Here is a 112,643-nt window from a genome sequence, read left to right as displayed (position 1 = left end):
GGGTCTCCGGCAAGCAGCTCGCGGCGCTGGCCGAGACCGCGGAGGCCCACGGCTGCGGACGCATCCGCCTGACCGCGTACCAGAAACTGCTGGTGCTGGACGCGGTGGACCCGGAGCCGCTGGTCAAGGACCTGCGCGGGATCGGTCTGGAGGCGGAGCCCTCGGCCTGGCGGCGCTCCACCATGGCCTGCACCGGCATCGAGTACTGCAAGCTGGCCATCGTCGAGACGAAGGCGCGCGCCGCGGGCCTGGTCGAGGAGCTGGAGCGACGGCTGCACGGCCTGGACGTGGAGATGAGCATCACGCTCAACGGGTGCCCCAACGCCTGCGCCCGCACCCAGATCGCCGACATCGGCCTCAAGGGCCAGCTGGTGACGGACGCCGACGGCCGGCAGGTGGAGGGGTTCCAGGTGCACCTCGGCGGCGAGCTGGCGATGGCGGCCGACCGGACGGCCGGATTCGGCCGCAAGCCACGGGGGCTGAAGGCCACCGCCGCGGAGCTGCCCGACCTGGTGGAGCGGCTCGCCCGGCAGTACCTGGCCGGGCGTTCCGGTCCCGGCGAGACCTTCGCCCGCTGGGTCACCCGGGTCGACGAGGAGGAACTGCGGTGATCACCCCCGCCACCCCCGCCCTGCGCTGGCAGCAGCTCCTCCACCACCACGACCGCATCCACCGGCTGGCCCGCTCCCGGCTGCGCGGTGCGGCGGAGGCGGAGGACTGCGCCCAGGAGGCGCTGTTGCGGGCGGCCGCGTTCGACGCGCTGGACGAGAGCCGCATCGGCCCGTTCCTGACCTCCGTCACCCTGCGGCTGTGCACCGACGTGCACCGCCGGGAGGAACGCGCGCGACGGCTGCTGCGCCGGGTGCTGCCGGGGGATCCGACCGGCCCGGAGGAAGTGGTCTGCGCGGAGGCGGAGGACGCGTGGATGCTGCGGCAGGTGGGGCGGCTGACCGGCCTGGAGCGGGAGGTGATGCTGGCGCGCCGCGAGGGGATGAGCACGCGCGAGTACGCCGCCCGCAACGGCGTCTCGGCCAAGGCCGCGGAGGGCGCGTACACCCGGGCACGGGCCCGGCTGCGCCGCTGGTACGCGGGCAGCCTGACGGGCTGACACGGACGGCCCGTCAGGCTGCCCCCACCTCGTCCGCGGGAGCCCCGGCGACCCCGGACGACCCCGTCAACCCTGGCGACCCGGCGGCCCGGGGACCCGCCCTTGCCCGAGACCGAGCCCCCGTAGGACCGGACTCCGTGAGGCCCGTCCCCTGAGACCGAGCCTCGTAGGCCCAGACCCTGTAGGGCCCGACCCCTGAGGCCAGACCCCGTACGACGAGACCCCGTACGACCAGCCCCCGTGAGGCCCGGCCCCGTAGGGACAGGCCTCGCGGGGGCTGCGCTCGTTGTCAGGAGAGGGCCGCGTGCAGGAGTCCGGGGAGTTCCTGTGCGGGTACCCGGGCCAGCTCGGCCAGCCGGTCGGCGACGTCCTTGCGGCCGCCGGTGGCCAGGAACTTGTCCCGGACGAGCTGGGCCACCGGCGTGCCGTCCGTCGCGCCGACACCGCCCACCGGTACGTCCTGCTGCCGGGTCGCCGTACGCCCGTCGCGCAGGCGGACCGTGACCCGGGACGGCGTCACCTTGCGTGCCTCCCTGAAGTCCCGGCTGGGCGGCGGCAGTTCGCCCACCAGGTCGACCAGCCACCGGCCGTCGCCCTGCCAGCGGGACCCGAACCCGGCCAGCCACTCGGGGGCCCGGTCGCCGGCCTGCCGCAGCGCCTGCCCGAAGGGCACCAGGCTGTGGAAGAGGTCGTACGTCATCCGCTCGTCCAGCACGACCCGGATGCGGTCGGCCAGCTCCCAGCGTTCCGGATCGGTCAGCGCGGGAGCGGCGAAGTCCGCGACGGTCAGCTCGCCTGTCAGCAGCGTCGTCGCCAGCAGATAGGGCAGCGCGAACACCAGGGCGCCCACGGGTGATTCGGGGCCGCGCATCCGCTGCTGCGCCCACTGGTCGACCAGCGCCGTGTAGAGCGAGGTGGCGACCTCGACGGACTCCACGTCACGGGCGTGCACCGGCCCCAGTTCCCGGTACAGCTCGATCCCGCAGTCCACCGCCGTGTCCATGCCGGGGCCGCCCGGATGCACCTTGAAGGAGGTGGTCCGGGTGTGCCAGCGCTCGCCGAGCCCCTCCGTGACGGCCCCCGGCACCGGCAGTTCGGCGAACGCGTGCAGGAACCCGTCGGGGTTCTCCAGCAGATCCCGGCAGCCGGTGAACCCGGCGTGCGCCGCGTCGCAGGCGTCCAGCCCGGCCGCCACCGGGGTCGCGGCGCTGAACACCTTGGAGTCCCCGCCGAGGAACCCGGCGACCACGGTGCGCGGCGGCAGGCCGAGGCCCAGGCCGAGCGCGTCCGCCCACAGGTCCGCGGAGACGCCCTCGCCCCGCAGCCGGCCGGCGACGGCGCCGGTGACATGGCTGTACGCGGCGGTCTGCCCGCGGAACGGGCCCAGGGTCACGGCGGCGGTCACCCGCGCCGCGCACTCGGTGGCGACGACGACGGACGTCAGCAGTCCGGCCCCGTCGAGCCCCTGCCCGGCCGCGTAGGCCATCGGGACGGCGACCGTCGAGTTGGACAGGTGCCCGGCGAACGCGGTGTCGTCGAAGTGCAGCCACGAGCCGAGCCCGGCCAGCACGTACGCGGACCGTCTGCTGTCCTGCTGGAGCGGCTCGCCGAAGCCGTCGACGAGCCGGCGGCCCAGCGGATGGGCGGCGCCGTACCGGATCGCCGCGCACTGGGAGATGATCTGCAACCCGGCCAGCTCCACGACGTCCTCGGGAAGATCGCGGAAGCTCGCACCGGCGGCCCAGGCCGAGAGTTCTTCAGTGAGGGTCATGCCCCGTATTACGCCTCCGCCGCCGTCCGCCCCCGCAAAGCGGTGGATATGAGGGTGGCCGGACACGGGCGCGTAAAGCGGTGGGGCGGCCACCGCCGTCCGCGCATCCTTCACGTGAAGGGGACACCCGTGCTCATCCCACACCAGCCCTCCCGCATGAAATCCGGCCTGGCCAGCAACACGGCCCAGCTGACCGCGCGCATCCGGGCCGTGGACGCGGCGCTGGAGCCCGGCCGGCGCCTGCTCGCGGACCAGTACGCCCGCTTGTTCATCCCCGGGATGCAGTTGCCGGACAGTACCGCCGAGGCGGACCGGTGGCTGACCGACAACGCCTGGCAGGAAGGCCCGTTCTTCGCCATCGTCCTGCTGCGCCAGCGCTGCTACGAGGACATGCTGGAGCGGGCCGTGGCCGCCGGGGTCCGCCAGGCCGTGCTGCTCGGGGCCGGCTACGACTCCACGGCGCTGCGGCTGCCCGGACACGCCGACCTGCGCTGGTTCGAGGTCGACCACCCCTCGACCCAGGCCGACAAGCTCGCGCTGCTCAGCCAGGCCGGCATCGACACCCCTCAGGTGAGCTATGTGCCGGTGGACTTCGAGGCCGGCGCCTCGCTCGGCGCGGCGCTCGCCGAGGCCGGGTTCGACGCCTCACAGCCGTGCGTGGTCGGCTGGCTGGGCGTGACCCTCTTCCTGCGGCCCGAGGCGTTCCGGCACACGCTCGCGGAACTGTCGGGTCTGTGCGCGAGCGGCAGCACCCTCGTCTTCGACTACATGGACCAGTCGGTGATCGACGGTACGACGCCGTACGCCGCGGCGCTGTCCAAGGCGCAGGAGGTGGGCGCCCGCGGCGAGCCGTACCTGACCGGACTCACCCCGCAGACCGCCGACGAGGCGGTGCGGCAGGCGGACTTCTGGCCGGCCGAGAAGTTGCGGATACCGGATCTGCTGCGCAAGTACGGCGGTCCCGACCCGTATTGCAGCGCCGACGACTTCATGGGCGTGGTGGTGGCCGAACGCGACTGAGACTCGAGTGGTACCCGAGCACCTCGTCAGTAGCCTGTCACCACTGACGGTCATCGTGTAGGCACCCTGCGGAACGCGGGGACGGACAGCGGGACGGACAGCTCACGCCGGAGGAGGGCGCATGATGCGGGACCGGCGGGCGCGGACCGGGCTGCTGGTCGCCAACCCGCTCGCGGGCAGCAGGAGTTCCGGGCTCATCGAGGCGGTGGTACGGCACAGCGCGCGCTGGCTGGAGGATCTGCGCGTGGTGCACACGGCCCACCGTGGCCACGCGGAGCAGCTCGCGGCCGACACCGCCGGCACCGGGACCGAGGTCCTGATCGCGGTCGGCGGCGACGGCACCACCCGCGAGGCAGCCTCCGGTCTCGCGCTGGCCCACCGCAGGCGGCCGGGATCGCCCGGCGCCGCGCTGGTGAACGTGCCGGCCGGCACCGGCAACTCCTTCTACCGCGAGATCTGGGCGGACCGTCCCTGGCAGGACGCCCTGGACGCCGCCCTCTCCTCCGACGCCTCCCGCGTCCGCCGCGTCGATCTCCTGCAGGTCCGCGAGACCGGAGCCCCCGTCGTCCTCGGGGCGGGCTCCGGTCTCGTGGCCGAGGTGACGCACGCGGCCGCCCGGCACGCGGACGTCACCGGCCGGGAGCGCTACCGGCGGACGCTGGACGAGGCACTGCGCCGCGCCCGGCCGTACCGCGGCCGGATACGGGTGGACGGCACCCTCCTGCACGAGGGGGACATCCATCTGACGAACATCGGCGGCGGGCGCTACCGGGCCGGGCACTACCAGCTGCTGCCCCGCTCGGTGCCCGACGACGGCCTGCTCGACATCTGCGTGATGACCGATGGATCACATCTGGCCGAATTGCTCGAACTCAGCCGTAGCGCAGCCCACTTGGACCGCCCTGGCGTACTTTACGCCCAGGGCAGGGAAATCGTTCTGGAGCGTGTCGACGGCGAGCCGCTCGTCCTGGAGTACGACGGCGAACCGGACACCGGCACCCGTACCCGCTGCACCATCGGCATATCGGCCGGCGCGCTGCCGGTCCTCGCACCCGCTCCGTGAGCGGGCCCGCGGGACCGCGGCCGGCTCCTCGCGACCGACTCCCCTGCGCATCACCGATCCGCAACCAAGTCCGCACCCAGATCCGCACCCAACGGAAACCGAAAGGCAAGTCATGCCCATCCAGCACACCGACGTTCTGCTCTACACCGGCGTCGTCACCGCGGAGAGCGGCCGTGAGGGCCGTGTGTCGTCCGACGACGGCAAGCTCGACGTCACCGTGAGCCAGCCCAAGGAGCTCGGCGGAGCCGGTCGCGGCACCAACCCCGAGCAGCTCTTCGCCGCCACCTACAGCGCCTGCTTCCACGCCTCCATCGCCATCGTGGCCGACATGGAGAAGGTCGACATCACCGGCTCCAGCGTCACCGCGCGCGTCGCCATCGGCAAGAACGACGACGGGTTCGGCATCATCGCCGACCTGACGGCGCACCTGCCCGGCGTCGAGCCGGCCGTCGCCCAGAAGCTCCTGGACAAGGCGCACGAGATCTGCCCGTACTCGCGCATGACGCGGGAGGGCATCGAAGTGAGCCTTCAGGTCGGCTGACCCGGCGCAGGCCGCGGGGAGGGGAACGGACATGGTGAGCATGGCGGCGCAACCGCCCGTCACGGATCTGCTGGAGCTCAGCCCTGAGTTCGTCAGCAACCCGTATCCGGTGTACGAGAAGCTGCGCCGGCAGGCTCCGGTGCACCACGTCAGGACGCCCGACGGCGACGACGTGTGGCTGGTAGTCGGCCACGAGGCGTGCCGTGCCGCGTTCACCGACCCGCGGCTGAGCAGGGAATGGCGCCGGTCCGGGCGGATGAGCCAGATCAAGAGCACCGATCAGGACGATCCCAATCTGGCCCATCTGCTGATGGCCGATCCACCGGACCACACCCGGCTGCGGCGGCTGGTCTCACGGGACTTCACCCCGCGCCGGATCGCCGCGCTGGCACCGCGGGTCCAGCAGGTCACCGACGAACTGCTGGACGCGATGCTGGCCGGTCCGGACCGGCGCGCCGACCTGGTGGAGGCGTTCGCCTTCCCGCTGCCCATGACCGTGATCTGCGAACTGCTCGGTGTCCCCGAGCTGGACCGGGACGCGTTCCGCGGCTGGTCCAACCAGGCCATCGCGCCCACCAGCGGGCCCGAGCAGGCCGCCGCGTACACCGAGCTCACCGCGTACTTCAGGCGACTGATCGCGGACAAGCGCGGCAGGCCCGGCCAGGACCTGCTGAGCACGATGATCCACGCGGTGGACGAGGGCGGCGACCGGCTCTCCCCGGACGAGCTGATCGGGATGTGCAGCCTGCTGCTGATCGCCGGGCACGAGACCACCGTCAACCTGATCTCGGGCGGGATGCGCGCGCTGTTCGCCCATCCCGACCAGGCGGCCCTGCTCCGGGCCGACCTGGACGGGCTGATGGACGGGGCCATCGAGGAGATGCTCCGGTACGACGGCCCGGTGGAGACCTCCACCGGCCGGCTCGCGGTGGCCGATGTCGAGATGGGCGGGGTGCTGATCCCGTCCGGCGCCACCGTGCTGATCGTCATCGCCGACGCGGGCCGGGCCCCGGAGCGGTTCGAGGACCCGGACCGTTTCGACATCCGCCGTGACGCCCGGGGCCATATCGCCTTCGGTCACGGCATCCACTACTGCCTGGGCGCCCCACTGGCCCGGATGGAGGGCCGCATCGCCCTGCGCGCCCTCCTCGAACGCTGTCCCGGCCTGGCGCTCGACGCGGACCCGGCCACGCTGCCGTGGATGCCGGGCATGCTGATGCGCGGCGTACGAAAGCTTCCGGTGCGCTGGTGACGGCCGCCTCCGACCCCGCCCCCGCGGCACCCCCCAGACCCGGAGACCGAGCATGACCGAACTCTCACCGTCCCAGACGAAGGCGGGCCCGGACCCGTCGTGGGACGACCGTTCCCCACGCAAGCTGACCCTGCTCCTCGGGGTCGCCTGTGCCGTGCAGTTCCTCGACTCGATGGACATCGCCAGCATCGGCCCGGCGCTGCCGCTGGTCCAGGACGATCTGGACATCTCCGCCGCCGCACTCCAGTGGGTGGTCAGCGCGTACGCGCTCGGCTTCGGCGGACTGCTGCTGCTGGGCGGCCGGCTCGCCGACCTCTACGACCGCAGGAAGCTCCTGATCGGCTGGCTGGTGGTGTTCGCGATCGCCAGCTGCGCGGGCGGCCTGGCGGACAGCGGGCTGGTGCTGAGCCTGGCCCGGCTGGTCAAGGGCATCAGCGCCGGCATCACCGCGCCGGTGGCGATGGCGGTCCTGCTGGACGCCTTCCGGGACGAGGCCTCCCGGAACAAGGCCCTGGGTACGTACATGGCCGTGGCCGCGACCGGCTACTCCCTGGGGCTGGTGTTCGGCGGCGCGCTGGCGGGCACGTCCTGGCGTCTCATCCTGTTCCTGCCCGCCGTGGTCGGCATCGCCGTGGCGGTGCTCGCGGCCTTCGTCGTCGAGGGCGGCCGGTCGGACCGGACCCGCGGCCGGATCGACACGCTCGGCGCCCTCACCGTCACCACGTCGGCGATCTGTCTGGTGTACGGCTTCAGCCGGGCCGCCACCGACGGCTGGGGCGACTCCTGGACGGTCGTCACCCTGATCGCCGCCGCCGTACTCCTGGGGCTGTTCCTGCTGGTCGAGCGCCGGCACCCCGACCCGCTGGTGCCGTTGTCGATCTTCCGGCGCCCGCAGCTGGCGCGGGCGAACATCTGTCTGCTGTTCGTCGGCGCCTATGTGGCCTTCCAGTTCGTGCTGATGCTGTACTACCAGGACGCGCTGCACTGGTCCCCGCTGGAGTCCGGGCTCGCCTTCCTGCTCGGCGGAGTGCTGACCGGGGGCACGTCCCGGTACGCGGCGACCCTGGTCACCCGCTACGGCGCCTGGCCGGTGGGGGCGGCGGGCCTGCTCATGCTGACCGGCGGCTATCTGGCCTGGGCGCTGCTGCTGGGCCACGCCCCCACCCTGGTCGTCATGTTCGTCCAGCAGGTGCTGGGCGGCCTGGGCTTCGCCGCGGCCTACCCGGCGCTGAACATCGCGGCCGTCGGCCAGGCCCGCGAGGACGAACAGGGCCTGGCCTCAGGCCTGTTCAACACCAGCCAGCAGATCGGCAACGGAATCGTCGTGGCGGTCACCGCCACCGCCCTCACCCTCAACACGGACGGCGGACTGGGCGGTTACCGCGCGGGACTGTGGACGGTCACCGCCGTCACCGGCCTGGTGACGGTCCTGGCGGTCGCGGGCGGCCTGCGCTACCGCCGCCGCGAGGGCGCACCGGCGACAGCCGGCGGCGCCTGAGCCCGGAGCGACGACCAGGACGGCAGGGAAACGCCCACGAGGGCGGGCGGCGCGCGACCGGACGACACGGTCCGCACCGCCCGCCCTCGCCCGACTCCTCCTCAGCGCAGCAGACCCTCAGCGCTGCGCGGAACGCCTCGCAGATGGCGCCCGGCCTGCTGCATCCCCATGAGGAGACGATGGCCCGCGTCGGCCAGGACCAGGCCGTCCACGACAGCCTCGCGCATGATGTCGACGGTGTTCTTGACGGTGATGCCCTTGCGACGGGCGTAGTGGCCGGCTTCGCCGTCGTCGGTGATCCACACGGAGTTCGCGAATTCGCTGCGCCGCTCGATGACCACGAGTGTCTCCGCCTCACCGAGGTGCTGCAAGGGCCGGGCGGGGGAACCCGCGAAGACGACACGACGAATGCGGTCCACCGCAGCCGTCTCGGCAGGGTCGTCGATCGCGATCGGCTCGCCGAGCCACCCGCCGTCGGTCACCTGACGCAGCTTCGGCCAGTACCGCGTCGACTGCTCGGCCTCGGCCGCCACCGCCTCCGTCCAGCGACCGCGGCCGTCGAGGACCTTCTCCAGCAGACTCAGCCGGTCGACGGCGGCGAAATTGCACAGCACGGTGTTGTCGGGAAACCAGCAGTGACGCGTCATGGCTGGTAGACCAGGTCCCCTTCGTCCACGTCGGCACCGCTCGACACGCCCTCCTGCGGCGCCGGTTCAGGTTCGAGCGCCTCGCGAATCCTGTCGACGTCCACGCCCGTGTACGCGGCCAGCGGGCGCAGGGTGGTGTCCCCCGCCAGGTAGGCCTCGTACAGCAACTGAGCCGGGCGGAACGGCAGTCGGTTGGCCTCCGACCATGTGGTGCGGGCCTCGAAGAGGTCGCTCTGGCCGGTAAGCCAGTGGCAGTCGTACGTCGTGAGCCCGCGCAGCCTGGCCCCCGCCTGCGGGGCGACGACACCCAACTGGGTGAGCCGGGCCGCGAGTGCACTGGGAGACACCTGGAAGCGCACGACCAGCGAGGCGAGTTGCTCGTCCGTCACTTCCTTCTCACGCACCACCGAGTCGATTTCGCCCCGGGGCATGAGGAGATTCGCGGCGAACACATTGGCGCGCACCTCGGTCAGGTCCTTCTGGCGCCCCGGGGCGAGTTGCGTCTCCGTCAGCAGGTCCTGGGCGTCCCTGGCCAGAATGTGCCCGAGTTCGTGGGCGAGGGTGAATCGCTGGCGCGTCGGCACCTTGGTCCGCGCGATCATGATCAGCCGGAATCCGTCCGCCTGCCAGGCGGCACCGTCGATTCCGTCCGGCAGGCCGATCTTCGCCACATCGACACCGAAAGCGCGCTCGAAGGCCTGAAGCAGGTCGGCGGTTTCCAGGCCGTCGATCGTCGGCGTGCCCGCGGCGGCGAGACAGGCGAGCGCGTCGTCCGCGAGGGCCACACCCTGATCGACGTATCGCTTGAGGTCCGGACGGACGGAGGGCAGTTCCGGCAGCTCGGACGCGAGGCCCAGGAGGTCCAGCACCTCGTGTGCCGTGACGAACCGTTCGACCAGGTCCTCCAGCCTGCCGCGGCCCTCGTCGTCGACCACCGGCGCACTGGTGCGGGCCGCGATGGTGGGGCGCAGCGGCTTCCGACCGGTCAGCAGCCAGTCGACCGTGGTGTTGCCGAACTCCGCGATCCGGGCAAGATCAAGAGAGGTGAACCTGCGGACACCGTTCAGGGATTTCGACAACTTGTCGGGAGCCAGCCCGACGCCTTGCGCAAACACCCCTTGGCTGACCGAGGCATCCTTCATCACTTTCCGTACGCGATCCACCACATCGCCCATGAGTTCACCATACGAGCGAGATGCGAAAATCGCAACAGGGGCTCGAACGGCACGGCCTCGCCGAGTCCGACGGTGAGGTGAGGTGAGGACCTGACCTGACGCCTCTCCGGGCGGTGACTCCACCGTCGTACCGGAGAGGCTCGTCGGGCACGGCCGACCGGCCGTCGGCGCGGCCGACAGGTTCCGGCCTGTGGAAATACGAAGCGGCAGACGAGTCGGGCTGTACGCCGGGTTCTGTCACCCGGTCGCCTCGCGGCGGCCGGGGAGACGGCCATCCATCTAGGGCCGGCGTTGCCGCCGGCCTCGTGCGGTCTACCCGCGGACTCGGGCGGGCAGCCCTCGGTCGTCCGCGCAGAAGCGCCTTTCATATCCCGAAAGGCGTTTCCTTTTGACCTTGCTCCGGGTGGGGTTTACCTAGCTGCCCAGGTCGCCCTGGGCACTGGTGGTCTCTTACACCACCGTTTCACCCTTACCGGGGACCGAGGTCCCCGGCGGTCTGTTTTCTGTGGCACTGTCCCGCGGGTCACCCCGGGTGGCCGTTAGCCATCACCCTGCCCTGTGGAGCCCGGACGTTCCTCGGGAAGCCCCTAAGGGGACTCCACGCGGCCGTCCGCCCGGCTCGTCTGCCGTGTGGACCATGCTACCGGGCGCCGGTCCCTCTTCGGTCCCGCCGCCGTCGCCAGCACCGAGCCCGCCAGGATCAGCAGGAAGGCGGCCAGGACTCCCGCCGTGAGGCGCTCGTCCAGGAAGGCCGCGCCCGCCGCCACCGCGACCGCCGGGTTGACGTAGGTGATGACCGTCGACCGGGTCGGGCCGACCTCCTTGATGAGCTCCAGGAAGGCTACGAAGGCCACCGCCGTGCAGATCACGCCCAGGCCCGCCAGGGCGGCCAGGACCTCGGCCGAGGGCATCGCGGCGGGCCGGCCGGCCACGGCGGCGGGGGCGTAGACCAGGGCGGTCAGGATCAGGCAAGGGGTGATGAGCTGGAGGGTGGGGATGTCCTTCAGGCGGCGGGCGGCTATCAGGGGGGCGGTGGCGTAGCCGATCACGGTGAGCAGCACCTCGACGAGGGAGCGGGCGTCGCCGCCCGTCAGGTGCGGGACGGTCAGGACGCCGACGCCGGCCAGACCCAGGGCGAGGCCCGCGATCCGGCGTGCGCCCAGGACCTCCGCGTCGCCGAAGAAGCGGGCCGCGAGGACCCCGACGATCGGGACGCCCGCGATCAGCAGTCCGGCAGTGGAGCTCGACAGATGCCGCTCGGCGTCCGTCAGCGTGAACCAGGGGCCCATGATCTCGATGCACGCGAAGGCCAGCATGGGTGCCCAGTGCGCCCGGACGGTGCGGACCAGACCGCCCTGCCGGATCGCGAAGGGCAGCAGGAGCAGCGCGCCCAGCGCACAGCGCGCGAACACCACCGTGGCCGGGGAGAGGTCCTCCACCGCCACCTTGATCAACAGATAGGGGATGCCCCAGACCACTCCCATCAGGGAGAACAGAAACCAGCCGCGTGCAGTCATACGGAGAGTGTCGGCCCGGTCAGCACCGACTGTCTTGAACGCTGTTGCGGTACGCCGCCGGGGTCACCCCCAGCACCCGGCGGAACCACCGGGTGAGGTGCGCCTGGTCGGCGAAGCCGACGAGCGGGGCGACCTCGGCCGGGCGCAGCCCGGATTCCAGCAGGCCGCGGGCGCGGGCCACCCGGTACTGGGCCAGCCAGGCGTACGGCGGCACTCCCGTCGCCGTACGGAAGGCCCGTAGCAGCTGGTACCGGGACAGGCCCAGGCCGGCGGCGAGGTCGGCCAGGGAGGGCGGAGCGAGGAGTTCGTCGGCGAGGCGGTCGCGCACGAGGTACGCGATCCGGTCGGCGCCGGGGACGGTGCCGTCGGCCGCGCGGGCCGTGGAGTGGCGCCGGGCCAGGGCGGTGAGCAGCCAGGGCAGCCGGGACTCGGTCTCCAGCGGGTCGGGGCAGCGGCTGAGCTCGGTGTGGGCCAGGCGCAGGGCCGCGGCCAGTTCGGGGTCGTCGAGGACGGGGTCACGGAAGTGCGGCAGGCCGGTGCCGAGGACGCCGTCGGCGAGCAGGGACGGCAGCGCGTACAGGGCCCGGTAGGCGTAGCCCTCGGTGCTGTTGGCGGGGCCGCCGGTGTGCATCTCGCCCGGGGCCAGGACGACGATGGCGCCCGGCCCGTTGTGGATGTGGCCGCCGCGGTAGTCGATGATCTCCGAACCCCCGACGCAGACGCCGACGGTGAACTCCTCGTGCGCGTGCGGGGCGTAGACGTGCTTGTCGAAGGAGGCGGTCAGCAGGTCCAGGGCCGGCCCGCCGCGGCCCAGCCGTGTCCGTGTCCACAGCGCTTCCTCGGCCACCCGGCACCCCCTTCTTCCGTCCTGCGGCACCCTCATGACTGTCCACGGCCGCCCGTGGCTGCCCGCGCCTGCGCAACGCCGCTCCCCCGGGCCCCCAGGCCCCCAGGCCCCCAGGCCCCCTACGGATGATGCAACGTCCGCGCGTGGCGGATCCATGCCGCTGCGGGGGCACGGTTTCGCAGCCGTCGCCGGGGGCGGCCCGGGTGCCGTGGCCGGGAGTGCGGCCCGGCCGCCGTGGGCCGGGAGTGCGGCCCCGGGCGCGCCGGGCGCGGCACGTCGGTGGGGCGCGCCCGGTGTCAGCCGGCCCGCAGGCCCGCGACCGCCCGCTCCAGCGCGTCGAAGGCGGCGTGCACCCGTGCCCGGTGGTCGTCGGCGAGGTCGGCCGCGCGCTCGCCCGCGAGCAGGCGGGTCGCGGAGGTGAGGTAGACCGTCCGGTAGGCGGCGACGGTCAGGGCCGCGACGAGGCTGGGGTCGGCGAGGTCCGGGGCGGTCTGCGCCAGCACCGCCGCCAGCGCCTCCTCCACCTCCTCGACGCCCTCCCGGGCCCGGGAGCGCAGCGCGGGCGAGTCCACGACGATCCGCCAGAAGGCGGGGAAGTCGTCGTCCACGGCGGACAGCGGGTGGTGCCGGTCGAGGAGTGCCAGCGCCAGACGGCGCAGCGCGGCAAGGGGGCTCTCGCCGGGGCCGCGTCGCCGTACGGCCTCGGTGAACAGCTCGACGGCCTCGGGGATGCGGTCGAGGAAGAGGTCCTCCTTGCGCGGGAAGTGGTTGAAGACGGTCATCGCGGAGACGTCGGCGGCGCGGGCGATCTCGGCGACGGTCACCTGGTCGAAGCCGCGCTCCACGAAGAGCGCGGTGGCCAGGTCCGAGATCCGCTGCCGGGTGGCCCGCTTCTTGCGCTCGCGCAGGGAGGACGGCGCGGTCTCGTTCCGCGCGCTCTCTTCTTTCCGGTCTGCCGGATCGTTCGTCACCAGAAGAGTGTAGCGAATACAAAGTTTTAGTGACTACAGTGAAGGCGTGAGCGAGACACGGACACACTTACGCGGCCGGGAGGCGGACATGAGCGATTACGACGTGGTGGTGGCCGGGGCGGGCCCCGCCGGGCTGATGCTGGGCTGTGAGCTGGCGCTCGGCGGAGCACGGGTGCTGATCGTCGAACGGCTCACCGAGGTCGACGAGACGATCAAGGCGGGCGCGATCAACGTCCCCACCTCCGTGGCGCTGGACCGACGGGGTCTGCTGCCCGCGCTGACCGAGGTGCAGGAGCGGGCGATGAGCGGCTTCCGGGAGTTCATGCGGCAGCGCGGCGGCGGCGAGAACGCCTCGCCGCCGCCCCGGTTCGCCGGGCACTTCGCCGGGATCATGCTGCGCGGCGACCTGCTCGACGACTCCGACCCGGCCTTCGCGGACCTCGGGCCCGCCGGTGACGTCGGCCTCGTTCCGCAGGCGGCCCTGGAACGACTGCTCGCCGGGCACGCGGAGGGCCTCGGGGTCGAAGTGCGCCGGGGCGTCGAGCTGACCGGCTTCGACGCAGACGACGAAGGGGTGACGGTGCGACTGGCGCCCGCCGACGGGACGGCGCCCGGGACGGTCCGCGCGGGCTGGCTGGTCGGCTGCGACGGCGGCCGCAGCACCGTGCGCAAGCTCGCCGGGTTCGACTTCCCCGGCACCGCCCCGGAGATCACCGGCTATCAGGCCATGGTCACGCTGACCGGCGCCGAGGGGCTCGGGAGCGGCTGGCACACCACGGCCACCGGCACCTACGCCCACGGTCCGATGCCCGGCCGCGTCCTCGCCGTCCGCTTCGACGGGCCGCCCGTGGACCGCGACGCGCCCGTCACCGCCGAGGAACTCCAGGACAGCCTGCGCCATGTGTCCGGCGTCGACGTCACGGTCACCGAGGTGCGCACGGCGACCCGCTTCACCGACAACTGCCGTCAGGCGAGCAGCTACCGCGCGGGCCGGGTGCTGCTCGCGGGCGACGCGGCGCATGTGCACTCGCCGTTCGGCGGGCAGGGGCTGAACCTCGGCATCGGGGACGCCATGAACCTCGGCTGGAAGCTCGCCGCGGTGGTGCGCGGGTGGGCCCCGGCGGACCTGCTGGACTCCTACACCGCCGAACGGCACGCGATCGGCGCCTGGGTGCTCGACTGGACACGGGCCCAGATCGCGCTGATGCGTCCCGAGTCGCACGCGCGCGCCCTGCACGCGGTGGTCACCGACCTCGCGGGGACGGTCGACGGCACCACCCACCTGGTCAAGAAGATCTCCGGCGTCCGGCAGCGCTACGACCTGCCCGGCGGTCATCCGCTGGTCGGCCGGAGCGCCCCCGACCTGGAACTCGCCGAGGGCGGCCGGCTCGCGGACCGGCTGCACGGCGGGCGCGGTCTGCTCCTCGACCTCGCCGACGACCCCAAGCTGCGGGCGCGCGCCGACGGCCACGGCGACCGGGTCGACGTCGTCACCGCCGGCTGCGCCGCCCGGCCGGACCTCGCGGGGCTGCTGGTGCGTCCGGACGGATACGTCGCCTGGGCGGCGGACGGCGGCACGGCCGACGGGGACGGCCTCGCCGACGCGCTCACCAGGTGGTTCGGCGAGCCCGCCGCCTCCTGACCGGGGCGCACCGCGGCACGGGGGCCGTCAGGCCGGGGCGAAGCGTACGTGCGGGGCGAGCGGGTCGGCGTGGGTGAGACGGACCCGCAGCCGCTCCCCCAGCGGCAGGGGCTCGCCCCGCTCGTCCTCGATCCGCCCGACCACCGCCGGGTCCGCCAGCCGGACGGTTCCCACGGCCGGCCGGTGCTCCTCGACGTCCACCACGCAGCCGTCGAAGAGGTCCCCGACCCGGTCGGCGAGCACCGCGGCCTCGACGATGTCGACACAGGCGCGCTCCACCGCGGCCGCGCGCCGGCTGCCGTCCCGCATCCGCGCGGGCAGCGCGTCCAGGGCGGCGAGCACCCAGTCGGGCGGGGCCTGGCCCGCGCCGGCCGCGAGGCAGAGCTCGGAGGCGTACCGGTCGGCGAGCCGGCGCAGCGGGGCCGTGCAGTGGGCGTAGGGCGCGGCGACCGCCGCATGGGTGGCGACGGCGGGGAGGTCGCCGTCCCGGAACACCGTGTAGCCCGCGCCGCGCAGCAGGGTCGTGCACTCCTGGAGGAAGGCCGCGTGCCGCGGCAGGTGCGGGTCGAGGGTGCGGATGAGCGCCGCGTACGAGACATGGTGCGGCCACTCGATGTGCAGGGCGTGCGCGGTACGGCGCAGCCGGCCGACCTCCCCCACTCTCGAATGCGCTCGATCGGGGGGACCCCCATCGTCCGGCGCGGCGGGCAGGGTGCGCAGCACGCCGGTGCCGTACAGCAGCATCAGGTCGGCCGCCGTCATGCCGGTGAGCAGGGAGATCTGGGCGTTCCAGGTTTCGACGGAGAGCGGGGCGCGGTAGGTCGGCCGGTAGGTGTGGTCGTACCGGACGATCTCCTGCTCGGGCACGTCGAGCGAGATCCCGCCGCGTTCGGCCTCCAGCCGTAGGCGCAGTCGTCCGACGGTGCTCAGCAGCGCGAGGGGCTCCTCGGCGGTGCCCGCGTCGATCTGCCGCTGCACGCCCGCGTAGTCGAGTGCGGCCCGGCTGCGCACGCGGGCCCGGCGCACGTCGGCGACGAGCTTGCGACCGTCCGCGTCGAGGTCGATCGTCCACAGCACGGCCGGGCGCACCCGGCCCGGGAGCAGGCTCGCGGCGCCCTCGCCGAGCGACGGCGGGTGCAACGGGATGTGCCCGTCCGGGAAGTACAGCGTCGTCACCCGCCGCTGGGCCTCCGCGTCCAGCGCTCCGCCCGGTACGACGAAGCCGGCGACGTCGGCGATGGCGTAGCGGACGCGGTAGCCGGTGGCCGTCCGGGACAGGTGCAGTGCCTGGTCGAGGTCGGCGGAGCCGGGTGGGTCGATGGTGCAGAAGGGGATGTCGGTGGCGTCGATGCCGGACGGCTCGGGTGTCGCCGCCGCCGCCCGGTCCGCCTCGGCCAGGACCGCGGGTGGGAAGCCCTCGGGCGTGCCGAGCCGGGCCCGCAGCGCGGTGAAGGCGGCCCGCAGCGGGGCTTCGGGGGCACCGGGCACGCGGATGGGGCGGCGGGGCATACAGCGAGCGTAGGGCGGGGGCAGGGGGGCGGCATCCGGACATCCGCCGGCCCTCTGCCCGGGCATCCACCCGGGCATCCGCCGGGCCGTCCGCCTGGCCTTCCCGACCGCACCGCCCCTGCCCCCGACCCTGCCTCCCGCCTCCTGGCCCTGCCCCACGGCCCCTCCTCCCGCCTCCTGGCCCTGCCCCACGACCCTGCCCCACGGCCCCGCCTCCCGCCTCCCGGCCGCTGCCCCCTGGCCCTGGCCCCGCCTCCCGCCACCCGCCTCCCGGCCGCTGCCCCCTGGCCCTGCCCCCGCCTCCCGGCGCCTGCCTGCCTCCGCGGACCGCGGTCGCACGCCGTCCCGGCCGCTCGCCCGAACGCCGTACGCTGGCGCGGAGCTCTATCGAAGGAGTACGTGTGCTTGTCCTGCTGCCTCCGTCCGAAGGCAAGGCCGCTTCCGGCCGCGGCGCCCCGCTGAAGCCGGAGTCGCTGTCGCTGCCGGGGCTCACCGCCGCCCGCGAGGCCGTGCTCGACGAGCTGGCCGAGCTGTGCGCGGGCGACGAGGACAAGGCACGCGAGGTGCTCGGGCTGAGCGAGGGCCTGCGCGGCGAGGTCGCGAAGAACGCGCGGCTGCGGACGGCGGGCGCGCGACCGGCCGGGGAGGTCTACATGGGTGTCCTCTACGACGCCCTCGGCCTGTCCTCGCTCGACGCGGCGGCGAAGCGGCGGGCCGCGCGTTGCCTGCTGGTCTTCTCCGGGCTTTGGGGCGCGGTCCGGGTGACGGACCGGATCCCCTCCTACCGCTGCTCCATGGGCGTGAAGCTGCCCGGACTCGGGGCGCTGAGCACGTACTGGCGTACGCCGATGGCGTCGGTGCTGCCCGAGGCGGCCGCGGACGGGCTGGTGCTGGACCTGCGGTCGTCGGCGTACACGGCGGCGTGGAAGCCGCAGGGCGAGGTCGCCGGGCGGACCGCCACCGTGCGCGTGCTGCACTCCCAGGTGGTGGACGGGGTGGAGAAGCGGTCGGTGGTCAGCCACTTCAACAAGGCGACCAAGGGGCGGATCGTACGCGGCCTGCTGACCGAGGGGATCGCGCCGAAGGACCCGGCCACGCTGGTGGAGGCGCTGCGCGACCTCGGGTACGTGGTGGAGGCGCAGCCGCCCGCGAGGGCGGGGCGGCCGTGGGCGCTGGACGTGGTGGTGACGGAGATCCACTGAGCCACACCGGGCGTCGCATTGCAGCATGCGCAACGCCCTTTGCGCAGAGTGCGCGCCATGGGCAGGATGAGGCCATGACCTCGCCACCGCCCTCCCCTTCGGCTGCCCCGGCATCGGCACCGGCACCGGCACCCGCATCGGTGCTGGATCTCGCACCCGTTCTGCCGGTGGTGGTGCTCCAGGACGCCGCCGACGCCGTACCGCTGGCGCGGGCCCTGGTCGCGGGCGGGCTGCCGGCGATCGAGGTGACCCTGCGGACCCCGGCCGCCCTGGACGCGATCCACGCGATCGCCGGGGCGGTGCCGGACGCGGTGGTCGGCGCGGGCACGGTGATCACGCCGGAGCAGGTGCAGGCGTGCACCGCGGCCGGGGCGGGCTTCCTGGTCAGCCCCGGCTGGACGGACGTACTGCTGGCGGCGATGCGGACGTCCGGCGTGCCCTTCCTGCCGGGGGTGTCGACCGCGTCGGAGGTCGTGGCGCTGCTGGAGCGCGGGGTGCGGGAGATGAAGTTCTTCCCGGCGCAGGCCGCGGGCGGCACGGCCTATCTGAGGTCGCTGGCCGGTCCGCTGCCGCAGGCCCGGTTCTGCCCGACCGGCGGGATCGGGCCCGAGTCGGCCCCGGAGTACCTGGCGCTGCCCAACGTCGGCTGCGTGGGCGGCAGCTGGATGGTCCCGGCGGAGGCGCTGGCGGCCCGCGACTGGGACCGGGTCGAGCGGCTGGCCCGCGCTGCGGCGGCCCTCAGCGCAGGTGGGACGTGTCGTTGAAGAGCCGCACGCTGGCGTTGCCGTCCGCGTAGTACGCCACCGCCGACAGGGAGGCGGCCGACAGCTCCATCCGGAACAGGGACTCGGGCGGGGCGCCCAGGGCGAGCCGCAGCAGCGTCTTGATCGGGGTCACATGGCTGACCAGCAGCACCGTACGGCCCGCGTGGGCGGCGACCAGCCGGTCGCGGGTGGCGGCGATCCGGACGGCGGTGGCCGCGAAGCTCTCGCCGCCGCCGCTGGGCGCGGCCTCGGGGTCGGCGAGCCAGGCGTCCAGGTCCTGCCGGTGGCGCTCGCGGACCTCGCCGAAGGTGAGCCCCTCCCAGGCGCCGAAGTCGGTCTCCCGCAGCCCGTCGTCGATCGTCACGTCGAGACCCAGGCGGGCGGCGACGACCGCGGCGGTCTCCCGGGTGCGGGCGAGCGGGGAGGCGACGATCGCCTGGATCGTGCCGCGGCGCAGCAGCGCGGCCGCGACCCGCTCGGCCTGCTCGCGCCCGGCAGCGGAGAGCGAGGGGTCGGTGCCGCCGCTCCCGGAGAACCGCTTCTGCGGGGTCAGCGGCGTCTCCCCGTGCCGCAGCAGCACGAAGGTCGCCGGTGCGCCCATGTCGGCGGGGGCCCACCCGGGCGCGGGCACGTCACGGACGGCACGGGCGGCACGGACATCGGCGGCGGCTCTGACGGCACGGTCCTGCACACCGGGACCGACGGCAGACGCGCCGGGCGTACCGGCGGGAGGGACGGCAACGGGCGTGGCGGCAGGCACGGCGGACGTGGCGGCAGACGCAGCCTCAGCCTCAGCCTCAGCCGCACCGGCAGCGGCGCCGGGCGCGTCGGCAGCCGAGGCAGGCGCCCCGGTCGCGGCGGCAGGCGCTCCGGGACCGGCCGGGGACGCGCCCGTCGCGTCGGCAGCCGACCCACCGGCAACCGGGCCGACGCCGCTACCGGTACCGGTGTCTGTGCCGGCGTCGGCCACGCGGGCGCCCGTGTCGGCGGTGGGGCGGCGGGCCGCCAGTGCCGCCCGTGCCCTCGCGGCGCCCGCGGCGGCGTCGCCGGGCGGGCCCGTGGGCTCGGGGGCCGCGGACGCGGCGGCCGCCGACCTCGACGCACGGGTGTCCAGGTCGGCGGTGGACGCCGACGCGGACCACTGCTCGCCCCGCTTGCCCGCGTCCATCGCCTCGTTCGCCAGCCGGTCGGCGTGCTTGTTGCGCTCGCGGGGGATCCACTCGTAGGTGACCTGTGCCGGCGGGAGGATCCGCGCGGCCTCGGCCGCGAGCGGCTTCATGTCGGGGTGCTTGATCTTCCAGCGGCCCGACATCTGCTCGACGACGAGCTTGGAGTCCATCCGGACGTGGACCTCGGCGGACGGGTCGAGTTCATGGGCGGCGCGCAGCCCGGCCACCAGACCCCGGTACTCGGCCACGTTGTTCGTGGCGACGCCGATGTACTCCGCCCGCTCGGCGAGGGTCTCCCCGCTCGCCGCGTCGATCACCACGGAACCGTAGCCCGCGGGCCCCGGGTTGCCCCGGGAACCGCCGTCGGCCTCGACGATGAACTCCCGCACGCCCAAGGCCCCTTACAGGCCGGAGTCGGACGTACGCACCAGGATGCGGCCGCAGTTCTCGCAGCGGACGACCTGGTCCGAGGCGGCCGCGCGGACCGCGTTGAAGTCGGTGATCGACAGCTCCTGGCGGCAGCCCTGGCAGGTGCGCTGGTACAGCTTGGCCGCGCCGATGCCGCCCTGCTGCTGGCGCAGCTTGTCGTAGAGCTTGAGCAGGTCGGCGGGGACGGAGGCGGCGACGACCTCACGCTCCTTGGTCACCGTGGCGGCCTCGCCGTCGATCTCCTCGAAGGCGGCGTCGCGGCGGCTCGTGGCGTCGTCGATCTTCGACTGGACGGAGCCGACCCGCTCGGTCAGTTCGGCCACCCGCTCCTGCGCGGACTCGCGGCGCTCCATGACCTCCAGGACGACGTCCTCCAGGTCGCCCTGGCGCTTGGCGAGGGAGACGATCTCCTTCTGGAGGTTCTCCAGGTCCTTGGGGGAGGTGACGGCGCCCGAGTCGAGGCGCTGCTGGTCGCGGGCGGCGCGCTGGCGGACCTGGTCCACGTCCTGCTCGGCCTTGGTCTGCTCGCGGGCGCAGTCGCTCTCCTCGGTCTGCGCGGCCACCAGCAGGTCGCGCAGCTGCGTGAGGTCCTTGGTCAGCGACTCGATCTCGGCGTGCTCGGGCAGCGACCGCCGCTTGTGCGCGAGCTGCTGGAGACGGACGTCGAGGGCCTGGACGTCGAGGAGTCGGATCTGGTCGGCGGGCGCGGCGTTCAGTTGGGGGCTCCAGGGGTGTTCGTCGTGGTGGACGCCGCGTGGGCGGTCCAGGGGTCGGTGACCGTCTTCGAGACGTGGACGCGCAGGTCCCATCCGTGCCGGTCGGAGATCTCGTCGAGCTGGGCGGCCGCCAGCTCGCACCAGGGCCACTCGGTGGCCCAGTGCGCCGCGTCGAGCAGCGCGAGAGGACTGTGGGCGGTGCCCGCCAGGAACTCGGACGCCGGGTGGTGGCGCAGGTCGGCGGTGAGGAACGCGTCGACGCCTGCCGCCCGCACATGGTCGAAGAGGCTGTCGCCGGAACCGCCGCTGACCGCGACCGTGCGCACGACCTGCTCGGGGTCGCCCGCGACGCGGATGCCCTGCGCGGTGGCGGGCAGCCGCTCGGCGGCGCGGGCGGCGAACTCGCGCAGCGGCAGCGGGTGGTCCAGTGCGCAGACCCGGCCCAGGCCGCGGCGGCCCTCGGGATCGGCGGGATCCGGCACGAGCGGACGCACCACCCGCAGGTCGAGCGCTCCGGCGAGCGCGTCGCTGACGCCCGGGTCGGCCGTGTCGGCGTTGGTGTGGGCGACGTGCAGGGCGATGTCGTTCCTGATGAGGGTGTGCACCACGCGGCCCTTGAAGGTGGAGGCCGCGACCGTCGTCGTACCGCGCAGGTACAGCGGGTGGTGGGTGACCAGCAGGTCGGCGCCCAGCTTCACCGCCTCGTCGACGATCTCCTGGACCGGGTCGACGGCGAACAGGACCCGGGCGACCTCCTGGTCGGGATCTCCCACGACGGTGCCGACCGCGTCCCAGGACTCGGCCCGCTCGGCGGGCCACAGATTCTCCAGCGCGGCGATGACTTCAGACAGACGGGGCACGGGTGCAAGGCTACCTGGCCGTTCTGCCCGGCCGTACCGGCTCGGGGCGAGGCGGCCGGGACCGCCGCCGGTCAGCACACCGGTCCCGCCCCCCTCAGCTGAATCGCTTCTGCACCACACGTATGTGTGAAGCGACCGCCCGGCGGCCCTTTCTCCGCGTGTACGAAAACTAGCTTCGTCGCCGGAGGTGACCGAACGATGACGGCCTGTGCGATCGAACCCGCGGCGACCGACGAGGACGACGGCGCGCCACGGCCGGGCTGCACGATCACGGCGGACGGCGCCTACGCCGCCCGTCTCGCGCGCGCCGGCGGCTCCTGGCTGCCGGAGCGCTGGACGCTCGACGGCCCCGAGCCCTACGCCGTGCCGCTGCCCGGCAACCAGCCCGAGGAGCCGGGCACCGAGGTCCAGCCCATGGAGGACGGGCGGGTCCTCATCCGCCGGGTGGTGGACGGCCGGCACGTCTTCTCCCTGCTCTACCCCACCGGCCCGGACACCGGAGAGCTGCCGCTGGGCTCGGTCGAGTGCCCGGACGACGGCACCCGGCTGCGGCTGCTGCCCCCGGCCCCGGGCGGCCGGCGGGCGTACGCGCTGGCCGTGGGCCTGCGCTCCACGGCGGTGTGGCTGGTGGCGGGCGGCGCCTTCGGGCCCGAGCACCTCGCCGAGGTCCCCGGACGCTGCTCGGGCGGGGCGTGGCTGGACCGCACGGGGCGGATGCTGGCGCTCGACCGGGAGCTGGACGGCCGGACCAAGGCGGTCGTGGTGGATCTGGAGCGCGGTGGCGAGGTGTCTCCGCTGCTCCAGATCGCGGCCGAAAGCGACGACCGGGTGCTGCTCGCCGACGCCGACAGCGGGCTGCTGCTGATCCGCTCCGACGCGCCCTCGCCCGGTGAGCACCGGCTGGGCTGGGGGGTGCTGGGCAGCTCGCTGCCGGTGCGCTTCCCGGAGTGCCTGCGGGTGGCGGCGTGCGCGGTGACGCCGTTCGCGATCCAGCCGGAGCAGGTGCTGACGCCGGAGAGCTGTGCGGTGGCGCTGCGCATCGACGGGCCGCTCGGCAGCTGGGTCGGGGTGTGGCGGCCGGCCGAGCGGCAGATGCATCACCTTCCGGCGCCCGAGGGATGGCTGACGGGCACCGGGCTGTGGACGCCGAACGGGGTGCTGCGACTGCCGTACGCCACGCAGTCGGTGCCGTGCGCGGTGGCGGAGGTACAGATCCCGGCGGCGCCGCGGGCGCTGTGGCCGGGGCCGGCCGGGCAGGGGGCGCCCACGGAGGCCCCGGAGCCCCGGCAGCTTCCGGAAGAGGAACCTCCGCAGCCGGTCGCACCCCGTCCCGTGCCCTTGCAGCAGGCGCCGCAGGCGCGTCATGTAACGAACTAGTGCCGGTTGGCGTGGCCGCCTGGATCCAGGCCGAGGGGCGTTGGTTAAACTCACCCGGCTGTTAAGAAGGATCATGTTGACGGGGTGAAGTTTTCCGATGAGCGACGCAACCACGACGCAGCCGCTGTCCTCCGACATCTGGGAGGACTCCGGCCACGGCAGGCACCGCGGTCAGACCGCGGCGCAGGACACGGAGACGGCTCCTCACGGCCGTCACCGCAGGCCGACCGAGGACGTCGAAGCGCCTGCCTGACAGTACGCCGCGAGGGGCCCGCGCACCAGAGGTGAGCGGGCCCCTTCCGTTTCCCCGGGAGCCTCGTCCCGTGTACGACGCGTCTAGCGGCGCCTGAGTCCCAGTACCTCCGCCGCCGCGAACGTCTCCGCCGGGGGCCGGTCCGCGTAGTGCGGGGTCAGCAGGGCGTCCAGCTCGTCGTAGCTGAAAGTGTCCTGCTTGCTGTCGAACTGCGCCTGGACGCGCGGCCGTTCGACGACCGCCACCATGCCGCCGTGGACGACGAGCAGCTGCCCGTTGATCCGCGCGGCGGCCGGTGAGGCGAGATAGCCGACGAGCGGGGCGACATGCTCCGGGGCGAGCGGGTCGAGTCCCTCGGCCGGCGGCTCGAAGCCCGCCCCGGAGAAGACGTCCTCGGTCATCCGGGTGCGGGCACGCGGGCAGATGACGTTCGCCGTCACCCCGTACTTGGCGAGGGCGAGGGCCGTGGAGGTGGTCAGGCCGACGATTCCGCCCTTCGCCGCCGCGTAGTTGGGCTGGCCGGCGGAGCCCGCCAGGAAGGCCTCCGAGGAGGTGTTCACGATCCGCCCGTAGACCGGCGCGCTCGCCGCCTTCGACCGCTCCCGCCAGTGCGCGGCCGCGAAGCGGGTCGTGTTGAAGTGCCCCTTGAGGTGGACCCGGAGCACGGAGTCCCACTCCTCCTCGGACATCGAGAACACCATCCGGTCCCGCAGGATCCCGGCGTTGTTGACCAGGATGTCCAGTTTCCCGAACGCGTCGACCGCCGCGGCCACCAGCCCGCGGGCCTGCTCGAAGTCGGCGACGTCCCCCGTGTGCGCGAGGGCGCGGCCCCCGGCCCGGCGGATCTCCGCCACGACGTCCTCGGCGGGCCCGGCGCCGGCCGCGCCCGAGCCGTCCCGGCCGGGCTGCCCGAAGTCGTTGACGACGACGGCCGCGCCCAGCCGGGCGAGCTCCAGCGCCTCGACCCGGCCGAGACCGCGGCCCGCGCCGGTGACGATCGCGGACCGCCCCTGAAGTGGCAGTGACATCGGGTCCCCTCCCCTGCTGCCGGTCTCAGATCTCGATGCAGGTGCGCAGGGCCGTCCCCGTACGCATCTGGTCCAGGGCCTCGTTGATCTCCGCCAGCGCGACCCGGTGGGTGATCAGGCCCGCCAGGTCGATACGGCCGGCCCGCCACAGGGCGATGGTCCGCTCGTAGGAGCGCAGGACGTCTCCCCCGCCGTACATCGAGGGCAGGATGCGCTTCTCGTCGAAGAACAGCTCGAACATGTTCAGCTGGAGCTGGTCGTCCATGGCTCCGGCGCCGACGACGACGAGCGTGCCGCCGCGCCGGGTGTTGTCGTACGCCGTGCGGGCGGTGGCGGACCTGCCGACGACCTCGAAGACGTAGTCGAAGCCCTCGCCGCCGGTGACCTGTTGCTTGGCGCCGGGCAGTTCCTCGGGCGAGACGGCCTGCGTGGCGCCGAACCGCAGAGCGGCCTCGCGGCGGGCGGCGACCGGGTCGACGGCGACGATCTCGGCGGCGCCCCTGAGCCGTGCCCCCTGGATCGCGGAGATGCCCACGCCTCCGCAGCCGATGACGGCGACCGACGAACCGGCCGTCACGTCCGCGGTGTTGAGGGCGGCGCCGAGACCGGTGGTGACCCCGCAGCCGATCAGGGCGGCGATGTCGAAGGGCACGTCGTCGGGTATCGGCACCGCGCATCCGGCGTCGACGACGACCTCCTCGGCGAAGGTGCCGGTGCCGGCGAAGCCGAAGACGTCCCCGCCGGGGCGCCGGAAGTTGGGGGTGCCCGCGTTCATGAACCCGGCCAGGCACAGCTCCGTCTGGCCGCGCCGGCAGGCCGGACACGCCCCGCAGGCGGGCAGCCAGCAGACCACGACCCGGTCACCGGCCTTCAGCCCGGTGACGCCCTCGCCGACCTCGACGATCTCGCCCGCGCCCTCGTGTCCGGGCACGAACGGCGCCGGCTGCGGCAGCACCCCGTTCATCGCGGACAGGTCCGAGTGGCACAGGCCCGTGGCCCGGACCCGGATCCGCACCCTGCCCGGGCCGAAGCCCACCGCCTCGACGTCGTCGAGGACCTCCAGCTTGTCCTGGCCGATCTCGTGCAGTACGGCTGCGCGCATGGTGCGGCTCCCCTCGGCGGTGGCTTCTACAGCGGCTCGTTCGTCGGTGGCCTCTTCGGCTGCGGCCGCCTCGGCAACGGATGCTTCGGCAACGGCCTGTTCGTCGGCGGCTTCGGCGGTGTACGGGCTCAGGAGTGGCGGACGACGGTGTCGGCGAGGACGGGGGCGTCGTCCCGGTCCACGGAGCTCACCGCGACCCGGACCTCCCCGTCCCCCGGTCCCCACATACGGATGCGCAGGCTCTCGCCCGGGTACACGACCCCGGCGAAGCGGGTGTCGTAGCCGCGGACCCGGGTCACGTCACCGCCCAGCAGCGTGTCGACGACCGCCTTCAGCGCGATCCCGTAGGTGCACAGCCCGTGCAGGATGGGCCGCTCGAAGCCGGCGACCTTGGCGAACTCGGGGTCGGCGTGCAGCGGGTTCCAGTCGCCCGAGAGGCGGTAGAGGAGCGCCTGGTCCTCACGGACGGCCCGTTCCACGACCCGGTCCGGCGGGCCGGCCGGGGGTTCGAGGCGGGCGGACGGACCGCGGTCGCCGCCCCAGCCGCCTTCCCCCCGTACGAAGATCTGCGCGTCGTTCGTCCACAGCGGGCCGTCGGCGTCGGCGACCTCGGTGCGCATGACCAGCACGGCGGCCTTGCCCTTGTCGTACACGGCGGCGATCCTGCCGGTGCTGGTCGCGGTGCCCTGGACGGGCAGCGGGCGGTGGACGGTCAGCGACTGCCCGCCGTGCAGCACCCGGGCGAGGTCGACCTCGATGCCGGGCATGGACAGTCCGCTGATCACACCGGGCCGACCGGCGCCCGCGACGGTGGCGAAGCTGGGCAGGACGTGCAGCCGGGACTCCAGCGTGTAGCGCAGCTCGTCGGGGTCGGTGGCGGGGATTCCGGCCCCGATCCCGAGGTGGTAGAGCTGGACGTCCCTGCTGTCCCAACTGATCTCACCGGTGCGGGGTGCGGCGGCGAGTGCCTTGGCTGCGTCGATGGGCATGGGGCTCCTGAGGGTGACGGCCGGCCCGGACGGCGGGCGGGACGGCGGACTCGTACGAACGGCGTGGACGGCTGACGCGGACGGCTGGTCGGGAGCGGCTGACGCGGACGGCTGGTCGGAAGCGGCTGACGCGGACGGCTGGTCGGGGGCGGGCGGTCCCGGCGGCGGGCAAGACCCCGGCACGACCGTCCGCACCGTCGGCCGCACCGAGGTCGTCACGAGGCCACGGAACCCGCCGGATCTAGAACGCGTTCCATAGGGCGCCCCCTTGTATAGCCCAGGCCTCGGCAGTTGTGAAGACTCCTGACGCAGCGTCAGCTCTCGTGTCGGACAACCCCGGCCCGGCCCGAGCCCGGCACCGACGCCCCCGGACCCGACCGGCCCGCGCCCCGTGACATTTGTCCTGTCCGAGTCCGTACAAGCGCCTCTGCCCGGCCGGCATCCCCGGTCCGTAGCGTCGACGGCATGACACAGACACAGTCGGCCGTGTCCTTCACGGGGGTGGTCAAGGCCTTCGGCGCGGTGCGCGCCGTCGACGGCCTCGACCTGGAGATCGCGCGCGGCGAGACCGTCGCGCTGCTGGGCCGCAACGGGGCCGGGAAATCCACGACGATCGCGCTGCTGCTCGGACTGTACGAACCCGACGCGGGCACGGTGGAACTGTTCGGCGGCCCCCCGGAGCGCTCCGTACGCGCCGGCCGGGTGGGCGCCATGCTCCAGGAAGCACGGGCCGTCCCCCGGGTGACGGTCCGCGAGCTGGTCTCGTTCGTGGCCGGCCGCTATCCGGCACCGATGCCGGTCGGCCGGGTCCTGGAGCTGGCCGGCGTCGCCGACCTCGCCGGACGGCGCGTGGACCGGCTCTCCGGCGGCCAGATCCAGCGCGTGCGGTTCGCGCTGGCGCTCGCCGGGAACCCCGCGCTGATCGTCCTGGACGAGCCGACCGACGCGCTGGACGTGGAGGCGCGGCACTCCTTCTGGGAGTCGATGCGCGGCCTCGCCGAGCGTGGCCACACCGTGCTGTTCTCCACCCACTACCTGGAGGAGGCCGACGCCCACGCCGACCGGATCGTGGTCGTCGACCGCGGACGGATCGTCGCCGACGGCACGGGCGAGGGGCTGCGGCGGGCCGCGGGCGGCACCCTGGTCTCCTTCGACCTGGCCGGCCTCGACCCCGACGGCCTGTCCCTGCTGCCCGGCGTGCGCACGGCCGAGGTGTGCGGGCAGCGGGCGCTGCTGCGCTGCGACGACTCCGACGCGACGGTGGTCGCGCTGGCGCACCTGGGCGCGATCCGGGGCCTGGAGGTCGTTCCGGCCTCGCTGGACGACGCGTTCCTCGCCCTTACCTCACGGGACACGGAGACGGTGTGATGCTGGACTACCTGTGGCTGGAGACGCGCCGGACGCTGCGCGACATCGGCTTCGTGATCGGCGGGATCGCGATGCCGGTGATGATGTACCTGCTGTTCACCAACCTCGGTGAGGCCGACGGCGGCTGGCGGACGGCGTCCATGGTCGGCATGGCCGCGTACGGCGCGGTCGGCTCCGCCCTCAACACCGGCGGCGGGGTCGCCGAGGACCGGGCGATCGGCTGGCTGCGGCAGCTCAGGGTCACCCCGATGACAGCGCGCGAGGTGGTCGTGGGCCGGGCGCTGACCGGCTCGGTCACCGTGCTCCCGGCGATCGTCGCGGTGCTCGCGGCGGGTGGCCTGGTCAACGGCGTACGACTGGCGGCCTGGCAGTGGGCGGCGCTCGCGGTGCTGCTGTGGCTGGGCTCGTTCCCGTTCACGCTGCTCGGCCTCGGCAACGGCTACCGGCTGACCGGACCGACGACGGGCGTGGTGAACATGGTGTGCAACCTGGGCCTCGCGGTGGTCGGCGGCCTGTGGTTCCCGGTCGAGCTCTTCCCCGGCTGGCTGCGCGCCCTGTCCGCCTGCACCCCGGCCAACCGCTTCGCCCGGCTCGGGCTGTCCGTCGCCGACGGCCACGCACCCGCGCCGGACGTGATCCTCGTCCTGGCGGCCTGGTTGCTGGTGTTCGGTTCGTACGCTGTCCTGTCGTACCGGCGGTCCGGACGGACCGCCTGATCGGGGGAACACATGATGTCCTGGCTCCACGAGGTCGCCCACCGGGCCGACGCGCCACGCAAGGCGGTCCGCCGCGCCTGGCGGCGGCAACGGCTCCACCGGCAGGACCACAAGCGCCTGATGGCGGAGTGCCGTGCCGCGCGCAAGGCGGGAAAGGCCCAGGAGCACCCGGGCCCGCCGCCGAGCGGCTTCAGCCTGCTGCCCTGGCTGCTGATGGGGATGGGCGCGTTCTCCAACCTCTTCCAGGGGGAGACGCCCAACCCCTGGATCGGCGGCCTGGGTCTGCTCACCTTCAACTCGCTCTACATCTACGTGGTGTTCCGCGCCTTCCACAAGGAGACGCGGGAGGCGCTGTCGACCCGGCTGGCGCTGGGCCTGATGGCCGTCGTGACCTGCGGGCTCGCCATCGGCTACGGCGGCAGCTGGCTGCTGTTCTTCCCGCTGCTGGGACTGGCGACGGGAGCGGTGCTGCGCCTGTCGCACCTGCGGTTCTTCGGCACGGCCGTGGCGCTGCTCGCGGGCGTGGTCTCCTGCACCCGCGACGGCTGGAACGGTCTCAACATCGCCTATGCCACCTGGATCTCGACGATGGTGACCGCCGCGATCCTGTCCCTCTCCGAGGCGGTACGGGAGCTGCGCGCCGCCCGGGAGGAACTGGCCCGGCGCGCGGTCGAGAAGGAGCGGCTGCGCTTCTCCCGCGACCTGCACGACCTGCTCGGTCACACCCTGTCGGTGATCGTGGTCAAGTCGGAGGCCGCGCGGCGGCTGGCGCCCGGGGACCCGGCGGCCTCGCTGGCCCAGATCGCGGACATCGAGTCGGTGGGCCGCCAGGCGCTGACGGAGATCCGCGAGGCGGTCACCGGCTACCGCGACGGCAGCCTGGCCACGGAACTGGACCGGGCCCGCTCCGCACTGGCCGCGGCGGGCGTCGAGCCCTCGGTGCGGCAGTCGGGACCGCCCCTGGTGTCCCAGGCCGAGGCCCTGCTCGGGTGGGTGGTGCGCGAGGCGGTGACGAACATCGTCCGGCACAGCGATGCCGCCCACTGCGACATCGTCATCTCCGGGGGCGAGGAGCAGGTGCGGCTCACCGTCACCGACGACGGAACCGGCCCGGCGGGCGCAGCCCGGAGCCCGGTCGGGAGCGTGGGCGGGAGCGCGGGCGGGACGTGCGACGGGCCGGCGGGGGACGGGCCGGCGGGGGACGGGACGCCGGACAGGGGCAGGGGCATAGGCAGGAGCAGGGACACCGGCACGGGGATGACGGACGGGACGACGGCCAGGGCAACGGCCGGGGCGACGGACGGTCCGGGGCCCGAGGCCGCCGGCGGCACCGGTCTGAAGGGCCTGACGGAACGTCTCGCGGCGGCGGGCGGTTCCCTGACGGCCGGGCCCGGCCCCCGGGGCGGCTTCGTCGTACGGGCGCAGCTCCCGGTGGCCGCGGTGGAGCCGGAACCGGACGGGGTGGCGGCGAGCGCGTGAACGGGCCCGGGACACAGGCGGACTGCGGCCGTCCGGCCTACCCTTGACCGGTGAACGAGATGCCCCGGGACCACCGGCCCGCGAAGTCCATCAGGGTCCTGCTCGCGGAGGACCAGGGAATGATGCGCGGGGCGCTGGCCCTGCTGCTGGGCATGGAGGCGGACATCGACGTGGTGGCCCAGGTGTCCGCCGGGGACGCCATCGTGGACGCGGCGCTGATGCACCGTCCGGACGTCGCCCTCCTCGACATCGAGCTGCCGGGGCTGAGCGGTCTGGACGCCGCCGCCCGGCTGCGCGAGGAGGCGCCCGACTGCCGGGTGCTGATCCTGACCACCTTCGGGCGGCCCGGGTATCTGCGGCGGGCCATGGAGGCTGGTGCCGCCGGCTTCCTCGTCAAGGACGGGCCGGTGGAGGAACTGGCGGTCACCATCCGGCGGGTGCTGACCGGGGAGACGGTGATCGACCCCGCGCTCGCGGCGGCCGCGCTCAGCGCGGGGCCGAGCCCGCTGACCGCCCGCGAGTGCGACGCGCTCAACGCCTCCGCGGACGGCGCGACCGTCGCCGACATCGCCGCCCGGCTGCATCTGTCCGAGTCCACCGTCCGCAACTACCTCTCCTCCGCCATCGGCAAGACCGGCACCCGCAACCGCATGGAGGCGATGCGGGAGGCCCGCCGCCAGGGCTGGCTCTGACCGCCGGCCGACCCTGGCGCCACCCGCCTCCGTCCCCCCTTCCCTCCCTCCTTCTCTCTTGCGGGTTGCCCTCGTCGGAGTCCGCCTCCGGCTACCGGGTCACCTTCACCGACTCGAACGACGTGCCCTGCGGGGCCAGGCACACGAACCAGCTGTCCGGGGAGCCCTGCGCCGGCCGGATCGCGAACTCGTCGGACGGGGTGTCGTCGCCGGAGTCGGCGGCCGCCCTGTCGACCACCGTCGACGTCCCGTCCTTCCAGGTACAGGTCACCTGCCGGGCGGTCCCTGCGACCCGGCCCACGACCAGGCGCTGCGGCCCCTTCGAACCGGGCTCCAGCGGCATCGCGGCGCTCTCCAGGTCGTCGCCCGCCTGCACGTCCTCGGCGTCGACCGACTTGTGCATGCTCCAGGAGTTCTCCGCCTGGGAGTTCCGGTACACGAAGAAGGAGGTCTTGCCGACGAGGCCGGACGCCGTACGCGCGTCCACCGGCATCTCCCCCTGCTGGATCATCTCCGACAGCTGCGCCTGCGCCTGCGCCGCGTCGCGCGGTGCCGCCCACACATCGACGTAGACCTTCCACGGCTTGCCCTGGTCGGTGCCGTGCGCCAGCACGGTCCGGTGCCCGAGGAGGCCGGGGGGCGTCGGCTGCGACGGCGCCGTCACGGCGGGTGCCACCCGGCCGCCGCCGGGCGTCCCGGCCAGCGCCACCGTCCCGGCCGTACCGGCGACGACCAGGGCGGTGGCCGTCGCGAGCGCCCAGCGGCGGGCCCGGCGGCGCCGGCCGCCGCGGACGACCGCCTCGGTGGGGGCTGTGCCGATCTCGACCTCGTCGGCCGCCTCGGCCAGCATCAGGGCGATGTCGTGGTTCGTCATGTGGTGGTTCGTCTCCCGGTCCGCGCTCATCACTTCCGCCCTTCACTTGTCAGCGTGTCGGCCAGGCCCGGTATGGCACGGAGTTTCGCGATCCCCTTGGCCGCGTTGCTCTTCACCGCGCCGACCGAACAGCCCATCGCCTCGGCCGTCTGGCTCTCGGTCAGGTCCTCCCAGTACCGCAGGACCACCGCCTGCCGCTGCCGCGGGGGCAGCTGGACGAGCGCCTTCAGCAGGGCGTTGCGGTCGTCGGCCTGGGAGATGCGGTCACCGGTGTCCGCGATCTCGTGCGCGAGGCCCGAGTCGTCCCTCGGCGCCAGGAACTCCCGCAGCTTCCTGCGGTGTCTGCGCGCATGTGCGTTGATCATCACGCGTCGCACGTAGGCCTCCGGGTCGTCGGCCGAGCCGACCCTGCGCCAGGCCACGAAGGTCTTCTCCAGCGTCGACTGGACCAGGTCCTCCGCGGCGTGCTGCTCCCCCGTGAGCAGGAATGCCGTACGCATCAGCCGCGGCCAGCGACCGGTGACGAAGGCCCGGAACTCCTCGTCCCGGACCGAACTGCGATCCCCCATGGGCACCTCCTAGATGTCAAAAGGAGTCCGCGGGCCGCCCGAACCGTTGCCTCGCCCGCGAAGAACACCGCACACCGGCACGTGATCCCGGTCACGGCAGCGCCCGCCTCCGGCAAACCCGTCACTCACCCAAGAGAAGGTCAAGGATTCGTTAGTGCCTCAAAGCATCGGAATAGTTGCCCAGGGGCACGGGGTTCAAGCTGCACGTATCCGCGGGGATCTCCACTGCCGATCCCCGCGCGGATCCCCCTCGACTTACTTCCGGCCTGGAGGCCTTCCTCAATGACGCACACGCCGACCGACCAGCCCGCCCGGCGAGCGAGCGGGGCCGTCGTCCCGGTCCTCGCCTTCGCGGGCATCGTTGTCGCGGTGATGCAGACCCTGCTCGTCCCGGTCATCAAGGACCTGCCCGAGCTGCTGGCCACCGAGCCGAGCAACGCCACCTGGGTCCTGACCTCGACGCTGCTCGCGGGAGCCGTGGCCACACCGATCATGGGACGCCTGGGCGACCTGAACGGCAAGCGGCGGATGCTGATCCTCAGCCTCGCCGTGATGGTGGCGGGCGCCCTCGTCAGCGCGCTCACCAACGACCTGATCGTCATGATCGTCGGCCGTGCGCTCCAGGGCTTCGCGATGGGCGCGATCCCGCTCGGCATCGGCCTCATGCGCGACATGCTGCCCCGCGAGAAGCTCGGCTCGGCGATGGCCCTGATGAGCTCCTCGATCGGCGTCGGCGGCGGCCTCGCGCTGCCCGGGGCGGCCCTCGTCGCCCAGCACGCGAACTGGCACACCCTCTTCTACGGCGCCGCCGGTCTCGGTGTCGTCGCCATCGCGCTCACCCTTCTCGTCGTCCCCGAGTCCCCGGCCCGCGCCGAGGGCTCCTTCGACCTGCCGGGCGCGCTCGGCCTGTCCACCGGCCTCGTCCTGCTCCTGCTGCCGATCACCAAGGGCAGCGACTGGGGCTGGTCCTCCGGCACCACGCTCGGCCTGTTCGCCGCGGCGGTCGTGGTCCTGCTCCTGTGGGGCCTGATGGAGCTGCGCGTCGCGGCACCCCTGGTGGACCTGCGCACCACGGCCCGCCGCGAGGTCCTCCTCACCAACCTCGCCTCGATCATGGTCGGCGTCAGCTTCTACGTCGTCTCGCTCGTCCTGCCCCAGCTGCTCCAGCTGCCCACCGCCACCGGTTACGGCCTCGGCCGGTCGATGGTCGTGGCCGGTCTGTGCGTGGCTCCGCTGGGTCTGACGATGATGTTCACCGCTCCGGTCTACGCCCGGCTCTCGGCCCGCTACGGCCCGAAGACGACCCTGATCATCGGTCTGCTGGTGATCGCGGCCGGCTACGGCGGCGGGCTCGGCCTGATGGACGCCGCCTGGCAGACCGTCGTCACCTCCGTGGTCCTCGGCGCCGGTATCGGCCTGGCCTACTCCTCGCTGCCCGCGCTGATCGTCGGCGCGGTGCCGGCCTCGGAGACGGGCGCGGCCAACGGTCTCAACACCCTGATGCGCTCCATCGGCACGTCCGTGTCCAGCGCCGTCATCGGCATGGTGCTGGCGAACACGGCGAACCACGCCGGGGGCACGGCGTTCCCCAGCCTGCACGGCTTCCACGTCTCCTTCCTGATCGCGACCGGCGCCGTCGCCGTCGGCCTGCTGCTGGCCGTGTTCCTGCCGGGACAGCGCCCGTCGGGCACCCCGCAGCTGCGCGCGAGCAGCGAGGAGGACGCCAACCTGGAGCGCGCCGAGGAGGTGCTGCGCGGCTTCCGCGGCCGGGTCCTGGATGCCGCAGGCTCCCCGGTCGCCCGCGCGAAGGTCACGCTGATCGACCGCAGGGGCCGTCAGGCGGGCGCCACCGTCTCCGCGGAGGACGGCAGCTACGCGCTCGCGGTCCCCGCCGAGGGCCCCTACGTGCTGGCCGCCAAGGCCGCGGGCCACGCCCCGCTCGCCTCGTCGGCGACCCATCCGGGCGCCGACCGCCCGGTGGACCTGGATCTGTCCCTGCCGGGCGAGACCGTCCCGGCCTGAGAACCGGCGCCCACCAGTGATCTCGCGACTCGTGCCCGGCAAGGCCTGGAGCATGACGCGGCCGGGTGGGCGGTGCGCAAGCGGGAACTAACCGGTCTCTCGTCCGCGCGGTGGGCAGGCAGTATCACCAAGGCCACGCATGACCAGTGGGCGCTGGCCCGGCGGGGGCAGGCTGCCGAGGCATCCTGGCTGCGGGGGCAGATCGCGTCGATCGAAGCGCGGCTGGCCCGGCCGCTGGGCGCGAAAGCGGACCGGCGGGCGGGGCTGGCTCGCGGCTACGCGACACGCGCGGAGTGGCATGCCAAGTCCCGCCGCCTGCACGCACTCCAGGACCGGCTGGCGCGGGTGGAAGCGGACCGGGCGGTCGGCCGGGTGCACGTGGTACGCGGCGGTGAACGCCTCGCCCATCTGCGCCACCACCTCGACGCGGCCGGTCTGAATGTGGAGGCGTGGCGGGGGCGGTGGCGGGCGGCTCGGATGTTCCTGAGCGCCGACGGGGAGTCCGGCAAACGCTTCGGCAACGAGACGATCCGTGTCACCGACACCGGACAGCTCTGCCTCAGGCTTCCGGCCGCGCTGGCCCGTCTGGCCAACGCCCCGCACGGCCGCTACCTCCTCGACGCGACCGTCGCCTTCACCCACCGCAGCCGGGAATGGCTGGAGCGGATCACCGCCGACCGGGCGGTCGCCTACCGGATCCACCACGATGTGGTGCGGGGCCGCTGGTATGTGACTGCCTCATGGCAGCGCAGCCCGGTCCCGGTGCTGCCGCTCGAGGCGGCGCTGGCGCGGGGCGTGGTCGGCGTCGACATGAACAACGACCACCTCGCCGCCTGGCGCCTCGACAGCCACGGCAACCCGGTCGGCGAACCCCGCCGCTTCTTCTACGACCACACCGGTACCACCGCGCACCGCGACGCGCAGATCCGGCACGCACTGACCCGCCTGCTGCACCACACCCACGCCACCGGCGCGGCAGCGATCGCGATCGAGGACCTGGACTTCACGGGAGGCGTCAGCCGGGAGAAGCACGGCCGCAACAAGCGCTTCCGCCGCCTCATCTCCCGCTTCCCCACCGCGAGACTTCGGGCGCGGCTGGTGGCGATGGCTGCCGAACAGCACATCGCGGTCGTCGCGGTCGATCCGGCCTACACCTCCCGATGGGGCGCCCAGCACTGGCAGAAGCCCCTCACCAGCAGCACACGTAAGGTTTCCCGGCACGATGCAGCGAGCATCGCGATCGGGCGACGCGCCCTCGGACATCCGATCCGGCGACGGACGGCACCGCCCCCACACGACCGGAGCGATCGTGCGGGGCATCGGACCGCCCAGGCCGGACCGGACACCCGAGAGCGTGAGGGACCCCGCCCCCGCCTTCCCGGACCACGGACAAGATCTGTACCGTCTGGACGCGGAGCGAAAGCGGGCGACCAGCGTGCCCAACACCGTTCGGGGCACACGGCTGAGCAACCAAAGTCCTGGAGACAGGACCCACTCCCGCTCAGTCTTTAGGAACGGTGCGGCACGATGAGCGCCCGGAGCCCCGCCCGGGGGACCCGGCGGGCCGCACCGCCGGAGCCCGCGGGCCTCGGGGCCAGGAACCGCCCTGGGCCCGGGCGCCCGAAGGCACCGGACCTCGGCGCCGACAGCACCGGCCCCCGAGCACCCGTACGACCGAAAAGGACCGCCATGCCCGCAGCACCCAAGCCCGAGATCCTGGCCGCGTTCGAGGCCGCGAAGGGGTTCATGCCCGTGCACGAGGGGCTGGCGCTGTACGCGGCGGCCGTCGAGGCGGGCGCGCTGGGGCTGCCGCTGCTGGAGGTCGGCACGTACTGCGGCCGCTCCACGGTCCTGCTCGCCGACGCGGCCCGCGCGTCCGGGGTCACCGCGATCACGGTCGACCACCACCGGGGCAGCGAGGAGCAGCAGCCGGGCTGGGACTACCACGACCCGCAGACGGTCGACCCGGAGATCGGGCTGATGGACACCCTGCCCACCTTCCGGCGCACCCTGCACCGGGCCGGTCTGGAGGACCACGTGGTGGCGGTGGTCGGGCGTTCCCCGCAGGTCGCCGCCCTGTGGGGGGCACCCCTCGGGCTCGTCTTCATCGACGGCGGCCACACCGACGAGCACGCCGGCGCCGACTACGAGGGCTGGGCGCCGCACGTCGCCGAGGGCGGCCTGCTGCTGATCCACGACGTCTTCCCCGAGCCTGCCGACGAGTTCACCGGCCAGGCGCCGTACCGCGTCTATCTGCGGGCGCTGGAGTCCGGCGCGTTCACCGAGGTGTCGGCGACCGACTCGCTGCGTGTGCTGCGGCGCACGGGCCCGGGGAGCTGAGGCCGCCGGGACCGGGCGGTTAGGGTGGCTGTCGTGTCGTATTCAGGCCCGGAGTTCGAACCCGCCCCGCCCCGCCGCTCCCCGCTGCGCCGCCCGCTGGTCGTGGCGCTCGCCGCGCTGGCGCCGGGAGCGCTGCTCGGCTGGGGGGTGTACGCGGCGGTCGGCGGCCCGGCCGCCCCGGGCGGTCCGGCGAGCGCGGCGGTGGGCACTCCGGCGGGCGGATCCGGCTCCACCGGCCCCGCCGCGGGCGGCGACGGGAAGCCGACCGCCTCGTCGGGCTCCGTCGTGCCGGGCTCCCTCAAGGGCAAGGTCGTCGTGATCGACCCGGGCCACAATCCGAACAACTTCCGGCACACCGCCGATATCGGCCGCAAGGTGGACATCGGCACGAACCGGAAGGAGTGCGACACGACCGGGACGTCCACCAACTCCGGTTACGCGGAGGCCCGGTTCACGCTCGACGTCGCCCATCGGCTGCGCGCGCTCCTGCAGGCGCAGGGCGCCACGGTGAAGCTCACCCAGGACGGCGACCGCGCGTTCGGGCCGTGCGTGGACGAGCGGGCCAGGATCGGGAACGCCGCGCACGCGGACGCGGTGATCTCGATCCACGCGGACGGCGCGGCGGCCGGCGACCGCGGCTTCCATGTGATCCTTCCGGCGTCCGTGCACGCCGGGGCCGCCGACACCCGTGCCATCACCGCCCGTTCGCACGATCTGGGGGTGCGCGTGCTGGGCGGCTTCCGCCGGGCCACGGGCAGCGCACCCGCCAACTACCTGGGCGACGGCACCGGTCTCGTCACCCGCAGGGACCTCGGCGGTCTCAATCTGTCAACGGTTCCCAAGGTGTTCATCGAGTGCGGCAACATGCGCGACGGCAAGGACGCGGCGCTGCTGACCAGCGAAGCGTGGCGGCAGAAGGCGGCGCTGGGGATCTCTGAGGGAATCGTGAGTTTCCTGCGCGGGTGACGATCAGTGCGCTGATCCCTGCGGACAGCCCGATCGTATGGACGATAATGTCGTTCTTACGATGAGGGGTCACCCCCGCGCTTCACACCAGGGCCTGACGGCGCCATGGTGACAGCGACGCCTCTACCGACGACGTGACGACTGACGAAGGACCTGAAGTGAATATCCGCTCCCTCACTCGAGGCGACGGCGTGGTGATCGGAGCAGCGGTATTGCTGTTCATCGCGTCGTTCTTCGATCTGTACTCGATCGACGGCGCCCCTGACAGCTACGACCTGCCGAGCCTGTGGGGCAGCGGTGGGGTCCTCCTGGGGGTCGTGCTGGCGGGAATCATCGGCGCCGCGCTCGTCGTCGTCGCCCGGGGACTGCCGCAGCCGCCCAAGGTCGCCGGTCTCGAACTCGGGCCGCTCGGTGTCGCCTTCACGGTGTTCGCCGCGTGGACCGCGCTCGGTAACCTCTTCGACCCGGCCGGTGGCTTCGACAACGTCGACGGCGCGTCCGACAACGTCGGTGCGGGCACGGGCCTGATCCTGGCCCTGCTGGCCACGCTGATCATGGCCGGGGCGAGTGTCGCCACTCCGCTGGTCGCCGCGTTGCAGGCTCCGCTCGTCCCGGCTCCCACGCCGCCGGCCCCGCAGCCCTACGGCGCCCAGCCGTCCGGCGGTTACGGCTACCCGGGCGCGCAGCAGCCGCAGTACGGCGGTCAGCCCCCGTACACCGGCCAGCCGCAGCAGCCGCAGCAGCCGCAGGCCCAGGCCCCGGCGCCGCAGCCGGCCCAGCCCGCCGGGGACTTCTCCCCGTTCTGGTTCGCCGTGCCGGTGCCGCGTCCGCTGTTCGCCGAGGACGGCTCGCCCGCGCCGATCGCCGAACTCGCCCCGGGCACCTGGTACCTGGCGGTCGAGCAGAACGGTCCGGCCCTGGTCGCGCAGACCCAGGACGGCCGCCGTGGCGTGCTGCGGGACACCTCCGGGATCCAGCGCGGCTGACGTCGGCAGTCCGGCCGGCCCCTCGCCCTTCCGGGCGGGGGGCCGTTGTCGTAGAGTCGCACCCCCTGACTGACACTCCGTCAGAACGCGGGAGGCGACATGCGGCTCGGTCTCGCACTCGGCTACTGGGGGCGCGGCCCCGACCCGGACCACGTCGCGCTGGCCCGGGAGGCGGAGCGGCTCGGCTACGACTCCGTGTGGACGGCGGAGTCCTGGGGCTCGGACGCCTTCACCCCGCTGGCCTGGATCGCCGCGCAGACCTCGAGGATCCGACTGGGTACGGCGGTTGCGCAGATGGCGGCCCGGCCGCCGACGACGACCGCGATGCAGGCGCTGACCCTGGACCATCTCAGCGGCGGGCGGCTGCTGCTGGGCCTCGGCCTGTCCGGCCCGCAGGTCGTCGAGGGCTGGTACGGGCGCCCGTTCCCGAAGTCGCCGCTGACCGCGACCCGGGAGTACGTCGACGTCGTACGGCAGGTGCTGCGGCGCGCGGGGCCGGTGGAGCTGGCCGGGCGCTTCCACTCCCATCCCTACCGCGGCCCGGACGGCACGGGCCTGGGCCGGGCCCTGAAGCCGATCACCCATCCGCTCCGCCCGGACCTGCCCGTCCTGCTCGGCGCCGAGGGGCCGAAGAACGTGGCGCAGACGCTGCGGATCGCGGACGGCTGGCTGCCGCTGTACTGGGCGCCGAACCGGCCCGAGGTGTACGGGCCCGCGGTCGCCGGTCTGTCCGCGGCCCAAGAGGCCCCGGGCCGGGGCGGGTTCCTGGTCGCGCCGATGGCGCAGGTGCGGATCTGCGACGACGTCGCCGCGGGGCTGCTGCCCGTCAAGGCCATGCTCGGCTTCTACATCGGCGGGATGGGGCACGCGGCCCGCAACTTCCATGCCGACCTCATGGCGCGCATGGGGTACGAGAAGGAGGCGCGGCGCATCCAGGAGCTGTTCCTGTCCGGGCGGCGGGAGGAGGCCGTGCTCGCCGTGCCGGACGCCTTCGCCGACGAGATCTCACTGGTCGGGCCCCGCGAACGGGTCGCCGAGCGGCTTCAGGCGTGGCGCGCGGGCCCGGTCACCGACCTGCTGGCCCTGGTGCGCGACCCGCACACCCTGCGCGTCCTCGCCGAACTCAACTCCTAGGACCTGCGGGCTTCGGCCCGCGTCGGCACGGAGCGGCGGCCCCGGGAATTCCCGGGGCCGTTTCCGGCCGACCGTCCGCCGACGAGTCGGGCGAAATCACACAGTGGCAGGATGGCCCGGTGTCCGGGCTGCGGGACCTCAGCCGCCGGACAGCTGGGCGGCCGACGGCACCTGGTCCTGCACCACGGCGCCCGCGCTCTGACCGGCGCCCTTGACCTGGCTGATGAGGCTGTCGAAGGTGCCCGCGGCCGCGTCGGCCGAGTCACCGTTGCGCAGCTTGGCCGGCAGGTCCTTGAGGGCGTCGACGCTCGCGGCGAGCGGGGCGACGGCCTTCGCCAGCAGCGGGTCGCCCTGGGCGTTGCGCATCGCGGCCTTGAGCCGGTTGTACGCGAACGCGCCCGCGACGCCCGCCTTCACCAGGGCGAGCTTGCGGCCCGAGGCGCCCTTCGCGAACTTGCCCGCCTTCCAGGGGCCGACGATCCACTGGTAGGTCGCGCCGGCCGCGAGACCCGCGTTGGCCACGAACCGCGCCTTGGCGAACTTCTGCTGTTCGGCGGAGGTGCTGGGGCTGGCCGCGGGGACGGTCGCGGTCTTCTGTGCGGAGTCCCCGGCGCCGCCGCAGGCGGTGACGCCGGCGAGCAGCGCACAGCAGAGGGTGAGCACCACGGCGAGGTGGCGTATCGGCACACGCACGAAGTCCTCCCGACGTGAGGGGGTCTCCCAGCAGGTTCACCCCGCGCCGTCGGCTACGCCACTCGGGGGAAGCCGCCGCGCACTCCCCCGGGCACTCCCCGCGCACTCCGGGGCCGCATGTTTCTCCGGGTTTCAATCAGGAATCCGGGGCCAGACGCTAGTCATGTCTCGATATCGCACTGGTTCCAACTCCGCCGGGACGGTCATAGCGGTGGTCGCCGACATCATGGCCGTCATCCTCGGACTGTGGATCCTCATGTACCTGTTGGACGCCAACCGGGGCAACGACCTGGTGCAGTTCGTCCACCACGTCGCCGACTGGCTGGCGGGCTGGTCCCGCGACCTGTTCACGTTCGACGAGGCCTGGGCGCGGGTCGTCGCCGGCTACGGCCTGGCCGCCGTGGTGTACCTGTTCATCGGCCACGCCATCGCCAACCGCGCCCACCGTCACTGACCCGGCGGGCGCCGGCCCGCCGGGGCCCGTGCGGCAGGCCCTACCCGCAGCAGTCCGGGTCCAGCCCCTTCGGCAGGAACTCGCCGCCGAAGACGGCACAGGTGGCCTCGTCGCCGCCCAGGGCCGCCACGGCCAGGAGCAGCGAGCCGGCCGTCCAGGTGGTCAGTTCCTGCGGCCAGACGGCCTCGTCGTCGAAGACGTAGCCCGTCCAGTACAGGCCGCTGTCCGCGTCCCGCAGGTGCTGGATGGACTGGAGTATCTCCAGCGCCCGGTCGGACTCGCCCATCGCCCAGAGCGCGAGGGCGAGTTCGGCCGATTCACCGCCGGTCACCCAGGGGTTGGGGACCACACAGCGCACCCCGAGGCCGGGCACGACGAAGCGGTCCCAGGACTCCTCGATACGGGACTTGGCCTCGGCCCCGGTCAGCGCGCCGCCGAGGACCGGGTAGTACCAGTCCATCGAGTAGCGGTTCTTGTCGAGGAACCGCTCCGGGTGGCGGCGGATGGCGTGCCGCAGCGCGCCCGCCGCCAACTCCCAGTCCGGCTGCGGCTCTTCGCGCTGCTCGGCGATGGCGAGCGCGCAGCGCAGGGCGTGGTGGATCGACGAACTGCCGGTCAGCAGCGCGTCCGTGGTGTCCGTGCCGTCGTCGTCGCGCCGCCAGCCGATCTGCCCGCCGGGCTGCTGGAGGGCGAGGACGAACTCGACCGCGCCGACGACCGTCGGCCACATGCGGTCCAGGAACGTGTCGTCGCCGGTGGCGAGGTAGTGGTGCCAGACGCCGACGGCTATGTAGGCGACGAAGTTCGTCTCGCGGGAGCGGTCGGTGACCTCGTCGGGCTCCCCGTCCGCGTACGCCGCGTACCAGGAGCCGTCCGGGTTCTGGTGCCGGGCCAGCCAGTCGTACGCCCGCTCGGCGGCCGCGTGCTCGCCCGCCGCGTCCAGCGCCATCGCGGCCTCGGTGTGGTCCCACGGGTCGAGGTGGTGACCCCGGAACCACGGGATCGCGCCGTCCTCCCGCTGCACGTCGAGGATGCCGCGTACGGTCGCGGCGGCCTGCTCGGCGGTGAGGACCCCGGGCAGGACGAGGTGTTCTGTCCGGGGGGTGGTCACGTGGCGTCCGCCTCGGACGTACCGGGCGTGGCGGACGCGGCGGAGAGCCGGGGCAGGTGCGGCTTGGTCGCGTACGCCACGAAGCTCTTGCCGATCAGCGGGTTCAGCGCCTGCTCGGCGACCCGGGTGGCCAGCGGCTTCTTCATGATGTCCCAGACCAGGAGCTTGTGGTACGCCCGCACCGGCAGCGCCTTGTCGTTGTCGACGCCGAACGCGCACTTCAGCCACCAGTACGGCGAGTGCAGGGCGTGCGCGTGGTGGGTGCCGTACGGGCGCAGTCCGGCCTGCCGGATCTTCGCGAGGAGTTCGTCCGCCTTGTAGATGCGGATGTGGCCGCCCTCGACCTCGTGGTAGGCGTCGGACAGGGCCCAGCAGACCTTCTCCGGGCCGTAGCGCGGGACGGTGATCGCGATGCGGCCGCCGGGCTTGAGCACCCGGACCATCTCCGCGAGGACGCCCTTGTCGTCCGGGATGTGCTCCATGACCTCGGAGATGATCACGACGTCGAAGGACTCGTCGGGGAAGGGCAGGGCGAGCGCGTCGCCCTCCATGGCCGTGGCGGTGGCGCCGGCCGGGGCCTCGCCGGCCTCCTTCATCGCCGCGAACCACTTCGCGACCTCGCGGATCTCGTCGCCGTTCTGGTCCAGTGCCACGACCTGCGCGCCGCGCCGGTAGCACTCGAACGCGTGCCGGCCCGCCCCGCAGCCGAGGTCCAGGACCCGGTCGCCCGGCGCGAGAGGGAACCGGGAGAAGTCGACGGTCAGCACGTGGCCCTGCTTTCGGGATAGACGCCGGTAACGCTGGTCGAAGTCGAGGTCGAGGTCGAGGTCGAGGTCGAGGTCGTGGGTTCGGGAGCGGGGGCGACCCCGGCGGGGGCTCCGCCGTGCGGGTGCGGCCGGGTGCGGGCGATGGCCTCGCGGTAGTGGGCGACCGTGCCCTCGGCGGCCCGGGCCCAGGTGAAGCGGGCCAGGACCCGCTCGCGGCCCGCGCGGCCGAGCCGGTCCCGCAGCCGCGGGTCGCCGAGCAGCCGGCTCAGTGCGGCGGCCAGCGCGCCCGCGTCGCCGGGCGGCACCGCCAGACAGGTCTCGCCGTCGGGTCCTGCGACCTCGGGGATGGCCCCGCCGGTCGTGGCGACCAGCGGGGTGCCCGTGGCCATGGCCTCGGCGGCCGGGAGGGAGAAGCCTTCGTAGAGGGAGGGCACGCAGGCGACCTGCGCCGAGCGCACCAGGTCGACGAGTTCCGCGTCGGAGATGCCCTTGACGAACTCGACGCAGCCTTCGAGGCCGTACCGCTCGATGGCCTGGGCGACGGGCCCGTCCTCGGCGCGCTTGCCGACGACGACCAGATGGGCCTCCGGGTGCTCGGTGCGCACCTTCGCCAGCGCCTCGACCAGGAACACCAGCCCCTTCAGCGGCACGTCCGCGCTGGAGGTGGTCACGATGCGGCCCGGCACCTGCGCCACCGACGGGTCGGGACGGAACAGGTCGGTGTCGGCGCCGATGTGGACGACGTGGACGCGGTCCTGCCGCACCCCGAGGTGGTCGACGATCTCCTGCTGGGAGGAGCCGGAGACGGTGAGCACGGACGGCAGGCGGCGCGCCACCCGCTTCTGCATCCGGGTGAACGCGTACCAGCGGCGCACCGAGAAGCGGCGCTGCCTGCTGTCCGCCGCGTCCAGCTCCAGCTGCCGGTCCACGGTGATCGGGTGGTGGATGGTGGTGACCAGGGGCGCGCCGATGTCGCCCAGCAGCCCGTAGCCGAGGGTCTGGTTGTCGTGGACGACGTCGAAGTCGCCGCGCCGGGCCCGCAGCAGGCGGCGGGCGCGCAGCGAGAAGGTCAGCGGCTCCGGGAAGCCGCCGGTCCACATGGTGGCGACCTCCAGCGCGTCGACCCAGTCGCGGTACTCGTCGCGGCCGGGGGTGCGGAAGGGGTCGGGCTGGCGGTAGAGGTCGAGGCTGGGCAGCTCGGTCAGGCTCAGCCGGCCGGGACCGGCGCCGGGCACCTCGTCGGCGTCGAGGACGGCGTACGGCTGCGCGCCGATGACCTCGACGCGGTGGCCGAGGCGGGCCAGCTCACGGGAGAGGTGGCGGACGTAGACGCCCTGGCCGCCGCAGAACGGGTTTCCCTTGTACGTCAGGAGCGCGATGTCGAGCGGTCGCCCGCCGTCGGCGGCGAGGTCCTTCCCAGGACCCGCCTGACTGGCCTCAGCGGTCACTCCGGGCCCCCTTCTGCCTGCACTGTCCCGCGAGATTACGCCGGGACGCTAATCTAGAACAAGTTTCAGACTTGATCGTTCGGGAGGCTCTGAATCTACCGGCAGGTAGGGGAGCTGTGAGCAGTGGATCAGGTGATTCACGCCACGGCGGACGGCCTCTGCCATGCTGTCTGATCACCAGCCCTCACCGACTGTCACGGAACGGGATCCATGCCTGCGGAAGCCAAGGTGGTCAAGGTGGAAGCCAGCACCGACAGACCGGCCCTCCCGGCCCTCACCGAACGGCAGGCGGCGCGCCGGCGCCGCATTCTGCACGCGAGCGCGCAGCTCGCCAGCAGGGGCGGTTTCGACGCGGTGCAGATGCGCGAGGTCGCGGAGTCCTCGCAGGTCGCGCTCGGCACCCTCTACCGGTATTTCCCGTCCAAGGTGCATCTGCTGGTCGCCACCATGCAGGACCAGCTGGAACACATGCACGGCACGCTGCGCAAGAAGCCGCCGACCGGTGACACCGCCGCCGAGCGGGTCGCGGAGACGCTGATGCGCGCCTTCCGCGCCCTTCAGCGCGAGCCGCATCTGGCCGACGCGATGGTGCGCGCCCTGACCTTCGCGGACCGCAGCGTCTCCCCCGAGGTGGACCAGGTCTCCCGCCAGACCACGATGATCATCCTGGACGCGATGGGCGTGGCGGACCCCGGGCCCGCGCAGCTGTCCGCGGTCCGCGTCATCGAGCACACCTGGCACTCGGCCCTCATCACCTGGCTCTCGGGACGCGCCTCCATCGCCCAGGTGAAGATAGACATCGAGACGGTGTGCCGGCTGATCGACCTCACCTCGCCGGAGGAGCCGCGCGGATGAGGAAGCGGGCACGAGAAAGCTCGCAGGAGGAAGCGCGCACGAGGAAGCGCATACGAGGACACACGTAGCGGGGATGCGCGTACGGGGATGCACGTACGGGGATGCGCGCAGGAAAAACCTACGAGACGGGTTCCCTTCGCCGGCATGGTCCGGATCAGGTACTGGAGGTCGCCTTCCGGTGAAACAGCCACCTTCGGGCCTCTCAGCTCGACCGTCGACGTCGGCCCCAGCGGATGCCTCTGCGTGTTGCCTGGGCGTCTCGCGGAAGTCGGCTACTCCGGTGGAGCTCCCTCACTCGCCTCGTAGGCCACTTTCAAGAGTAGCCCCCCAGAGCGGAATGCAATAGCCCAAAAGGGACTTTTCTCAGCCTCTCTTGCCAGGCCGCCGGAAGGGGCTCAGTCCTCCGGCGGGAACACCGGCTCCCCGCTGCCCAGCAGGGTGATCGTGATGGCCTCCACCGGGCAGCCCTCGGCCGCCGCCAGCACCCGCTCGCTGGCGTCCGTGTCCGGGTCCACCGGACAGGACTGGCGCCCGGCGTCGAGCCGGAAGCCGGCCGGGGCGTGGTGCAGGCACTGGGCCGAGCCGATGCACAGGGCGCGGTCGACCTCGACGTGCCAGCGGTCCCCCGCCCCCACGCCCGGCTCCGCTCGCGCGGGAAGTGCCGCCATCGCTCACCCCTCCCAGCCGGCCGGCAGGTGGACCATCTTGTGTTCGAGGAACTCGCCGTACCCCTCCGGGCCGAACTCCCGCCCCAGGCCGGAGTTCTTGTAGCCGCCGAACGGGCCGAGCATGTCGAGGCTGAAGGTGTTGACCGAGTACGTGCCCGTGCGGACCCGGCGCGCGACGTCGATGCCGTGCTCGACGTCGGCCGTCCACACGCTGCCGCTCAGTCCGTACTCGGAGTCGTTCGCGATCTTCACGGCCTCGGACTCGTCGCCGTAGGGCAGCAGACAGATCACCGGGCCGAAGATCTCCTCGCGGGCGATGCGCATGCCGTTGTCCACGTCGCCGAAGAGGGTCGGCTCGACGTACCAGCCGCGCTCCAGGCCCGGCGGGCGGCCGCCGCCGGTGAGGATCTTCGCGCCCTCCTCCTGGCCGATGCGGATGTAGTCGAGGCTGCGCTGCTGCTGACGGCGCGCCACCAGCGGGCCGACCTGGGTCGCCGGGTCCAGCGGGTCGCCCACCACCAGTGCGCTCGCCGCCGCGGCGAAGGCGTCCGCGAACTCGTCGTAGCGCGAGCGCGGCACCAGGATGCGGGTCTGGGCCACACAGGCCTGCCCGTTGTTCATCCAGGCCGCCGAGACGATGCCGGGGACGGCCGTGGCGAGGTCCGCGTCGGGCAGGACCACCGCCGCCGACTTGCCGCCCAGCTCCAGCGTCACGCGGCTGAGGTTGCGCGCGGCCACCTCCATCACCCGCCGGCCGGCCGCGACCGACCCGGTGAAGGAGACCTTGTCGACGCCGGGGTGTCCGACCAGGTACTCGCTGACCTCGCGGTCCGCGGGCAGGATCGACAGGACGCCCTCGGGCAGCCCGGCCTCCCGCGCTATCTCGCCGAGGATGTAGGCGTCCAGCGGCGACTCCGGCGACGGCTTGAGCACCACGGTGCAGCCGGTGAGCAGCGCGGGCGCGAGCTTGGCGGCGGCCACGAACTGCGGGACGTTCCAGGGGACGACGGCCGCGACCACCCCGACGGGCTCGCGGCGCACCAGGATCGGCCCGAGGACGCCGGCCCGCCGCTCCTCGTACGCGAAGTCCCGGGCGACGGTGATCGCCGCGTCCCAGACCATCATCGCGCCGAGCGCCTGCGCGAGGACGCTCCAGGAGTACGGCGAGCCGTTCTCGGACGAGATGACGCGGGCGATCTCCTCGTGCCGTACGGCGATCGCGTCCTTGATCCTGGAGACCACCGCGATCCGCTCGTCGGGCGTCATCCGCGGCCAGGGCCCCTCGTCGAACGCCGTGCGGGCGGCGGCGACGGCCCGGTCCACGTCGGCCGTCGAGGCGTGCGGCACCCGTCCGATGACCTCCTCGGTGTGCGGCGAGATCACCTCGATGACCTCCTCGCCCAGCGGGTCGGCCAACTCCCCGCCGATGAACAGCTGTCCGTGTTCCACGAGTTCGGTCATGGCGACTGCCTCCCCGGCACGACTCTGACGATCCATCAGATACGGAACTGATAGCAGCTCCGCCCCGAGGAGTCCACGGCCCGGACACCCACCGCGACGGTCGACTCGGGCTCCCATCGAAACCTGTTCTAGTTATAGTGGCCGGGACGCGGCGATCGGAGAGCCCATGACGCAGGTGCACGACCACGGCGGCGGCGTACGGTCCATCGAGGTCCCCATCCCGGACAACCCCCTCGGCCACACCCTCGTGTACGTCGTCGACACCGACCGCGGCCCGGTGCTGATCGACACCGGCTGGGACGACCCCGCGTCCTGGGACACGCTCGCCGAGGGGCTCACGGCGTGCGGCACCTCGGCCGCCGACGTCCACGGAGTGGTGATCACCCATCACCATCCCGACCACCACGGGCTGTCCGGCCGGGTCCGCGAGGCCTCCGGCGCCTGGGTGGCGATGCACGCGGCGGACATCGCCATCGTCCGCCGCACCCGGGAGACCCGGCCCGGCCGCTGGTACGCGTACATGGCGGACAAGCTCACCGCCGCCGGCGCCCCCGAGGAGCACATCGCCCCGCTGCGCGCCGACCGGCCCCGGCGCGCCCTGCCAGGACTCGCCCCCGCCCTGCCCGACCGGGAGATCGTCCCCGGCGAGCTGCTCGGCCTCCCGGGCCGCCGGCTGCGCGCCGTCTGGACCCCGGGACACACCCCCGGCCATGTCTGCCTGCACCTGGAGGAGCGCCACCCCACCGGGCTCACGGGCAGCGGACGGCTGTTCTCCGGCGACCATCTGCTCCCCGGGATCACCCCGCACATCGGCCTGTACGAGGACCCGGACGACGCCACCGTCACCGACCCGCTCGGCGACTACCTCGCCTCCCTCGAACGCGTCGGCCGGCTCGGCCCCGCCGAGGTGCTCCCGGCCCATCAGCACGCCTTCACCGACGCGCCGTCGCGCGTACGGGAGTTGCTGGCCCACCACGAGGAGCGCCTCGACGGCCTGCTCGGCCTGCTGACCGACCCACTCACCCCCTGGCAGCTCGCCGAGCGCATGGAGTGGAACCGCCCCTGGGACCGGATCCCCTACGGATCGCGGAACATCGCGGTCTCGGAGGCCGAGGCCCATCTGCGGCGCCTGGTGAAGCTGGGCCGGGCGGAGGCGGTGCCGGGGACCGAGCCGGTGACGTACGTGGCGGTGTGAGCCGCCGCGCGGACCGCATCGGCACCCCGCGGCACCCGCTCCCGGCCGGCCGCACGGCCGCCCCTCGGCGTGTTTCTACGGGCCGGTAGAGTGGCGCCGTCGTCATCACACCCGTACGGGGGAAAGCCGGTGCAATTCCGGCGCTGACCCGCAGCCGTGAGCCACCGCGAGGTGGCGAGCCGGATCGCCCCGCACGGTACGTGACCGGCTCGCGCACACCGGCGGCCCGCCGGTGTACGGCACCGTCGAGGTCTACGGAGCCGAGCCGCCCGGGGGTGCCCCGTGCTGTCCGGCTCCCCGCAGGGAGAGGCATCCGCCGATCATGAACGTCCGCCGCAGCGCCGCGGTCCTGGCCGCCGCCGCCGTGATCGGCGGCGCCACGCCCGCCGTCGCCGCCGACCCGTCCCCTTCGCCCTCGGTGGCGATACCCGCCGGCCTCTACGGCCGCACCGACCCCACGTACGACGGTGTCTGGCGGCAGTCCCTCGCCCTGCTCGCGCAGAACACCGTGGGCGTGCGGCCCGCCTCCTCGGCCATCGCCTGGCTGACCGGGCAGCAGTGCGCGAACGGCGCGTTCGCCGCCTTCCGCGCCGACACCGCCAAGCCCTGCGACGCCAAGCTGATGGTCGACACCAACAGCACGGCCGCCGCCGTCCAGGCCCTCGCCGCGCTCGGCAACCACACCCCCGTCACCGCCAAGTCCGTCGCGTGGCTGAAGTCCGTGCAGAACGCGGACGGCGGCTGGGGCTACTTCCCGGGCGGCGCCAGCGACGCCAACTCCACCGCCGCCGTCGTCGGCGCGCTGACCGCGACGGGCGAACAGCCCCAGAACGTCGTCAAGGGCGGCAAGTCCCCCTACGACGCCCTGCTGAAGCTCGCCCTGCCCTGCACCGGCGACGGCGCGGGCGCCTTCGCCTACCAGCCCGACAAGAAGGGCGCCCTCGTCGCCAACGCGGACGCCACCGCGGCGGCCGTGACCGCCGCCCTCGGCAAGGGACTCGGGGGCGCCGCCGCGAACCCGGACTCCGAGGGTCTCACCTGCAAGGGCCCGGCCACGGACGCCACCCAGGCGGCCCGCAACGGCACCACGTACCTCGCCAGGGAGCTGACCGGCAGCGGCCATCTGACGTCGTCGCAGCCCGGCGCCGAGGACCAGCCCGACTACGGCAACACCGCCGACGCGGTCGTCGCCCTCGCGACCGCCGGCCAGAGCGAGGTGGCCGCCCCCGCCGTGCACTGGCTCCAGGCCGACTCCGCCAAGTGGGCGCAGCAGGCCGGCCCGGCCGCGTACGCGCAGCTGATCCTCGCCGCGACCGCCGTCTCCGCCGACCCGCGCCACTTCGGCTCCCAGGACCTGGTGGCCCTCCTGAACGCGACCGGCCCCGGGCCCGTGTACGTGCCCACCGCCGCCCCGTCGTCCTCGGCCGACGCCAAGGGCGACACGGCCGCGGCCGACGACTCCTCCGGCTCCGGCAGCACCGTGTGGATCGCCGGCGGCATCCTGCTCGTCGTCGTGACCGCCGTCGGCTTCCTGCTCTTCGGGCGCGGCAGGAACAAGCAGTCGTGAGCCGTCGCCGCGCCGCCGCACTGCTGCTGGCCGTGCTGTTCCCGCTGCTGGGAGCCGCCGGCCAGGCGCAGGCCACCGGCTACCGCTACTGGTCCTTCTGGGACCGCACGGGCACCGGCTGGACCTACGCCACCCAGGGCCCGGCGACCGCCCGCCCCGCCGACGGTGACGTGCAGGGCTTCCGGTTCGCGGTCAGCGCGGACTCCCAGGACGCCAGCCGCCCGCGCGGCGCGGCCGACTTCGCGACGATCTGCGCGAAGACGCCCGCACGGGACGGCTCGAAGCGGGTCGCCCTGGTCATCGACTTCGGTACGCCCGCCGACGCCCCCTCGGGCGAGCGGCCGCCCGCGGCACGGACCGCCTGTGCCCAGGTGCCCTCCGACGCCAGCACGGCGGAGGCGCTGGCCGCGGTGGCCAAGCCGCTGCGGTACGACACCAACGCCCTGCTGTGCGCGATCGCCGGATACCCGCGACAGGGCTGCGGTGAACAGGTGTCGGTACCGGAGAAGCCGAGGAGTACGGCGACGACGGCAGCCGCGGCCGGGCAGCCCACGGCGGACGGGGGCCCCTCGGTGGGCCTGATCGCGGGTTGCGCGGCCGTGGCCGTCCTGGCGGCGGCGGCGCTCTGGCAGGCCCGGCGGCGCAGGCGTGGCTGAGCGGGTCCGACGGCGTACGTCGGGTCTCCCGCGCCCCTCGAGGGTGCGGGAGACCCGGCGACCGGCCGGGGACGGACGACCGGCCGAGGACCGACGACCGGCCGAGGACGGACGGCGGTCCGGCGGGGACGGACGGCGGTCCGGGCAGGCCGCCCGGCGGCCGTACCACCCGGCCGTGCACCCGGGTGCCTGGTGGCTGTGGTCGATCTCCCTCGGTGTGGCGGCCACCCGTACCACCAATCCGCTCCTGCTCGCCCTGCTCGTCGCGGTCTCCGCCTACGTCGTCGCGACCTGCCGCCCCGCCGCCGCCCTCTGGGCCCGCTCCTACGGCGCCTTCGTACGGCTCGCGCTCGCCGTACTGCTCATCCGGCTCGTGTTCGCCGTCGTCCTCGGCTCCCCGATCCCGGGCACCCACGTCCTCGTCACCCTCCCCGAAGTCCCGCTCCCCCACTGGGCCCAGGGCATCCGGCTCGGCGGCCGGGTCACCGCCGAGGCAATCGTCTTCGCCCTCTACGACGGCCTCAAGCTCGGTACGCTCCTCGTCTGCGTGGGCTCCGCGAACGCGCTCGCCGGCCCCACCCGCCTCCTCAAGTCCCTGCCCGGCGCCCTCTACGAGACCGGGGTGGCCGTGGTCGTGGCGCTCACTTTCGCCCCGAACCTGATCGCCGACGTCCAGCGGCTGCGCGCCGCCCGCCGGCTGCGCGGCCGCCCGGACCGTGGCGTACGCGGTCTGCTCCAGGTCGGACTGCCGGTCCTGGAGGGCGCGTTGGAGCGGTCCGTCGCCCTGGCCGCCGCGATGGACGCCCGCGGCTACGGCCGTACCGTCGCCGTGCCCGCCCGGGTCCGCCGCACCACCACCGCCCTCACCCTCGGCGGGCTGCTCGGCGTCTGCGCGGGAACGTACGGCCTGCTCACGGCGGAGGGCGGCACCTACGGCGTACCGGTCCTGCTCGCCGGGCTCGCCGCCGCGCTGGGCGGCCTGTGGCTCGGCGGCCGCCGTACCCCGCGGACCCGCTACCGCCCGGACCGCTGGAACCTGCGCGCCTGTCTGGTGGCGGCCTCCGGGGCCGCCGTCGCCGCGCTGCTCGGCGTCGCGGACCAGACGGCCCTGCACCCCGGTGTCGTCCCGCTCGTGGCCCCCGCCCTCCCGCTGCTGCCCGCCGCCGCCGTACTCCTCGGCCTGCTCCCCGCCTTCCTCGCCCCCGCCCCCGCCCCCGCATCCAAGGAGACGTCGTGATCCGCTTCGAGAACGTCTCCGTGACGTACGACGGTGCAGCCGAACCCAGCGTGCGGGGCGTGGACTTCGAGGTGCCCGAGGGTGAACTCGCGCTGCTGGTCGGCCCGTCGGGGGTCGGCAAGTCCACCGTGCTCGGCGCGGTCAACGGGCTCGTCCCGCACTTCACCGGCGGCACCCTGAGCGGCCGGGTCACGGTGGCCGGACGCGACACCCGCACCCACAAGCCGCGCGAACTCGCCGACGTCGTCGGCACGGTGGGCCAGGACCCGCTCTCCCACTTCGTGACGGACACCGTGGAGGACGAACTCGCCTACGGCATGGAGTCGCTGGGCCTCGCCCCGGACGTGATGCGCCGCCGCGTCGAGGAGACCCTGGACCTGCTCGGCCTGGCCGCCCTGCGCGACCGTCCGATCGCCACCCTCTCCGGCGGCCAGCAGCAGCGCGTCGCGATCGGCTCGGTGCTCACCCCGCACCCCCGGGTACTGGTCCTCGACGAGCCGACCTCCGCGCTGGACCCGGCCGCCGCCGAGGAGGTCCTCGCCGTCCTCCAGCGCCTGGTGCACGACCTGGGCACCACGGTCCTCATGGCCGAGCACCGCCTGGAACGGGTCGTGCAGTACGCCGACCGGGTCGTCCTCCTGCCGGAGCCGGGCGCCGCTCCGGTACTGGGCACCCCGGCGGAGGTGATGGCGGTGTCCCCGGTGTACCCGCCGGTCGTCGGACTCGGCCGGCTGGCGGGCTGGTCCCCGCTGCCGCTGACGGTCCGCGACGCCCGCCGCCGGGCGTCCGCCCTCCGGGAGGAGCTGACGGGACGCGACGAGCCGACCCCCGCCCCGGCGCCCGTACAGGTGTCGGCACCGGCCCTCGTACCCGCGCCCCGCCCGGCGCCCGCCCGACCGCGCCTGCCGTACCTGCCGTACCTGCCGCGCCTGATCAGACGGCAGACGGATGCCGGGGCGGCGGCCGGGGTGACGGCCTCCGTCGCCCCTGCGCCCGCCCCGCCCGTCGCCGAGGTCCGTTCCCTCGCCGTGCGCCGCGCCCAGGTCCAGGCGCTGCGGGGCGTCGACCTCACGGTGGCCCCCGGCGAGACCGTCGCCCTGATGGGCCGCAACGGCGCCGGCAAGTCCACCCTGCTCGGCACGCTGGTCGGGCTGGTCGAGCCGACCGCCGGCACGGTCCGCGTCGGCGGGGCGGTACCGCACCGCACCCGGCCCCGCGACCTCGTCCGCCAGGTCGGCCTGGTCCCCCAGGAACCGCGCGATCTGCTGTACGCCGACACGGTCGCCGCCGAGTGCGCGGCCGCCGACGGGGACGCCCGGGCCACGCCCGGCACCTGCCGCGGCCTCGTCGGCGAGCTGCTGCCCGGCGTGACCGACGACATGCATCCCCGCGATCTCTCCGAGGGCCAGCGGCTGGCGCTCGCGCTCGCCGTGGTCCTGACCGCCCGTCCTCCCCTGCTGCTCCTGGACGAGCCGACCCGCGGGCTGGACTACGCGGCCAAGACCCGCCTGGTCGGGGTGCTGCGCGCGCTCGCCGCCGAGGGCCACGCGATCGTGCTCGCCACCCATGACGTGGAACTGGCCGCCGAACTCGCCCACCGGGTCGTGCTGCTGGCCGAGGGCGAGGTGATCGCCGACGGTCCGACCGCCGAGGTGGTCGTCTCCTCCCCCTCCTACGCCCCGCAGGTCACGAAGATCCTGGCCCCGCAGCGCTGGCTCACCGTCGCCCAGGTGCGGCAGGCCCTGCGATGACGCGCCAGGCACGGGCCGTCCGCCTCGGCCCCCGCTCCCTCGCCGCCCTCGCCCTGGTCAGCGCCGTCGGGGTGGTCGCCTTCACCTGGCCGTTCCTGGCCCCGCCCGCCTCGCAGCTCACCGCCCACGCCCAGGACGCGCCGTGGCTCTTCGCGGGCCTGCTGGTGCTGCTGGTGCCGGTGCTGGCGGCGACGATCTCCGAGTCGGGTCTCGGCCCGAAGGCGGTCGCCATGCTCGGCGTACTGGCCGCGACCGGCGCCGCACTGCGCCCGATCGGCGCCGGTACGGCCGGTCTGGAGCCGATGTTCTTCCTGATGGTGCTGAGCGGCCGGGTCCTCGGACCGGGCTTCGGCTTCGTCCTGGGCTCGGTCACGATGTTCGCGTCGGCGCTGCTCACCGGCGGGGTGGGGCCGTGGATGCCGTTCCAGATGCTCGCCATGGGGTGGTTCACGATGGGCGCGGGCCTGCTGCCGGGCCCGGACCGGCTGCGCGGCCGCGCCGAGCTGGCCCTGCTCTGCGCCTACGGCTTCGTGGCCGCGTTCGCCTACGGCACGGTGATGAACCTGGCGGGCTGGACCTTCATGGACGGCAACGCCTCCGACATCGCCTTCGACCCGCACGGGACGGTGGCCGCGAATCTGGCCCGTTTCGTCGCCTACTGTCTGGCCACCTCGCTCGGCTGGGACCTCGGCCGTGCGCTGGTGACGGTCGCCCTGACCCTTTTCGTCGGTCCGGCGGTGCTGAAGGCGCTGCGTCGCGCCACGCGCCGGGCCGCCTTCGAGACCGCGGTCACGTTCGACGCACCCGCACCGTGATCCCCTGTGCGCGCAGTGTCGCGGAACCGGTGAAGCACCCCACATGACCCACGTCACCCACTACCCGCGATAGTGGACAAAAGGGGACAGGTTTAGAAGCGGACGCATACTCTGACCTGCGGATTGAGAGCCAGCTCACACGGACCGGCAAACACCCCAATGCGGCCACAACTAGTAAAAGGGGTCATTGCGGACATCGGTCGAGGCTGGTTGTCTTGAGGACGTCGCCAGGCACCACGGCCCCCCAGGGGTCACGGTGCCAACGCATGCCAGGACCCACGCACCACCCGGATCCGGCGAGCGAGCGACCTCCTTGTCCCCGAAGAAAGAGGCTCTCTGTGTCCGTGTCCACCATCCGTCGCATCGCCAGCCCGAAGAAGGCCCTCTCCGTCGTCGCCATCGCCGGCGCCGCCGCGGGCATGGCCCTGACCGCGGCCCCGGCCCAGGCAGCGACCACCTCGGCCTCCTCCGCGCAGGCGATCGCGCACCGGATGATCCCGGACGCGGCCCAGTACAACGCCTTCAACCAGATCGTCACCCACGAGAGCGGCTGGAACCACACCGCCACCAACTCCTCCTCCGGCGCCTACGGCCTCGTGCAGGCCCTGCCCGGCTCGAAGATGGCCTCCGCCGGTGCCGACTGGAAGACCAACCCCGCCACCCAGATCAAGTGGGGCCTGGACTACATGAACTCCCGCTACGGCAGCCCCGCCCAGGCCTGGGACTTCTGGCAGACCCACCACTGGTACTGATCCACCGATCAGCCAGTCACCCCCGGCACGCCGACCTGAGCGCGCCATCCGCGAAGGCGGCGGCCCCCGACCCCGGGGCCGCCGCCTTCGGGCGTTTCCCGGCCCGCCCGTGATCCACTGAGGCGATGACCACGCCGTCCGAGACACCCGAGCGCGATCCCGAGGCGCGCGGCCTGCGTCTGGTGGCCGTGCTGCTGACCCTGACCGTGGTGAGCGGGCTGATCGACGCCGTGAGCTATCTCGGTCTCGGCCATGTCTTCACCGCCAACATGACCGGCAACGTCGTCGTCCTGGGCTTCGCCGCCGCCGGGGCGCCGGGCTTCTCGGTGCCGCACACGGCGGCCTCGCTGCTGTCGTTCCTGGTGGGCGCGGTGGCGGGCGGGCGCGTCGCCCGGCGGCTCGGCGGGGGCTCGCGCCGCACCTGGGCCCGGCTGACCCTCACCGCCGAGGCGGTCCTGCTGGGCGCGTCCGCCGCGGTCGCCTTCGCCGCGCCTGGTGCCACGGGGACGACGTACACGCTCATCGTGCTCACGGCCTTCGCGATGGGGTTGCGCAACGCGACCGTCCGCAAACTGGGCGTGCCGGACCTGACGACGACCGTCCTGACGATGACCCTGACCGGCCTGGCCTCCGATTCCCGGGCCGGGGGCGGCTCGGGCCGCCACTCGCCGCGCCGTACCGCGTCGGTGGTCGCGATGGCGGTGGGCGCGCTGCTCGGCGCGTGGCTGGTGCTGCACCACGGACTGGGCGTCCCGCTGGTGGTCGCGACGGTACTGGCCGGGGTGCTGGCGCTGACGTCGTCCGGCCGCGAGTGACCCGGCCCACCGCCCGCTCCGTGTCGTTCAGCCCGCGCTGACCGGCAGTTCCTTCACTCCGTTGATCCAGGCGGAGCGCAGCCGGCGCGGGTCCCCGGCCAGCCGCAGGCCGGGCAGCGCGTCGGCGACGGCGTTGAAGATCAGGTCGATCTCCAGGACGGCCAGGGACTTGCCGAGGCAGAAGTGCGGCCCGCCGCCGCCGAACCCGAGGTGGGGGTTGGGGTCCCGGGTGATGTCGAAGACGTCGGGGTGGTCGAAGACCTCGGGGTCATGGTTGGCGGAGGCGTAGAAGAGGCCGACCCGGTCGCCCTTCCTGATCGTCTTGCCGCCCAGTTCCGTGTCCTGGGTGGCCGTCCGCTGGAAGGAGTTGACCGGTGTGGCCCAGCGCACGATCTCCTCGGCCGCCGTCGCGGGCCGCTCCGCCTTGAACAGTTCCCACTGCTCGGGGTGGGTGAGGAAGGCGTGCATACCGTGGGTGATGGCGTTGCGGGTGGTCTCGTTCCCGGCGACGGCCAGCATCAGCACGAAGAACCCGAACTCGTCGGAGCCGAGGTTGCCCTCGTCCTCCGCCGCCACCAGGGTGGTGACGATGTCCTTGGCGGGGCACTGCTTGCGGGCGGCGGCCATGTTCATCGCGTACGCGATGATCTCGGTGGCCGACTCCTGACCGACCTCCTCGGTGATCGCGTACTCCGGGTCGTCGTAGGCGATCATCCGGTTGGACCAGTCGAAGATCTTGGCCCGGTCCTCCTGCGGGACGCCGATGAGTTCGGCGATGGCCTGGAGGGGCAGTTCGCAGGCGACCTCGGTGACGAAGTCGAAGGCCCCGGAGCGGGCGCGCGCGTTCGCCGCGATGGCCTGCGCGCGGGCGCGCAGGTTGGCCTCCAGCGCGCGGATGGCGCGCGGGGTGAAGACCCGCTGGAGGATCTGGCGGACCCGGGTGTGCTCGGGCGGGTCCATGTTGAGCAGGATCAGCCGCTGGGCGTCGATCGCGTCGCGCTCGATGTGGTCGTTGAAGCGGATGATCGCGGTGTTGAGGTACGAGGAGAAGATCTCCGGATGCGTGGAAACGTACTTGACGTCCACGTGCCGGGTGACCGCCCAGTAGCCCTCGTCCTGGAAACCTGCCAGGTTGGACGTCTGCGGGATCCAGCGGACCGGTTCGACCCGGCGCAGCTCGGCGAACTCCGGCAGGGGCACGCGGTGTTGCAGCACATCGGGGTCGGTGAAGTCGAACCCGTCGGGAAGCGCCGGACAGGGCATCGGCAACTCACTCCGTCCATCTGACGGTCCATCAGGAATAGAGCTGCCGCGAAGGTAATAACGGGTTCTACAAGTCGCAAGGGGTACGGCGCCCCGAATCTGCCTGCAAGACCCTTGCGGGGGTGGACACCTCGTCAGCAGACTGCACACAGAACTAGAACACGTATCAGTTCGGAGGAGAGGACCCGCACCCATGGCCGCCGAACCCGTGATCGTCGAAGCCGTACGCACCCCCATCGGCAAGCGCGGCGGCGCGCTCGCCAACCTGCACCCCGCCTATCTGCTGGGCGAGACGTACCGCGAACTCCTGGGCCGCACGGGCATCCCCGCCGACTGCGTCGAGCAGATCGTCGGCGGCACGGTGACCCACGCCGGCGAACAGTCCATGAACCCCGCGCGCACCGCCTGGCTGACCATGGGCCTGCCCTACGAGACCGCGGCGACGACGGTCGACTGCCAGTGCGGCTCCTCGCAGCAGGCGTCCCACATGACGGCGAACATGATCGCGGCGGGCGTGATCGACGTGGGCATCTCCTGCGGCGTCGAGTCGATGTCGCGGGTGCCGCTCGGCTCCGGCTCGAAGCACGGCCCGGGGAAACCGTTCCCGGACGAGTGGAACGTCGACCTGCCCAACCAGTTCGAGGCGGCCGAGCGCATCGCCCGCCACCGCGGACTCACCCGGGAGAACGTCGACTCCCTCGGCCTGGTCTCCCAGGAGCGGGCCGCGATCGCCTGGTCCGAGGAGCGGTTCAAGCGGGAGACGTTCGCGGTGCAGGTCCCGACCACGGAGGACGAGCAGCGGGCGGGCCAGGGCATGTGGCGCCTGGTGGACAAGGACGAGGGCCTGCGCGACACGACCGTGGAGGGCCTGTCCGCCCTGAAGCCGATCATGCCGACGGCCGTGCACACGGCCGGCAACTCCTCCCAGATCTCCGACGGCGCGGCGGCGATCATGTGGGCGTCGAAGCGCATGGCCCGCGCCCTGAAGCTGAAGCCGAGGGCGCGGATCGTCGCCCAGGCCCTGGTCGGCGCCGACCCGCACTTCCACCTCGACGGCCCCATCGACGCCACGAAGGCGGTCCTGGGCAAGGCGGGCATGTCCCTGAAGGACATCGACCTCGTCGAGATCAACGAGGCCTTCGCCTCAGTGGTGTTGAGCTGGGCCCAGGTCTTCGGGCAGGACCTGACGAAGGTCAACGTCAACGGCGGCGCGATCGCCCTGGGCCACCCGGTCGGCGCGACCGGGGCCCGCCTGATCACCACCGCCCTGCACGAACTGGAGCGCGCGGACAAGGAGTTCGCCCTCGTCACGATGTGCGCGGGCGGCGGCCTGGCCACCGGGACGATCATCCAGCGGCTGTAGCCGCCGACCAGATCACGAACTCGGCGAACGCCGCGGGCCGGAACCCGAGCACCGGTCCCGCGGGGTTCTTCGAGTCCCGGACGGCGACGGTGGCGGAGGTCTCGGCGACCTCGACGCAGTCGCCGCCCTGGTCGCTGCTGTAACTGGACTTACGCCAGGCCAAAGGGCCGACCGGGGCGCACTCGATGCAGTTGCCGCCCTGATCTCCGCTGTAGCTGGACTTACGCCACTCGACCACTGCCGGAATCGCGTTGTTCGCCATAGCGCTCCTCCATCACGCTCCGGATCAACTCCGCCGAGTCCCGCAGGGAAAGAGCGGCGGCCTGGAGGTGATCGTATCGGAGCGAACAGTCGTTGACGGTGTCCGGATTGGCACTCGGATGCCCGCTGCCGTAGCCCTCCGTGTAGACGATGGTCGGATCGCTCGCGAAGCGGTAGAGGTTGAACGAGCCCGTCAAGCCAGCATGCGCCCCGGCCGAGAACGGCAGCACCTGAACGTTGATCCGAGGGTTGCTCCGGAACGACAACAGGTGGGCCAGTTGACCCCGCATGGTCGCCCCGTCGCCGATCTCCTGGCACAGGGCGGCCTCACTGATCACCGCCCAGAGCACCGGCGGCTCCGCCTTCTCGAAGATGCACTGACGGGCCAGCCGTACGGCGGTGCGGTCGTCGAGGTCCGCGGGATCCAGTGAACCCAGCACGGCACGCACATAGGGCTCGGTCTGAAGAAGCCCATGAACCATGTGCGTCTGGAAGGTACAGATCTCGGCAGCCCGTACCTCCAACTCGGCCACCTGCTGAAACCAGGCCGGGAGTTGGCTTCGCATGACCAGCGCGACAAGGCGCGACAGCAGCCCGCCCGTCCCCAGCGCCGCGTCCACGCGCTCGCTGAACTCGGGGGTGGGCAGCTTCCTGGCGGTCTCGATCTGTCCGACCAGTGACCCCGTGTAGTTGACGATGTCGCCGAGCTGTCGTTGCGTGAGGCCCGCGGCCTCGCGATGTCGCCGCAGTTCGAAGCCGTAGTAGTCGAGCGGCGAGGCTCCCGGGTCGAGGACGTTGATGTGGGTCACGCGCGGCCCCCTACGACATAACTCGGCCCACCACGGGACCTGTTGTATCCGTACGGTAGCCCAGAGTAGTCGGCCGTGGTCAGGCTCGTACCGTGAACGGATTCATTCCCCCCGCCCTCGCGGGCCCGCGTCCGCCCCAGTACCGGATGCACCTCACCGTCGGTGCGCACTCGGCGCGGCACATCCGCCGGATCGCCCGCTCCTGCCTGGCCGAGTGGGGCCTGCCGCACCTGACCGACACCGTGGAACTGGCCCTGACGGAACTGGTCGCCAACGTCGTACGCCACGTACCGGACAGACGCTGCACGATCGCGCTGCTGCGGCAGCCGGCGGGGGTACGGGTGGAGGTGACGGACGGCACCGCCCGACTCCCCTTGCCCCAGGGCGACGTACGGCCGGATTCGGAAACCGGCCGCGGCCTCGCCCTGCTGGAAGCACTGGTGGACAAGTGGGGCGTGGACCTGACCCCGGAGGACGGCAAGACCGTGTGGTTCGAGTCCGGCACGGCAGCCTTCCGCTGACGCCAGCGCCACCGGGACTGGACCACATCAGGAACCTTCAGCACCCTGCGGCCATTCATGCGAAAGAGGAGGGCGCACCAGAGCCGCGACCACGGATTCGACATTCTCGTCTGCGAGTCCGATCAAACTCCAACCACCACCTCGCAGCGAAAAAAGGCCAATCGGAGAATCAACCCCATCGAGAACTTCGAAGAATTCACGCCACCCGAACCTGTTGTTCCGGAAATCATCAGAGATCAGATACCGATCCCGGTAGGACCCCCGAAAAGATCCAGTTCAGACCCCACCTGATCGACGGCTGCCTCGCCGGGACCGGCCTGATCACCGAACCCTGGTGACCACACAACCGGACTCTACGAGTTCAACCTGAATAACGAAAGCGCATCTTGTCGATCAAGGAATGGCAAAAAGCCATCTGGATCAACCTTGCGCTTCGATAACGGCATGGCCGGCGATCTTGCCCCCAAGGCCGCAAAGTGGACACTTTGCCCGGTCGGCTGGGCGCCAAACAGGTAATTTGCGCGTGCATGACATAAATTCCTGTGATCTCATCTGCCATGCACAGGGGCCTCACAGGGAACATTCCCGCCGGCTGGTACGCCGGAGCCTACGGAAAAGATGTACGGCAGCTCGACGGGCCCACTCGATACGCTGCCTCCAACCCAGATTATCGAGCCAAGATTGCGGCAGGCGCCTACGTGGGCGTAAGCCGGGGAAAGAGCGTGAAATGGAAGGGTGCGGCAACACCGTTCGGCATTTCACTCGGCGGCTCAATTCAGTACGATGCAAATCACGTGCAAAAAATCATCGCGGGAACCAAGAGCGGTGTCGTCCACCACGTCTGGGGCTTGTATGACAAGGTCAGCGGTAGGCCTGGTGTCATGTATTCGTACTAGCGTTTCGCTGATGGTCGCCGCAGGCCTTCTCTCGGCCTGCACGACTACCCCTTCGGAGCACTCGGTCCTGCCTGGAACATCCCTGGGAGGGGACATCGAGGCCGCGAATTTTACGGGGACCGAAGAGGGCAAAGTAGGTCAGGAGTGGAACTTCGCCCTGCCGCTTCCGTACAACAAGTCGACGAAGGACCTGCTGATAACGGGAGCGGAGGTATTGGATCCACCGCCCGGTCTGGAGTTGCGTGGGGTAAGCGCTCACGCACTTGCAAGTACTGGTGGCGAAGTGGTGCTCCTCAGTCGATTCGGGGGAGACGATCCAGTCGCAAAGGAACTCGACGCCTCGAAGGACCTTGCAAAAACCCCAGTGAGGGTCGGGCCTCGTTCCCTCAGTACGGTCTACTACGTGGCTCGGGTGAAGATCACCGGGCCGGTATCGAAAGAGATCGAGAAATGTAGGTTCAAGTACCAGCAGGACGACAAGAGCTACGCTCAAGTGATCGGATGCCGCCTGCAGCTGTACGTCAAGAAATAGATTTCGATTTCGGCGAGGAACGCTAATACTCGGCTGCGTGGAAGCCGAGCACTAGCAGATCAGAAGTAGCAGCTTCGCGGCCCCCTTTCACAATCGGAAGGGGGCTGCGTTGATCAGCATTCACGCCGAGGCGGAATCTTGGGGCATCTCATTCACGGATCTGCGGGTCACGGAGCGCACGGTGCGGCGGTGGCGCACGGTGTGGCGGTGGCGCACGGTGTGGCGGTGGCGCACGGTGTGGCGCGAGGGCGGGGTCGCGGCGCTGAAGTCGAAGGGGCCGGTGTCGCGGGAGCGGCTGTCGGTGCAGGAGTGGGACCGGCTGGAGGCGGAGCTGAAGCGGGGGCCGTCGGGCCATGGCTTCGCCGATGACCAGCGGTGGACGCTGGGCCGGATCAAGACTCTGATCGGCAGGCTGTCCCACAAGGGCTACACGGTTCAGGGGGTGTCGGCGTACGGACTTTTCTGGCCCTGACAAGATTTCCGTGACATTGAGGCAGCCCGTTGCTGCAGTACCTGGTGGAGATGGCCGGCGTGCTGCTCGCTGGCCGCGGCGGCGCCCGACTCTAAGGACGACTCCGACGCTCCCTCCTCTCGTTGCCGCGCGGATGGCGGCGATTGGACTGGTAGTCCAACTGGTGTAATCGCTGTTGGTGTTCCCATGGTGATGCTCTTCAGGAGTTGCGCCCCCACCTCGCGGCCTGGCAACTCCTTCCACCGCGTCATCAAAGCCGGGGTTGGGGTCACCAGTATCAGTTACTTCCGAAACGCCGCGATAGACTGGCGTGTCGCCGCCGCAGTTATGAACCAAGCACATCACGCGCGGCCTGCGATCGGACTCGTCCCGGCGTGCTCCTACACTCTGCCGCCATGACTTCGAACGTCCGCCGGGCGGCGGGCACTCAGACCTTCTCCGACGTACTGCTCCGCTGGCTGTGGATCAAGCGGCCGACCCCTGCCGGCGATCTCGATCTGTTCACGAACGACGTGACCCTGAAGGTCACCTGTTTCCTTCGTCCGCTCGGACAGGCCGGCGCGAGATCCCGGTTGGGCACCCTGTACCTCAGCCGGGGCAAGCCGGTGACGTGGCAAGGCCACGGGCAGCAGGCGTTGACCCTCCTCCCGCCACTGACCCTGACGGCCTCCGCCGCCAAAGCCGGTCACTGGAAGCTCATAGCCCTCGACCTCGCCGGGCCCTCCGGGTCGTTCAACGTGAGGATTCCCAAGATGGACGTACCGCTCGTACGGCACGCGTTCGACGCTCAAACCTCCTGAGGGCGGCGGCCGGGGCCGGGGAGAGTTCGGGTCGGGCCGGGCCGCGGCGTTAGTCTTTGCTGCTCCGTGCCGGGGTGATCGCCCCCGCCCGCCGCCCGAACGGTGAAGGACCAGCATTGACCTCCATACCCAGGCCCGGCCGTGACCGACTGCCCTCGTTGACCGGGCTGCGGTTCTGGGCCGCTCTGCTGGTCGTGCTGTACCACCTGTCACGTCAGGTCGGCACCGTGCCGGTGGTCAGCGAGGTCGTCTGGTACGGCCGCAGCGGGGTCACGTTCTTCTTCGTGCTGTCGGGATTCGTCCTGGCCTGGACGTACGACGGCGCGCACGTCCCCGCGCGGGTGTTCCTGTGGCGGCGCTTCGCCCGGATCTGGCCGCTGCTCGCCGTCAGCGTCGCGCTGTCGGTCGCCGTGTGGGCGGTCATGGGCCAGGCCGTGTCGCTCAAGGCGGTGGCCGCGACGCTGCTGCTGGCGCACGCGTGGGTGCCCGTACCGGTCATCTTCACGGGCGGCAACCCGGCGGCCTGGTCGCTCAGCGACGAGGCCTGGTTCTATCTGGTCTTCCCCGCGCTGCTGGCGCTGCTCGCGGGGCGCCGCGCCCGGGTGTGGGCGTGGACGGCCGCCGCCGTCGTCGGTGCCGCGCTCGTGCTGTGGCCCGCGCTGTCCGGCCTGCCGCCCGTCACCCGCGCCTGGGCCCTGGACTATCTGCCGCTGACGCGTTCCCTCCAGTTCGTGCTGGGGGTGGTGGCCGGGCTCGCGCTCAAGCGGGGCTGGCGGCTCCGGCTGCCGCTGCCGGCGGCCGTCGCTCTCGTCGTCTGCTGGCACCTGGCGCTGATCCCCTGGTCGGACGCGGTTCCCGACTCCCTCTGGTACAGCCCCTACACCGCCTCGCAGTGGCTCTCGGCGCCGGTCTTCGCGGCCCTGATCTGCTCGGCGGCCCGTGCCGACCTGGAGGGGCGGCGCACCGGACTGGGCGGGCCCTGGATGATCCGGCTGGGGCACTGGTCGTTCGCCTGGTACCTCCTGCACGAGATCGTGATCCGGTCCGCGGTGTTCCTGTGGGGCAAGCCCGCCCCCGGCCAGGCCACGCTCGTCTTCTGGGCGGGGGTCCTGACGGTCAGCCTCGGCGCCGCGGGGCTGGCGTACCAGTGGGTGGAGCACCCCGCCGAGCGCCGGCTGCGCAGCCTTCTCGGCCGGACCGCGAAGACCCAGGCCCGGCCCCGCCCGTCCGAGCGGGTGCCGAGCTCGCGCTGACGGCGCCGGGGGCGACAAGGATCACAGCGGGCGGCCGGAAAACACCTCCCGAACGGGGCAGACGTACCTGCATACACGGCTTTTAGGTGCAGCATGCATTCAGTTGCGTACCGGGCGTAAGCGGATCAAAGGCTCGTATGGTCGCCTCCAGGCCCGCCCAGGGCCGTGTCCCTGTCCCCGTCGAAAGGTAGGCGAGCGAAGTTTTGTCGGCCGTCACCATCGCCGTTCCCCAGGCTCCCAGGACCATCAGCAGGACCCGTGAGGTCACCACCACCGACCCCGCCCTCGTCCGGCGCGCCGTGAAGGCCGCCGCACTGGGCAACGCGATGGAGTGGTTCGACTTCGGCGTCTACAGCTACATCGCCGTCACCCTGGGCAAGGTCTTCTTCCCCTCGGGCAACCCGACCGCGCAGTTGCTGTCCACGTTCGGCGCCTTCGCCGCGGCCTTCCTGGTCCGCCCGCTCGGCGGCATGGTCTTCGGCCCGCTCGGCGACCGCATCGGCCGGCAGAAGGTCCTCGCGCTCACCATGATCATGATGGCGGCGGGCACGTTCGCGATCGGCCTGATCCCGTCGTACGGCACGATCGGCGTCGGCGCTCCCCTGCTGCTCCTGCTGGCCCGCCTGGTGCAGGGCTTCTCGACCGGCGGCGAGTACGCGGGCGCGTCCACCTTCATCGCCGAGTACGCGCCGGACAAGCGGCGCGGCTTCCTGGGCAGCTGGCTGGAGTTCGGCACGCTGGCCGGGTACATCGGCGGCGCGGGTCTGGTGACCCTGATGACCGCGCTGCTGTCCTCCGCGGACCTGGTGTCCTGGGGCTGGCGGATCCCGTTCCTGATCGCGGGCCCGATGGGAGTCGTCGGCCTCTATCTGCGGATGCGCCTGGAGGAGACCCCGGCGTTCCGGGCGGAGCTGGCGAAGTCCGAGGCGAGCCGCCCCAAGGTGCCGCTGCGCGAGATGGTCGTGGGCCAGTGGCGGACGCTGCTGCTGTGCATGGGGCTCGTCCTGGTCTTCAACGTCAGCGACTACATGCTCCTGTCGTACATGCCGAGCTATCTGACCAGCGAGCTCAAGTACGACGAGACGCACGGCCTGCTGGTCGTGCTGGGTGTGATGGCGCTGATGATGATCGTGCAGCCCTTCGCCGGCGCGCTGACCGACCGGATCGGCCGCCGCCCGGTGATCGCGGCCGGCTGCGCGGGCTTCCTGTTCCTGTCCGTCCCGGCCGTGCTGCTGATCCGCCAGGGCAGCCTGCTCGCCGTCGGCCTCGGCATGGGCGCGCTCGGCCTGCTCCTGGTCTGCTTCACGGCCTCGATGCCGGCGGCCCTGCCGGCGCTGTTCCCGACGAGGGTCCGCTACGGCTCGCTGTCCATCGGCTTCAACGTGTCGGTGTCGCTCTTCGGCGGCACCACCCCGCTGGTGGTGACCGCCCTGATCGGCGCGACCGGGAACATGATGATGCCCGCCTACTACCTGATGGGCGCGGCCGTCGTCGGCGGTGTCGCGGTCTGGTACATGGTGGAGTCGGCGGGCCGGCCGCTGCCCGGATCGGCACCGGCGGTCGAGTCCGGGGCGGCACCGGCGGGCGGGTCCACGTCGTAGGCGGCTGGCGAGTCGGCGTCGTAGGTGGCTGGCGGGTCCGCGTCGTAGGCGGCTGGCGAGTCCGCGTCGTAGGCGGCTGGCGGGTCCGCGTCGTAGGCGGCTGGCGAGTCGGCTGCATGACGGGACGGACTGCGCGACCATGGGAGGGGGCACCGAGGTGGCCCCCTCCCCTCGGCGCGTCGGCGTCCCGTCGGCCCCGCACCGGCCGGAGGTCGACGGCGGGCACGGTGACGGGGGCTCGTCCGTGACCGCATCCGTCGGCCCACGTGGCCGGCATCTCCGACCGTTGCCATCTCCAGGCAGGGATACGAAAGGTAGAGCGCATGAGCGGGTCTCAGCTCTGGGACGACGTCGACTTCTACTTCTCCACCCATCTGGCGCCGGACGACGAGGCCCTCCAGGCGGCCGTGCGGGACAGCGAGGCCGCCGGGCTCCCGCACATCGCCGTCACCCCGCCCCAGGGCAAGCTGCTCCAGCTGCTGGCCCAGATCCAGGGGGCCCGCACCATCCTGGAGATCGGCACGCTCGGCGGCTACAGCACCATCTGGCTGGCCCGCGCGCTCCCGGCCGACGGCCGGCTGATCTCCCTGGAGTACAGCGCCCGGCACGCCGAGATCGCGACCCGCAACATCGCCCACGCGGGCCTGGAGCGGATCGTCGAGGTGCGCGTCGGCCCGGCCCTGGAGTCGCTGCCCAAGCTCGCCGACGAGAACCCGGCCCCGTTCGACATCGTCTTCATCGACGCCGACAAGGCCAACAACGCGAACTACGTGGAGTGGGCGATGCGGCTCACCCGCGCGGGCAGCCTGATCATCGTCGACAACGTCGTGCGCGGCGGCCGCGTGATCGACTCGGAGAGCAGCGAACCGGACATCGAGGGCACCCGGGCCGCCATCGAGCTGATGTCCGCCCACCCGCGGCTGAGCGCCACGGCGATCCAGACGGTGGGCAGCAAGGGGTACGACGGTTTCGCGCTGGCCCGGGTGCTGGAGCAGCCCGAGGAGCCCGAGTAGGTCCTGTCGGACGGGCTCCGGGGCCGACGGCGGCCCGGCCCGGGGTCACGCCTCGTGGTAGAAGCCCACGTTGACGCTGCGCGGGCCGGTGCGGTCCCGGATGATGATCTCGCCGGCCCCGCCCCGCGGCAGCTGCACGCTCCCGCCGTACGCGATCGTCTGGGCGTACTCCCCGACGGTCAGCAGCACCTCGGAGGAGGGGTCGGGCTGCGAGCCGCGCAGCCACGACACATGCCAGGTTCCCTCAGGGCCGCACAGGAACTCCAGGTGGACCCGCGAGACGAACAGCCAGTCGTCCGGCGTCGCGAGCCGGCAGACGGAAGCATCCCGGCCCACCCGCAGCACGGCGCCGGGTTCGCTCGGCGCGTCGGCCATGAGCATGCCGGCCGTGGCACCGACGTCCGCCCCGGAGACGGAGGCCATGGTGAGTTCGAGCACGTGCTCTCCTTCTGGAATGTCCTTGTACGGCGGCCTGGTTGGCGCACCGCCGCCGCATGATAAATCGCCCGGCGGCACCGCGTCCGGCACAATGGACTCATGACCGAGCGAAAGCCACCGGGGGTCCCGTTCGAGTCCTGGGTCGACAAGCAGATCCGTGATGCGCAGGCGCGAGGCGAGTTCGCCCACCTGGAGGGGGCGGGCCGGCCGCTGCCGGAGGTCACGGACACGACGTACGACGAACTGTGGTGGATCAAGAGGAAGATGGCCCGTGAGGGTCTCTCCGTGCTGCCACCCGCGCTCGCGCTGCGCAAGGAGGCCGAGGACGCCCTCGCGGCGGCCTACGCGGCGCCCTCCGAGCTGATCGTCCGCAGGATCCTCACGGACGTCAACGCGAAGATCCGCGAGATGATGTTCAAGCCGCCGCCCGGCCCCCCGCTGGGCAAGAAGCCGTACGACGTCGACGAGGTCGTACGGGAGTGGCGGGAGCGCCGGGCGGCGATCGACTCCGGTGGTACGGACGGTACGGACGGTACGGGTGGTACTACGGGCGGTACGGGGGCGGCCGGGGGTGCGCCCGCTACGGGCGGTGCGGGGGTCCCGCGTGCGGCGGGCGCCTCGGACGACGCGACGCGCGGGTCACACGCGTAGCAGACGCTCCGCCAGTTCGCGGTACTCCCGCAGGGCCAGGCGGAGTTGCTCCGTGTCGTTCCCCCTCGCCGGACCCGTCACGCCTCCTGTGGGCTGGTCCGCGGTCTTGTCCGGGGCCTTGTCCGGGGACCGTCCCGTGGGCTTCCCGGTCGCCTTGTCCGGGGACTGCCAGGACGTACGCAGCGTCCGGCGGTGCCTGGCCACGGCCTCGGTGAAGCGGGCGGCGATCTCCTCCAGCACCTGGTCGGCCTCCTCCACGGAGCCCCGGGGCTCGTCGACGAACGCGGCGACCGCCTGCCGGAGGCGGAGCGTGAGCTTGTCGGACTCGTCGTGAGCGAGGAGCGCGGCGGGGCCGGCGGTTTCCGGGTGGCGCTCGGGGGCCTCGGCCGCCCTGGGAACCTCGGTCGTGCCGGTCGCCCTGGGGGCAGCAGGCGCCTCGGGTGGCCTGGGCGGGACAGGCGCCTCGGTCGCCTTGACGGTCCCGGCGGTCCCGGCGGTCCCGGCCGTCCCGGCGGTCCCGCGTGTGTCGTTCGTCCTGCGCGTCTCGGGTGCCTCGGGCCTGCCGGACGGCTGCCGCGCGTCCGTGCCCGTGCCGTCGGTCACCGGTCGCCCGGTATCGGACATGTGGCTCAACTCCCCTTCGCTTGACGCCTGGTGAACGCCCACGGGGTGCCGTGGCCGTCGGATCGGGCCGGGGTGCGCCGGTCGTCCGGCGCCGTCCCGGAGCGGTGACCGTTGCCGGAGCGGTGGCCGTTGCCCCGGCCGGCCGGGGCCACCAGTTCGGCGAAGAGACCGCGGGCCTCGACCAGCGCCTCCCGCATCTCCTCGGTGCCCGCGCCGCCGCTCCCGGCCTTCGCCGGCACGACGACGACCCGGTGCACCCGGCGGTAGCCCTGCACATGGCCGGCATGGTGCACGGAGAGCGCCGCGAGCTGCTCCTCGTACTGCGCGCCGTCCGGGAAGCCGCGGGCGCCGGCCAGTTCCGCGATGAGCCGGTCCGCGTCGGCGACCGCCTCGCGCGGCGAGTCGACGAACCGTTCCTGGACGGCCGTCCAGCGAGCCTCGTACCGTTCGCGCTCGGCCGGCTCCAGCGGCCGCTCGCGCAGTCCGCCGTGCCGCTCGACGCGTTCGGTCAACTCCCGCTCGGCCCGCTGCACATCGCCGTCGTATCCGGCCACGGTCCGTTCGTACTCGGGCCCGAAGCGCCGCTTCAGACCGCCGCCGTGCGCGCCCCGGGCCCGCAGGGCCAGGACGGCCGTCACCGCGACGACGGCCACCACGATCAATATCAGAGCGATCAACACGCCTGTCGACATGGCTGCCTTCCGTGTCTCGGCCCAACGGGCCGGTTCCTGAACCGGGTTACCCGGAAGACCTCGCCCAAACGGCAGCCGCGCCGGGCCGAGCCGGGAGCAACACGGCGCGACGGCCGCCCGGTTCGCCGGTATTCGCTTGCGGGCCGGGCGGGCCCGCCGCCGAGAATGTCGGTCATGACCTGGACCGTCGCCCCCGAGGCCTTCGACTCGCCCGCGGCCGCCGCCCTCTGGCGGGCCTACTACACCGAGGTCAGCGACCGCTGGTACCTGCTGCACGAGGGCCGCCGCACCGACCCGGACGAGCTGGAGCGCGAGATCGCCGCGAACACCGGCGCCGAACTCGCCCCGCCGGACGGCCGGCTGCTGGTCGCCCGGTACGGAGGTGAGCCCGCCGGCAGCGCGGGCGTACGGCTGCTGGAGGCCACGACGGCCGAGCTGACCCGGGTGTTCCTGTATCCGGGGATGCGCGGCCGGGGCGGGGCCGCGCTGCTGGTGTCGGCGGCCGAGGACGCCGCCCGCGCCCTCGGGGCCACCCGGCTGGTGCTCGACACCCGCGGCGACCTGACCGAGGCACGCGCCCTGTACGCGCGGCTCGGCTACACCGAGACCGGGCCGTACAAGGAGGACCCGTACGCCGAGCACTGGTTCCGCAAGCAGCTCGCGTGAGCCCGGGGAGCCGGGGACGGCCGGAACGCCCCGGGGAGCACCCGACGGCTGGGAGGCCCGGGAGCACCCGACTGCCGGGAGGCCCGGGAGGCCCGGGGTGGGCCGGAAGGGGCCGGGGGGCTCAGCCGACGCCGGGGGACCCCGCGCGGACGCCGGGGGCCGCCCCGCTGTGCGGCTGCTCCTGGTCCGAGCCGCACAGTTCGTCGTTGAGCTCCTTGACCAGCTGGATCAGGTCGGTGGGCCGGTCGGGCCCCCACCAGTCACCGAGCAGCTCGGCCAGCGACTCCTCGCGGGCCATCGCCAGCCGGTCGGCGACCTCGCGCCCCTGCGTGGTCAGGCTGAGGTCGAGGCCCTCGCGTACGGCCAGACGGCGCTCCTCCGTCTGCCGGGCGGCTTCGATGACGACCGTCATCGGAATCGAGGTGCGCTCGGCCAGCACGCCCGGCTCGACCGAGCCGTACTTCTTCATCCGCAGCAGCAGCCAGCTCGCGGCAGGCAGCAGGTCGTAGCCCGCCCGCTCGGTGATCTCCCGGTAGATCTCGTGCCGTCCCTCGCGCGTGCCGAGCGTGGACAGCGCCCGGCACACCTCGTCGTACGACGAACGCTCGACGGGGTTGGCGGCGAGGGTCTCCGAGAGGTCGGGCGCCGTGACCGAGCCGCGCAGCGGGTCCTCCTTCAGGAACCACGCCAGGACGAAGCCGAGGAGCGCGACGGGTGCCGCGTAGAGGAAGACGTCGGTGATGGAGGCGGCGAAGGCGTGCAGGGCGGCCGGGCGCAGGGGGGCCGGCAGGGCGGCGATGCCGCGCGGGTCGGCCTGCAGGGAGTCCGCCGAGAGGCCGGGCGGCAGATGCTTTCCCCGGAAGGCGTCGGCCAGTTTGTCGGCCAGCCGGCCGGCGAAGACCGAGCCGAAGATGGCGACGCCGAAGGAGGCGCCGATGGAACGGAAGAAGGTGGCACCGGAGGTGGCGACGCCGAGATCCTCGTAGGGGACGGCGTTCTGCACGATGAGGACCAGGACCTGCATGACCAGGCCGAGTCCCAGGCCGAAGACGAAGAAGTAGACGCTCATCTCGGCGGTGGAGCTGTTCTCGTCCAGTTTGTGCAGCAGGAGCAGGCCGATGGTGGTGACACCGGTGCCCGCGACCGGGAACACCTTCCAGCGGCCGGTGCGGCTGACGATCTGACCGGAGAGCGTCGAGGACAGCAGCATGCCGACCACCATGGGCAGCATGTAGAGGCCGGAGACGGTCGGGGAGATGCCGTGGACGACCTGGAGGAAGGTCGGCAGGTAGGTCATCGCGCCGAACATGGCGAAGCCGACGATGAAGCTGATGACGGCGGCGAGCGTGAAGGTGCGGACGCGGAAGAGCTTGAGCGGCAGCACCGGCTCGGCCGCCCGCCGCTCGACCAGCACGAACACCAGCGCCAGGACCACGCCCAGCACCAGGAGGCCGATGATCTGCGGCGAGGCCCACGCCCAGGTCGTGCCGCCCAGCGAGGCGACCAGCACCAGACAGGTGGCTACGGCGGCGATCAGGAAGGTGCCGAGGTAGTCGATGACGTGCGGGGTGGACCTGCGCGGGATGTGCAGGACGGTCGCGATCACCGCGAGCGCGACGACACCGACCGGCAGGTTGACGTAGAAGACCCAGCGCCAGCTCAGCTGCTCGGTGAACACCCCGCCCAGCAGCGGGCCGAGCACACTGGTCGCGCCGAAGACCGCGCCGAACAGGCCCTGGTAGCGGCCGCGGTCCCGGGGCGGGACGATGTCGCCCACGATCGCCATCGACAGCACCATCAACCCGCCGCCGCCCAGGCCCTGGAGCGCGCGGAAGCCGATCAGCTCCGGCATGTTCTGCGCCATGCCGCACAGCGCCGAGCCGATCAGGAAGATCACGATCGCGGACTGGAACAGCCTTTTGCGCCCGTACTGGTCGCCCAGTTTTCCCCACAGCGGGGTCGCCGCGGTCGAGGCCAGCAGATAAGCCGTGACCACCCAGGACAGGTGTTCCAGGCCGCCGAGATCGCTGACGATGGTGGGCAGCGCCGTCGACACGATGGTCTGGTCGAGGGCGGCGAGGAACATGCCGAGCAGCAGGGCGCCGATCGAGACGAGGATGTTGCCGGACACGTGCTGCTGCGCCGCGTCCCCCGTCCTGGCGTGCGCGTCCACGGCCATGGAGACCTCCTGAGGCAATCGTGACCTCTCCATCGTGGTGGGTCTGACCGTTTATGGCCTGTTGAGCCCTGCCGGGACCCTGTAATCCGGGGGGAGTCCGGTCAATGGCCGCGCGAAGGGTCTGCATAATCTCTGGTGTTCGCATGGGGAGGGAACGAACACGTGGACGAACGTGGGACCGAGGGCGCGGCCGGTCCGTACCGAGCTGGGCACGGAGGCGGGCGCTGGTGCCCGTGGTGCGGCGAGCCGCGAGGTACGGACAACACCCCGTCGTGCCTGTGCGCACAGCAGGCGGGCGAACACGTGGACGAACGCGGGACCGAGAGCGCGACCGTCCCGCACCAAGGTGGGCACGGAGGCGGGCGATGGTGCCCGTGGTGCGGCGAGCCGCGAGGTGCGGACAACACCCCGTCGTGCCTGTGCGCACAGCAGGCGGCCGACGCGCTGCACGACACGCGCGCGGCGGAGGCGGCCGCGGTGGAGGGCTTCGACCCGCCGACGCGAATACGGCCGTACGTCGAGCTGGAGGACGACCCGGCCGGCCTCGCCCAGCACGCCGCGCACTCCGGACAGCCCGCACAGCCGGAGTGGTCCGGGCAGCCCGCACAGCCGGAGTGGTCCGGGCAGCCCGCACAGCCGGAGTGGTCCGGGCAGCCCGCACAGCCGGAGTGGTCCGGGCAGCCGGAGCAGACCGCGGCCGCACAGGGCGCGACACCGGCGGCAGCAGGCAGCACGGCGGAGCCGGTGTACGGCTCGGTGCCGGGAACGGTGGACGGCTCGCTGCCGGGAACGGTGGACGGCTCGCTGCCGGGGTACGGCTCGGAGCCGGTGTACGGCTCGGTGCCGGGAACGGTGGGCGGCTCGCTGCCGGGGTCGGTGAACGGTCCGGTGTCCGGGACTGTGGACGGCCCGGCATCCGGGGCTGTGTCCGGGACTGTGGACGGCTCGGCATCCGGGGCTGTGGACGGCCCGGCGCGGAAGTCCGCGGCCGTGCCGCCGGCCGACGCGGACGTCACCACGACCCTGCGCCGGGTCAAGGCGGCCCGGGGGCTGCCCACGCCCCTCGCACCGTCGCCGGGTGCGCCGGACGCAGACGACCTGAGCCTGTTCGAGGGGGCGCAGCGGGAGCCGCGGGCGGGAACGTCCGCGTTCGACGTGACGTACGACACCCGGTACGACACCCCGGCGCCGCGGGCCGGGCGCCGTCGCCGCAGGATGCTGCTCGGGGCGACCGCGGGAGCGGTCGTGGCGGTGGCGGCCGCGGCCGGACTCGCCAACGGGCTGTTCTCCTCCGACACGCCCGCGCAGGAGGCCGCGGCCTCGACCGACGTACGGGTGGCCGCGCCGGACGCCTCGGCCGACGGGGCCGGCGCGGACTCCGCCGACGCGACCGCGGACTCCGCGAAGCCGTCGACGTCCGCTTCGCCGTCCGCGTCGTCGTCGCCGAGCGAGAGCGCCTCGGCGTCGCCGTCGGAGTCGGAGTCGAAGTCCGCGCCCAGCGCCTCCCCCTCGACGTCCCGCCCGGCCGAGCCGACCGCGACCGCGACGAGGACCGGCACGACGGCCTCCCCGGCGCCCGGGGGCGGCCAGACTGCGGCCCCGGTCCTGCGCCTCGGCGACAGCGGCCCGGAGGTGGCCGAACTCCAGGAGCGGCTGCAGCAGCTGCGTCTCTACAACGGCAGAATCGACGGCCGGTTCACCAACCGTGTCGACTACGCCCTGCGCACCTACCAGTGGGCGAGGGGTGTACGCAGCGACGCGCCGGGCGTGTACGGCGCGGAGACCAGGGAGAAGCTGGAGTCGGAGACCTCGTAGCCGTGACCGGGCCCCTCGCGGGCGCGCACGACCGCGCCCGCAGGGGCACGACCGCGTCAGCGGCGGGGGCGTGACCGCGTCAGCGGGGGTATGGCGTCGTCCGCCGGGGAGGCAGGCCCGCATCCGCGAGGGCCCGCATCCGGCAGGGCAAGACCGCATCCGCGACGGCCCGCACCGGCCGGGCAAGACCACGTCCACGAGGGGATCGCGGCGTCCGCGAGGGCAGAACCGCGTCCGCGGCGGGGATGGCGCCCGTCCGCCGGGGACAGAACCGCGTCCGCGAGGGCCCGCGCCCGCGGGAGGGCATGGCGCCGTCCGCCAGGGCGCAGGGTGGCGTCGGGCCGCCCGCTAGCCGATGTGCAGCCGTACCGTTCCGTCGCCCATCGGCTCCACCCGTACCTGCGTGAGGTCCTGTACGACCACGTCGGGCGCGTGCAGCCCGGCCCTCGGGCCGACGCCCACGACCTGCATCCCCGCGGCGCGTCCCGCGGTGATCCCGGCGCCGGAGTCCTCGAAGACCACGCAGTCGGCGGCGGCGATCCCGAGCCCGGCGGCACCCTTCAGGAAGCCTTCGGGGTCCGGCTTGCTCGCGCCGACGGACTCGGCGGTGATCCGGACGTCGGGCAGCGCCAGCCCGGCCGCCGCCATCCGTGCCGTGGACAGGGCGACGTCCGCCGAGGTCACCAGCGCGTGCGGCACCCCGCTCAGGGCGGCGAGGAACTCCGGCGCGCCGGGCACCGGCACGACACCGTCCATGTCGGCCGTCTCCGCGGCGAGCATCCAGGCGTTCTCCGCGTGGTTCTGCTCCATGGGCCGGTCGGGCAGCAGCAGGGCCATCGACGCGTACCCCTGCCGCCCGTGGACGACCTTCATGACCTCGTCGCCGTCCAGCCCGTGCCGGTCGGCCCAGCCGCGCCAGACGCGGTTCACGACGGCGTCCGAGTTGACGAGGGTGCCGTCCATGTCCAGCAGGAAGGCGCGGGCGGTGAGAACGGTGGGCGCGGCGGTGGCCGTCATGGGCAGACTCCAAGCGTGGGGGACAAGGCGGCCCCGCTCGCCGGTCAGGGAAAACGAGCGGGGGCCACTTTGTTTCTCTACGGTACAAAACAAATCGGGCTTCGCGCCACCGGCCCGCACGGCGTTCACCCGATGTTCAGCCGGGCCCGAGCCGACCTGGGCCGGCCCGAGCCCGGAACCAGGGCCGGAACCGGGGCCGGAACCAGGGCCGGTCCGGGGCTCGGGCGCCGGGGCTCGGGCGCCGGGGCTCAGCCCGCGATCGCCTCCCACAGGCTCCACAGCCCGAGCGCCACCATCAGCAGGGCCGCGACCTTGGTGATGAGCGCCAGCGGAACGCGCTTCATCAGCGCCTTTCCACCCACGATGCCGAGTCCGGCGACCGCCCAGAGCGCGAGCACCGCGCCGAGGCCGACGGACAGCGGGTCGTCGTAACGGGCCGCGAGGTTCGCGGTCATGATCTGGGTGAGATCACCGAACTCGGCGGCCAGGATCAGCATGAAGCCGGCTCCGGCGACCTTCCAGAACGACTGGTTCTCCGGCTTGCGGATCTCCTCCTCGCCGTCGTCCTTCTTCATCAGCAGCACCGCGGCGCCGCCGAGGAAGAGCACACCCGTCAGCGCGTGCACGATCTGCTGGGGCAGCAGCGTCAGCACACTGCCCGCCGCGACGGCGAGCACGACGTGCAGGGTGAACGCGGCGGCGACACCGGCGAAGACGTACGAGGCGCGGTAGCGGGTGCCGAGGACGAGGCCGGCGAGGGCGGTCTTGTCCGGCAGCTCGGCCAGGAAGACGACGCCGAAGACGAGTGCCGTCACGGTAAGGCTGATCAAGGGTCCTCAATCGGTCGGGGCTGCCCCGCCGAGAGTGCTGCGCTCTGCTTCACGACACCTCGGCACGGCAGCACACGGGACCCGCACCGACGGGTACGGGTGTGCACTGCTTGCCGAAGGTCTCGCTGGCCGACCCCGTGATCGAGGTCTGCCTCCGGGCGCCGGCTCAGACGAGCTGAGCAGTATGTCGACGGTCCGGCGAAGAGCTACTCCCCTTCTGCTCCGTCCATCGTACGCGACGCCCCGGGCGGCCCCCAGGGACGAAAGTCCCTGCGTTCCTCTTGTTGTGTCATGTTCACGTCATTAACTTCTTACCGGGCGCACACCTCCACGCAACGCGGCGCCGCGAGCATTCAGTCGCTCGCACACCAACACCCCTGCCCCCCAAGGGAGTTCGCATGTCGAAGTTCTACGCGCGTCGACGGGTGAGCATACTCGCCACGCTCACCGGGCTCATAGCCTCCGCCGGACTTTTCAACTCCCCGACCGCCTCCGCCGCCCTCCCCACCCCGGTCAGCGCCGCCACGGCCCGTACCTACCTCGCCTCGCTCACCGTGGCGACCGAGAACCGTACCGGCTACGCCCGGGACCTGTTCCCGACCTGGATCACCATCAGCGGGACCTGCAACACCCGTGAGTACATCCTCAAGCGCGACGGCTCCAACGTCACCACCGACTCCGCCTGTGTCGCCACCAGCGGCAGCTGGTACTCCGTGTACGACGGCGCCACCTGGACCGCCGCCTCCGACGTCGACATCGACCACCTCGTCCCGCTGGCCGAGGCCTGGGACTCCGGCGCGAGCGCCTGGACCACGGCCCAGCGCCAGGCCTTCGCCAACGACGTGACGCGCCCGCAGCTGCTCGCCGTCACGGACAACGTCAACCAGTCCAAGGGCGACAAGGACCCGGCCGAGTGGATGCCCCCGCTCAGCTCGTACGCCTGCACCTACGCCCGCGCCTGGGTGCAGGTGAAGTACTACTACAACCTCAAGATCGACTCCGCCGAGAAGACCAAGCTGACCTCGGTGCTCAACGGCTGCTGAGCACGCGGTCCCCGGCCCTCCTCCGGCGTCCCGTGCGGCTCGGGACGCCGGGGAAGGGCGCTCGCCGGCCCGCTGCCGGGCCGGTCAGCAAACGTCCGCCGGGAGAACGCCGTCGTCGCCGACGAGGGTGACCTTCGCGATGCCGTCCCCGTCCTGCGCGTAGGCGGCCGTGCACACCAGCTGGCGCCGCGCGCCGTCCGACAGGGGCCGCACGTCCAGCGGGAGGCGGATGATCAGGGTGCCGGGGGCCGTCTTCACCTCCGCCCCGGCGCCGGCGCCCGGCGGCAGGTCCGTGCGCAGTCCGGCCGAGCGCTCCTCGTCGGAGAGGCCCGCGAGCAGCAGGGCAAGGGTCTTCGGGAGCGACACGGGCACATCGGCGCTGGAGAGGTCCGGCACGAGGGACCGGACAGCCGGTGTCAGCCGGCCGGCCGAGTCGAGGAAGAACAGCACCGCCCGGTGCTTGTACGCGGGATAGACCGGGACGGTGGCCGGCCCGCCCGCCTCGATGACGTCGGTCGCCTGCACTCCGCAGCCGGTGAGCAGGGCGGACGCCGCGGCACAGCCCGCGAGGGCACGCCCCACGCGTGGGCGTGGGCGGGTGCCCGCGGCCCGGCCCGGGCCCGTGCGGCTCATGCCGTCCCCTCCCGGCCCGCCAGGGGCATCTCCACGGTGAAGACGGCACCGCCCTGCGGGCCGTTCGCGGCGCGGATCGTGCCGCCGTGCAGCCGTACGTTCTCCAGGGTGATGGCCAGGCCGAGGCCGCTGCCCGCCGAACGGCCGCGGGCCGCGTCCGCCTTGTAGAAGCGGTCGAAGATATGCGGCAGCACGTCGGCGGGGATGCCGGGACCGGCGTCCGCGACCTCGGTGACGAGCCGGACGGGCGGCGGGCCCGCCCCGGGCTCCCCGGCGCCGTACGGCTCGGTGCGCAGCCGCACCACGACGGGCGCGCCGCCGTGCCGCAGCGCGTTGCCGACGAGGTTGGCGACGACGACGTCGAACCGCCGGGGGTCGATCCGGGCCCGGATGCCGTCGGGCAGTTCCGTGACGATCTCGCCGGTGTCGCTCCAGCGACGGCTCGCCAGGGTCTTGCGGATGGCCTGGGCGATGTCGACCTCGTCGGTGTTCAGTTCGGCGGCCCGGGCGTCGAACCGGGAGATCTCCATCAGGTCCTCGACGAGGACCGCCAGTTTGCACGTCTCGGCGCTGATCAGCCGGACGGCGGCGGCGGTGTCCGGAGCGAGCCGGGCCGCGTCCTCGTCGAGCACCTCGGTGACGGCCAGCATCCCGGCCAGCGGGGTGCGCAGTTCGTGGGAGACGTCGGAGGCGAAGCGACGGGCGCGGGCCTCCGCCGCCCGCAGTTCGCCGACGGTCCGCTCCAGTTCGGCGGCGGTCTCGTTGAAGGTGCCCGCCAGATCGGCGAGTTCGTCGCCGCCCCGGACCTGGATCCGGGTGTCCAGGCGGCCGTCGCCCATCCGGCGGGCGGCCGTGCTCAGTTCGCGGACCGGGCGCAGCACGCTGCGCGCCGACAGCAGGGCCGGCAGGAGCGCCACCGCGAGACCGGGGACGGCGCCGTCGCGGGCGGCGGTGAGCATGGCCCGGACGTTGGTCTCCTCGTCGGTCAGCGGCATCACGGCGTACAGGATCAGCCCGGTGGGACGCGCGGTCCCGCCGATGCGGAAGACGGTCGGGACGGCCACGGTCAGCCAGGGGGTGCCGTGCTGGTCGACCCGCTGGAAGCTGCCGCGCGCATGGGCGTGCGCGGCCCGCCGCAGCTCGGGGGTGATCACGGTGGAGACCGGATCGTAGGCCGAGGAGATCCGCAGCGAGCCGTACTCGGCGAACACCACCCAGGGATGGGGGTTGCCCTGCCGGGCGAGCAGGCGCAGCTGCTCCTGGAACACCTTGGGGTCGACGGGCAGCGGGGTGCCCAGTTCCTGGACCCGCTCGCGGAAGGAGGACACCGCGGTGTCCTGGGCCTGCTGGAGGATCGCGGTGCGGGCCTCGCGGTAGGTGAGGGCCGCGGTGGTCCCCGCGCTGACCGCGGCGACCAGCAGGAACGCGAGCACCAGTCGGGTGCGCAGTCCGATGAGGATCCTGCGGCGCCTCACCACGGGTTCACCGGGACGGTGCCGCGCCGTCCGTCCTCGTCGGCGTACGGGCCGGGGCCTGGCATCACGGCTCAGCTCCGCTCGGTGTGCGGGAACGGCCCGAAACGGTAGCCGAAGCCCCGCAGGGTCTGGATGTAGCGGGGCTCGCCCGGCACGTCCTCGATCTTGTTGCGCAGGCGCCGTACACAGGCGTCGACCAGCCGGGCGTCGCCGTGGAAGCTGTGCTCCCAGACCTGTTCGAGCAGTTGCTGCCGGCTGAAGACCTGCTCGGGCGCGGCCGTCAGGTACAGCAGGAGCTTGAGCTCGGAGGGGGCGAGTGCCAGGCGCTGCCCGGCCTTGGCGACGGTCAGTCCGGCGCGGTCGATGGTGAGGTCGCCGTGCGTCTCCACCGTGGAGCGTCCGCCCGGCTCGTCGATGCGGCGCAGTACGGCCCGGATGCGGGCCTCGATGACCTCCGTACGGGCGGGTTTGACGATGTAGTCGTCGGCTCCGGCCTCCAGCCCGACCACCACGTCGAAGTCGTCGCCGCGGGCGGTGAGCATGATGATCGGTAGCTGTCCGGCCTCGCGCACCCGGCGGCAGACCTGGACACCGTTGATGCCGGGCAGCATGAGGTCCAGGAGCAGCAGGTCGGGCCGGAACGCGCCGATGGCCTCGAGTCCGGCCTCGCCGGTGGCGGCGCTGCGCACCTCGTGCCCCCGGCGGCGCAGGCCGAGTTCGATGCCTTCGCGGACGGAGGCGTCATCTTCGATGAGCAGGACACGTGGCATGTGCGGAGTATTCCATTCGATCAAATGGCAGGCAGGGAAGAGCAGATGGCGGACACGGAACGCCAAGTGGCGGCCATGAGCGTTCATGTGCCCGTCGGGCGACACCAAGTCGCGGGCAGCGCAATCCGGTCGGCGGACAGCGACCGCGGCCGCTCCCCCGGGGTCAGTTCCGGCGGCGCGCCGGCCGGGGCACCGCCCGCAGCGCCGCTTCCAGTTCGGTCAGACGCAGCGGGCGGGCCAGCAGGGCGAAGACCGCCAGGACGGCCGCCGTGCCGGCCGCCGCCGACACCGGCGGGCCGAGGAAGGCCGTGCGCCCGGCCGCCGCGTGGCCGAGCAGGACGGCCGGGACCGCGGCCGTCAGCAGCCGGGCCAGTCCGGCCACGGCCGGGGAGCGCCACGGCGCACGCCGGACGACGCCGGTCCCCGCCCTCAGCCTGCGGTCGAGGACGCGGGCGGTGACCGCCCACCCCACGAACAGCGCCGCCGAGTACGCTCCGGCCATCCCGGTGACCGCCCAGCGCACGGGCAGCAGCGCACACGCGGCCGCGGACAGGCCCGCGTTGAGCCCGGCGATCACCAGGTTGAGCAGGAAGGGCGTACGGGTGTCGGAGAGCGCGTAGAAGGCGCGGGAGAGGACGTACTGCCCGGAGAAGGCGATCAGTCCGGGCGCGAAGGCCGCCAGCGCCCCCGCCATGACCGCGATGTCGTCCGCGCCGGTCCTGCCGTACTGGAAGGCGACCGCCATGACCGGCCCGGCCGCGGCGAGGAGCACGCTCGCGGCGGGCACGACGGCGGCCGAGGTGCTCCGCAGGGCGTACGAGACGTCCCGGCGCAGCCCGGCCGTGTCGCCGTCGGCCGCCTTGCGGCTCATGCCCGGCATCAGCGCGGTGACCAGGGAGACGGTCACGATGCCGTGCGGAACGGCCCACAGCAGATACGCGTTGCCGTAGGCGCTGAATCCGGCGCCGCCGTCGATACCCTGGGCCGCCGCGCGCTGCCCCGCCGAGGTCGCGAGCCGGGTCACCAGCCAGTAGGCGAGCTGGTTGGTGAGCACGAGCAGGACCAGCCAGCCGGCCGAGCGCAGCGGCCGGGACAGCCCGCTGCCCCGCCAGTCGAAGCGGGGCCGCCAGCGGAAGCGGGCCGCGCGCAGGGACGGCAGCAGGGCCAGCGCCTGGACGACGATCCCGGCCGTGGTGCCCCAGCCGAGCAGCGCGGTCTCGCCGGGGGTGAGCGGGTGGCCGTCCACGACGGTGGCCAGGTACAGGCCGAAGACGGCGATGACGACCACGTTGTTGAGCACCGGCGTCCACATCATGGCGCCGAACCGGCCCCGGGCGTTCAGCACCTGCCCCAGCAGGGTGAACAGACCGAGGAAGAAGATCTGGGGCAGACAGGAGCGGGCGAAGGCCACCGTCGTCGCCGCCTGTGCGCCCGTGTAGTCGGTGTAGGCCGCCACCAGGGCGGGCGCGGCGAGCACCGCCCCGGCCGTGATCAGCACCAGCGCGGCCGTGCAGGCGGTGAGCAGACGGTCGGTGTAGGCGGCTCCGCCGTCCTCGTGCTCCTTGGCGGCCTTGACGAGTTCGGGGACGAAGACGGCGTTGAGCGCGCCGCCGAGGAGCAGCGTGTAGACGATGTTGGGGACGGTGTTGCCGACCGCGTAGCCGTCGGCGGCCAGTCCCGCGCCGAGCGCGGCGGCGACCACGGCGGAGCGTACGAAGCCGGTGGCGCGGGAGACGAGGGACCCGGCCGCCATGACCGCGCCGCTGCGCAGCACCGAGCCCGAACCGCGGACTGCCGGCCGCTCCCGCGTGCCCTCCGTGCCCTCCGTGCCCTCCGCGCCCTCCGCGCCCTCCGTGCCTTCCGTGCGCTCCGTGCCTTCCGTGCGCTCCGTGCGCTCCGTGCGCTCCGTGCGCTCCGTGCGCTCAGCGTCGTTCGGGTCCGACGGGTCCGACGGGTCTGGCGTGTCCGTCGCGTCCGTCGGGCCGGTCCCGTGGGCGGGGCCGGGGCCGTCCGGGGCGGTCCGGGGCGGGGCGGCGCTCATCGCCGGGCCAGGTACATCTGGAACGCGCGGTACAGCGTGTGGTTGGCAGGACCGTTCAAGGGTGTCTCCCATTCCCCCAGCGTCTCGGCGACCTGTCCCCCGGTACCGAGCTTCCATCGCAGCAACCCGTACGCGCGTTCGCCGGGGTCGAGTGTGGAGGGTATCCCGCGCATGTCGTAGACGTCCGCGCCACGGGCGTGGGCGTCGAGCATCATCTGCCACTGGAGCGCGTTGGAGGGGCGGACCTCGCGCCGGTGGTCGGCCGAGGCCCCGGTCTGGTACCAGACCCGCCGACCCACGGTGATCATGGTGTGGGCGGCCAGGATCTCGCCCTCGTGGCGGGCGAGGTAGAGCCTCATCCGGCCCGGCTCCTCGGCGTTGAGGGCCGCGTACTGGCGCTCGTAGTACGCCAGCGAGCGGCCGAGACGGAAGCCGTCGCGTTCCTCCGTGACCCTCAGCAGCCGGTAGAAATCCGGGAGTTCGGCAGCACCGCCCACCGTGACCTGCACGCCCGCCTTGCGCGCCCGGCGGATGTTGCGCCGCCACTCCTGATTGAGCCCGGACCACAGGTCGTCGGTGGTGCGTCCGGCCAGCGGCACCCGGAAGACATAGCGGGGCTGGGCGTCCCCGTCGTCGTCACCGTCGCCGCACCGCCGCCAGCCGCGGGCCCGCAGCCGTTCGGCGACGGCGGTGCCCAGCGGGTCGACCTCGCAGTCGAGCAGGTCGGACAGGCGCCGCCCGGGACCGGCCGCCGCCTTGAGCGCGGCGGCGCTCCACCGGCGGTGGGCGGGCGAGGGCCCGATGCGCACGGCGAACGCGCCCTGGGCGCGCAGATGGCCGAGCAGCGGGGAGAGCCAGTCGTCGAGGTCCGGGTCGGTCCAGTCGGCGACCGGCCCTTCGGGCAGATAGGCGAAGTGTCTTCGGGTGCCCGGGAACTGGCGCAGCAACACCAGTGCCACTCCGCTCAGTTGTCCCGCGCGGGAGCCGGACCGCGGCCCCCAGCCGAGCAGTTGGGACCGCCAGCCGGCCTTCACCGTGGCCCAGGACGGGCACTGGAGAAAGCCCGGAGCCAGGGCGGCTCCGGTGCCGGACGCGAGAAAGGCGCGGTACGTCTCGGCGGAGACGGGACCCAGCCACGTCTGCCGCTGTCCGCGTCCTGCCGTCACGAGCAGCGCTGACACTGCGCCTCCTCGGGGGCCGTGGATGTCAGGTGGGAACCGGGCCGTTCGGCTCGGGACGCCAGGAAGATTCACAGCCGCCCGTGACCGTTGCGAGCGGCGTATGTGACGGGACGACGACCGTTCCCCGGCAACCGCCGTCACACGGCCCGCAAGCCGTCGTACGGCGCTTTCCGCGCCCTAGGGTCCAGTGCGTTCCCGGTGCGCTTCGACTCCCACGGAGGTATTTCCGTTGAGCCAGATACGTCATGCGGTCCGCAGGGGCCGGACCCGGCACCCGGCCCGCAGCGGTCCGGTCCGCTCCCGCGCCGCCGTGGCCACGGCGGTCGCCGCCCTGCTGACCGCGGCCCTGGCGGCCTGTTCGTCCGGCGGTACGACGGCCGCCGGCTCGGACGCGAAGGCCGGCGGGGGGAGCACGCACGGCCGGACAGTCACCGTCACCGTGACGCCGGACGGCGCCCGGGCGAAGGCGGGCAGGCCGGTCGTGGTCACCGCCCACGGCGGCACCCTCACCTCGGTCACCGTCAGCGACACCCACGGCGGCACGCTCACCGGCACCCTGTCGGACGGCGGCCGGACCTGGACCTCGGAGCGCGACGCCGTGCCCGGCGCCTCCTACACCGTCAAGGCGGACACCCGGGCGCAGGACGGCACCACGGGGACCCGGCGGACCTCGTTCGGCACCGCCGCCCCCGGCCGGGTCAACAAGGTGGACTGGCGGCCCGGCGACACCACGACCGTCGGGGTGGCCCAGCCGATCTCACTGGTCTTCGACCACCCCGTCCGCGACAAGGCGGCGGTGGAGCGGCAGTTGAGGGTCACCACCTCGAACGGCACCGAGGGCTGCTGGGGCTGGATGAAGGACTGGTCGGGCAAGGACCGGGTCGACTGGCGGCCCCGGGAGTACTGGCGTCCCGGCACCGAGGTGACCCTGGACGCCCGGCTGAACGGCACCGACTCGGGGCCGGACGGCGGCTGGTTCGTCCGCGACTACCGGTTCGGCTTCACCGTCGGCCCGCGGCAGGTGTTCAAGGTCGACCTCGACAGCAAGCAGCTCACCCTGGAACGCGACGGCCACGACGTGCGGACCTTCCCGGTGTCCGGCGGCACGCCCGGCCCCGAGACGGGCTCCTGGCGCGGCACCGAGGTGGTGCTGGCGAAGGAGGGCACGATCCGGATGAACTCCGAGACCGTGAACCTCGGCAACGCCTACGACCAGATGGTCGACTACGCGGTACGGCTGACCTGGTCGGGCACCTACGCGCACGCGGCTCCGTGGAACGCCGCCTACTTCGGCCGGGCCAACAGGAGCCACGGTTGCATCGGCATGAGCGACGCCGACGCCCGGTGGCTCTACGAACGCGTCCGGGTCGGCGACCCGTTCGAGGTCGAGGGCGCGCAGACGAAGGGGGCGGTGGCGCCGAACAACGGCCTCGGCGACTGGAACGTCGACTGGGAGCACTGGCGCACGCTGAGCGCCCTGCGCTGACCGCACACGGACACCTGGGTCACCCGCGCCGACCGCACCCGGGACCCGGGACCGGGGGTGTACACACCCTTTGCCGGTCCCTTTGCCGGTTACAGGCGATGCGTGCCGTGCGTGCCCTTCTGCACGCCCTTATCGAAAATCCACCCGCCCCACCTGGAACTCCTGTCACACTTCGGGCGTACGCTGTATGGCTGTCATGGCTGCCCCTGCCGCTCCCCCGCGACATCGCGGCGCGGTAGGGCCACGGGGGAATAGCAGGGAGTTTGCGGTGCTGGAGGTTGTGGGGGCGCTGACGGGCAGTCCATGGATATACGCCATGGTGGCCGTATCGGTCCTCTTCGATGTGTTCGTGCCGGTACTGCCGAGCGGCGTCCTGGTGATCACGGCCGCCACGGCGGCGGCCGCGGGCTCGGGCGCCGCCGTGGCCGGGGAGGTGCCCGCCCGGGTCCCCGACATCCTGTTCCTGATCCTCTCCGCCGCCACCGCCTCGGTCCTCGGGGACATGGCGGCCTACCGCCTGGCCTGGCGCGGCGGCGAGCGCCTGGACCGGGCGATCGCCCGCTCGCGCCGGCTGCGCCTCGCACAGGAGCGGCTCGGCGCGGCCCTCGCGCGGGGCGGCGGCGCCCTGGTCGTGCTGGCCCGCTTCGCCCCGGCCGGCCGCTCGGTCGTCTCGCTGGGCGCGGGTGCCGCCCGCCGGCGCGTGCGCGACTTCCTGCCCTGGTCCGCGCTGGCCGGGCTCTCCTGGGCCGTCTACAGCGTCGCCCTCGGCTACTTCGGCGCCCAGTGGCTGGGCGCCACCTGGCTGGCCACGGGCGTGTCGGTGCTGGCGCTGTTCGGGGCGGGCTCCGCCGCCGCACTCCTGATGCGGCGCCGGCCGGCGTCGTAGGACCGGGGCGCCGGATCCGGCCGCGCGGCGCTCAGCCCGCCTGCCGGACCGCCTGCCCGCGGACCTCCAGGCCGTCGAGGAGTTCCGCGGTGGCCCGCGCCACGGCGTCCACGGCGCGTTCGAACACCTCCTGGTTGTGGGCGGCGGGCGCACGGAACCCGGAGACCTTGCGCACGTACTGAAGAGCGGCGGCGCGGATCTCCTCCTCCGTGGCCTCCTCGGGCAACGCGGGCGGACGGAGCGTCTTGATGCTGCGGCACATGACTCCAGTGTGGCCCCCCGCGCGCGGGCCCCGCAGGAAGTCGGCGTGACGGCCGCTGCGATGATCCTCGTCGAGGCGGCCACCGTGACGGGGCCGACCGACGAGAGGAGCCATCCATCATGGCGAACGACGAACTCACCGTGGCCGTCCTGGGTCCGGGCGGTGTGGGCGGCCTGCTGGCCGCGCTGCTGGCCCGTGCCGGGCACCGGGTGATCTGCCTGGCGGGCGACGGCACGGCCCGCACCCTGCGCACCGACGGCATCCGCGTCCGCAGCGAGCTGTTCGGGGACTTCACGGCCCGGGTCGAGGCGGCCGCGGAACTGGACGAACCGGTCGACGCCTGTCTGGTCGCCGTCAAGCACACCGCGCTCGACGCGGCCCTGGCCCGGGTCGCGCCCGCGGCCCTCGGCGACGCCCTCCTCGTACCGTTCCTGAACGGTGTGGAGCACCCGGCGGCCCTGCGCGAGCACCACCGCCCCGACCGGGTGGCGCCCGCCGTCATCCGCGTCGAGTCGACCCGGGTCGCGCCCGGGGTGATCGAACACGGCAGCCCGTTCGCGGAGGTCGACCTGACCGGCGACCCGGTCCCGCGCGCCCTCCTGGACCGGCTCGCCGGGGCTCTCGCGGCCGCCGGAGCGGTCACCCGCGTGCTGCCCGACGAGGCGGCCGCGCTGTGGGCGAAGATGTCGTTCCTCGCCCCCTTCGCCCTGCTCACCACCCGGTACGGCCTCCCCCTGGGCGACATCCGCACCCGCCACCGCGAGGAGCTGGCGGCCCTGGTGGCGGAGACGGCCGCGGTGAGCCGCGCCTGCGGCGGCCCGTCCGACCCGGCCGCGGCACTGGCCCGCTACGACGCCTTCCCGGCGCGGACCCGATCGTCGATGCAGCGCGACGCCGAAGCGGGCCGTCCGCTCGAACTGGACGCGATCGGCGGGGCGTTGCTGCGGGCGGCCGGACGGCACGGCGTTCCCGTACCCGTGGCGGCCCGTGTGGTGGGGCAGCTGGCGGACGCAGGGCACTGACCGCGCGGGCCGCCGCGGAACCTGTCACGGCCCCACGGCAGGTTCGGCGGGGGCCCGGGTCGCATCTCCATTGAACCGAACACGCGTTCGGCACACTCGTTCGTATGAACCCCCGGAAGGAACTCGCACCGCAAAATCGAACAGGCGTAGCATTGCCGCGTGGCTACGACCTATGACTTCCCCAGTGACCTCCGCGCCGGCCAGGAGGAGCTGCATCAGGTCCGGGCCGAGCTGTCGGCCCTGCTGAAGCGGCTCCCCTGGTCGGTCGAGCCGCTGGACGGCTTCAGCGACCACAACGGCTGGCGCAAGGTGGAGCGCCCCGCCTCCCCGGGCTGGACGGCGGACGAACAGGCCGAGGTGGAGAAGCTGCGGCAGCGGGAGCACGAGCTCGCGGTGTTCGTCACCTGCCACCGGTTCTGGGCCGAGATCGCGGCCGGGGACCGGATGGAGGCACGCACCCGGCTCAAGCACGCCCACGAGACCGCACCCGCGGACGACACCGCCCCCTGACGGTCCCCGCCGCCGGAACACGCTACGGCGTCGGCGCCCGCGAAGCAGGCGGGACACGCGGCCGGCGGGACACACGAGAGGCCCCCGCGGACTTCCGCGGGGGCCTCTCGCACCGGCACTTCGGCCGGTCCTGGTGGGCGCGGACGGTTTCGAACCGCCGACATCCTGCTTGTAAGGCAGGCGCTCTACCCCTGAGCTACGCACCCAGGACGAGTCGACAGCCTACATTGCCGGGGGCACTGTCCGGCAAACGCGTATCGCGGGAACGCGCGGGTCCGGGGCCGCCGTCGCCCGGCGACGGACCCGCGCGCACCGGCCGGCGGGAAAGTCACGGTCCGTACCGTGAACCGACCGGCCGGTGTGTTCGTCCTCCACCGGTGGGAGAATGACACCGGGCAGGGCGGATCACAGCACGGGAGAGGGATGTGACGGCGACACCAGGACAGCCGTACTCGCCGTCGGTGCCGGGGGCACCCCGTCCCGTGCGAAGCGCGCTGCGGGACGTGCGGGACACCCTGACGCTGATGGGTCTGCCGCTCGTCGTCGCCCTCGCGCTGCCCGCCGCGTTCGCCGGGGGCGGCACCCGGCGCTGGTTCGGCGGGCGGGCGGAGAGCCAGCGCGCCGAGGCGCAGGCCGCGAAGGACGCCGCCGCGTCCGCGTTCTACGAGCTGGACACCGCCCAGCGCGATCTGCGCATCTCCATCGAGACGATCACGGCCGTCGACGGCACCCCCGCGGCCCGGCGTGCCGTCGCCGACTTCGAGGCGCTCGGCAGACGGATCGACGAGGTCAGTCAGCAGTACATCAACACCGTCGACGCGCACGACCTCGACCGGGACGACCTGGAGGCGTCGGCGGCCGTCCGCGCCCGCACCGAACTCACCCGGGCCAAGGACGAACTCGACCGGGTCAAAGGGGAACTGGACCGGTTCACGGACGGGCTCGGGCCGCTGCTCGGCAAGGCCGAGACCCAGCTGGCCCGGCTCGCGCCCGCCGTCGAGCGGGCCCGCCAGGTCCTGCTGGCCGCCTCGAACGCCCTGGACGGCGCCCGCGCGGCCGGGCTGCGCGCGGACGACCTGGCCGCCCGGCTGGCCGCCCTCGGGCCGGAGCTGACCCGGCTGAACCAGGGGGCGGGACAGCACGGGGTCGCGGGGACCCTGGAGCGGGCCGAGCGGGTCTCCCGGGAGGCCGAGGCGATCCGCGCGCAGGCCGGCCGGCTGCCGGAGCAGGCCGCCGAGATCGACCACCGGCTGGTGTCGCTGCGTACCCGGGCCCAGGCCCTGACCACCCGTGCCGGGCAGGTCGACCCGGTCCTCAGCGAACTGCGGCGGCGGTTCGCGGCCGCCTGCTGGCAGGACCTCCAGGGCGTGCCGGAACAGGCCGCGCAGAACGTACGGCAGGCCGAGACGAAGCTGACGGAGGCCCAGGCCGCGCGGGACGCGCAGCGCTGGCCGGACGCCACCGCGCTGCTGTCCACCGTACGGGCGCTGCTGAACACCACCGACGAGGCGGTGTCGGCCGCGGGTGACCGGCTGACCAGGCTGAACGCCGTGCAGAAGGACCCGCAGCAGGAGATCGAGCGCACCCGGTTCGCGCTGCGGGACGCCCAGCGGCTGGCCATGTCGGGGCGTACGACGCCGGACCCGCGGGACGCGCGGCCGCTGGACGACGCGGTGGCCCGGCTGGAGCGGGCGATCGGCACCCTGGAGGGGCGTCACCCCGACTACTGGCACTTCCTGACGGAGACGGAGGCGGTGCGGCGGTCGGCGGCACAGGTCGTCTCGCGGATCCGCGAGGAGCGCGGCTCGGGGCACTGAGTCCGGAGCTCCGGGCCCCACGGACACGCCCGCCGTCCCCCTGCGGTCCGGACTGACCGGGCGGGAGCGGCGGGCGCGGTCTTCTCAGGTGCGGTAGGCGTAGAACGCGGCGTTGGGGTACGACGCGACGAGGCTCGCCACCGACCGGCGGAAGGTGTTGGTGGAGTGGTACGTCACGTACGGCACGCCGTCGGGGCTGCGGTAGGTGACGATCATGGAGTGGTCCTTGGACCCGTCCTTGTCGAAGTCCATCTGGATGACATCACCGATGTCCGCCTGGTAGACGTTCGCGAGGGGGGTGACCCGCTTCGAGTTCTGTGCGAACCACGAGAACTCGTTGACACCGACGAACGAGTCCGACTGGATGTCGGCGTTGCCGAACCACTTGGTGTAGTCGTACACGTAGCCCGGGACGTGCTTCCAGCCGCCCGCCTTCAGCGACTGGCTGACGAAGTTGGTGCAGTCGCCGCCGTCCCCGTGACCGTTGTAGTCCGGGTAGTCCTTGTTGTAGGTGCTCCAGTACTTCTCCGCGTACGCGGCCATGGCCTTGTAGTCGTACGTGGTTCCGGTGAAGCTCTTGGGGTTGGCGGGCGCCGGCCGGGTGGTCGCCGCGCGCGGGGCGTCCGGCGTGGTGGTGTCGGCGGTCGTCGGGGACGCCGAGGCCTTCACCGTCGGGGACGCCGAGGCCTTCACCGTCGGAGAGGCCGAGGCCTTCACCGTGGGGGAAGCCGAAGCCTTGGCCGTCGGGGTGGCCGAGGCCTTGCCCGTCGGGGAGGGCGATGCCTTGACCGCCGGGTTGGCGGCCGGGTTGGCCACCTGGTTGACGGCGAGGTAACCGGTGTCGGTCTCCTTGATACCGGTCAGCTGCCAGTTGCCGTGGCTGTCCGCGGTGAACGTCAGCTCGTGGTGGGCCTGGAAGCCGGTGGTCTTCGGCTCGTTGCCGCGGACCTTGGAGTAGGTCAGGGTCGTGGTCTCGGTGACCGCGGCCTTGGCCGTGCGGCCCTTCACGTTCGTGGCGTCCAGCGTGACGGTGGTGCTGCCCTTGCTGTACTTCTCACCGAGCTTGGCGAGCAGGTCCTTGCGCTGGTCCAGCGTGGACAGGGCCGAGTCCTGGCGGCGGGCCTGCCCGGAGGACATCCGGACACCTCCGGAGAAGGTGTCCGTCAGCGGCTTGGCACGGTTGCCCTGCGCACCGCTGACCAGGGCGTCCGTACGGTCGGTGAAGACCGCGTCCGCCAGCCGCTGGAAGGTCGCCTTGGTTTTGGCGTCCACCTTGGGATCGTCGACGACCGCCGCGCCGGCCATCCAGTTGGGCAGCAGCGCCGCACCGGCGACGACCGAGACGGCGGCCGCCCCGATTATCGTGACGCGACGGCGCGTACCTTTCAATTTCCTTGACTTCACTGATGTTTCCCCTCTAACCCGGCACTGGGGACGCCGGGAACGGCATCTTCGCACGCCGTGTGTGGCTCCTGTGAAGGGGGCTGCGGTTGAGGTTTGATTACCGCCTCAGGGCTGTCACGACGTCCGCATTTGCCACAACTGCCTTGTCCGTCAAGGCGATCACTCCACCACCGTCGACCAGTCGGGCGACTGTCCCGGGTCCAGACTGCGCAGGCGCTCCAGGGTCTCGGGCTTCTGCACGTCCATCCAGGCGGCCAACTCCTTGAAGGAGACGCACTTCACGCCCGGCTTGGTGCACACGTTCTTGATGACCTGGTCGATCGACTTCATGTAGATGCCGCCGTTCCAGTCCTCGAAGTGGTTGCCGATGAACAGCGGCGCCCGGCTGCCGTAGTAGACGCGGTTGAAGCCCGCCATGTACGAGTTGACGGTCTCCTGCTCCCACTCGGGGTACTTCGCCACGTCGCCCTCGGTCTCGCCCTCGGACTGGTTGTAGAGGAAGTTGAAGTCCATGGACAGGCCCTGGTACTTGCCGCCCTCGTACGGGAGCATCTGGAGCGGGAAGTCCCAGATGCCCTCCTTCTTCTTCGGCCATATCTGGAAGTCGCCGGCCGAACTGGCGTCGTAGGCCCACTTGTAGTTCTTGATGGCCTTCAGGAGGTTCGCCTGGCCCTCCAGGCACGGGGCGCGGCCGCCGGTCACCTCCTTCTTGAAGTCGAAGGGCAGCGGGGCGATGTCGGTGAAGCCGGTGTTGGTCTTCCAGTGCTCCACGAAGTCGTAGAACTGGTCGATCTCGCTCTTCCACTCCTCGACGCTCCAGTCGCCGCCGCCCTTGGCGCCGCAGAAGTGCCCGTTGAAGTGGGTGCCGATCTCGTTGCCGTCCTTCCACGCCTCGCCGAGCTGCTCCAGCGTGGTGCGGATGTGCTCGTCGGTGGCGTAGCTGATCGCGGCCGAACCCCGCGGGTGCTGCGGCGGGTTGTAGAGGTCGCTCTTGTTCTTGGGCAGCAGGTAGATGCCCGTGAGGAAGAACGTCATGTGGGCGCCGTACTCCTTGGCCAGCTCCCGGTAGTGCGAGAAGAGCTCGTCGTCGCCCTGGAGTGCGCCGTCCCAGGAGAAGACGACGAACTGCGGCGGCTTCTCGCCCTTCTTGAGCGGTACGGGCTTCAACTCGCCCTGCTGCGGCCCGGTGTAGGAGGTGGAGCCGTCCCCCAGCACCTTCGTCCTGCCGTCCCAGGGCGTCTTCTTCGCCTTGGGGACCGCCTGCTTGCCCGCGGACGCCGTCGGGGCGGTGCTGTCGGAACGGGTCAGGACCAGGTAGCCCGCGACCAGGGACGCCGCGACCAGGAGGACCGCCAGGGTGAGGAACCCGGGCCGGGTGGTGCGGAGCGGGGCGCGGCCTGCGCGGCGGCGCCCGGAGGGTGACTTCATGCGCGGCTCATTCTCCGTGGGGGTGGAGGGCGGGTGCCCGGGGCGGGGGTCAGCCGAGCGGGCTCATGGCGCCCGACCAGATGTCGTACGGGACGCTGTCGGCGGGCGTGCCCGCGATCCCCTCCAGGGGCAGCGGTTCGAGGCTCTTGGCCAGGTCGATGCGGTAGACCACCACCGCCGTCGACACGGACCGGGCCGTGCCCACGTACCACAGGGCCGTGTCGTTCTGGGTGGTGCCGATCTTCCCCGTCACCTCCGCGGAGGCCGGGGCGGCCGTGGGATGTGCGGTACGGAACGCGTCCGAGAGCGCGGAGCGGACCTCCTCGGCCACCTTCGCCCGCACCGCGCGCTGCGACGCGGGCTTCTTCAGCGCGACCTTGGATCCGTTGCGGGTGATCCGGCTCACCGAGTACGGCTCGGTGTGCCGGCCCGCGTCGGCGAACGTCCCGTACGCGCTCGCCATCCGGATCGCGCTGGGCGTGGCGTTGCCCACGGACATCGCGGGCACCTGGGCGCCGAAGCTGGAGGACAGCAGCCCGGACGCCTGCGCGGTGGCGCGCACCGTGTCGAGGCCGGTGTCCATGCCGAGCTGCATGAACGGGGTGTTGACGGAGTCGGCGAGCGCCCGGTGCAGGCTGATCTGCCCGTAGGACTTCCCGCCGTCGTTGTGGGCGGCGACCTTCTTGCCGCCGCGGTCCCAGTAGGGGCCCTCCGGGGTGGTGACGGGCACGCCGTCGTCGCCGTTGTAGAGCGCGTCGCCGGTGATCGGGGTGGCGGGACTGTCGCGGGTGGTGCGGACGCCGTTCTCGAGCCCGGCGGCGTAGACGAACGGGGTGAAGGCCGAACCGGCCGGGACCGTCGTGGCGTTGGACTCGTTGTAGCCCTGGGTGCGGTGGTCGGGGCCGCCGTAGACGGCGAGGATCCGGCCGTCGGCGGCGATCGACGAGGCGCCGAAGTGGGCGGCCTTCGCGAGGTCCGCGTCCTTCCGCTTCGCCTGCTTACGGGCCTTGGCGACGGCGTTGGTCAGCGCCGTCTCCCGCTTGCGGTCGAACGTCGTGTAGATCTGATAGCCGCCGAGGTCGAAGTCCTTGTCGGAGATACCTGCGGCCTTCTTGGCGTACTGCTGGGCCAGTTCCACCAGATAGTCGCTCTGGCTTCCGGTGTAGAAGGTCTTCGACTGCTTCAGCGGCTCGGGGAAGGTCTTGTACTTGGCCCGCTCGGCCGGGGACAGCTTGCCGAGGTCCACCATGCGGTCGAGGATCCAGCCCCAGCGCTCCACCGCACGGGCGTGGTTGGCCTTGCTCAGCGACGGGTCGAACAGACCGGCGCCCTTGAGCAGGGAGGCGAGGAAGGCGGCCTCGCTGACGTCGAGTTCGCCGACGTCCTTGCCGTAGTAGGCCTGGGAGGCGCGCTGGATGCCGTAGGTGCCGCGGCCGAACCAGCTGGTGTTGAGGTAGCCCTCGAGGATCTTGTCCTTGCTCATCCGGTTGTCGAGTTTGAGGGAGATCATCGCCTCGGTGAACTTGCGGCTGATGGTCTGGTTCTGGGTCAGATAGACGTTCTTGACGTACTGCTGGGTGATGGTGGAGCCACCCTGCGTGTCGCCCGAGCCGACCGTGCGGTACAGGGCCCGCCCGATGCCGGAGACGGATATGCCCGGGTCGGAGTAGAAGCTCGCGTTCTCGGCCGCCAGCACCGCCCAGCGGACGTCCTCGGGTATGTCCTTCAGGGGCATGTCCTGCCGCTGCACCCAGCCGGTGCGGGCCATGGGCGTGCCGTCGGACCAGAAGAAGACGTTGTCCTGCTGGGTGGCATAGGAGTTGAGGTTCTGCGGGATGTCGGTGGCCGCGTACGCGACGACCAGGAAGGCGCCGGTCATGCCGATGGCCGAGAAGAAGGCGCCCACCGACTGCCGCCAGGAGGGTATCCAGCGACGCCAGTCGGTGCGGCCGGGGCGCGGGTACTGCGGTCTGAGCTTGCGGGCGTACGGCTCCAGCCGTCGTATATAAGGGGACAGACGCTCCGTCAGCGGAGCCAGACGCGCGGTCACCGGTGCCAGCAGACGGGCCAGCGCGGCCAGGAGCGGCGCGGCCGCCACGGCGAGGCGTCCGGCGGACGGGGCCGGCGAGGCGGACCGGGTCGCGCGCCGGCCGGCGGAACGGGCGGGCAGCTCCGAGGGCTTGACCACCCTCAGCTCCATGGTGGCGTCGGCCGGCGGAGGCGGTTCGAACCGCAACTGCATGGTTTCGTCCGACATCGGCGACGGCGCGGAGGTCGGTTTCGGCGTCGGTTTCGGTTTTGGTGTCGGTTTCGGTGTCAGTGGCGGTTCGAACCGCAACTGCATGGTTTCGTCCGACATCTGAGGCGGCGGCACGGGAGTCCGTGGCGGCTCCGGCGGCGGCTCGAACCGCAACTGCATGGTGACGTCCGGCGATTGAGGCTCCTGGTCGAAAGCCCCGGTCATACCGGCCGGTATCTCCCCCTCGGCACGCCGACGGCGGGAACGATTCGGCGCGCGGCGACCGCGCGGCCGATCGTCACCCCCGTGGGCCTCCGCCCCCTGCCCTTCGTCGGTCACGACTGGGTCTCCCTCCGCACTCCGTGGTGCTCGCGCGGTTCGACACAACTACCGCCCGTACGGCGGGTATCCCCCTGTGTCACCGGATCAGGGTCAAGCCCTGCGGCTCATCGCGGCTCTGCCAAATTACCAGCGATCTTTGCGAATTCTCCGCACAAGAAACAGACAGAAGCGATCGCACGGCAATCCAAGACCGCACATTACGGTCGTGTCGGTGAGGGCCTGTCCGGGGGGTCATGCCGCGGACGCGGGACCCGGCACACCCTCCCGCGGCGGGGCGGTCCCCGGTGGCGTTGTCGCCGGCCGTCGGCTGCCCCCTCGACCCGGCGCCCTCCTCCGTCTGGCAGCCGGACCCACTAAACCCCGCTCACCTGGACTGATACCGCATCGATGCGTTCCTGCGACGTCCTCCGCCGGACAGGCCCTAGCCTTGAGCCATGCCTCGCTACGAATACCGCTGCCGGACCTGCGGCGACACCTTCGAACTCAGCCGCCCCATGGCGCAGTCGGCCGATCCGGCCGACTGCCCGGCCGGACACGCCGACACAGTGAAGTTGCTCTCAACGGTCGCGGTGGGCGGGTCGGCGGCCGCGGCCGCCCCCGCGCCCAGGGCGGGCGGGGGCGGCGGTGGCTGCTGCGGCGGAGGCTGCTGCGGCTGACGGCCGACCGGAACGGAACCGCGCCCGGCGGCCCTGCGGGGCCCTTGCGGGGCGCTGCGGGGCCCTTGTGGGGCGCTTGTGGGGCCCTTGTGGGGCGCTGCGGGGCGCTGTGAGACCCCCGGGGGAAGAAGTGAGGCTCCGTGACGGAGCGGGCGAGCGCCCCGCCGTACGGCACCGCCTCGCCCCGCAGTGGGCACCGCCTCGCCCCGCTGTAGGCACCGCCCCGCGCCGCTGTAGGCACCGCCTAGCGCCGCTGTAGGCACCGCCTAGCGCCGCTGTACGGGGCACCGCGCCGACGCCGTACGGCACCGCCTCACGCCGCTGTACGGCACCGCGCCGCCGCTGTAGGCACCGCGTGGTGCCTACAAGCGGCGGCCCGCGTTCAGCCGCGGGTGGCGCGCAGGAACTCCCGCAGGATGCGTTCGCCCGCCAGCACACCCCGCTCGGGCAGCGCGGTGACCGCGGGTGCCGTCCAGTTGTCGTCGGCCAGTTCGCCGTGGCCCGGCCGCCAGCCCTGGTCGGCGGCCAGCAGCAGGTCCGCGTCGAGCAGGGAGTCGCCCGCGGTGAGGGTGAGGTCGGCGCCGGTGCGGCGGACGACCTCGCGCACGGCCGCGCTCTTGGTGAGCGGCTTCGGCACCGCGTAGATCTTGCGGCCCTGGAGCGACACCGTCCAGCCGAGGTTCTCCGCCCAGGCCGCGAGCTCCTTCACCCACTCCTCGGGCAGCAGCTCGCGCTCGACGACCAGATAGGCGAACAGGTCCTCGGCGATGCGCTGCTTGCGCAGCCAGACCGGATCCGCGGAGCGCGCGAGGTACTCCTGCACCTGGGCCAGCGGCGCGCACTCGTCGGCCAGCCGCGCGGTCACCTGCGCGTGCCAGTCCGGGTCCGACACGCCGTCCACCAGCAGATGACCGCCGTTGGCGCAGATCGCGTACGTCGGCGCCGGGCCCGGCAGGTTGATGCGCAGGTACTGCTTGCGCGTGCGGGTGGTGGTCGGCACGAACACCGCCGCGTCACCCAGTTCCGTGAGCAGTGCGGCCGCCGTCTCCGTCATGTACGACAGCGGCTTGTTCTCGTGCACCTCCACGCACAGCAGCCGCGGGGCCCGCGCGTCGGGCATGGTCAGCGCGAGCGCCGCCGCGGAGTAGATGAGCGTACGGTCGAGGTCGCTCGCCACCAGCACCGGCATCAGACCGCCACCGCCTTGCCGTCGGCACCGGTCGCGCCGCGGGTGTACTTGGGGTGGATCAAGCCCACGCAGGTGTAGGGGAGTTCGTCGACCTCCTCGACGGGCACGCCTCTCTGCTCGGCCAGCAGGCGTACGTGGTCGAGGTCGGCGCCCGCCCCGGCGCGGGCCAGGATCTTCCACGGCACCCGGCGCAGCAGCACCCGGGTGGTCTCGCCGACGCCGGGCTTGACGAGGTTGACGTCGTGGATGCCGTACTCCTCGCTGATCCGCTCGACGGCCGCCCAGCCCTCCCAGGTCGGGGTCCGGTCGGCGGACAGCAGCTCCTTGACCGCCACGTCCACCGCGTCGACCACCTCGCCGAAGCGCGCGGCGACCGTGTCGAGGAAGTCCACCGAGACGTCCGTACCGGCGAGTTCGCGGTAGAACTTCGCGCCGTGGAAGTCGTGCGGGCCCACCAGGTCCGCGCGCAGCACCGTCCGCGAGATCAGGCCCGAGACGGTCGAGTTGAGGCAGGCGGAGGGGATGAGGTAGTCCTCCCGGGTGCCGTAGGTGCGCACGCACGAGCCCGGGTCGGCCAGCACCGCGATCTCCGGGTCGAAGCCGGTGATGCCGTCGGACTCCTCGAACTCCTTGATGGCGTCGGCGAGTTCCCGGGTGATGGCGCCCTTGCCGGTCCAGCCGTCGACGAAGACCACGTCGGCGGGGTCGTGGTGGGCGGCCAGCCAGCGCAGCGCGTTGGCGTCGATGCCCCGGCCGCGCACGATCGACACGGCGTAGTGCGGCAGTTCGAGGCCGTAGCGGAACTGGGCCCAGCGGCGCATCAGGACGCCGACCGGCGTGCCCGCGCGGGCCAGCGAGACCAGGACCGGGCGGGCCGCGGGGGTGTCCTCGCCGGAGCGGGCCGCGGTCCGGTCCTGGGAGCGCTCCGCGAGCACGGTCTCGGTGACCACGCCGACGGCGTGGGCGATCCGGGCCGCCGAGGTGGCGAGCGCCGCGTGGAAGAGCTCCTGGTAGTGCTCGCTGGGCTGGTACTCCACCGGCAGCGACTCGGCGTAGTGGGCGCCACCGCTCTGGATGGCCTCCTCGCGCTCCTCGGTCGGCGCCTCCAGAGTGACGTCCGAGAGGTCCTGGAGCAGCCAGCCCACCTCCTCCGGCGCGTACGAGGAGAAGGCGGGGCCGCGAAGGGGCTCGGGCAGCATGGCGGGCCTTTCGGGTACGTGCGGCGGTTCGGGGACGTACGAGGGCACGACCGCGAGCAGGACGTGCGGGGCGTGCGCGGCGAGCTGGGCGAGCAGGCCGTCGGGGGCGTGCAGTCGCGGGGTGTCCGCGGCCGAGTCCACGACCGCCACGATCGCGTCGAAGCCCGCGCCGGCCACGTTGTAGGCGTAGCGCTCGCCGGGGCCGTCGGCCGGGTCGTCGTGGGCGGGGAAGACCAGGCGGCTGCGTATCGCGTAGCCGGGGTCGTCGACGGCCAGGACGGGCGAGCGGGTGGTGGTGGAGTAGCGCACGTCGGCGGCCACGGCCTGTTCGAGTTCGCGGGCCAGCCTGAGCGGTGCGTACATCAGCTCTTCGAAGCCGAGGACGAGGACGCGCCGGGCGTCGCCGGGTATCGCCTCGGCGAGCCGGACCGCCATCGCCGGCAGCGCGGCCTCCAGCCGGGCACGGTGGCCCGGGGTGAAGCCGTGCCGTCCGCCGTCGGGCACGGCGCGCGGCCAGCCCAGGTCGACGCGCTCGACCCGGCCGTCCGGGGCCGGGGCGGCCGGCGCGGCGGACTCGTGCCGGGCCACCAGCGCCTGCCCCTTCTCCAGCACGCCCTCGGGCAGCAGCACGGTTCCGGAGGCGGCCGCCACCAGGTCGACCCGGGCGCCGATCTCCGCGGCGAAGTCCGTCAGCCGGCCCGCGTCGGCGGCCGAGCGCATGTCGACGAGCGCGACCACGACGTAGCGCCGGCGCGGATAGCGCCCGTGCAGGTCACGGATGGTGTTCAGGACCGTGTTGCCGGTGGAGAACTCGTCGTCGACCAGGACCAGCGGGCCGTCGCCGCGCAGCAGCGCGGGGTCCTCGGGCAGCAGCAGATGGGAGGTGGCGTGCGAGTGGGACTCCTCGAAGCCGCCCGCCCGGGCCACGCCGGGGACCGGACGGCGGGTGGAGTGCAGGTAGGGGGCGAGGCCCAGACCGTCGGCGACACAGTGGCCGAGGCCGGTGGCGGTCTCCGCATAGCCGAGGACGACCGCCCGGGCCGCCTCCTCGTCGCCGAGCAGGTCGCGCACCCGGCGGCCGAGGTCGAAGCCGTGGCCGTAGACGACGGACGGGGACTGCGGCACGTGCTTGCCGAGCACGTTCGAGACCAGCAGATGCGCCCGCTTGGGGTTGCGGCGCAGGGCCAGCCCCAGCAGGTCGTCCAGCCGGTCGTCGCCCACCAGTTCGAGACCGAGCCGTTCGGCGACCCAGGTTCCGGACCAGACCCCGTCGTTCACTGCGTTGTTCATGCGTCCCTTGTGTGTAGCCGGTGCGTCGGTCGGGTTCGTCGGTCGATCTCGCCGGTCGATGTCGCCGGTCGGGTGCCCGGCCGGTTCAGCTGGTGATGGCTGCGGCGAGCAGGTCCACGAAGCTGACGTCCTCGTGCGCCACGCCGAAGACCTCCGCGCGCAGCATGGTCCGCTCGGCCCAGGCGCGGTGCGGCTTCACCTCGTTCATCTTGTTCGTGTACGCCGACCGCAGCACACCCCCGCCGCCGCGCTCGGGCCGCAGGATGTCCGCCGCGTCGCTGAACTCCTCGTGACTGACCACGGACAGCGCGTGCACGGCCGGTACGTGGGAGGGGTGGATGCAGGTCTTGCCGAGCAGGCCGTTCGCCTGGTCCAGGGAGATCTCCCGCAGCAGTCCGTCCATGGCGTGCTCTATGAGTATCTCGCGCAGCTCGACGGCCTGTCCCTCCAGGAAGGGGCTGTGCCGCAGCATCGGCTTGAACATGCGCTCCGGGACGCGGAAGTACTCCCACACCGGCCCGGTCACCGTGAAGCCGGTGCCGTCGGCGCGGCCCAGCATGTTCACCACGTCGGAGATCACGGAGGCGACGATCTGGACGTCGTACGCCGTCATGTCGGGGGCCCGGCGCAGGCCGTATGAGGAGCAGAAGTCGGTCACGCCCAGGCGCAGCGCGAGCACCCGGTCGCGGAACTTGTCGACGGCGCGGGCGATGCCCTCCAGCGTGTCGACGCGCGACTCGCGGTACAGCAGCTCGGGCGACTCCAGCACCGGCATCGCGAACAGGCGGCGGCCGCTCGCCGACTCCGCCGCGGAGAGCGCCTCCAGGAAGGGGACACCGCGCTGCTCGGTGAACTTCGGCATGACGAACCCGGACAGCCGCCGGACGGTGGGGCCGAGGCGGCGGACCAGGTCGGGGATCTGCTCGGGGGTACGGACCCGGATGAACAGCAGCGGCAGGTCCACGCCGGTGCGCGCGTCGAGGTCGGCGAACTGGCGGACGAGGTTCGCCTCGCCCTGCTCGACGTCCGCGTCGGCGATCGAGTCCTCCAGGCACAGCACCATCGAGACCACGCCGCGTTCGGCCTGCTTGACGATGTCGTCGGCGAGCCGAGGGCGGATCGCCGGACTGTAGAGCGTGGCCCCCAGGGCCGCGGACAGCAGCCGGGCCGGGGAGTCCGTGGTGAACTCGCACGGCTCCTGGACGAAGAGGCGCTTCCGCACCTCAGGGGCGATGTGCCCGAAATGACGCATTGAGCTCCCCCATGGTGACGGAACGGCGCATGAATGTGGCCTGTGAAGTGTCTACGTGTGGCCGGTAATAGTACGTAGGGATCCGAGAAGGAGGTTCCCTCCGGGCGTGAAGTTCAGGTAACGCCGACAAACACAGTGGGTCACCATGCCCGGTTTCACCCCCACATTGTCGTGATCAGGACCGAGAGGGCAGGATGACCGCATGACGCACGCGATGCTGAAGGGGTCGAACGTCCCGCTCGAAGCCACGGCGGTGCGCGCCGTGCTGCGCTGGACGCCCGGACAGGGCGCCCCCGACGTGGACGTCTCCGCGCTGCTCCTGGGCCCCGACGGTCGGGTGCGCTCCGACGAGGACTTCGTCTTCTACAACCAGCCCCGGCACCCCTCCGGGAAGGTCTGGCGCCTCGGCAAGAAGCGGGTGGCCGAGGGCCTCACCGATACGATCCAGACAGATCTCGTCGGTGTCGAGCCCAGCGTCGGCCAGATTCTGCTGGTCGCTTCGGCGGACGGCGTCACGTTCGATCGCGTACGGTCACTGCGCATCGTGCTGTACGACGCCTCGGTCGCCGAGGGCGAACCGCTGGCCTATTTCGACATCAAGCCGGAGACCGGCGAGGAGACCGCGCTGATCTGCGGTGAGCTCTACCGGCGCGGGGACGGCTGGAAGTTCCGGGCGCTGGGCGAGGGCTACTCGAACGGGCTCAAGGGTCTCGCGACCGACTTCGGCATCTCCGTGGACGAGGCGGAGGCCGTCCAGGAGTCGCAGTCCGTCCAGCCGCCGCCCCCCACCACCTCCCAGCCGCTGCCGCCGGAGCAGCCCGCGAACGTCCCCGTCCAGCCCGCCTACGGCTATCCGCAGCCGCCCGCGACGGTCCAGCCGGCCTACGGCTACCCGCAGCCGACCAGCCAGCCCGCGTACGGCTATCCTCAGCCCGTCCCGGCCGTCCCGGCCGCGGCCGGGGAGTTCCGGCTGCCTCCGCAGGGCCCGCAGTTCATCGGCCGCTGACGGCACCGCGTCCGCCAGTCCTGTGCGGACCTGCGCGGGGATGCGCGGGGATGCCTGGCGCCGCACCGCGCCGGACCCGGTCCCGGGGCCCGTCGGGGCCGGTCAGGCCGTCCGGGCGCCCCTGGGGGCCGCGGGCGTCAGCCGTCGACCTTCGTCTTGTAGCCCCGCCCCCATTGCAGTCCCCAGCCGTACAGCCGGTCCAGTTCGGCCTGGAAGCCGTAGACGAACTTCACCTCGCGCCGGACGATCAGCTCGTCCTTCACGTTCTCTATCAGCACGACCGCGCAGGAGCGGGCCTGCGGATGGCGCTCGTCGAGGCCGATCTCGATCCGCGGGCCGTTGCTCGGGTAGAGGGTGACGAGGGCATGCGTACGGTCGAAGGCGGGCGTCTGGTCGTAGATGTATACGAACACCAGTAGACGCTTGATGTCGTCGCGGTGGTCGAGATTGATGTACATGGTCTCGCCGGACGCCGAGCCGAAGCGGTCGTCACCGCTGAGCTTCACGTACGGCGGGGCGTTGACGTCGCCCAGGTAGCCGCCGAGCGGCTGGACGACGCCCTTGGTGCCGTCCTTCAGCTCGTACAGGCAGCCCAGGTCGAGGTCGACGTTGACCATGCTCTGGCTGTGGCCGACGACCTCCGGGGGCTTGAGCGCCTTGAAGGGGTGGCGCAGCAGGCTCTCGCGCTGGTTGCCGCCGAAGTCGGAGGTCCGCATCCGCCAGGTCAGGTTGATGCGCAGGGTGCCGGTGGCCGCTCCCTGTTTGGTGAGGGAGACGTAGTGATGCCGTTTGGTCAGCTCGATCGCGTTGCTCGCCGCGCTGCCCGAGTCGAAATCGAGCGCGCGCCCGCGCCAGAGCCCGTCGAAGAAGCCCATGCCCCGCCCCCACCCCCACCTTCACCCACACCCGAAAAGCCTGCGGGGCGGCCGGCGGACCTCTGTCGCCTGCCGCCCCGCACGAAGCGTTCCCCTCGTCCGCCGGTCGTCACACCCCGGACGGGACCTCGGCCTTCTCGTCCGACCCCGCTTCTCCCCCGGCCGCCGCCAGCGCGCGGTTGCGGCGCACGGAGGACCAGAAGGACAGGGCGATCAGGACGACGCCGACGAGACCGGTGATGACCTCGTTGATCTGGTACTGGATGGTGACCATGAGGATCACGGCCAGCGCGCCGATCGCGTAGTGCGCGCCGTGCTCCAGGTAGACGTAGTCGTCGAGGGTGCCCTGGCGGACCAGGTAGACCGTGAGCGAGCGGACGTACATCGCGCCGATACCGAGGCCGAGGGCCATCAGCACGATGTCGTTGGTGATGGCGAAGGCGCCGATCACACCGTCGAAGGAGAACGACGCGTCCAGGACCTCCAGGTAGAGGAACATGAAGAACGCGGCCTGGCCGGCCAGCACGATGGCCGGCTTCTTCTTGCCGGTCCGCTCGGCCTCCTCCTCCGCCTCGTGCTCGCGCTCCTCCTCTTCCTCCAGCTTGTCCTCGAAGTAGCCGGAGAGCCCGCCGACGACCATGTACGTGATCAGACCGGCGATGCCCGCGATGAGCACCGTCTGCGCCTTGTCGACATGCGCGCCGCCGTGCTGGTGGGCGTGGGCCGCGAAGGTGAAGGAGGTGATCAGCAGAACGACCAGGGCGATGCAGACCGACAGCATGTCGACCTTGCCGAGCTTGGCCAGCGGCCGCTCGATCCAGCGCAGCCACTGGATGTCACGGTCCTCGAAGATGAAGTCGAGGAAGATCATCAGCAGGAACATCCCGCCGAAGGCGGCGATCGCCGGGTGGGCGTCGGTGACCAGCTGCTGGTACTGGTCCTTGTTGTTGAGCGCGAGGTCGACCGCGTCGATCGGTCCGATCTTGGCGCTGATGGCGACGATGACGACGGGAAAGACCAGCCGCATCCCGAAGACGGCGATCAGCACGCCGACCGTGAGGAAGATCTTCTGCCAGAAGGCATTCATCTTCTTCAGGATTCCGGCGTTGACCACCGCGTTGTCGAACGACAGCGAGATCTCCAGGACGGAGAGGATCGCCACGATGCCGAAAGCCTCCCACCCCCCGTAGAAGACCGCTGCGACCAAGCCGAGCGCGGTGACCGCGAACGACCAGCCGAAGGTTTTCAGAAGCACTGGCTACCCAATCCTGTGTGAGGGGAACGTCCCGGACGGAGTCCGGGGAAGCGCCTCCCCCGCGTCACACTCGGCTTTACGAAGTGTTGACCCCGAAGTCTAGAGGGAGGGCTCTGCGGACAACACGGGCGGGCCCATGTGCCTTGCCTGAAGAGCCGAGGTCCGCCGGGTGACGGGCCCGGCCCGCTCGCCGACATCGCTCGACGGGACCTCGCCGACATCGCTTTACGAGACGTTGACCCCGAAGTCCAGGGCAATGCCCCGCAGACCCGACGCGTACCCCTGACCCACCGCCCGGAACTTCCATTCGCCCTGGTAGCGGTAGAGCTCGCCGAAGATCATCGCGGTTTCCGTCGAGGCGTCCTCGGAGAGGTCGTAACGGGCCAGTTCCTGGCCGTCGGCCTGATTGGCGACGCGGATGAACGCATTGCTGACCTGACCGAAAGTCTGGCCGCGTTCGTCGGCCATGTGGATCGACACCGGAAAAACGATCTTGTCGCAGTTCGCGGGCACCCTGGAGAGGTCCACGATGATCGACTCGTCGTCGCCCTCGCCCTCACCGGTGAGATTGTCGCCCGTGTGCTCCACCGAGCCGTCCGGACTGGTGAGCTGGTTGTAGAACACGAACCACTCGTCGCCCAGAACTCTTCCGTCCTTGCACAGCAGCGCGCTGGCGTCGAGGTCGAAAGGGGCTCCGGTGGTGGAGCGTGCGTCCCAGCCGAGCCCGACCATCACCTGTGTGAGGTTCGGCGCGGCCTTGGACAGGGAGACGTTGCCCCCCTTGGCAAGCGTGACGCCCATGATGCTGGTCCTCCCCTAGGTCTTGCTTCTTCGGTTGTCCTGCGCGTCCGGCGCCGCCCGTAAACGGGACGGCGCCGGACGGACGTCCTGGTTCGGGACCAGGTCTCAGACGTTGACGCCGAAGTCCTGCGCGATGCCGCGCAGACCCGAGGCGTAGCCCTGGCCGATGGCACGGAACTTCCACTCCGCGCCGTTGCGGTACAGCTCGCCGAAGACCATCGCGGTCTCCGTCGAGGCGTCCTCGGACAGGTCGTAACGGGCGATCTCGGCGCCGCCGGCCTGGTTCACCACGCGGATGAACGCGTTGCGCACCTGGCCGAAGGACTGCTGGCGGTTCTCCGCGTCGTAGATCGAGACCGGGAAGACGATCTTGTCGACATCGGCCGGGACGCTCGCCAGGTCGACCTTGATCGCCTCGTCGTCGCCCTCGCCCGCACCGGTGAGGTTGTCACCCGTGTGCTCCACCGAGCCGTCGGGGCTCTTGAGGTTGTTGAAGAAGACGAAGTTCGCGTCGTTGGCGACCTTGCCCGCCGTGTTCAGCAGCAGCGCGCTGGCGTCCAGGTCGAAGTCCGTACCGGTGGTGGTGCGCACGTCCCACCCCAGGCCGACGATGACCGCCGTCAGGCCGGGGGCCTCCTTCGTCAGCGAAACGTTGCCGCCCTTGCTGAGGCTGACTCCCACGAGTCCTCCATTGGTTTCCTGGGGCGGGGAGCCCCTGCGTGCTCTGGCATCGGATCAACGACTCGATCCTAGTGACGGGTTCCCGCACCTTGCAGTCCGTGGAACCGAACCGTCACAGGGTGTCGAGCGCCTTGACGTAGTCGTTCAGGTCGCGCGCGTCCGGCAGGGCGTTGACGACGGTCCAGCGCACGACGCCCGCCTTGTCGATGACGAAGGTGCCGCGCACCGCGCAGCCCTTGTCCTCGGCGAAGACGCCGTAGGCGCGCGAGACCTCGCCGTGCGGCCAGAAGTCGGACAGCAGCGGGTACTCCAGGCCCTCCTGCTCGGCGAAGACGCGCAGGGTGTGGATGGAGTCGTTGGAGACCGCGAGCAGCTGGGTGTCGCGGTCGGCGAACTGCGGCAGGTTGTCACGCAGCTCGCACAGCTCACCGGTGCAGACGCCGGTGAAGGCGAACGGGTAGAAGAGCAGGACCACGTTCTTGCTGCCGAGGAAGTCGGAGAGCTTCACGGCGCTGCCGTGGTTGTCCTTGAGCTCGAAGTCGGGGGCCTTGTCGCCGACCTGGATCGCCATCGTCGTGCTTCCCTTTCGGTGGGCTGCTCGGGTGAGAGCGCTGACAACGCTGAGAGCGCTGAGCCCAGCCTACGCATCGGGCACGACGAAACTGCGGACGGGCTGGCCTACCTTGACCGCCAGCCCGTCCGGGGGGTGGGACGGGACCTTACTTCTTGGTCTTGGCCGCCTTCGGGGTCAGCAGCCGGCTGCCGATCCAGTCCTTGCCCACGCTGACGCTCTTGGAGGCCGACAGCCCCGCCGTCGTCGCGGCTTCCGAGATGTCGCTCGGCTCCACGTAGCCATCACGTCCGGTCTTCGGCGTGAGAAGCAGGATCGCGCCGCCCTCTTCGATGTACGTGGTGGCGTCCACCAGCACATCGGTCAGGTCGCCGTCCTCGTCGCGGAACCACAGCACCACGGCATCGGCTACGTCGTCGTAGTCCTCGTCCACCAGGTCGCTGCCGACAACTTCTTCAATGGCCTCGCGGAGTTCCTGGTCTACGTCGTCGTCGTAGCCGATCTCCTGGACCACCTGCTCGGGCTGGAACCCCAGCCTGACGGCAGGGCTCGTCCGCTCCTCCGCGTGGTCCGCGGTCGCGCTCACGGGTTGCCTCCTGATCATGTCTTGGTGAATATCTCAGCCACGCGCGTGCGCGAAGCATTGGCCGTAGTCCACACGGGCGGGGCGGATCGCGCAAGTACCCGGCGGTTCAGACCGCCGAAACGGTGACGATCCGGGCCGTGTCGCCCCAACTCCAGGCACGCCGCAGCGGCCGGAAGTGACCCACACCACACCCTTGTGCCCCCTTTGTCCCTTCGGGAATCAGGGGGAAGTGACACAGATCCGGGTTACCCCTCGGTAGAGATGACGTTTGTCGCACCGAGGTACACGATGGGGAGCGGCGCAGACAGACCGAGAACCCGGGAAAGAACAGCAAAAGCAGCCCTCTGACAGGTAAGGACCAGCGTGGCTTCCGGATCCGATCGAAACCCGATCATCATTGGCGGCCTTCCGAGTCAGGTTCCTGACTTCGATCCCGAAGAAACCAAGGAGTGGCTCGACTCCCTGGACGCGGCCATCGACGAGCGCGGCCGGGAGCGTGCCCGGTACCTCATGCTCCGGCTGATCGAGCGGGCCCGCGAGAAGCGCGTCGCCGTGCCCGAGATGCGCAGCTCGGACTACGTCAACACCATCCCCACCCGGGCCGAACCGTTCTTCCCCGGCAACGAGGAGATCGAGCGCAGGATCCTCAACGCAACCCGCTGGAACGCGGCCGTGATGGTCTCGCGGGCCCAGCGGCCGGGCATCGGCGTCGGCGGCCACATCGCCACCTTCGCCTCCTCCGCCTCGCTCTACGACGTCGGCTTCAACCACTTCTTCCGGGGCAAGGACGAGGGGGACGGCGGCGACCAGGTCTTCTTCCAGGGCCACGCCTCCCCCGGCATCTACGCCCGCGCGTACCTGCTGGACCGCCTCAGCGAGCGCAACCTGGACGCGTTCCGCCAGGAGAAGTCCAGGGCGCCCTACGGTCTGTCCTCGTACCCGCATCCGCGGCTGATGCCGGACTTCTGGGAGTTCCCGACCGTGTCGATGGGCCTCGGCCCGATCGGCGCGATCTTCCAGGCCCGGATGAACCGCTACATGCACGCGCGCGGGATCGCCGACACCTCCAGGTCGCACGTGTGGGCGTTCCTCGGCGACGGCGAGATGGACGAGCCGGAGTCGCTGGGCCAGCTGACCATCGCCGCCCGCGAGGGCCTGGACAACCTGACCTTCGTGGTCAACTGCAACCTCCAGCGGCTCGACGGCCCGGTGCGCGGCAACGGCAAGGTCATCCAGGAGCTGGAGTCGGTCTTCCGGGGCGCCGGCTGGAACGTGATCAAGCTGATCTGGGACCGGACCTGGGACCCGCTGCTCGCCCAGGACCGCGACGGGATCCTGGTCAACAAGATGAACACGACTCCGGACGGCCAGTTCCAGACGTACGCCACCGAGTCGGGCGGCTACATCCGCAACCACTTCTTCGGCGACGACCAGCGACTGCGCGCCATGGTCGAGCACATGACCGACGATCAGATCCTGCACCTGGGCCGCGGCGGTCACGACCACCGGAAGATCTACGCCGCGTTCAAGGCCGCCGTCGAACACCGGGACCAGCCCACGGTCATCCTCGCCAAGACCGTCAAGGGCTGGACGCTGGGCCCGAACTTCGAGGGCCGCAACGCCACGCACCAGATGAAGAAGCTGACGGTCGCCGACCTCAAGGGCTTCCGCGACCGGCTGCACCTGCCGATCTCCGACCAGGAGCTGGAGTCCGGCCTGCCGCCGTACTACCACCCGGGCCGCGACTCGGAGGAGCTCCAGTACATGCACGACCGGCGCAGGGGGCTCGGCGGGTACGTGCCGACCCGGGTGGTGCGCGCCAGGCCGCTGGTCCTGCCGGACGACAAGACCTACGCGACCGTGAAGAAGGGCTCCGGCCAGCAGTCGATCGCCACGACCATGGCGTTCGTACGACTGCTGAAGGACCTGATGCGGGACAAGGAGATCGGCAGGCGTTTCGTGCTGATCGCGCCGGACGAGTACCGCACGTTCGGCATGGACTCGTTCTTCCCGAGCGCGAAGATCTACAACCCGCTCGGGCAGCAGTACGAGTCCGTCGACCGTGACCTGCTGCTCGCCTACAAGGAGTCGCCCACCGGGCAGATGCTGCACGACGGCATCTCCGAGGCGGGCTGCACGGCCTCCCTGATCGCGGCCGGCTCGGCCTACGCGACCCACGGCGAGCCGCTCATCCCGGTCTACGTCTTCTACTCGATGTTCGGCTTCCAGCGCACCGGCGACCAGTTCTGGCAGATGGCCGACCAGCTGGCGCGCGGTTTCGTGCTGGGCGCGACCGCCGGACGTACGACCCTGACCGGTGAGGGACTCCAGCACGCGGACGGCCACTCGCAGCTGCTGGCCTCGACGAACCCCGGCTGTGTCGCGTACGACCCGGCCTACGGGTACGAGATCGCGCACATCGTGCAGGACGGCCTGCGCCGGATGTACGGCCCCGACAGCGAGGACGTCTTCTACTACCTCACCGTCTACAACGAGCCGATCCAGCATCCGGCGGAGCCCGCGGACGTCGACGTGGACGGCATCCTCAAGGGCATCCACCGGATCGCCTCGGGCAGCGCGGGCACGGTCCCGGCGCAGATCATCGCGTCGGGCGTGGCGGTGCCCTGGGCCCTGGAGGCACAGCGGATGCTGGCCGAGGAGTGGAACGTGCGCGCCGACGTCTGGTCGGCGACCTCCTTCAACGAACTGCGGCGCGAGGCCGTGGAGGTCGAGCGGCACAACCTGCTGCACCCGGAGGAGGAGCAGCGGGTGCCGTATGTGACACGGAAGCTGAGCACGGCCGAGGGGCCGTTCGTGGCGGTCTCCGACTGGATGCGTTCGGTTCCGGACCAGATCTCCCGTTGGGTGCCGGGGACCTACCAGTCGCTGGGCGCGGACGGGTTCGGGTTCGCCGACACGCGTGGCGCGGCCCGCCGGTTCTTCCACATCGACGCGCCGTCGATCGTGGTCGCGGTGCTGACCGAGCTGGCGCGCGAGGGCAGGGTCGACCGTTCGGTCCTGAAGCAGGCCGTCGACCGGTACCAGTTGCTCGACGTGGCGGCGGCGGATCCGGGGACGGCCGGGGGCGACGCGTGACTCCGCGCGCCTGAGCGCACGCCGGGGCGGCGGGACCGATCGGTCCCGCCGCCCTTACGCGTTCTTTACGATGCGCTCATGGAGGAACAATCGGGACAGGTCCGCTGGGAGCAGCGCACCCAACGGCCGCTGCTGGCCCTCGCCGTGGTGTTCGCCCTCGCCTATGCCGTGCCGATCGTGGACAGTTCGGCCGGACGCACGCTGACGATCGCGTGCACGGTGACCGAGTGGGCGGTGTGGGGGGCGTTCGCCGCGGACTATCTGGTGCGCCTGGCGATGTCCGGGCACCGCCGGGAGTTCGTCCGCACGCACTGGCTGGACCTGGGCGCGGTGGTGCTGCCGATCCTTCAGCCGCTGCGACTGCTGCGGCTGGTGGCGACCTTGATGCTGGTGGGCCGGCGGGCGCGGATGGCCTCCCAGATCCGGCTGACGACCTATGTGGGCGGGGCGGTCGTCGGGCTGCTGATGTTCGGCTCGCTGGCCGTGCTGTCGGTGGAGCGGGACTCGCCCAACGGGAACATCCGCACGCTGGGTGACGCCGTGTGGTGGTCCTTCACGACGATGACGACGGTCGGGTACGGGGACCACGCGCCGACCACCGGGATGGGCCGGGTGCTGGCCGTCGGGCTGATGCTGTCCGGGATCGCCCTGCTGGGTGTGGTCACCGCGAACATCGCCGCGTGGTTCATCGCCCGGTTCGAGAAGGACGACGTGGAGGAGCGGCGCCAGACGGAGGCGATCGAGCGGTTGACGGAGGAGGTGCGGGCCCTGCGCGCGGAGGTGGCGGCGCTGTCCCGGGCGGGGGCCGTACGGGAGCCGGTGGGCGGCGAACAGACGCACTGAGCGCGGGGCGTGCGGACATCCCCCGAGGGGGACGGCGGGCCGGGCGGGCTTCCGGGGGCGGGCGCCTCGCCCGCTCCCGATCGGGCCGGGGCCGGTCATCGGCCCGCGGGCCTCGGCGCGCTGCCCCCCTCCGGCAGCGCGCCGCAGCCCGGCCGCCCTCCTTGCCGTACGGACATGCCTGTGGAACATGCCGTACCGGAGGACTTGACCCACTGTTACGTGCGACGCGTGCCGGCGGACAGGATTCTCTGGCGTTGTCACCCTCATAGGGGAATTACCGTGAAAACGCCGTCAGACTCCCGTCAGATGTGGGCGCCTCCCATCCCCGCTTCGGCGTTCTCGCCGCGCTTGGTGAGGAAGGCGACGAAGACCGCCACCACCGCGACACCGGCGGCGACGAGGGACGCCAGGCTCATACCGGAGATGAAGGTGTCGTGCGCGACATCCGTGATCTTCGCGACGATCGCCGCCGGGGTGCCCGGGGCCACCGGCGCCACACCGACCTGGACCGCCTCGGCGGCCTGGTCCAGCTGCGTGGGGGTGAGCTGCGGCAGACCCGCGGCCTTCCAGTTGCCGGCGAGGTCGCTGTCCACCTTCGACGCCATGACCGCACCGAGGACGGCGGTGCCGAGGCTGCCGCCGATCTGCATCGCGGCCTGCTGGAGACCGCCGGCGACACCGGAGAGCTCCATCGGGGCGTTGCCGACGATGACCTCCGTGGCGCCGACCATGACCGGCGCGAGGCCGAAGCCCAGCAGGGCGAACCAGAGCGACATGATGCCGCTGCCGGTGTCCGTCTCCAGCGTGGACATGCCGTACATGGCGATCGCGGTGGCCGCCATGCCGCCGGCCAGCGGGATCCGCGGGCCCAGCTTGGTGATCGCCAGGCCGGCCAGCGGCGAGCCGACGATCATCATGCCGGTCAGCGGCAGCAGGTGCAGGCCGGCGTCGATCGGGCTCATGCCGTGCACGTTCTGGAGGTAGAACGTCACGAAGAACAGGCCGCCCATGAACGCGATGGCCATCAGGACCATCAGGAGCACGCCCGCCGACAGCGGGACCGAGCGGAACAGCGCCAGCGGGATGAGGGGCTCCGCGACCTTCGTCTCCCAGAAGGCGAACGCCCCGAAGAGCACGGCCGAGCCGCCGATGAAGGCCCAGGTCAGGCCGTCGCCCCAGCCCCACGCCGGAGCCTTGATGAGCGCCCAGACCAGGCAGAACATCGCGCCGGAGAGCAGCGCGATGCCCAGCAGGTCGAAGGAGCGCGGGGCGTTCTCGGCCCGGTGGTCGAGCAGGATCAGGCCGCCCAGGACGAGGGCGACGACGCCGACCGGCACGTTGATGAAGAACACCGACTGCCAGCTGACGTGCTCGACCAGCACACCGCCGAGGATCGGGCCGCCGGCGGTGGAGGCACCGATGACCATGCCCCAGATACCGATGGCCATGTTGAGCTTCTCGGCCGGGAAGGTGGCCCGCAGCAGGCCCAGCGCGGCCGGCATCAGCAGCGCGCCGAACAGGCCCTGGAAGACGCGGAAGGTGACGACGAGCGCGATGCTGTCGGACAGGCCGATGGCACCCGAGGCGGCGGCGAAGCCGACGACGCCGATGAGGAAGGTCTGCCGGTGGCCGAAGCGGTCGCCGAGCTTGCCCGCGGTGATCAGGGAGACCGCGAGGGCGAGGAAGTAGCCGTTGGTGATCCACTGGACCTGGGCGAAGGTGGCGCCGAGGTCCTTCTGGATCGCCGGGTTGGCGATGGCCACGATGGTGCCGTCGAGGGCCACCATCATGACGCCGACGGCGACGGTTATGAGGGTGAGCCACGGGTGCCCGCGCAGTCCGCCGGCCTCCGGGGCCGGACCGGACGGGGTGGCGGCCGGTGCCTTGTCCCCCGGCCCCGTCGTGTCGATGGTGGTCTGACTAGTCATGCCTTCGAGGCTAGTGACAGCCACTGACAATTGACAAACCAGTTCACAAGTCGGTAACTGTCACGCCGCGTACCGAACAGGCAGGAGAGACCCCATGGACACCGCACCACCGCCCGGACTGCGCGAGCGCAAGAAGCAGCGCACCCGGGAGGCGCTGCTGCGGGCCGCCCTCGACCTGTTCACCGGCCGCGGTTACGAAGAGACCACCGTCGACGACATCGCCGAGGCCGTCGAGGTCTCGCAGCGCACCTTCTTCCGCTACTTCGCCGGCAAGGAGGACGCGGCGTTCGCCGTCCAGGAGACGGCGGAGGCGCACTTCGTCGCGTCGGTGGCGGCGCGGCCGCCGGGGGAGGCTCCCATGGAGGCCCTGCGCAACGCGCTGCTGGAGGACTGGGACCGGCTCAGCGAGGTGATCGAGGCCGTCGTACCGGTCGAGCTGTACGTACGGATGTACCGGACCATCGAGTCGACGCCCGCCCTGCTCGCCGCCCATCTGCGCCGCTCCGCGGAGACGGAGGAGCGCATCGCGCGCGTGCTGGCCGAGCGCGAGGGACTCGACCTGGACACCGATCCGCGGCCCCGCCTCGCGGTGGCCGTCTTCGGCGGGGTGATCCGGGTGACGGAACGCCAGTGGAGCACGGGCGACGACTTCAGCCCGCGGGCGATCCGGGAGCTGACGGCCCGCTACCTCGACCAGGTCGGCGTGGCACTCACCGGACACTGGCGCGCCCCCGCCGGCCTCGACTGAGAACCGGGCCGGAACCTTGCCCCAGCGGCACCCGAGGGCGCCCGCGAGCATCGCCACCGCCATCGAAACGTGATCCCTGTCACTCGGTTAACGCGTGGCCCTCTCGTTCTCCTAGTGTGTCCTCCCAGTGACTTCCTTCGGCTCCTCCCCGCAACTCAACGTCTGGCGCGCGCTGCTCGCACTGGCCGTCGTGTTCGTGATGCTGGCGACCACCGGCTGGACGGCTCTGCGCCAGCAGCGGGAGGCGACCGCCCTCCAGGCCTCCCTGACGGCCTGGGAGCACGGCCGCGCCGGCGGACACCGGCTGCCCGACCCGCACACGGCCCCCGCCCGGCTGTCCCGGTTCTTCGCCTCGCTCACCCCGCGCGAGCGCAACGAGCTCGCGACCCGCTACCCGCTCGCGGTCGGCAACATGAACGGCGCCCCGGTCCGGCTGCGCTACCGCGCCAACCGGGTCGCGCTCGGACAGGCCCGCGAGGTCGAGCGGGCGCGCATGCACGACAGCCGGCTCAGCCCGGCGGGGCAGCAGGAGGCGGGGCGCAGGATGCACCGCTTCGAGTCGATGATGAGCGGCGGCCGCCAGATCCTCGC

The 112,643-nt window shown here is 72.3% G+C and carries 102 protein-coding genes, 1 tRNA gene, 1 other RNA gene and 3 pseudogenes (2 of these 107 only partly in view); 56 read left to right on the top strand and 51 right to left on the bottom strand.

The genetic code is table 11. The features are described from left to right. Together ACZ7OY_RS03850 and ACZ7OY_RS03845 are read left to right on the top strand one after the other, a co-directional pair. On the top strand, positions 1–611 hold the end of the coding sequence (locus ACZ7OY_RS03850; RefSeq protein WP_471909877.1) for a nitrite/sulfite reductase. It extends 1,072 nt beyond the left edge of the window; 611 of the gene's 1,683 nt are visible here — the last part of the coding sequence; its start codon lies beyond the left edge, outside the window; the stop codon is at positions 609–611. Then, positions 608–1,108 (top strand): RNA polymerase sigma factor, encoded by a 501-nt coding sequence (locus tag ACZ7OY_RS03845; protein ID WP_351613787.1) that lies wholly within the window; start codon positions 608–610, stop codon positions 1,106–1,108. Before ACZ7OY_RS03850 ends, ACZ7OY_RS03845 begins: the two co-directional genes overlap by 4 nt. 289 nt (positions 1,109–1,397) lie before the next feature. Here ACZ7OY_RS03845 and ACZ7OY_RS03840 read toward each other — a convergent pair whose 3' ends face one another. Further along, on the bottom strand, positions 1,398–2,879 hold the full coding sequence (locus ACZ7OY_RS03840) for an MmgE/PrpD family protein (protein ID WP_471909876.1): 1,482 nt from the start codon (positions 2,877–2,879) through the stop codon (positions 1,398–1,400). A 129-nt stretch (positions 2,880–3,008) separates the two neighbouring features. On the opposite strand from ACZ7OY_RS03840, the gene ACZ7OY_RS03835 reads away from it, so the two are divergent. The 5 genes from ACZ7OY_RS03835 (at position 3,009) to ACZ7OY_RS03815 (ending at position 8,253) form a co-directional block, all read left to right on the top strand. Then, on the top strand, positions 3,009–3,899 hold the full coding sequence (locus ACZ7OY_RS03835) for a class I SAM-dependent methyltransferase (protein WP_471909875.1): 891 nt from the start codon (positions 3,009–3,011) through the stop codon (positions 3,897–3,899). Between the two features lie 121 nt (positions 3,900–4,020). Further along, positions 4,021–4,962: a diacylglycerol/lipid kinase family protein gene (locus tag ACZ7OY_RS03830; RefSeq protein WP_471909874.1), complete on the top strand. Its 942-nt coding sequence runs from the start codon at positions 4,021–4,023 to the stop codon at positions 4,960–4,962. A gap of 112 nt (positions 4,963–5,074) precedes the next feature. Further along, a complete protein-coding gene (locus ACZ7OY_RS03825) occupies positions 5,075–5,503 on the top strand; it encodes an organic hydroperoxide resistance protein (RefSeq protein ID WP_152888105.1) in 429 nt (142 codons plus the stop codon). 40 nt (positions 5,504–5,543) lie between these two features. Beyond that, a complete protein-coding gene (locus tag ACZ7OY_RS03820; protein ID WP_471909873.1) occupies positions 5,544–6,755 on the top strand; it encodes a cytochrome P450 family protein in 1,212 nt (403 codons plus the stop codon). A 52-nt stretch (positions 6,756–6,807) separates the two neighbouring features. Next, a complete protein-coding gene (locus ACZ7OY_RS03815; RefSeq protein WP_471909872.1) occupies positions 6,808–8,253 on the top strand; it encodes an MFS transporter in 1,446 nt (481 codons plus the stop codon). Positions 8,254–8,354: 101 nt separating this feature from the next. Here the strand turns inward: ACZ7OY_RS03815 and ACZ7OY_RS03810 are convergent, their stop codons facing one another. From ACZ7OY_RS03810 to ACZ7OY_RS03785, 6 genes and pseudogenes are all read right to left on the bottom strand, one after another. Beyond that, a complete protein-coding gene (locus ACZ7OY_RS03810; protein WP_471909871.1) occupies positions 8,355–8,900 on the bottom strand; it encodes a PIN domain-containing protein in 546 nt (181 codons plus the stop codon). Next, positions 8,897–10,075, bottom strand: coding sequence for an XRE family transcriptional regulator (locus ACZ7OY_RS03805; protein WP_471909870.1), 1,179 nt, complete (start codon positions 10,073–10,075; stop codon positions 8,897–8,899). Before ACZ7OY_RS03805 ends, ACZ7OY_RS03810 begins: the two co-directional genes overlap by 4 nt. A gap of 207 nt (positions 10,076–10,282) precedes the next feature. After that, an RNA gene (rnpB, locus tag ACZ7OY_RS03800) (RNase P RNA component class A) lies at positions 10,283–10,697 on the bottom strand. Between the two features lie 67 nt (positions 10,698–10,764). Further along, a pseudogene (locus ACZ7OY_RS03795) lies at positions 10,765–11,592 on the bottom strand (DMT family transporter); the annotation flags it as partial. 19 nt (positions 11,593–11,611) lie between these two features. Next, positions 11,612–12,475 (bottom strand): helix-turn-helix domain-containing protein, encoded by an 864-nt coding sequence (locus ACZ7OY_RS03790; protein WP_471909869.1) that lies wholly within the window; start codon positions 12,473–12,475, stop codon positions 11,612–11,614. A gap of 260 nt (positions 12,476–12,735) precedes the next feature. Then, complete coding sequence (locus ACZ7OY_RS03785) at positions 12,736–13,410, bottom strand: TetR/AcrR family transcriptional regulator (protein ID WP_471909868.1); 675 nt, start codon at positions 13,408–13,410, stop codon at positions 12,736–12,738. Between the two features lie 88 nt (positions 13,411–13,498). On the opposite strand from ACZ7OY_RS03785, the gene ACZ7OY_RS03780 reads away from it, so the two are divergent. Then, positions 13,499–15,052 (top strand): FAD-dependent monooxygenase, encoded by a 1,554-nt coding sequence (locus ACZ7OY_RS03780; RefSeq protein ID WP_471909867.1) that lies wholly within the window; start codon positions 13,499–13,501, stop codon positions 15,050–15,052. Between the two features lie 27 nt (positions 15,053–15,079). On the opposite strand, the gene ACZ7OY_RS03775 is transcribed toward ACZ7OY_RS03780, so the two are convergent. Further along, positions 15,080–16,561 carry an RNB domain-containing ribonuclease gene (locus ACZ7OY_RS03775; RefSeq protein ID WP_471909866.1) on the bottom strand — a complete coding sequence of 494 codons (1,482 nt, stop codon included), beginning with the start codon at positions 16,559–16,561 and terminating at the stop codon, positions 15,080–15,082. A gap of 401 nt (positions 16,562–16,962) precedes the next feature. On the opposite strand from ACZ7OY_RS03775, the gene yaaA reads away from it, so the two are divergent. Both yaaA and eda read left to right on the top strand, forming a co-directional pair. Continuing rightward, positions 16,963–17,763: a peroxide stress protein YaaA gene (gene yaaA / locus ACZ7OY_RS03770; protein ID WP_471909865.1), complete on the top strand. Its 801-nt coding sequence runs from the start codon at positions 16,963–16,965 to the stop codon at positions 17,761–17,763. A 74-nt stretch (positions 17,764–17,837) separates the two neighbouring features. Continuing rightward, positions 17,838–18,527, top strand: coding sequence for a bifunctional 4-hydroxy-2-oxoglutarate aldolase/2-dehydro-3-deoxy-phosphogluconate aldolase (gene eda / locus ACZ7OY_RS03765; RefSeq protein ID WP_471909864.1), 690 nt, complete (start codon positions 17,838–17,840; stop codon positions 18,525–18,527). Here eda and ACZ7OY_RS03760 read toward each other — a convergent pair. Genes ACZ7OY_RS03760 through ACZ7OY_RS03750 form a run of 3 tightly spaced genes read right to left on the bottom strand, consistent with a single transcriptional unit; the run spans position 18,502 to position 21,701 of the window. Further along, positions 18,502–20,085: a bifunctional RNase H/acid phosphatase gene (locus ACZ7OY_RS03760; protein ID WP_471909863.1), complete on the bottom strand. Its 1,584-nt coding sequence runs from the start codon at positions 20,083–20,085 to the stop codon at positions 18,502–18,504. The genes eda and ACZ7OY_RS03760 overlap by 26 nt on opposite strands. Before the next feature lie 12 nt (positions 20,086–20,097). Beyond that, positions 20,098–20,841 (bottom strand): zinc ribbon domain-containing protein, encoded by a 744-nt coding sequence (locus ACZ7OY_RS03755; protein ID WP_471910371.1) that lies wholly within the window; start codon positions 20,839–20,841, stop codon positions 20,098–20,100. Continuing rightward, positions 20,838–21,701, bottom strand: coding sequence for a Nif3-like dinuclear metal center hexameric protein (locus tag ACZ7OY_RS03750; protein ID WP_471909862.1), 864 nt, complete (start codon positions 21,699–21,701; stop codon positions 20,838–20,840). The genes ACZ7OY_RS03755 and ACZ7OY_RS03750 overlap by 4 nt, the downstream gene beginning before the upstream one ends. A gap of 198 nt (positions 21,702–21,899) precedes the next feature. Between ACZ7OY_RS03750 and ACZ7OY_RS03745 the strand changes: the two genes are divergently transcribed. Continuing rightward, on the top strand, positions 21,900–23,078 hold the full coding sequence (locus ACZ7OY_RS03745; protein WP_471909861.1) for a hypothetical protein: 1,179 nt from the start codon (positions 21,900–21,902) through the stop codon (positions 23,076–23,078). 97 nt (positions 23,079–23,175) lie between these two features. Continuing rightward, complete coding sequence (locus ACZ7OY_RS03740) at positions 23,176–23,331, top strand: hypothetical protein (protein ID WP_471909860.1); 156 nt, start codon at positions 23,176–23,178, stop codon at positions 23,329–23,331. An 83-nt stretch (positions 23,332–23,414) separates the two neighbouring features. Here ACZ7OY_RS03740 and ACZ7OY_RS03735 read toward each other — a convergent pair whose 3' ends face one another. From ACZ7OY_RS03735 to ACZ7OY_RS03725, 3 genes are all read right to left on the bottom strand, one after another. After that, the gene (locus ACZ7OY_RS03735; protein ID WP_471909859.1) at positions 23,415–24,359 is read right to left on the bottom strand and encodes a 3-oxoacyl-ACP reductase; all 945 of its coding nucleotides are present in this window, start codon (positions 24,357–24,359) and stop codon (positions 23,415–23,417) included. Positions 24,360–24,384: 25 nt separating this feature from the next. Then, positions 24,385–25,461: a Zn-dependent alcohol dehydrogenase gene (locus tag ACZ7OY_RS03730; protein WP_471909858.1), complete on the bottom strand. Its 1,077-nt coding sequence runs from the start codon at positions 25,459–25,461 to the stop codon at positions 24,385–24,387. 128 nt (positions 25,462–25,589) lie between these two features. Next, positions 25,590–26,450 (bottom strand): MaoC/PaaZ C-terminal domain-containing protein, encoded by an 861-nt coding sequence (locus ACZ7OY_RS03725; RefSeq protein ID WP_471909857.1) that lies wholly within the window; start codon positions 26,448–26,450, stop codon positions 25,590–25,592. Positions 26,451–26,915: 465 nt separating this feature from the next. Between ACZ7OY_RS03725 and ACZ7OY_RS03720 the strand changes: the two genes are divergently transcribed. From ACZ7OY_RS03720 to ACZ7OY_RS03705, 4 genes are read left to right on the top strand one after another with little or no spacing between them, the layout of a single operon-like run. Continuing rightward, on the top strand, positions 26,916–27,818 hold the full coding sequence (locus ACZ7OY_RS03720; RefSeq protein WP_471909856.1) for an ABC transporter ATP-binding protein: 903 nt from the start codon (positions 26,916–26,918) through the stop codon (positions 27,816–27,818). Then, a complete protein-coding gene (locus tag ACZ7OY_RS03715) occupies positions 27,818–28,534 on the top strand; it encodes an ABC transporter permease (RefSeq protein WP_471909855.1) in 717 nt (238 codons plus the stop codon). Before ACZ7OY_RS03720 ends, ACZ7OY_RS03715 begins: the two co-directional genes overlap by 1 nt. Before the next feature lie 15 nt (positions 28,535–28,549). After that, positions 28,550–30,013 carry a sensor histidine kinase gene (locus ACZ7OY_RS03710; protein WP_471909854.1) on the top strand — a complete coding sequence of 488 codons (1,464 nt, stop codon included), beginning with the start codon at positions 28,550–28,552 and terminating at the stop codon, positions 30,011–30,013. Positions 30,014–30,072: 59 nt separating this feature from the next. Next, entirely contained in the window at positions 30,073–30,705 is a 633-nt protein-coding gene (locus tag ACZ7OY_RS03705; protein WP_471910370.1) for a response regulator, read from the top strand. Positions 30,706–30,796: 91 nt separating this feature from the next. Here the strand turns inward: ACZ7OY_RS03705 and ACZ7OY_RS03700 are convergent, their stop codons facing one another. Next, positions 30,797–31,609: a hypothetical protein gene (locus ACZ7OY_RS03700; RefSeq protein ID WP_471909853.1), complete on the bottom strand. Its 813-nt coding sequence runs from the start codon at positions 31,607–31,609 to the stop codon at positions 30,797–30,799. Then, complete coding sequence (locus ACZ7OY_RS03695; protein ID WP_351616083.1) at positions 31,609–32,148, bottom strand: SigE family RNA polymerase sigma factor; 540 nt, start codon at positions 32,146–32,148, stop codon at positions 31,609–31,611. The genes ACZ7OY_RS03700 and ACZ7OY_RS03695 overlap by 1 nt, the downstream gene beginning before the upstream one ends. 282 nt (positions 32,149–32,430) lie before the next feature. Here ACZ7OY_RS03695 and ACZ7OY_RS03690 point away from each other — a divergent pair, with 282 nt between their 5' ends. The 6 genes from ACZ7OY_RS03690 to ACZ7OY_RS03665 all read left to right on the top strand — a co-directional run bounded on the left by ACZ7OY_RS03690 (position 32,431) and on the right by ACZ7OY_RS03665 (position 39,596). Beyond that, complete coding sequence (locus ACZ7OY_RS03690; protein ID WP_471909852.1) at positions 32,431–34,170, top strand: MFS transporter; 1,740 nt, start codon at positions 32,431–32,433, stop codon at positions 34,168–34,170. A gap of 72 nt (positions 34,171–34,242) precedes the next feature. Continuing rightward, complete coding sequence (locus ACZ7OY_RS03685) at positions 34,243–35,682, top strand: nuclease/transposase family protein (protein WP_471909851.1); 1,440 nt, start codon at positions 34,243–34,245, stop codon at positions 35,680–35,682. A gap of 177 nt (positions 35,683–35,859) precedes the next feature. Beyond that, positions 35,860–36,510, top strand: coding sequence for a class I SAM-dependent methyltransferase (locus ACZ7OY_RS03680; protein ID WP_384733158.1), 651 nt, complete (start codon positions 35,860–35,862; stop codon positions 36,508–36,510). 33 nt (positions 36,511–36,543) lie between these two features. Further along, the gene (locus ACZ7OY_RS03675) at positions 36,544–37,476 is read left to right on the top strand and encodes an N-acetylmuramoyl-L-alanine amidase (protein ID WP_471909850.1); all 933 of its coding nucleotides are present in this window, start codon (positions 36,544–36,546) and stop codon (positions 37,474–37,476) included. A gap of 158 nt (positions 37,477–37,634) precedes the next feature. Further along, complete coding sequence (locus tag ACZ7OY_RS03670) at positions 37,635–38,462, top strand: hypothetical protein (RefSeq protein ID WP_471909849.1); 828 nt, start codon at positions 37,635–37,637, stop codon at positions 38,460–38,462. 99 nt (positions 38,463–38,561) lie between these two features. After that, positions 38,562–39,596 (top strand): LLM class F420-dependent oxidoreductase, encoded by a 1,035-nt coding sequence (locus tag ACZ7OY_RS03665; RefSeq protein WP_471909848.1) that lies wholly within the window; start codon positions 38,562–38,564, stop codon positions 39,594–39,596. A gap of 138 nt (positions 39,597–39,734) precedes the next feature. On the opposite strand, the gene ACZ7OY_RS03660 is transcribed toward ACZ7OY_RS03665, so the two are convergent. Continuing rightward, on the bottom strand, positions 39,735–40,289 hold the full coding sequence (locus ACZ7OY_RS03660; RefSeq protein ID WP_471909847.1) for a hypothetical protein: 555 nt from the start codon (positions 40,287–40,289) through the stop codon (positions 39,735–39,737). A 163-nt stretch (positions 40,290–40,452) separates the two neighbouring features. Between ACZ7OY_RS03660 and ACZ7OY_RS03655 the strand changes: the two genes are divergently transcribed. Then, complete coding sequence (locus ACZ7OY_RS03655) at positions 40,453–40,743, top strand: hypothetical protein (protein ID WP_471909846.1); 291 nt, start codon at positions 40,453–40,455, stop codon at positions 40,741–40,743. A 40-nt stretch (positions 40,744–40,783) separates the two neighbouring features. On the opposite strand, the gene ACZ7OY_RS03650 is transcribed toward ACZ7OY_RS03655, so the two are convergent. Genes ACZ7OY_RS03650 through ACZ7OY_RS03640 form a run of 3 tightly spaced genes read right to left on the bottom strand, consistent with a single transcriptional unit; the run spans position 40,784 to position 44,069 of the window. Next, positions 40,784–41,854, bottom strand: a complete 1,071-nt coding sequence (locus ACZ7OY_RS03650) for a prenyltransferase (RefSeq protein WP_471909845.1) — start codon at positions 41,852–41,854, stop codon at positions 40,784–40,786. Further along, a complete protein-coding gene (locus ACZ7OY_RS03645; protein ID WP_384733144.1) occupies positions 41,851–42,621 on the bottom strand; it encodes a class I SAM-dependent methyltransferase in 771 nt (256 codons plus the stop codon). Before ACZ7OY_RS03645 ends, ACZ7OY_RS03650 begins: the two co-directional genes overlap by 4 nt. Then, the gene (locus tag ACZ7OY_RS03640) at positions 42,615–44,069 is read right to left on the bottom strand and encodes a glycosyltransferase family 4 protein (RefSeq protein ID WP_471909844.1); all 1,455 of its coding nucleotides are present in this window, start codon (positions 44,067–44,069) and stop codon (positions 42,615–42,617) included. The genes ACZ7OY_RS03645 and ACZ7OY_RS03640 overlap by 7 nt, the downstream gene beginning before the upstream one ends. A gap of 210 nt (positions 44,070–44,279) precedes the next feature. On the opposite strand from ACZ7OY_RS03640, the gene ACZ7OY_RS03635 reads away from it, so the two are divergent. After that, complete coding sequence (locus ACZ7OY_RS03635) at positions 44,280–44,924, top strand: TetR family transcriptional regulator (protein WP_471909843.1); 645 nt, start codon at positions 44,280–44,282, stop codon at positions 44,922–44,924. Positions 44,925–45,319: 395 nt separating this feature from the next. Here the strand turns inward: ACZ7OY_RS03635 and ACZ7OY_RS03630 are convergent, their stop codons facing one another. Both ACZ7OY_RS03630 and ACZ7OY_RS03625 read right to left on the bottom strand, forming a co-directional pair. Then, the gene (locus tag ACZ7OY_RS03630; protein ID WP_471909842.1) at positions 45,320–45,592 is read right to left on the bottom strand and encodes a ferredoxin; all 273 of its coding nucleotides are present in this window, start codon (positions 45,590–45,592) and stop codon (positions 45,320–45,322) included. Between the two features lie 3 nt (positions 45,593–45,595). Then, positions 45,596–47,053 (bottom strand): aldehyde dehydrogenase, encoded by a 1,458-nt coding sequence (locus ACZ7OY_RS03625; RefSeq protein ID WP_385532535.1) that lies wholly within the window; start codon positions 47,051–47,053, stop codon positions 45,596–45,598. 166 nt (positions 47,054–47,219) lie between these two features. Here ACZ7OY_RS03625 and ACZ7OY_RS03620 point away from each other — a divergent pair, with 166 nt between their 5' ends. The 8 genes from ACZ7OY_RS03620 (at position 47,220) to ACZ7OY_RS03585 (ending at position 55,841) form a co-directional block, all read left to right on the top strand. Further along, entirely contained in the window at positions 47,220–48,248 is a 1,029-nt protein-coding gene (locus ACZ7OY_RS03620) for an MBL fold metallo-hydrolase (protein ID WP_471909841.1), read from the top strand. A 322-nt stretch (positions 48,249–48,570) separates the two neighbouring features. Beyond that, entirely contained in the window at positions 48,571–49,815 is a 1,245-nt protein-coding gene (locus ACZ7OY_RS03615) for a prenyltransferase/squalene oxidase repeat-containing protein (protein WP_471909840.1), read from the top strand. Then, positions 49,812–50,471 (top strand): SCO2322 family protein, encoded by a 660-nt coding sequence (locus ACZ7OY_RS03610; protein WP_471909839.1) that lies wholly within the window; start codon positions 49,812–49,814, stop codon positions 50,469–50,471. Before ACZ7OY_RS03615 ends, ACZ7OY_RS03610 begins: the two co-directional genes overlap by 4 nt. A 175-nt stretch (positions 50,472–50,646) precedes the next feature. Next, the gene (locus ACZ7OY_RS03605; protein ID WP_471909838.1) at positions 50,647–51,708 is read left to right on the top strand and encodes a CbiQ family ECF transporter T component; all 1,062 of its coding nucleotides are present in this window, start codon (positions 50,647–50,649) and stop codon (positions 51,706–51,708) included. After that, positions 51,705–53,459 (top strand): ABC transporter ATP-binding protein, encoded by a 1,755-nt coding sequence (locus ACZ7OY_RS03600; protein ID WP_471909837.1) that lies wholly within the window; start codon positions 51,705–51,707, stop codon positions 53,457–53,459. Before ACZ7OY_RS03605 ends, ACZ7OY_RS03600 begins: the two co-directional genes overlap by 4 nt. Then, a complete protein-coding gene (locus tag ACZ7OY_RS03595) occupies positions 53,456–54,274 on the top strand; it encodes an ECF transporter S component (protein WP_471909836.1) in 819 nt (272 codons plus the stop codon). Before ACZ7OY_RS03600 ends, ACZ7OY_RS03595 begins: the two co-directional genes overlap by 4 nt. A 338-nt stretch (positions 54,275–54,612) precedes the next feature. After that, positions 54,613–55,026: an aggregation-promoting factor C-terminal-like domain-containing protein gene (locus tag ACZ7OY_RS03590; RefSeq protein ID WP_471909835.1), complete on the top strand. Its 414-nt coding sequence runs from the start codon at positions 54,613–54,615 to the stop codon at positions 55,024–55,026. Between the two features lie 125 nt (positions 55,027–55,151). Continuing rightward, positions 55,152–55,841 (top strand): YoaK family protein, encoded by a 690-nt coding sequence (locus ACZ7OY_RS03585; protein ID WP_471909834.1) that lies wholly within the window; start codon positions 55,152–55,154, stop codon positions 55,839–55,841. 27 nt (positions 55,842–55,868) lie between these two features. Here ACZ7OY_RS03585 and ACZ7OY_RS03580 read toward each other — a convergent pair whose 3' ends face one another. Beyond that, positions 55,869–57,104 carry a cytochrome P450 gene (locus ACZ7OY_RS03580; RefSeq protein ID WP_471909833.1) on the bottom strand — a complete coding sequence of 412 codons (1,236 nt, stop codon included), beginning with the start codon at positions 57,102–57,104 and terminating at the stop codon, positions 55,869–55,871. A gap of 193 nt (positions 57,105–57,297) precedes the next feature. Between ACZ7OY_RS03580 and ACZ7OY_RS03575 the strand changes: the two genes are divergently transcribed. After that, positions 57,298–58,467 (top strand): steroid 3-ketoacyl-CoA thiolase, encoded by a 1,170-nt coding sequence (locus tag ACZ7OY_RS03575; protein WP_471909832.1) that lies wholly within the window; start codon positions 57,298–57,300, stop codon positions 58,465–58,467. Here ACZ7OY_RS03575 and ACZ7OY_RS03570 read toward each other — a convergent pair. Together ACZ7OY_RS03570 and ACZ7OY_RS03565 are read right to left on the bottom strand one after the other, a co-directional pair. Continuing rightward, complete coding sequence (locus ACZ7OY_RS03570) at positions 58,451–58,729, bottom strand: DUF397 domain-containing protein (protein ID WP_471909831.1); 279 nt, start codon at positions 58,727–58,729, stop codon at positions 58,451–58,453. The genes ACZ7OY_RS03575 and ACZ7OY_RS03570 overlap by 17 nt on opposite strands. Then, the gene (locus ACZ7OY_RS03565) at positions 58,689–59,537 is read right to left on the bottom strand and encodes a helix-turn-helix domain-containing protein (protein WP_471909830.1); all 849 of its coding nucleotides are present in this window, start codon (positions 59,535–59,537) and stop codon (positions 58,689–58,691) included. Before ACZ7OY_RS03565 ends, ACZ7OY_RS03570 begins: the two co-directional genes overlap by 41 nt. A 92-nt stretch (positions 59,538–59,629) precedes the next feature. On the opposite strand from ACZ7OY_RS03565, the gene ACZ7OY_RS03560 reads away from it, so the two are divergent. From ACZ7OY_RS03560 to ACZ7OY_RS03530, 7 genes and pseudogenes are all read left to right on the top strand, one after another. Continuing rightward, positions 59,630–60,058 carry an ATP-binding protein gene (locus ACZ7OY_RS03560; protein WP_471909829.1) on the top strand — a complete coding sequence of 143 codons (429 nt, stop codon included), beginning with the start codon at positions 59,630–59,632 and terminating at the stop codon, positions 60,056–60,058. A gap of 906 nt (positions 60,059–60,964) precedes the next feature. Then, a complete protein-coding gene (locus ACZ7OY_RS03555) occupies positions 60,965–61,486 on the top strand; it encodes a hypothetical protein (protein WP_471909828.1) in 522 nt (173 codons plus the stop codon). Positions 61,487–61,697: 211 nt separating this feature from the next. Then, positions 61,698–61,928, top strand: a pseudogene (locus ACZ7OY_RS03550) (IS630 family transposase); the annotation flags it as partial. A gap of 425 nt (positions 61,929–62,353) precedes the next feature. After that, positions 62,354–62,758 carry a hypothetical protein gene (locus tag ACZ7OY_RS03545; protein ID WP_471909827.1) on the top strand — a complete coding sequence of 135 codons (405 nt, stop codon included), beginning with the start codon at positions 62,354–62,356 and terminating at the stop codon, positions 62,756–62,758. 116 nt (positions 62,759–62,874) lie between these two features. Further along, positions 62,875–64,011, top strand: coding sequence for an acyltransferase family protein (locus ACZ7OY_RS03540; protein WP_471909826.1), 1,137 nt, complete (start codon positions 62,875–62,877; stop codon positions 64,009–64,011). Between the two features lie 203 nt (positions 64,012–64,214). Then, the gene (proP, locus tag ACZ7OY_RS03535) at positions 64,215–65,612 is read left to right on the top strand and encodes a glycine betaine/L-proline transporter ProP (protein WP_471909825.1); all 1,398 of its coding nucleotides are present in this window, start codon (positions 64,215–64,217) and stop codon (positions 65,610–65,612) included. 323 nt (positions 65,613–65,935) lie between these two features. Next, positions 65,936–66,625 carry an O-methyltransferase gene (locus ACZ7OY_RS03530; protein WP_471909824.1) on the top strand — a complete coding sequence of 230 codons (690 nt, stop codon included), beginning with the start codon at positions 65,936–65,938 and terminating at the stop codon, positions 66,623–66,625. Between the two features lie 45 nt (positions 66,626–66,670). On the opposite strand, the gene ACZ7OY_RS03525 is transcribed toward ACZ7OY_RS03530, so the two are convergent. Then, positions 66,671–67,063 (bottom strand): hypothetical protein, encoded by a 393-nt coding sequence (locus ACZ7OY_RS03525; protein WP_351605461.1) that lies wholly within the window; start codon positions 67,061–67,063, stop codon positions 66,671–66,673. Positions 67,064–67,162: 99 nt separating this feature from the next. Here ACZ7OY_RS03525 and ACZ7OY_RS03520 point away from each other — a divergent pair. After that, positions 67,163–67,585, top strand: a pseudogene (locus tag ACZ7OY_RS03520) (DnaJ family domain-containing protein); the annotation flags it as partial. A 117-nt stretch (positions 67,586–67,702) separates the two neighbouring features. Here the strand turns inward: ACZ7OY_RS03520 and ACZ7OY_RS03515 are convergent. Together ACZ7OY_RS03515 and ACZ7OY_RS03510 are read right to left on the bottom strand one after the other, a co-directional pair. Next, positions 67,703–68,338, bottom strand: a complete 636-nt coding sequence (locus tag ACZ7OY_RS03515) for a hypothetical protein (protein ID WP_471909823.1) — start codon at positions 68,336–68,338, stop codon at positions 67,703–67,705. A 5-nt stretch (positions 68,339–68,343) separates the two neighbouring features. Continuing rightward, positions 68,344–69,030: a hypothetical protein gene (locus ACZ7OY_RS03510; RefSeq protein WP_471909822.1), complete on the bottom strand. Its 687-nt coding sequence runs from the start codon at positions 69,028–69,030 to the stop codon at positions 68,344–68,346. A 174-nt stretch (positions 69,031–69,204) separates the two neighbouring features. On the opposite strand from ACZ7OY_RS03510, the gene ACZ7OY_RS03505 reads away from it, so the two are divergent. Beyond that, positions 69,205–69,696 (top strand): GNAT family N-acetyltransferase, encoded by a 492-nt coding sequence (locus ACZ7OY_RS03505; RefSeq protein ID WP_471909821.1) that lies wholly within the window; start codon positions 69,205–69,207, stop codon positions 69,694–69,696. A gap of 121 nt (positions 69,697–69,817) precedes the next feature. Here the strand turns inward: ACZ7OY_RS03505 and ACZ7OY_RS03500 are convergent, their stop codons facing one another. Then, positions 69,818–71,875 carry an MDR family MFS transporter gene (locus tag ACZ7OY_RS03500; RefSeq protein ID WP_471909820.1) on the bottom strand — a complete coding sequence of 686 codons (2,058 nt, stop codon included), beginning with the start codon at positions 71,873–71,875 and terminating at the stop codon, positions 69,818–69,820. A gap of 162 nt (positions 71,876–72,037) precedes the next feature. Between ACZ7OY_RS03500 and ACZ7OY_RS03495 the strand changes: the two genes are divergently transcribed. Further along, on the top strand, positions 72,038–73,690 hold the full coding sequence (locus tag ACZ7OY_RS03495; RefSeq protein WP_471909819.1) for a peptidoglycan-binding domain-containing protein: 1,653 nt from the start codon (positions 72,038–72,040) through the stop codon (positions 73,688–73,690). Between the two features lie 348 nt (positions 73,691–74,038). Here ACZ7OY_RS03495 and ACZ7OY_RS03490 read toward each other — a convergent pair whose 3' ends face one another. Beyond that, the gene (locus ACZ7OY_RS03490; RefSeq protein ID WP_471909818.1) at positions 74,039–74,707 is read right to left on the bottom strand and encodes an HAD-IA family hydrolase; all 669 of its coding nucleotides are present in this window, start codon (positions 74,705–74,707) and stop codon (positions 74,039–74,041) included. 248 nt (positions 74,708–74,955) lie between these two features. Next, entirely contained in the window at positions 74,956–75,537 is a 582-nt protein-coding gene (locus ACZ7OY_RS03485) for a TMEM165/GDT1 family protein (protein ID WP_384726902.1), read from the bottom strand. Positions 75,538–75,935: 398 nt separating this feature from the next. On the opposite strand from ACZ7OY_RS03485, the gene ACZ7OY_RS03480 reads away from it, so the two are divergent. Then, positions 75,936–76,580, top strand: a complete 645-nt coding sequence (locus ACZ7OY_RS03480; protein ID WP_471909817.1) for an HNH endonuclease family protein — start codon at positions 75,936–75,938, stop codon at positions 76,578–76,580. Positions 76,581–76,664: 84 nt separating this feature from the next. Here ACZ7OY_RS03480 and ACZ7OY_RS03475 read toward each other — a convergent pair whose 3' ends face one another. From ACZ7OY_RS03475 to ACZ7OY_RS03455, 5 genes are all read right to left on the bottom strand, one after another. Continuing rightward, complete coding sequence (locus ACZ7OY_RS03475) at positions 76,665–77,213, bottom strand: hypothetical protein (protein WP_471909816.1); 549 nt, start codon at positions 77,211–77,213, stop codon at positions 76,665–76,667. Beyond that, a complete protein-coding gene (locus ACZ7OY_RS03470; protein WP_471909815.1) occupies positions 77,210–78,691 on the bottom strand; it encodes an ATP-binding protein in 1,482 nt (493 codons plus the stop codon). The genes ACZ7OY_RS03475 and ACZ7OY_RS03470 overlap by 4 nt, the downstream gene beginning before the upstream one ends. A 68-nt stretch (positions 78,692–78,759) precedes the next feature. Next, a complete protein-coding gene (locus ACZ7OY_RS03465; protein WP_471909814.1) occupies positions 78,760–79,458 on the bottom strand; it encodes a response regulator in 699 nt (232 codons plus the stop codon). Positions 79,459–79,621: 163 nt separating this feature from the next. Further along, a complete protein-coding gene (gene murJ, locus ACZ7OY_RS03460) occupies positions 79,622–81,211 on the bottom strand; it encodes a murein biosynthesis integral membrane protein MurJ (RefSeq protein WP_471910369.1) in 1,590 nt (529 codons plus the stop codon). 284 nt (positions 81,212–81,495) lie between these two features. Next, entirely contained in the window at positions 81,496–82,680 is a 1,185-nt protein-coding gene (locus ACZ7OY_RS03455) for a lipid II:glycine glycyltransferase FemX (RefSeq protein ID WP_471909813.1), read from the bottom strand. Between the two features lie 238 nt (positions 82,681–82,918). Between ACZ7OY_RS03455 and ACZ7OY_RS03450 the strand changes: the two genes are divergently transcribed. After that, the gene (locus ACZ7OY_RS03450) at positions 82,919–84,166 is read left to right on the top strand and encodes a L,D-transpeptidase (RefSeq protein WP_471910368.1); all 1,248 of its coding nucleotides are present in this window, start codon (positions 82,919–82,921) and stop codon (positions 84,164–84,166) included. A 268-nt stretch (positions 84,167–84,434) separates the two neighbouring features. Next, on the top strand, positions 84,435–85,052 hold the full coding sequence (locus ACZ7OY_RS03445) for a DedA family protein (protein ID WP_351605495.1): 618 nt from the start codon (positions 84,435–84,437) through the stop codon (positions 85,050–85,052). 31 nt (positions 85,053–85,083) lie between these two features. Here the strand turns inward: ACZ7OY_RS03445 and ACZ7OY_RS03440 are convergent, their stop codons facing one another. Continuing rightward, positions 85,084–85,314, bottom strand: coding sequence for a DUF2277 domain-containing protein (locus ACZ7OY_RS03440; protein WP_471909812.1), 231 nt, complete (start codon positions 85,312–85,314; stop codon positions 85,084–85,086). 119 nt (positions 85,315–85,433) lie between these two features. Here ACZ7OY_RS03440 and ACZ7OY_RS03435 point away from each other — a divergent pair, with 119 nt between their 5' ends. Both ACZ7OY_RS03435 and ACZ7OY_RS03430 read left to right on the top strand, forming a co-directional pair. Beyond that, positions 85,434–86,336, top strand: coding sequence for a ketopantoate reductase family protein (locus ACZ7OY_RS03435; protein ID WP_471909811.1), 903 nt, complete (start codon positions 85,434–85,436; stop codon positions 86,334–86,336). Between the two features lie 159 nt (positions 86,337–86,495). Beyond that, positions 86,496–86,846 (top strand): hypothetical protein, encoded by a 351-nt coding sequence (locus ACZ7OY_RS03430; RefSeq protein WP_351605504.1) that lies wholly within the window; start codon positions 86,496–86,498, stop codon positions 86,844–86,846. 131 nt (positions 86,847–86,977) lie between these two features. Here ACZ7OY_RS03430 and ACZ7OY_RS03425 read toward each other — a convergent pair. Further along, a tRNA-Val gene (locus ACZ7OY_RS03425) sits at positions 86,978–87,052 on the bottom strand. 219 nt (positions 87,053–87,271) lie between these two features. On the opposite strand from ACZ7OY_RS03425, the gene ACZ7OY_RS03420 reads away from it, so the two are divergent. Beyond that, a complete protein-coding gene (locus tag ACZ7OY_RS03420; RefSeq protein WP_471909810.1) occupies positions 87,272–88,663 on the top strand; it encodes a hypothetical protein in 1,392 nt (463 codons plus the stop codon). Positions 88,664–88,747: 84 nt separating this feature from the next. Here the strand turns inward: ACZ7OY_RS03420 and ACZ7OY_RS03415 are convergent, their stop codons facing one another. The 3 genes from ACZ7OY_RS03415 to ACZ7OY_RS03405 all read right to left on the bottom strand — a co-directional run bounded on the left by ACZ7OY_RS03415 (position 88,748) and on the right by ACZ7OY_RS03405 (position 93,737). After that, positions 88,748–90,067, bottom strand: a complete 1,320-nt coding sequence (locus ACZ7OY_RS03415; protein WP_471909809.1) for an amidase domain-containing protein — start codon at positions 90,065–90,067, stop codon at positions 88,748–88,750. Positions 90,068–90,226: 159 nt separating this feature from the next. After that, positions 90,227–91,495 (bottom strand): polysaccharide deacetylase family protein, encoded by a 1,269-nt coding sequence (locus ACZ7OY_RS03410; protein ID WP_471909808.1) that lies wholly within the window; start codon positions 91,493–91,495, stop codon positions 90,227–90,229. 49 nt (positions 91,496–91,544) lie between these two features. Next, on the bottom strand, positions 91,545–93,737 hold the full coding sequence (locus ACZ7OY_RS03405; protein WP_471909807.1) for a transglycosylase domain-containing protein: 2,193 nt from the start codon (positions 93,735–93,737) through the stop codon (positions 91,545–91,547). Between ACZ7OY_RS03405 and ACZ7OY_RS03400 the strand changes: the two genes are divergently transcribed. Further along, positions 93,694–93,858 carry a hypothetical protein gene (locus ACZ7OY_RS03400; RefSeq protein ID WP_471910386.1) on the top strand — a complete coding sequence of 55 codons (165 nt, stop codon included), beginning with the start codon at positions 93,694–93,696 and terminating at the stop codon, positions 93,856–93,858. The two genes, ACZ7OY_RS03405 and ACZ7OY_RS03400, sit on opposite strands and share 44 nt — an antisense overlap. A 652-nt stretch (positions 93,859–94,510) precedes the next feature. Next, positions 94,511–94,732, top strand: a complete 222-nt coding sequence (locus tag ACZ7OY_RS03395; RefSeq protein ID WP_471909806.1) for an FmdB family zinc ribbon protein — start codon at positions 94,511–94,513, stop codon at positions 94,730–94,732. Positions 94,733–95,114: 382 nt separating this feature from the next. Here the strand turns inward: ACZ7OY_RS03395 and ACZ7OY_RS03390 are convergent, their stop codons facing one another. The 3 genes from ACZ7OY_RS03390 to ACZ7OY_RS03380 form a co-directional block, all read right to left on the bottom strand. Next, positions 95,115–95,921, bottom strand: a complete 807-nt coding sequence (locus tag ACZ7OY_RS03390) for an HAD family hydrolase (protein WP_471909805.1) — start codon at positions 95,919–95,921, stop codon at positions 95,115–95,117. Next, positions 95,921–98,410, bottom strand: a complete 2,490-nt coding sequence (locus tag ACZ7OY_RS03385) for a phosphoribosyltransferase (RefSeq protein ID WP_471909804.1) — start codon at positions 98,408–98,410, stop codon at positions 95,921–95,923. The genes ACZ7OY_RS03390 and ACZ7OY_RS03385 overlap by 1 nt, the downstream gene beginning before the upstream one ends. An 85-nt stretch (positions 98,411–98,495) precedes the next feature. Continuing rightward, entirely contained in the window at positions 98,496–99,662 is a 1,167-nt protein-coding gene (locus tag ACZ7OY_RS03380; protein WP_471909803.1) for an HpcH/HpaI aldolase/citrate lyase family protein, read from the bottom strand. A 202-nt stretch (positions 99,663–99,864) separates the two neighbouring features. Between ACZ7OY_RS03380 and ACZ7OY_RS03375 the strand changes: the two genes are divergently transcribed. Next, the gene (locus tag ACZ7OY_RS03375) at positions 99,865–100,668 is read left to right on the top strand and encodes a TerD family protein (protein WP_471909802.1); all 804 of its coding nucleotides are present in this window, start codon (positions 99,865–99,867) and stop codon (positions 100,666–100,668) included. Between the two features lie 137 nt (positions 100,669–100,805). On the opposite strand, the gene ACZ7OY_RS03370 is transcribed toward ACZ7OY_RS03375, so the two are convergent. The 6 genes from ACZ7OY_RS03370 to ACZ7OY_RS03345 form a co-directional block, all read right to left on the bottom strand. Beyond that, on the bottom strand, positions 100,806–101,543 hold the full coding sequence (locus ACZ7OY_RS03370) for a TerD family protein (RefSeq protein WP_471909801.1): 738 nt from the start codon (positions 101,541–101,543) through the stop codon (positions 100,806–100,808). Positions 101,544–101,652: 109 nt separating this feature from the next. Next, complete coding sequence (locus ACZ7OY_RS03365; protein ID WP_471909800.1) at positions 101,653–102,798, bottom strand: DUF475 domain-containing protein; 1,146 nt, start codon at positions 102,796–102,798, stop codon at positions 101,653–101,655. Between the two features lie 225 nt (positions 102,799–103,023). Then, positions 103,024–103,599, bottom strand: coding sequence for a TerD family protein (locus ACZ7OY_RS03360; RefSeq protein ID WP_384730831.1), 576 nt, complete (start codon positions 103,597–103,599; stop codon positions 103,024–103,026). Between the two features lie 105 nt (positions 103,600–103,704). Beyond that, positions 103,705–104,280: a TerD family protein gene (locus tag ACZ7OY_RS03355; protein ID WP_471909799.1), complete on the bottom strand. Its 576-nt coding sequence runs from the start codon at positions 104,278–104,280 to the stop codon at positions 103,705–103,707. Between the two features lie 112 nt (positions 104,281–104,392). Continuing rightward, the gene (locus tag ACZ7OY_RS03350; protein ID WP_351603242.1) at positions 104,393–104,851 is read right to left on the bottom strand and encodes a peroxiredoxin; all 459 of its coding nucleotides are present in this window, start codon (positions 104,849–104,851) and stop codon (positions 104,393–104,395) included. A gap of 148 nt (positions 104,852–104,999) precedes the next feature. Next, a complete protein-coding gene (locus tag ACZ7OY_RS03345; protein ID WP_162468281.1) occupies positions 105,000–105,437 on the bottom strand; it encodes a DUF3052 family protein in 438 nt (145 codons plus the stop codon). A 363-nt stretch (positions 105,438–105,800) separates the two neighbouring features. Between ACZ7OY_RS03345 and aceE the strand changes: the two genes are divergently transcribed. Continuing rightward, complete coding sequence (aceE, locus tag ACZ7OY_RS03340; protein ID WP_471909798.1) at positions 105,801–108,533, top strand: pyruvate dehydrogenase (acetyl-transferring), homodimeric type; 2,733 nt, start codon at positions 105,801–105,803, stop codon at positions 108,531–108,533. A gap of 78 nt (positions 108,534–108,611) precedes the next feature. Continuing rightward, positions 108,612–109,376 carry a potassium channel family protein gene (locus ACZ7OY_RS03335; RefSeq protein WP_471909797.1) on the top strand — a complete coding sequence of 255 codons (765 nt, stop codon included), beginning with the start codon at positions 108,612–108,614 and terminating at the stop codon, positions 109,374–109,376. A 302-nt stretch (positions 109,377–109,678) separates the two neighbouring features. Here ACZ7OY_RS03335 and ACZ7OY_RS03330 read toward each other — a convergent pair whose 3' ends face one another. Then, on the bottom strand, positions 109,679–111,304 hold the full coding sequence (locus ACZ7OY_RS03330) for an MFS transporter (protein ID WP_471909796.1): 1,626 nt from the start codon (positions 111,302–111,304) through the stop codon (positions 109,679–109,681). Positions 111,305–111,398: 94 nt separating this feature from the next. Between ACZ7OY_RS03330 and ACZ7OY_RS03325 the strand changes: the two genes are divergently transcribed. Together ACZ7OY_RS03325 and ACZ7OY_RS03320 are read left to right on the top strand one after the other, a co-directional pair. Further along, positions 111,399–112,052, top strand: a complete 654-nt coding sequence (locus ACZ7OY_RS03325) for a TetR family transcriptional regulator (protein ID WP_471909795.1) — start codon at positions 111,399–111,401, stop codon at positions 112,050–112,052. 127 nt (positions 112,053–112,179) lie between these two features. Next, a protein-coding gene (locus tag ACZ7OY_RS03320) for an alpha/beta hydrolase (protein ID WP_471909794.1) crosses the window boundary here: on the top strand, positions 112,180–112,643 show its beginning. 754 nt of this gene lie beyond the right edge of the window; only the first 464 of its 1,218 coding nucleotides appear in the window; it begins with the start codon at positions 112,180–112,182; its stop codon lies beyond the right edge, outside the window.

The sequence above is a fragment of the Streptomyces sp. NPDC107559 genome (assembly GCF_055657365.1).
The sequence above is the reverse complement of the archived record's forward strand: the minus strand, read 5'-3'. Positions and strand labels throughout refer to the sequence as shown.

Bases quoted from the DNA above. Each gene is read 5' to 3' on its own strand.
- ACZ7OY_RS03615 (WP_471909840.1), top strand. From the start codon at position 48,571: ATGAACGTCCGCCGCAGCGCCGCGGTCCTGGCCGCCGCCGCCGTGATC.
- ACZ7OY_RS03435 (WP_471909811.1), top strand. From the start codon at position 85,434: ATGGCGAACGACGAACTCACCGTGGCCGTCCTGGGTCCGGGCGGTGTG.
- ACZ7OY_RS03465 (WP_471909814.1), bottom strand. From the start codon at position 79,458: ATGCCACGTGTCCTGCTCATCGAAGATGACGCCTCCGTCCGCGAAGGC.
- ACZ7OY_RS03440 (WP_471909812.1), bottom strand. From the start codon at position 85,314: ATGTGCCGCAGCATCAAGACGCTCCGTCCGCCCGCGTTGCCCGAGGAG.
- ACZ7OY_RS03570 (WP_471909831.1), bottom strand. From the start codon at position 58,729: ATGGCGAACAACGCGATTCCGGCAGTGGTCGAGTGGCGTAAGTCCAGC.
- ACZ7OY_RS03695 (WP_351616083.1), bottom strand. From the start codon at position 32,148: ATGGGGGATCGCAGTTCGGTCCGGGACGAGGAGTTCCGGGCCTTCGTC.
- ACZ7OY_RS03475 (WP_471909816.1), bottom strand. From the start codon at position 77,213: ATGAGCCGCACGGGCCCGGGCCGGGCCGCGGGCACCCGCCCACGCCCA.
- ACZ7OY_RS03815 (WP_471909872.1), top strand. From the start codon at position 6,808: ATGACCGAACTCTCACCGTCCCAGACGAAGGCGGGCCCGGACCCGTCG.
- ACZ7OY_RS03780 (WP_471909867.1), top strand. From the start codon at position 13,499: ATGAGCGATTACGACGTGGTGGTGGCCGGGGCGGGCCCCGCCGGGCTG.
- ACZ7OY_RS03360 (WP_384730831.1), bottom strand. From the start codon at position 103,599: ATGGGCGTCACGCTTGCCAAGGGGGGCAACGTCTCCCTGTCCAAGGCC.
- ACZ7OY_RS03810 (WP_471909871.1), bottom strand. From the start codon at position 8,900: ATGACGCGTCACTGCTGGTTTCCCGACAACACCGTGCTGTGCAATTTC.
- ACZ7OY_RS03790 (WP_471909869.1), bottom strand. From the start codon at position 12,475: ATGAGGGTGCCGCAGGACGGAAGAAGGGGGTGCCGGGTGGCCGAGGAA.
- ACZ7OY_RS03400 (WP_471910386.1), top strand. From the start codon at position 93,694: ATGGTGGCGTCGGCCGGCGGAGGCGGTTCGAACCGCAACTGCATGGTT.
- ACZ7OY_RS03390 (WP_471909805.1), bottom strand. From the start codon at position 95,921: ATGCCGGTGCTGGTGGCGAGCGACCTCGACCGTACGCTCATCTACTCC.
- ACZ7OY_RS03715 (WP_471909855.1), top strand. From the start codon at position 27,818: ATGCTGGACTACCTGTGGCTGGAGACGCGCCGGACGCTGCGCGACATC.
- eda (WP_471909864.1), top strand. From the start codon at position 17,838: ATGACCTCGCCACCGCCCTCCCCTTCGGCTGCCCCGGCATCGGCACCG.
- ACZ7OY_RS03805 (WP_471909870.1), bottom strand. From the start codon at position 10,075: ATGGGCGATGTGGTGGATCGCGTACGGAAAGTGATGAAGGATGCCTCG.
- ACZ7OY_RS03720 (WP_471909856.1), top strand. From the start codon at position 26,916: ATGACACAGACACAGTCGGCCGTGTCCTTCACGGGGGTGGTCAAGGCC.
- ACZ7OY_RS03330 (WP_471909796.1), bottom strand. From the start codon at position 111,304: ATGACTAGTCAGACCACCATCGACACGACGGGGCCGGGGGACAAGGCA.
- ACZ7OY_RS03410 (WP_471909808.1), bottom strand. From the start codon at position 91,495: ATGAAGTCACCCTCCGGGCGCCGCCGCGCAGGCCGCGCCCCGCTCCGC.
- ACZ7OY_RS03530 (WP_471909824.1), top strand. From the start codon at position 65,936: ATGAGCGGGTCTCAGCTCTGGGACGACGTCGACTTCTACTTCTCCACC.
- ACZ7OY_RS03625 (WP_385532535.1), bottom strand. From the start codon at position 47,053: ATGACCGAACTCGTGGAACACGGACAGCTGTTCATCGGCGGGGAGTTG.
- ACZ7OY_RS03370 (WP_471909801.1), bottom strand. From the start codon at position 101,543: ATGGGCTTCTTCGACGGGCTCTGGCGCGGGCGCGCGCTCGATTTCGAC.
- ACZ7OY_RS03635 (WP_471909843.1), top strand. From the start codon at position 44,280: ATGCCTGCGGAAGCCAAGGTGGTCAAGGTGGAAGCCAGCACCGACAGA.
- ACZ7OY_RS03725 (WP_471909857.1), bottom strand. From the start codon at position 26,450: ATGCCCATCGACGCAGCCAAGGCACTCGCCGCCGCACCCCGCACCGGT.
- ACZ7OY_RS03325 (WP_471909795.1), top strand. From the start codon at position 111,399: ATGGACACCGCACCACCGCCCGGACTGCGCGAGCGCAAGAAGCAGCGC.
- ACZ7OY_RS03820 (WP_471909873.1), top strand. From the start codon at position 5,544: ATGGCGGCGCAACCGCCCGTCACGGATCTGCTGGAGCTCAGCCCTGAG.
- ACZ7OY_RS03690 (WP_471909852.1), top strand. From the start codon at position 32,431: ATGACGCACACGCCGACCGACCAGCCCGCCCGGCGAGCGAGCGGGGCC.
- ACZ7OY_RS03840 (WP_471909876.1), bottom strand. From the start codon at position 2,879: ATGACCCTCACTGAAGAACTCTCGGCCTGGGCCGCCGGTGCGAGCTTC.
- ACZ7OY_RS03505 (WP_471909821.1), top strand. From the start codon at position 69,205: ATGACCTGGACCGTCGCCCCCGAGGCCTTCGACTCGCCCGCGGCCGCC.
- ACZ7OY_RS03375 (WP_471909802.1), top strand. From the start codon at position 99,865: ATGACGCACGCGATGCTGAAGGGGTCGAACGTCCCGCTCGAAGCCACG.
- ACZ7OY_RS03395 (WP_471909806.1), top strand. From the start codon at position 94,511: ATGCCTCGCTACGAATACCGCTGCCGGACCTGCGGCGACACCTTCGAA.
- ACZ7OY_RS03380 (WP_471909803.1), bottom strand. From the start codon at position 99,662: ATGCGTCATTTCGGGCACATCGCCCCTGAGGTGCGGAAGCGCCTCTTC.
- ACZ7OY_RS03775 (WP_471909866.1), bottom strand. From the start codon at position 16,561: ATGCCCCGCCGCCCCATCCGCGTGCCCGGTGCCCCCGAAGCCCCGCTG.
- ACZ7OY_RS03385 (WP_471909804.1), bottom strand. From the start codon at position 98,410: ATGAACAACGCAGTGAACGACGGGGTCTGGTCCGGAACCTGGGTCGCC.
- ACZ7OY_RS03490 (WP_471909818.1), bottom strand. From the start codon at position 74,707: ATGACGGCCACCGCCGCGCCCACCGTTCTCACCGCCCGCGCCTTCCTG.
- ACZ7OY_RS03480 (WP_471909817.1), top strand. From the start codon at position 75,936: ATGTCGAAGTTCTACGCGCGTCGACGGGTGAGCATACTCGCCACGCTC.
- ACZ7OY_RS03745 (WP_471909861.1), top strand. From the start codon at position 21,900: ATGACGGCCTGTGCGATCGAACCCGCGGCGACCGACGAGGACGACGGC.
- ACZ7OY_RS03700 (WP_471909853.1), bottom strand. From the start codon at position 31,609: ATGAGCGCGGACCGGGAGACGAACCACCACATGACGAACCACGACATC.
- ACZ7OY_RS03335 (WP_471909797.1), top strand. From the start codon at position 108,612: ATGGAGGAACAATCGGGACAGGTCCGCTGGGAGCAGCGCACCCAACGG.
- ACZ7OY_RS03595 (WP_471909836.1), top strand. From the start codon at position 53,456: ATGACGCGCCAGGCACGGGCCGTCCGCCTCGGCCCCCGCTCCCTCGCC.
- ACZ7OY_RS03405 (WP_471909807.1), bottom strand. From the start codon at position 93,737: ATGCAGTTGCGGTTCGAACCGCCTCCGCCGGCCGACGCCACCATGGAG.
- ACZ7OY_RS03500 (WP_471909820.1), bottom strand. From the start codon at position 71,875: ATGGCCGTGGACGCGCACGCCAGGACGGGGGACGCGGCGCAGCAGCAC.
- ACZ7OY_RS03580 (WP_471909833.1), bottom strand. From the start codon at position 57,104: ATGCCCTGTCCGGCGCTTCCCGACGGGTTCGACTTCACCGACCCCGAT.
- ACZ7OY_RS03555 (WP_471909828.1), top strand. From the start codon at position 60,965: ATGGTCGCCGCAGGCCTTCTCTCGGCCTGCACGACTACCCCTTCGGAG.
- murJ (WP_471910369.1), bottom strand. From the start codon at position 81,211: ATGGCGGCCGGGTCCCTCGTCTCCCGCGCCACCGGCTTCGTACGCTCC.
- ACZ7OY_RS03350 (WP_351603242.1), bottom strand. From the start codon at position 104,851: ATGGCGATCCAGGTCGGCGACAAGGCCCCCGACTTCGAGCTCAAGGAC.
- ACZ7OY_RS03825 (WP_152888105.1), top strand. From the start codon at position 5,075: ATGCCCATCCAGCACACCGACGTTCTGCTCTACACCGGCGTCGTCACC.
- ACZ7OY_RS03585 (WP_471909834.1), top strand. From the start codon at position 55,152: ATGACCACGCCGTCCGAGACACCCGAGCGCGATCCCGAGGCGCGCGGC.
- ACZ7OY_RS03630 (WP_471909842.1), bottom strand. From the start codon at position 45,592: ATGGCGGCACTTCCCGCGCGAGCGGAGCCGGGCGTGGGGGCGGGGGAC.
- ACZ7OY_RS03620 (WP_471909841.1), top strand. From the start codon at position 47,220: ATGACGCAGGTGCACGACCACGGCGGCGGCGTACGGTCCATCGAGGTC.
- ACZ7OY_RS03830 (WP_471909874.1), top strand. From the start codon at position 4,021: ATGATGCGGGACCGGCGGGCGCGGACCGGGCTGCTGGTCGCCAACCCG.
- ACZ7OY_RS03665 (WP_471909848.1), top strand. From the start codon at position 38,562: ATGCGGCTCGGTCTCGCACTCGGCTACTGGGGGCGCGGCCCCGACCCG.
- ACZ7OY_RS03655 (WP_471909846.1), top strand. From the start codon at position 40,453: ATGTCTCGATATCGCACTGGTTCCAACTCCGCCGGGACGGTCATAGCG.
- ACZ7OY_RS03680 (WP_384733158.1), top strand. From the start codon at position 35,860: ATGCCCGCAGCACCCAAGCCCGAGATCCTGGCCGCGTTCGAGGCCGCG.
- ACZ7OY_RS03735 (WP_471909859.1), bottom strand. From the start codon at position 24,359: ATGTCACTGCCACTTCAGGGGCGGTCCGCGATCGTCACCGGCGCGGGC.
- ACZ7OY_RS03575 (WP_471909832.1), top strand. From the start codon at position 57,298: ATGGCCGCCGAACCCGTGATCGTCGAAGCCGTACGCACCCCCATCGGC.
- ACZ7OY_RS03740 (WP_471909860.1), top strand. From the start codon at position 23,176: ATGAGCGACGCAACCACGACGCAGCCGCTGTCCTCCGACATCTGGGAG.
- ACZ7OY_RS03705 (WP_471910370.1), top strand. From the start codon at position 30,073: ATGCCCCGGGACCACCGGCCCGCGAAGTCCATCAGGGTCCTGCTCGCG.
- ACZ7OY_RS03515 (WP_471909823.1), bottom strand. From the start codon at position 68,338: ATGTCCGATACCGGGCGACCGGTGACCGACGGCACGGGCACGGACGCG.
- ACZ7OY_RS03730 (WP_471909858.1), bottom strand. From the start codon at position 25,461: ATGCGCGCAGCCGTACTGCACGAGATCGGCCAGGACAAGCTGGAGGTC.
- ACZ7OY_RS03710 (WP_471909854.1), top strand. From the start codon at position 28,550: ATGTCCTGGCTCCACGAGGTCGCCCACCGGGCCGACGCGCCACGCAAG.
- ACZ7OY_RS03510 (WP_471909822.1), bottom strand. From the start codon at position 69,030: ATGTCGACAGGCGTGTTGATCGCTCTGATATTGATCGTGGTGGCCGTC.
- ACZ7OY_RS03545 (WP_471909827.1), top strand. From the start codon at position 62,354: ATGACTTCGAACGTCCGCCGGGCGGCGGGCACTCAGACCTTCTCCGAC.